Raw genomic sequence first — 111,245 nt, 5'->3', positions numbered from 1 at the left:
AGGCCGCAGGGGAATCCAGCCGCGAGGAAAACCGCGCCGCGCAGGCGTCCGAAGCCGTGATCGGCAAGGTGCTGTCCTCGTTCCGCGGCATCACCGATGCGCTGGTCGAGTCGTCCGACCTGCTGCAGCGCGAAAGCAGCGGCATCCAGGCCGAAGTGTCGGACGCGCTGATGCAGCTGCAGTTCCAGGACCGCGTCAGCCAGATCCTGTCGCACGTCCAGCAGAACATCGCGCGCCTGCCGTCCTACCTCGATGAACACGCGCAGCGCACCGGCGCGGTGCTGCCGCCACTCGATCCTCGCGGGCTGCTGGCCGAACTGGAAAGCACCTACGCGATGGCCGAAGAACGCACGCTGCACGGACGCGACACCCTGCCGCAGCCGCAGAAACAGCAGCACCAGCAGGCTGAAGAACTCACCTTTTTCTAGGAACAAGCATGGCAAAAACCATTATGGTGGTGGACGATTCGATCTCGATCCGCCAGGTCGTCGGCATCGCACTCAAGCAGGCCGGCTATGACGTTTTCGAAGCCAGCGACGGCAAGGACGCGCTGGCCAAGCTGACCGGCCAGAAGGTCAACCTGATCATCAGCGACGTCAACATGCCGAACATGGACGGCATCAGCTTCGTGCGCGAACTGAAGACCCGCCCCGCCTACAAGTTCACGCCGGTGCTGATGCTCACCACCGAATCGCAGGAAGACAAGAAGGAACAAGGCAAGGCCGCCGGTGCCCGCGCCTGGATGGTCAAGCCGTTCAAGCCCGAGGCGCTGCTGGCCGCCGTCCAGAAACTGACCATGGCCTGAGCGGCCGCTTCCGCATTCTGCCGCCGGCGCAGGCCGGCTTTCCCGGAGAACTCATGAGTATTGGCGAACCAGGCCAAGGGACCGCCGCATGCCTGGCGGTCGAAGGCGAGCTGACGATCTATCGCGCCGCGGAGCTCAAGCCCGCGCTGCTGGACGCCGTGCGCGCGTCCGCTGCGCCGGCGCTCGACCTGTCCGCCGTCACCGAATTCGACAGCGCCGGCCTGCAGCTGCTGCTGGTGGCGCGCCGCGAAGCGCAGCGCCTGGGCAAGCCGCTGCATGTGGCCGGCACCAGCCCCGCCGTGCGCGAGGTGTTCACGCTGCTCGGTATCGACTTCGAAGGAGCGCCGGCATGAATCTGGACCAGGTGATGCACACCTTCATTGCCGAGAGCCGCGAGCTGCTCGAGCAGATGGAGAACGCGCTGCTGGCCGTCGGCAGGGACGGCGCGGATGCGGATAACGAGGACGGGATCAATGCCATCTTCCGCGCCGCCCACACGATCAAGGGCTCGGCCGGCATGTTCGGCCTCGACCCGCTGGTCGATTTCACCCACGTCGCCGAGAGCGTGCTGGACAAGGTGCGCGACGGCGCCGTTGCCGTCGGCGACGACCTGGTGACGCTGCTGCTGGCCTGCTGCGACCATATCGGCACGCTGGTCGACGCGGTGGAAGCCGGCACGCTCGACGGCGACACCCGGCTCAGTGCCGCCGGCGCACCGCTGGTCGCGGCGCTGCAGGCTTACCTGGACGGCCCGCAGGTCCAGGCGCCGGCAGCGGCTGCCGCTACGGGCGCCGCCGTGGCAGAGACAGCGCCGGCCGCCCTGCAGCAATGGACGATCTCGCTGCGCTTCGGCGCCGACACCATGCGCAACGGCATGGACCCGCTCTCCTTCATCCGCTATCTCGGCCAGCTGGGCAGCATCACCGCCATCGCCACGCTGGACGAGCGCCTGCCCGGCGCCGACGAATTCGATCCGGAATCCTGCTACCTCGGCTTCGAGATCGGCTTTGCCAGCAGCGCAGACCTGGCCACGATCGACGGCGTGTTCGACTTCGTGCGCGACGACTGCGAGATCGCCATCGCGGCGCAGGCCGCACCCGAAGCCCCGGCCCCTGCGCCGGAGCCGGCCCCGCCGGCGACCGCAGCGGCCGCCGACAGCGCCGACGCCGCGCCCGCGCGCCAGAGCCAGAGCCAGAGCCAGAAACAGGAAAAGCGCTCGGTGCGCGTCGACGCCGACAAGCTGGACCGCCTGATCGACCTGGTCGGCGAATTGATCATCGCCGGCGCCAGCGCCAACCTGGTGGCGCGCCGCACCCAGATCGCCGAGCTGCTCGAGTGCACCTCGACCCTGTCCGGCCTGGTCGAAGAAGTGCGCGACAGCGCGCTGCAGCTGCGCATGGTCAAGATCGGCGCCACCTTCAACCGCTTCCAGCGCGTGGTACACGACGTCTCGCGCGAACTGGGCAAGGACATCCGCCTGCAGGTGAATGGCGAGGACGCGGAGCTGGACAAGACCGTCGTCGAAAAGATCGGCGATCCGCTGACCCACCTGGTGCGCAATGCGATGGACCACGGCATCGAGCCGGCGGACGTACGCGTCGCGCGGGGAAAACCGGCGCATGGCACGGTGGCGCTGAACGCCTACCACGAGTCGGGCAGCATCGTGATCGAAGTCTCCGACGATGGCGGCGGGCTGAAACGCGAACGCATCCTGGCCAAGGCGCTCGAGCGCGGCCTCGCCGAACCGGGCCGCGGCTACAGCGACAAGGAGATCTTCGGCATGATCTTCGAACCCGGCTTCTCGACCGCCGAGCAGGTGACCAACCTGTCCGGCCGCGGGGTCGGCATGGACGTCGTCAAGCGCAACATCCTGGCGCTGCGCGGCAGCGTCGACATCGCCAGCAGCGAAGGCGCCGGCACCACCGTGATCGTGCGCCTGCCGCTGACGCTGGCCATCATCAACGGCTTCCAGGTCGGCGTCGGCAAGTCGGTGTTCGTGATCCCGATGGAGATGGTCGAGGAATGCATCGAGTTCCGCGAACTCGAGGGACAAGCGCCCGGCCATGACTATGTCGATTTGCGCGGCAGCCCGCTGCCCTTCGTGCGCCTGCGCGAACGCTTCCGCATCGGCGGCGCACCGGCTCGCCGGCGCAGCATCGTGGTGGTGCGCTACGGCAGCACCCGCGCCGGCCTGGTCGTCGACAGCCTGCTGGGCGAGTTCCAGACCGTGATCAAGCCGCTCGGCAAGGTGTTTGCCGGCGCGCGCTTCCTGTCCGGTTCCTCGATCCTCGGCAACGGCGACGTCGCGCTGATCCTCGACATGGCGGCGCTGCTGCACGACGTCGAGAACGAACACCAACTTTCAACATTCAACACTATCTGACCTGGAGAGCCACCGTGCTTAAGAACCTGAAAATCGGCATCCGCCTCGGCCTCGGCTTCGGCGCCCTGCTGCTGCTGTTGCTGGCGATCGCCGTGCTCGGCATCGACCGCATGGCATCGATGAACAAGGCCACCGTGGGCATCACGACGGATGCCTACCCGAAGGTCGTGCTGGCCAAGGACCTGATCCGCGACGCCGCCGACGTGCCGCGCCAGATGCGCGGCATGCTGCTGGCCGTCGACGAGGCCGAGGTCGAGCGCTATCACAAGCAGACCGAGAAGGCGCGCGCCAACATCCAGGCCGGCATCGCCGAACTGACCAAGGTGGTGGCCAGCGAGAGCGGCAAGAAGCTGCTGAAGGAGATCGTGGACACCAATGCGGCGCTGGAACCGATGTATGCCCAGTTCTACGGCATGGTGCGCAGCGAGCGCCAGCGCGCCGCCGACTACGTCAGCAAGCAGGTGGTGCCGGCCGACCGCGCACTGACCGAGGCCGCCGGCGCGCTGGCCAAGCACCAGAGCGACAAGATGGACGAACTGGCGCAGCAGGCCGCCCATACCTACGACGAGACGCGCCAGCTGGTGATCGGCATCACGGCCGGCGCCGCCCTGCTGGCCTTGCTGGTGGCAACCCTGATCACCCTGTCCGTCACCCGGCCCCTGCGCCTGGCGGTGCAGGCCGCCGACAGCCTGGCCGCCGGCGACCTGACCGTGGACATCAAGGCGACCGGCCGCGACGAAGCCGGCCTGCTGCTGGCCGCGATGAAGAACATGGTGGAAAAACTGACCCACGTGGTCGGCGAAGTGAACGGCGGCGCGCAGTCGCTGGCCTCGGCCTCCGAGGAAGTCAGCGCCACCGCGCAATCGCTGTCGCAGGCGGCGTCCGAGCAGGCAGCCGGGGTCGAGGAAACCAGCGCCTCGCTGGAACAGATGACGGCCTCGATCGCGCAGAACACCGAGAATGCCCGCGTCACCGACGGCATGGCCTCGCAGGCTGCGCGCGAAGCGGCCGAAGGCGGCGAAGCGGTCAAGGCCACCGTCACCGCGATGAAGCAGATCGCCAAGCAGATCGGCATCATCGACGACATCGCCTACCAGACCAACCTGCTGGCGCTGAATGCGGCGATCGAAGCGGCCCGCGCCGGCGAGCACGGCAAGGGCTTTGCGGTGGTGGCGGCCGAAGTGCGCAAGCTGGCCGAGCGCAGCCAGGTGGCGGCGCAGGAGATCGGCGAAGTCGCGACCAGCAGCGTCGAACTGGCCGAACGCGCAGGCAGCCTGCTCGACCGCATGGTGCCGAACATCCGCAAGACTTCCGACCTGGTGCAGGAAATCACGGCGGCCTCCGAAGAGCAGTCGTCCGGCGTCGGCCAGATCAACGCCGCCGTCGGCCAGATGAGCCAGACCACGCAGATGAACGCGTCCAGTTCGGAAGAGCTGGCGGCAACCGCCGAAGAGATGAGCAGCCAGGCCGAGCAGCTGCAGCAGGCGATGGCTTTCTTCCGTCTTGCTACCGGCGGCACCACCCAGCCCCCTGCCCGCCGCTCGCCGCCGCTGCGTACGCCGCAAGCGCCGAAGCGCCCGAGCATCGCCATGCAGAACCCGGCCTTCGCTGCCGAAATCGGCCCCGACGAAAGCAATTTCACCCGCTTCTAACCGCTCACCGAGAATGCCATGTTACGGAACCTGAAAATCAGCGTGCGCCTGGGTCTGGCGTTCGGCATCAGCAGCCTGCTGCTGCTGGCCATCATCCTGCTCGGCATCAGCCACCTGGCCGACGTCAGCGACAACGTCGACGACCTGGCCAAGGACAAGTATCCGAAAGTCGTGTGGAGCTACACCCTGATCGGCGACATCCAGCAAATCGCCCTGTCGATGCGCAACGTGACCATCGCCACCGATCCGGCCGTGGTGCGCCGCGAACTGGCCGCGATCGACGGCGCCAAGGCCTCGATCGTCACCCACATCGACAAGCTCGAACAGCACATCGCCTCGGCCAAGGGCAAGGAGCTGCTGCGCGGGATGCTGGAAGCGCGCACCCGCTACCGCGGCTTCCAGGAAGAGTTCATCCGCCTCGCCACCGAAGGCAGGCAGGAAGAGGCACGCGCGCTGCTGGCCAACAAGATCGACGCCACCCAGGCCGCCTACATCGAATCGCTGCGCCAATTGATCGATTACCAGAGCCGCCTGATGGAAGCCTCGGGCCAGGAAGCCAACGCCGAATACCTGGACGCGCGCCGCAGCATGACGCTGCTGGGCGCGGTGGCGGTCGCCTTCGCCATTGCGATGGCACTATGGATCACGCTCTCGATCACGCGCCTGCTGGGCGGCGAGCCGGCCTACGCGGCCGACCTGCTCAAGCGCATCTCGGCGGGCGACCTGTCCGCAGACGTCGTCACCCGCAAGGGCGACAGCGACAGCATGCTGGCGGCCGTGGCCCAGATGGTCGGCAAGCTGCGCCAGGTGATCGCCGGCCAGCGTGCCGTGGTGGAAGCCGCCAACCGCGGCGACTTCGGCCAGCGCATCGACACCGCCGGCCTGCAGGGCTTCCAGAAGGACATGGGCGACGGCCTGAACCAGCTGGTCACCACCACCGGCGCCAGCATCGACGACGTGGTGCGCGTGATGTCGGCATTGGCCGAGGGCGACCTGACCAAGCGCATCGACAAGGATTACCAGGGCGCCTTTGCCAGGCTGAAGGACTATTCGAATTCGACCATGGACAAGCTGGCCCACGTGGTCGGCGAAGTGAACAGCGGCGCCCAGTCGCTGGCCTCGGCGTCCGAGGAAGTCAGCGCCACCGCGCAGTCGCTGTCGCAGGCGGCGTCCGAGCAGGCGGCCGGGGTCGAGGAAACCAGCGCCTCGCTGGAACAGATGACGGCATCGATTTCGCAGAATACCGAGAATGCCCGCGTCACCGACGGCATGGCGGCCCAGGCCGCGCGCGAAGCGGCCGAAGGCGGCGAAGCGGTGAAGGCGACCGTCACCGCGATGAAGCAGATCGCGAAACAGATCGGCATCATCGACGACATCGCTTATCAAACCAACCTGCTGGCGCTGAACGCGGCGATCGAAGCGGCCCGCGCCGGCGAGCACGGCAAGGGCTTTGCGGTGGTCGCGGCCGAGGTGCGCAAGCTGGCCGAGCGCAGCCAGGTGGCGGCGCAGGAAATCGGCGAAGTCGCGACCAGCAGCGTCGAACTGGCCGAACACGCCGGTGCCCTGCTCGACCGCATGGTACCGAACATCCGCAAGACCTCCGACCTGGTGCAGGAAATCACGGCGGCCTCGGAAGAGCAGTCGTCCGGCGTCGGCCAGATCAACGCCGCCGTCGGCCAGATGAACCAGACCACGCAGATGAACGCATCCAGTTCGGAAGAGCTGGCGGCAACCGCCGAAGAGATGAGCAGCCAGGCCGAGCAGCTGCAGCAGGCGATGGCCTTCTTCCGCGTCGCGCATGCAGCCCCGCGCGCGCGCCTGGCAGCCGTACAGCGCACCGCGCCGGCGCGCCCGGCCCACCGCGGCAGCAGCGCCCTGCGCCTGGCCGACAGCTTCGCCGCCCAGGGCGAGCTGGACGAAACCAACTTCACCCATTTCTGACATGAACAGCGACATCGACAAGCACGCCAAGACGGACGCCAACGCGCCGGCGCAATACCTGACCTTCGTGCTGGGCGGCGAATCCTTCGGCATCGGCATCATGGCGGTCAAGGAGATCATCGAGTTCGGCAGCGTTACCGAGGTGCCGATGATGCCGGCATCGATCCGCGGCGTGATCAACCTGCGCGGCGCGGTGGTACCGGTGATGGACCTGGCGGCGCGCTTCGGCCGTCCTCCGGCGGTGCCGGGCAAGCGCACCTGCATCGTCATCGTCGAACTGGAAGTCGAGGGCGAGCGCCAGGTCACCGGCGTGGTCGTCGATGCGGTCAGCGCGGTGCTCGACATCCCGGCCGCCGAGATCGAACCGGCGCCCTCGTTCGGCACCCGCATCCGCAGCGACTTCATCGCCGGCATGGGCAAGGTGAACGGCAAGTTCGTGATCCTGCTGAACGTGGAACAGGTGCTCAGGCTCGAGGGCCTGCCGGAGCTGTCCTCCACCGAGCTGGCCGCGGCCTGACGCATCGGCCCGGCTGCGACATGCAACAGCACACCATCAGCGGCAGCGAGTTCGCCAGCTTCCAGCGCTTCATCTTCGACATCGCCGGCATCACGATGTCCGATTCGAAAAAGGCGCTGGTCAGCGGGCGCCTGGCCAAGCGCCTGCAGCACTACGGCCTGCCGAGCTACGACGCCTATTTCCGCCTGCTGAGCGACGGCACGCATCCCGAGGAAGTGCAGCAGGCGGTCGATCTGCTCACCACCAACGAGACTTATTTCTTCCGCGAGGCGCGCCACTTCGACCTGCTGCGCCAGGCGGCGCACAACGCCCGGCCCGCGCTGCGTGCAGGGGCGCCGTTCCGCGTCTGGAGCGCGGCCTGCTCGTCCGGCGAGGAGCCGTACAGCATCGCCATGGTGCTGGCTGACGTGCTGGGCGATGCACCCTGGGAAATCACCGCGTCCGACATCAGCACCCGCGTGCTGCAGCGTGCCCGCACCGGGCACTACCCGATGGAGCGCGCCAGCCACCTGCCGCACGAGTACCTGCGCCGCTACTGCCTGAAAGGGATCCGCGAGCAGCAGGGCACGCTGCTGGTCGAGCGCGCGCTGCGCCAACGGGTGCGCTTCCGCCAGGTCAACCTGAATACCGACCTGCCGGGGGATCTCGGCAGCTACGACGCCATCTTCCTGCGCAACGTGATGATCTACTTTAACGGCGACACCAAGCACCAGGTGGTCGCGCGCGTCGTCGCGCGCCTGAAGCCGGGCGGCCATTTCATCATCGGCCACTCCGAGAGCCTGCAGGACATCAACGATACGCTGCACCCGGTGATGCCGTCGGTGTACCGCAAGCCGGGTTGATCGCATGCCGCTGAACGACATCAAGGTGCTGGTGGTGGACGACTCGGCCGTCGTGCGCAAGGTCCTGGGCGCGATGCTGGAGAGCGCGCCCGGCATCCGCCTGCTGCACGCCGTGGCCGACCCGCTGCTGGCGATCGAGCGCATGAAGCAGCAGTGGCCGGACGTGATCGTGCTCGACGTCGAGATGCCGCGCATGGACGGCATCACCTTCCTCAAAAAGATCATGGCCGAGCGCCCGACCCCGGTCGTGATCTGCTCGACGCTGACCGACAAGGGTGCCGAAACCACGATGGCGGCGATGGCGGCCGGTGCGGTCTCCATCATCACCAAGCCCAAGCTGGGCCTGAAGGACTTCCTGACCGAGAGCGCCGACGAACTGGTGGCCGCGGTGCGCGCCGCCGCGCAGGTGAACGTGCGGCGCCTGGCCGCGCGCGCGGCCCTGCCGGCAGCGCCGGCGCCCGCGGCGAAACTGAGCGCCGACGCCATCCTGCCCCCGGCCATGGAAACGCGAGCCCCGCTGCGCACCACCGAGCGGGTGGTCGCGATCGGCACTTCCACCGGCGGCACGCTGGCGCTGGAAGAAGTGCTGGCGGCGCTGCCGCGCGTGACGCCGGGCATCGTCATCGTCCAGCACATGCCGGAAAAATTCACCGCCGCGTTTGCCGAGCGGCTGAACAAGCTGTGCCAGATCGAGGTACGCGAGGCGCGCCACGGCGACCGCGTGCTGCCTGGCCGCGCGCTGATCGCCCCCGGAGGCCGCCACATGCTGCTGCGGCGCGACGGCGCCCAGTATTACGCCGACGTGATCGACGGACCGCTGGTGAACCGCCACCGGCCCTCGGTGGACGTGCTGTTCCGCTCCGTGGCGCGCCAGGCCGGCGCCAATGCGCTCGGCATCATCATGACCGGCATGGGCGACGACGGCGCCGCCGGCCTGCTCGAGATGCGCAAGGCCGGCGCGCGCACCGTGGCCCAGGACGAGGACAGCTGCGTGGTCTACGGCATGCCCAAGGAAGCGGTAAAGCGCGGCGCGGTCGAAAAGAGCGTGCCCTTGACGTCGATCGACCGCGAAATCCTGCAGCAGCTGGCGGCGCGCTGAGCCCGGCGGGAGTTCCGCTTTCGGCAAGCCTGCCGATTTTCCGGCATCATCCTCTCCTCGATAGCATTCACACAAGGAGAACACAATGTCCGGCAACAGCTCCAATCCCTTCACGCCCTACGTCCCGCCGCGCGTCTGGTCGCCCGCCACCCAGACCGGCGGCGCCTTTGCCAGCATCAACCGCCCGGTCGCCGGCGCCACCCACGAGCAGGAACTGCCGGTCGGCAAGCATCCGCTGCAACTGTACTCGCTCGGCACCCCGAACGGCCAGAAGGTCACGATCATGCTGGAAGAGCTGTTGGCGGCCGGCCATGGCGGCGCCGAATACGATGCCTGGCTGATCAAGATCGGCGAAGGCGCCCAGTTCGGCAGCGGCTTCGTCGACATCAACCCGAATTCCAAGATCCCGGCGCTGCTCGACCGCAGCGGCGAGACCCCGGTGCGCGTGTTCGAATCCGGCTCGATCCTGGTCTACCTGGCCGAGAAGTTCGGCGCCTTCCTGCCGAAGGACCTGGTGGCGCGCACCGAAACCTTCAACTGGCTGATGTGGCAGATGGGCTCGGCGCCCTTCGTGGGCGGCGGCTTCGGCCACTTCTTCGCCTACGCGCCGGAAAAGCTGGAATACCCGATCAACCGCTACGCGATGGAAACCAAGCGCCAGCTCGACGTGCTGGACCGCCTGCTGGCCGAGCGCCGCTTCATCGCCGGCGACGAGTACACCATCGCCGACATGGCGATCTGGCCGTGGTATGGCGGCCTGGTGCTGGGCGAGCTGTACGGCGCCGCCGAGTTCCTGTCGGTGCACAACTACCAGCAGATCCGCCGCTGGGCCGACGAAGTCGGCGCCCGCCCGGCCGTCCAGCGCGGCCGCCGCGTGAACGGCGTGCGCGGCGACCCGGCGACCCAGGTACCGGAGCGTCACGACGCGTCGGATCTGGATTGATCGTGTTTCCTGGCGTCTAGCGAACGCACCCTGATATCGATTGACGCTAGCATTTGTTCATTATCAGTCGATTATCAGGAGTACCAAGCAATGGATTCGCAAAACGACAAGCCCGACGGCAAAGCGGACAACAAAGCGGACGACGGCGTCCAATCCTCGCGCCGCCGCTTCGTCGGCACGGTGGCAGCCGGCATCGCCGGCGGTGCCGCCCTCGCCCCTGGCCTGGCCCAGGCGCAAGCGGGCGCACCGGCCACCAACCCGCCCCGTCCACTGACCCCGCCTCCGTATCCGAAGCCGCCGTTCCAGCGCCAGAAGCAGGAGTGGCCGGGCCTGGCCAGCAAGATGACGCCGCGTCCCGACCATGGCGAAACCACCTACCGCGGCAGCGGCCGCCTGACCGGGCGCCGCGCGCTGATCACCGGCGGCGATTCCGGCATGGGCCGCGCCGCCGCCATCGCCTATGCGCGCGAAGGCGCCGACGTCGCCATCAACTACCTGCCGGCCGAGGAACCCGATGCGCGCGAAGTCGCGGACCTGATCCGCCAGGCCGGCCGCAAGGCGGTGCTGATCCCCGGCGACCTGCGCGACGAGAACTTCTGCAAGCGCCTGGTGGCCGACGCCGCACGCCAGCTCGGCGGGCTCGACATCCTGGTCAGCAATGCCGCGCGCCAGCAATCGCTGCCCTCCATCCTCGACCTGTCGACGGCCGAGATGGACCAGACCTTCAAGACCAACCTGTATGCGATGTTCTGGATCGTCAAGGCGGCGGTGCCGCTGATGCCGCAGGGGAGCAGCATCATCGTGACGGCCTCGGTGCAGGCCTACGATCCCTCGCCCAACCTGCTGGCGTATGCCTCGACCAAGGCGGCGCAGGTGGCGTTCGTGAAGGCACTGGCCAAGCAGCTGGCCGAAAAAGGCATCCGCGTGAACGCGGTGGCGCCGGGACCGATCTGGACGCCGCTGCAGGTGACCGGCGGCCAGACCCAGGAAGGGCTGGAGAAATTCGGCTCGGATTCGCCGCTGAAACGGCCGGGCCAGCCGGGCGAACTGGCCGGCGCCTACGTCAACCTGGCTTCAAGCGAATCGTCGTACACCACCGGCCAGGTGTATGGTGTGACCGGGGGCGCGGGCTTCCCGTAAGCCGTCTGGCAGCACAGCCGGTTGCACTCAGCGCTGCAGCCGGCAGGCCGACGCCAGTTTTGCCAACAGCGAAGCCAGCCATGAGCGGGTGGGTATCAGTTGGCCACGCGGGCCGGCGACGTTGCAGCGTGGATTAATCAGCATGTTGTCAAACTCCAATTTATTGTCAGAATAATCATGCTGCCCCGTTCCTTCCGTGCGCTACCTCGCATAACAAGAACTCAAGCATACGTGGCAGACGACAGCGCGTGGTGGCCGCACTCGGCCGGCCATTTGCACAATTGATCTGCCTCAAATGAATGAATTATTCAGGAGCAAGCCATGGGTTATTCGGAACGCGACAAATACGGCATGTACAAGGCCAGCAGCGGCAGTGCGGGCCCGGGTCCGGCGCTGATGGGCGCGGACACGCTGCTCGGCGAAAAAGTCGTCAACGCCTACGACATCGAGCTGGGCGACATCAGGGAAATCATGCTCGACATGCAGACCGGCCAGGTCGCCTACGCGGTGCTGGCCTTCGGCGGCTTCCTGGGCATGGGCGAAAAGCTGTTCGCCGTGCCCTGGCAGGCGCTGCACCTGGATACGGCGAATAAACGCTTCCTGCTGAACGTCGACAAGGACCGCCTCAAAACCGCGCCCGGCTTCGACAAGGATGCCTGGCCGGACATGGCCGACATGCAGTGGGCGAATTCGATCCACAGTTTCTATGGCACCGATCCGAACCGCCCGGGTGCGCCGACGCGGGCAGCCGGTGGCGTCACCCCGGCCGGCGGCGACCTCGCCCCGGACAGCGGCAACAGCCTCGATCCGCGCGCCGGCAACCAGGGCGGCGACAGCGACATAAGCCGCATCCGCGGCAGCAATATCGGCTGAATCCGGCCCGGCGGGCATGCGCGGCATTACCTGGCGGGTAATCGCCGCGCCGGGCGCCGCGTCCCACAATGGTCTCCATTCACCACCACCGAAGGAGACCATCATGCAGCACGCATCCAGCACCCACGCATCCGCCATCGCCGAGCGCTACCTCGCTCTCTGGAACGAGCGCGACGGCGCCGCCCGCCGCACCCGGGTCGAGCAACTGTTCGCTCCCGGCGCCACGTATGTCGACCCGATGATGAAAGGCAGCGGCATCGACGGCATCGACAGCATGATCGACGCCGCCCAGCAGCAATTCCCCGGCCATCGCTTCATCCTGCACGGCAACCCGGACGGCCACGGCGACGTGGTCCGCTTTTCCTGGGCGCTGGGCGTGGATGGCGCCGCACCGGTCGCCCACGGCACCGACGTCGCCCAGGTCGACACCCAGGGCCGCCTGGTGCGGGTCACCGGCTTCCTCGATGCCGCTTGAGCGCGGCCGCGTCCGCGGTTACAGTGGACGCGGCTGAACGGGAGACCAAGATGGCGCAGGCGAGAACGGGGATGGCGGCCGATTATTTCCAGGACTTCGGCTCGGCGCTGCGCTACTGGCGCGCGCGGCGCGGCGTGAGCCAGCTGCGGCTGTCGCTCGACGGCGGCGTCTCGCAGCGCCACCTGAGCTTCCTGGAGAGCGGGCGCGCGCAGCCGAGCCGCGACCTGGTCATCAGGCTCGGCATCGTGCTCGACGTGCCGCTGCGCCAGCGCAATGCGATGCTGCTCGCCGCCGGCTTCGCGCCCGCCTACCAGGAGCGCAAGCTCTCCGATCCCGAACTGGCCAGCGTGATGCAGGCGCTCGACTTCATGCTGCGCCAGCAGGCCCCCTACCCCGCCCTCGTGGTCGACCGCCTGTGGAATTTGGTCATGCTCAACGAGCCCGCCGCCGGCACCATGCGCTGGCTGCTGGGCCTGCCCGGCGATGCGCCGATCCCGCGCGACGGGTCGCTCAACGTGCTGCGCCTGATGCTGGACCCGGCCGGCGTGCGCCCGCACCTGCGCAACTGGGAAGCGGTGGGCGCCGACAGCCTGCTGTGGATCCAGCGCGAAGCCATGGCCGACGGTCCCGGCAGCGAGGCGGGCAAGCTGCTGGCCGAACTCTCGGCCCTGCCCGGCATGCCGGCAGCCGGCCATCTCCCCAACCTGGACCGGCGCGCCCTGCCCTTCCTGGCGCTGGAACTGGGGCGCGACGGCGTCGAACTGGGGCTGTTCACCACCATCACCACGCTCGGCACGCCGCACGACGTGACCGTGCACGAGCTGCGGCTGGAATCCTTCTTCCCGGCGGACGAGGCCAGTGCGCAGTGGTTCCGCCAGCGCTTCGGCTGATCCCGTTACCGGAAATACGGCGGCACGTTTGCCGCAATCTGCCTGAACTCGGCGTCGTCCAGCGGCAGCCGCAGGAAGGCGGCCCAGGCGTCGCGCGGACGCAGATTGCCGCCCTGCGCCGAATCGGTCCCGTACAGCACATGCGCCGTGCCGATCTGGCGGATGCGCCGGGCCACCTCGGCCGCGTCGGCCGGCGCGATGTCGGGCGTGACGATCGAGGCCACGTCGAACCACAGGTTGCGCGTGCCGGCCTCGCGCCGTTCGGCCGCCTGCGCCAGCGTCGCCAGCACCGCGCGCGCCGGCGGATCGTCGAAGCCCGGGCCGCTGCCGGCCAGGTGCGCCACCTGCACCACGACGTCGGGCGCGGCCGGCATCAGCCGGTCGAGGAAGATGCGCGCCTGCGCCGCGCCGTAGGGCCGCCCGTTGCGGATATTGGCGCGCAGGTGCACCACGATCGCCATGCGCGCCGCATTCGCGGCGGCGAATACCCGGCGCAGTTTTTCCACATGGGCCGGATCGTCGAGCTGCACGTCCGCATTCCCGAAATGCAGCTTGATGCCGTGCTTCAGGCCGGGCAGCCCGGCGCAGCGCTTCAGCTCCGCCAGCGCGTACGCCTTGAGCGGATTGAAGCCGCACAAGGCGATCAGGCGGCCGGGATAGCGTGCCGCCTGGGCCGCGGTCCAGTCGTTTTCGGCGCGCACGCGGGCGAGCTCGTCGCTCAACTGGAAACGCGGGCTGCCGAACATGTAGGCCGTCGACAGCAGTACGCCCTTGCGGATGCCGGCGGCGTCGAGCAGCGCCACCACGTCTTTCGCATCGAGCGGTTGCAGCCCGGCGCTTGGGCCGGCCAGGGCGATGGCTTGTGCGCTGAAGACGTGCTGGTGGAAGTCGCCCGCAGGCACCGGCTCGGACGCAGCGGCCCTGGCCGCCATCATCAGGAACAGCGCCGCCAGCGCGGCGAGGCAGCGTGCATGGATTCTCATACGGGTCACCTCCTGTGGCTAGAATACGCTTGACTTGGAGTCCACCCCAACCACAAAACCGCAGTGATCCTTCGATAATGCCGAAACCCTGACAGCAGGGCCTGCCCTAGACTTGGCGTTCATTATTGCCGAGACAAGGGCCATGCATATTGAACACATCCGTTTCGACAAGGTCTTCGACGTGCAGGCCCGCACCTTCAGCTTCACGAGCGCGGGCAAGAACCGCTACGGCGTCGTACTGCCGGGCCGTATCGTGCCGTATGAAGGCGCGACCTGTGCGGTCGCGCTGGAGCGGCCTGACGACTGGTCGAGGGTGCTCGGCTGGCGCGAACTCGGCACGCAGGAAGTCTTCGTCCCGGGGCATGGCCTGACCGCGCGTTCGGCCTTCTTCGAGGCAGCCGGAATGCTGCTCTATGTGATCCTGCAGGGCGGCATCGGTTTTCTGACCCCGTGGCTGCTGCTCCCGCTCCCTTTCGTGTTCGTCTGGCGGCTGATGCTGAAGCGGCGCCGCAACAGCACGCTGCGCCAGGTCCTGCTGGCGCAGCCCTGAAGCGCCGCATCAGCGCAGCATCGACTCCCACACCTTCTGCAGGCGCTTGCTCGACACCGGCATCGGCGTGCGCAGCTCCTGCGCGAACAGCGATACGCGCAGCTCTTCCAGCATCCAGCGGAACTCGATCATGCGCGGATCGATGTTCTTCAGCGGCTGGTTCTTCACCGTGCGCTGAAACTGGCTGGCGGCGGTCTGCCACTCGGCCATCAGCTGGGCGTCGCGCGAGGCGTTGGTGCGCAGCTTCTCGAGGCGGATGTTCATCGCCTTCAGGTAGCGCGGGAAGTGCGACAGCTGGGTGTACTCGGTCTCGGCGACGAAACGCTTGTGCACCAGGCCCTGCAACTGCGCCTGCATGTCGGCCGCCACCGCCGGCGGCAAGCCCTGCAGCTTCTTCGGCAAGCCGTGGAACTCGGCCAGGATCGCCCCCACCAGGCGCGCCACCTCGTTGATCAAGAGGCCCAGGCGACCCTTGCCTTCGTCCTTGCGCTTGTTGAACGACGCCGCGTCGTGCGGCAGCGGGTCCTGCATACAGGCGATGTCGATCGCCTTGTTGACGATCTGATCGCGCAGTTCGTCCGGCGAGCCGACCGACATGAACTGCATGCCCATCTGCTGCAGGCCCGGCACGTTCTTCTCGGCGAACTTCAGCTGCTCCTTGAACTGCAGCGCGAACAGGCGGCGCAGGCCGATGCGGTGGGTGCGCGCCGCTACATTCGGGTCGTCGAACACTTCCAGGTCGCAAGAATTGCCCTTGTCGACCAGGGCCGGGAAGCCGATCAGGGTCAGCTTGCCCTGGTTGATTTCCAGCAGCTCGGGCAGTTCGCCGAAGGTCCAGCTGGTGATGTTGGTATGCTGGCTGACGGCCGGCGCTTTCTGCTCTCGCGCAGGCGCCGCCGGTGCATTCGCCTTGCCTTTCGGGGCATCGGCGCCTGCGGCGGCCGCGCCGGCAGCAGCCGGCGCAGGCTTGCCGAACGCCGCCTGCACCGTGCTGGCGGATGCCGGGGTCTGCTCGGCCATGCGCTGGAAGCTCTGGCGCGCCTGCCCGCCCAGCTCCGCCTGCAGCGTCGCCAGGTTGCGGCCCATGTCGAGCTGGCGGCCATGCTCGTCGACCACCTTGAAATTCATGAACAGGTGGGCCGGCAGCGTCTCCAGCTTGAAATCGGTCGTCAGGACGCGCGCGCTGGTGTGCTGGTGGATGTCGGCGATCAGCGCGTCGACCAGGTCGCCGCGGCCGAAGCGCACCGGGTCCTGGTTGCGCTCGAAGAAACCGGCCGCGTAGTCCGGCAGCGGCACGCAGTGGCGGCGCAGCTTCTGTGGCAGCGATTTCAACAGCAGCTGCACCTTCTCCTTCAGCATGCCCGGCACCAGCCAGCCGGCGCGCTCGCGCGGGATCTGGTTCAGCGCGAACAGCGGCACCGTCAAGGTCACGCCGTCGCGCGGGCTGCCCGGCTCGAAGTGATAGGTCAGCGCCATCTCGATGCCGGTGACGTTCATCGTCTTCGGGAACAGCTCGGTGGTGACGCCGGCCGCCTCGTGGCGCATCAGTTCTTCGCGCACCAGGTAGAGCAGCTTGGGGTTGTCGCGCGAAGCGTCCTTGTACCACTTCTCGAAACCGGCGCCGTTGACGATGTCCGCCGGGATCTGCTGGTCGTAGAAGGCGGCGATCAGCTGGTCGTCGACCAGCACGTCGAGGCGACGCGACTTGTGTTCGAGATTCTCGATCTCGCGCACCAGCTTGTGGTTGTGGGCGAAGAACGGCGCGCGCGTTTCGTAGTCGCCAGCGACCAGCGCGTCGCGGATGAAGATCTCGCGCGCTTCCGCCGGGTTGTACAGCGCATAGTTGATGCGGCGCTGGCTGTAGACGACGATGCCGTACAAAGTTGCGCGTTCGGCCGCGGTGACTTGCGCACTGCGCTTTTCCCAGCGCGGCTCGCCCCACGATTTTTTCAGCAGGTGGCCGCCGATCTTCTCGATCCACTCGGGCTGGATCTGGGCCACGCAGCGCGCGTACAGGCGCGCGGTCTCGACCAGCTCGGCCGCCATCACCCATTTACCCGCCTTTTTACCCAGCGAGGAGCCGGGCCAGATGTGGAACTTGATGCCGCGCGCGCCGAGGTAGCCGCCGCCGGATTGCGCGGCGCGGGACGCGGTCGCGCCCTCCTCTTCGATCTTGTAGCCGATGTTCCCCAGCAGGCCGGTCAGCAGCGCCAGGTGCACCTGGTCGTAGGTGGCCGGCAGCTCGTTCAGGCGCCAGCCCTGCTCGCGCACGATGGTCAGCAGCTGCGAATGCACGTCGCGCCACTCGCGCAGGCGTACCTGCGACAGGAAGTTCTCGCGGCAGTTTTCCTGCAGCTGGCGGTTGGTCTTCTTGTGCTCGATGGCGTCCTCGAACCAGCGCCAGATCTTCACGAAGCTCAGGAATTCGCTTTTCTCGTCGGCGAACTTCTTGTGCTTCTCGTCGGCCTGCTGCTGGTATTCCATGGGCCGGTCGCGCGGGTCCTGCACCGACAGCGCCGAGGCGATGATCAGCATCTCGGTCAGGCTGTTGTTGTCGACGGCGGCCAGGATCATGCGGCCGACGCGCGGGTCGAGCGGCAGCTTGGCCAGCTTGCGTCCCATCGCGGTGAGCTGGTTGTTGTCGTCGACCGCGCCCAGCTCCTGCAGCAGCTGGTAGCCGTCGGCGATGGCGCGGCCCTGCGGCGACTCGACAAAGGGGAAGGTCTCCACATCCGTCAGGTGCAGCGACTTCATGCGCAGGATGACCGCCGCCAGCGACGAGCGCAGGATTTCCGGCTCGGTGAACTTGGGGCGCTGCAGGAAATCGTCTTCCTCGTACAGGCGGATGCAGACGCCGTCGGCCACGCGGCCGCAACGGCCGGCGCGCTGGTTGGCGGCCGACTGCGCGATCGCCTCGACTTGAAGCTGCTCGACCTTGTTGCGGAAGCTGTAGCGTTTGACACGCGCCAGGCCGGAGTCGACCACGTAGCGGATGCCGGGCACGGTCAGCGAGGTCTCGGCCACGTTGGTGGCCAGCACGATGCGGCGCGCGTTGGTAGTGCGGAACACGCGGTCCTGCTCCTCGACCGACAGGCGCGCGAACAGCGGCAGGATCTCGACATGCGGCGGATGCTGCTTGCGCAGCGCCTCGGCGCAGTCGCGGATCTCGCGTTCGCCCGGCAGGAAGACCAGCACGTCGCCGGAGCCCAGGCGGCACAGTTCATCGACGCCGTCGACCACCGCATCGATCAGGTCGCGCTTCTCGCGCGCGGCCTGGGCCTTGGTGGTGGGCTTGCCGTCGCCGCCGCTCGGTGCGGCGACCGGGTCGCGGTCCACCGGACGATAACGCACCTCGACCTTGTACAGGCGGCCCGACACCTCGATCACCGGCACCGGCTTCTCGGGCGTGCCGAAGTGGCGCGCAAAGCGCTCGGCATCGATCGTCGCCGAGGTGATGATGATCTTCAGGTCGGGCCGGCGCGGCAGGATCTGCTTCAGGTAGCCGAGCAGGAAGTCGATGTTCAGGCTGCGTTCGTGCGCCTCGTCGATGATGATGGTGTCGTAGGCGCGCAGCAGCGGGTCGGTCTGGGTTTCGGCCAGCAGGATGCCGTCGGTCATCAGCTTGACCCAGGCGCCCGGCTGCAGTGTGTCGTTGAAGCGCACCTTGTAGCCGACGTGCTCGCCCAGCGGCGTGCCCAGTTCATGCGCGATGCGCTTGGCGGTCGACGATGCCGCGATCCGGCGCGGCTGGGTGTGGCCGATCAGGCCCTTCTCGCCGCGGCCGAGTTCCAGGCAGATCTTGGGCAGCTGGGTCGTCTTGCCGGAACCGGTCTCGCCGGACACGATGATGACCTGGTGCTTGGTGAGGGCTTCGGCGATTTCCTGGCGCCGTCCCGAGACCGGCAGGTCTTCCGGGAACACGATGGCCGGCAAAGGAGTGCGCAAAGGCGCCGCGCGTTCTCCGCCGTCGCGCGGCGGGCGCTCGCCGCGCGGGCGGCGTTCGCCGTCGCCCGGCTTGCGCGGCTGCTGGCGCTCGCCGTTCTGCGGCGCCGGGGCGGCAGGCAGCTTGACCCTGGCTTCGGCCAGCGCACTGGCCAGCGCGCCTTCACGTGACTGCGGACGCGCGCCGCCCTGGCCTCGATTGCGATGACCGTCCTGCGCACCATGACGCCCGCCACCTTCGCCCGCTTCGCGGTGCGGACGTTCCGGCTTCGCCTGCAGCTCGTTCGTGCGCGTCAAAGGCGCACGCGTCTCGCCCTGGCGCGACGGGGTGGCATTCGGTTCGGAAGTTGCTGCGCGCGCCGGGCTCGGCGAAGGCTTGTTACTCTGTTCTGACATTGATTTTTACAAGGAATTTGGTGCGCAAGTCGCGCAGCCAATTATAATGCGGCAAATGGAAAACCCTACCCAATTCGTCCAGTGGCTGCGCTCGGTCGCGCCGTATATTCATGCGTTCGGCGGCAAGACTTTCGTCGTCGCTTTTCCGGGTGAACTGGTCGCCTCCGGCGACCTGCCGGTGCTGGCGCAGGATCTCTCGCTACTCGTCGGCCTCGGCATCCGCGTGGTGCTGGTGCACGGCTCGCGTCCCCAGGTCGCCGAACAGCTCGCGCTGCGTAACGTCGAGGGCCGCTTCCACAACGGCGTACGCATCACCGACACCGCGGCCATGGAATGCGCCAAGGAAGCCGCCGGCGAACTGCGCCTCGACATCGAGGCCGCGTTCAGCCAGGGTTTGCCGAACACGCCGATGTCGAACGCCCACATCAGCATCGTATCCGGCAACTTCGTCACCGCACGCCCGCTCGGCGTCATCGACGGCGTCGACCACGAACTGACCGGCGTCACCCGCAAGGTCGCGGCCGACAAGATCGCGCCGATCCTGCAGACCGAAGACAACATCGTGCTGCTGTCGCCGCTGGGCTTCTCGCCCACCGGCGAACTGTTCAACCTGACCATGGAAGACGTGGCGGTATCCGCCGCGATCGCCCTGCACGCCGAAAAGCTGATCTTCATCACCGAGACGCCGCTGATGAAGGACGCCGCCGGCGAGGATATCCGCGAACTGTCGTCGCACCAGGCCGAAGCCGTGCTGCAGGCCGGCTTCCTGCCATCCGACGCCTCCTACTACCTGCAACACGCGATCAAGGCCTGCAACAGCGGCGTCGACCGCGCCCACATCCTGCCCTACCAGATGGATGGCTCGGCCCTGCTCGAACTGTTCACCCACGACGGCGTGGGCACCATGATCAGCCACGAGAACCTGGAAAGCCTGCGCATTGCCTCAATTGAGGACGTCGGCGGAATTATCAAGCTCATCGAACCGCTGGAAGCCGACGGCACGCTGGTCAAGCGCGGCCGCGAACTGATCGAGCGCGAAATCGAGCAGTTTTCCGTCATCGAGCACGACGGCGTGATCTTCGGCTGCGCGGCGCTGTACCCGTTCCCGGATTCCAAGATGGCCGAAATGGCATGCCTGACGATCAGCCCGGAAGCCCAGGCCCAGGGCGACGGCGAGCGCATCCTCAAGCACATGGAAAACCGCGCCAAGGCGGCCGGCATGACCAAGCTGTTCGTGCTGACCACGCGCACCTCGCACTGGTTCAAGAAGCGCGGCTTCGTGCCGGCGACCGTGGACGATTTGCCGAAGGACCGGGCGCATATGTATAACTGGCAGCGGCGGTCGCAGATTCTGATCAAGACCCTTTGACAGTTAGCGCGTAAACGTCGCCCCTGCGCAGGTGGGATAGCTGCGCTATCCCTCCAAGTTGGTGGCATACCGCAAAACTTGGGCCCCTGCCTGCGCAGGGGCGACGTGCATAGTGCAGCGCAGAGCGTGGCTTAGGTAGCTTTCTCACGCTGGCTTTATAATCACGCTTTCAGATACCAACCAGGAGCACAAAAAATGGCCCGCACCGTCCACTGCATCAAACTGAACAAGGAAGCCGAAGGCCTCGATTTCGCGCCTTACCCGGGCGAACTGGGCAAGCGCATCTATGAAAGCGTCTCGAAGGAAGCCTGGCAGGCCTGGCTGAAGCACCAGACCATGCTGATCAACGAAAACCGCCTGAACATGGCCGACGCCCGCGCGCGCAAGTACCTGGCAGTCCAGATGGAAAAGCATTTCTTCGGCGAAGGCGCCGATGCCGCCGCCGGCTATGTGCCGCCGGCTGCCTGATCCTGTACAGCAAGCAAAAAAAGGGAGCCGCGGCTCCCTTTTTTCATGGCGCGGTTCCGCCCATCACATCCGCTTGCACTGGCGCAGCTCGCAGCGCGCCATGAAGACCTTGCCGTTATCGCACTGCATCCGGTAGACCTCGGCCGGCCCCGGCTCGGTGAGCAGCCCGGCGCCCTTGCCGCCGCTGCAGCCTTGCTCGCGCGCCATCCGCTCGACCGTGGCCGAGGACACGCCGATGCGGAACGGGACCTTTTCGATGGGCGCACCGCCCGCATCGCTCAAGCCGGCCGGCGTCGGCGTCGGCGCCAGCTCCGGTGCATCCGGTGCCTGCGGCCCGGGCTTGCCATGAAACGCCGAGCAGCCGCCCAGCACTACCGATCCCACCAGCATCGCAGCGAACAGCGGCTTCATGGCGGCGTCTCCAGCTTAGAAGCTCAGGGTCTTGACGCCTTCGCCGGTGCCCAGCAGGCAGACGTCGGCGCCGCGGCGGGCGAACAGGCCGACGGCGATCACGCCGACGATCTGGTTGATCTCGGACTCGAGCGCGGCCGGATCGGTGATCGACAGGCCGGCCACGTCGAGCAGGTGGCCGCCGTTGTCGGTCACGAATGGCTTGTCAGTGCCCGACTCCACGCGCAGGCGCGGCTGGCCGCCCAGCTCGGTCAGGCGGCGCGCCACGGCGGCGCGCGCCATCGGCACCACTTCCACCGGCAGCGGGAATGTGCCCAGGGTTTGCACCAGCTTGGAACCGTCGGCGATGCACACGAAACGCTTCGACACCGAGGCCACGATCTTTTCGCGCGTCAGTGCCGCGCCGCCGCCCTTGATCATGGCGCCGCCGGCGTCGATCTCGTCGGCGCCGTCGACGTAGACCGAAATCGATTCGACGTCGTTCAGGTCGTAGACCGCGATGCCGTGGCCGCGCAGGCGCGCCGCAGTGGCTTCCGACGAGGCGACCGCGCCCTTGATGCGGTCCTTGATCTTGCCGAGTTCGTCGATGAAGAAGTTGGCGGTCGAGCCGGTGCCGACGCCGATGATTTCGCCGTCGACAACGTAATCGATGGCGGTGCGGGCGACTGCCTGCTTGAGTTCGTCCTGGGTCATGATGTTGGTAGGAGTAAAAGAATGCCGCCATTTTAACGGATCGCGCGGCCCGGCGGCCCCCGCGCCGCCGTCCAGCGCCAGCATGGCGCCCTGTTTGCCCTAAAGAATTTACAGTCCTACAATGCAAATCGAATAGCCACGCTGCCAAACCGACACCGTCACCATGCTCCGCAACCCTCTTGCCCTGCTCCTGCTCACCGCTGCCGCCGCTGCCGCTGCTAGTGCCACTGCCAGCGATTTTCCGCTGGCGGCGCCGGCCGGCCCGAATGCCGTCGGGTTCCACGTCCGCCAGCAGTTCGACCGCGCCCGCGTCTACCAGCGCGCCCGCGACCCGGTGACGGCGCAGCCGGCCGCCGCCGAACGCGCCCGTCCGCTGCAGACCCTGGTCTGGTATCCGGCCGGCGCGGGCGGTGCGCCGATGCGCTACCGCGACTACGTCGCCACCGTGGCGACCGAAGAAAACTTCGGGCGCACGCAGGAAGAGGTACGGCGCGCCACCGATGGCCTGGTCGATGCCCTCACCCGCGGCGCCGACGGCGCCCGCATCGGGGCCGACCTGCGCCAGCCGGTGCGCGCCGTGCGCGACGCGGCGGAGCAAGCCGGCCGCTATCCGGTCGTGATCTACGCCCCCGGCAACAGCGCCTATGCGATCGACAATGCCGACCTGTGCGAATACCTGGCCAGCCAGGGCTACATCGTGATCGCCAGCGCCTCGCTCGGTCCGCGCTCGCACCGGATGACGGCCGACCTCGACGGCGCCGAAGCGCAGGCCGCCGACATCGCCTACCTGGTCGGCTACGCCCACACCCTGCCCCAGGCCGACACCCGCCATATCGGCGTCATCGGCCACGGCTGGGGCGGACTGGCGGGCGTGCTGGCGGCGGCGCGCGACGACCGCATCCGCGCGCTGGTCAGCCTGGACGGCACGCTGCGCGCTGCCTTCGACTACCTGAACGGCAGTCCGCGCGCGGCGCGCTACGTCACGCCGGAACGCCTCGGCATCCCGTTGTTGTACGTCAGCCGCCTGCAGAGCGCGGGACCGGGCGAGCAGGACGACCTCGGTGCCGGCGCCGACCTGCTGGCGCGCCTGCGCTATGCCGACGTCTACCTCGCCACCATCGATGCGAGCAGCCACACCGATTTCTCGTCGTGGTCGCTGCGCATGGCGCCGGACGCCGGGTTCAAGGGCCACGCGCGCGCACAGGTCGCCCGGGCCTATGGCGCCACCGCGCTGGCGATCGGGCGCTTCCTCGATGCGCGCCTGAAAGACGATCCCGGCGCCCGCCGCAGCCTGGAGGCCGACCTGGCCAGCGGCCGCACCCCGCCCGGCATGCTGTCCTTCGCCCTGCGCCGCGCCGCCGGTCCGGCGCCCACCATGGACACCCTCCTCGACCAAGTCGGCCAGCAAGGCTTCGGCCGCATCGCCGCCATCTACGACCGCCTGCACGCACAGAACCCGGAGCTGTCGCTGGATGCGCTGCAGCTGCGCGACTGGGGACTGAAACTGCTGCAGGCCGGCAGCCCGCGCGACGCCATCCAGGTGTTCGCACTGGGCGTGCACCTGTATCCGGAGCGCTTCGATTTCCTGTACGACGGGCTGGGCCAGGCCAACGAGGCGGCCGGCGAGCGCGAGGCGGCAGTCGCGCATTACCAGCATGCGCTGGAGCTGGAACCGGGCAACCTGCATGCGCGCGCCCGGCTGGAGGCGCTGGGCGCGGCACGCCAGGAATAAGGATCAGCGGTCGGGAAACGCCAGCGTGAAGCAAATCCGCTCGCCGTCGGCGTGCACGGCCGCGTTCCCGCCGTGCAGGTCCATGATCGCGCGCACGATCGACAGGCCAAGACCGGTCGAGCCCTGCGCGTCGCTGCGCGCGCTGTCGGCCCGGTAGAAGCGCTCGAACAAATGGGCAAGGTGCGCGGGCGCGACCGGCGCGCCGTCGTTGGCCACACTCAGCTCGGTGACACCGGCACCTTGCGATGCCCGCAACGCGATCGTGCTGCCGGCGTCGGCATGGCGTACCGCATTCGACAGCAGGTTGGCCAGGGCACGCCGCAGCAGCGCCGGGTCGGCCAGGACCGTGCCCTCGCCCGCGCACGTCACGCGCAGCCCGCGTTCCTCAGCCATGCTCTCGAAGAAATCGGCCATCCTGTGCAGTTCGTCCAGCGCGTCGCGCGGCTGGCGTGCCAGCACCACCTCGTCCTGGCCGGCACGCGCGAGAAACAGCATGCTGTCGATCATCCGCGCCAGCCGTTCGAGTTCCTCGATATTCGACGCGATCAGTTGCTCGTAATCCGCCGCCGTGCGCGTCTGCGCCAGCATGACCTGGCTCTGGCCGAGCAGGTTGGCGACCGGTGTGCGGAACTCGTGTGCCAGGTCGGCGGAAAACCCGGACAGGCGCGCATAGCCTTCCTGCAGCCGCGCCAGCATCTCGTTGAAGGCATCGATCAGCGGCCGCAATTCCGACGGCGCGCCCGCCAGGTCGAGCCGCTGTGCCAGCGTCCCGGGCCGCACCAGCGCCGCGTGTTCGGCCACCACGCGCAGCGGGCGCAAACCTCGCCGCAACACCAGCGCCGCCAGCAGGGCCGCCGCCAGGGCGCTGACCGCCGCGGCGGCGGCGATGCGTGCGCGGTAGCCGGCAAACATTGCGCTGCGCTCCCCGTAGACGCGCGCGACCACTACGGTCACCTGGCCGCCGTCCAGGCGCGCGCTGCCGGCCACCACGCGGCCCGGATCGCCGGCGCGGCTGGTCCAGCCGGCGATCGCCGCGCGCTGCGGCGCCGGCCCGGCGGACGGCGGCACCGGATAGCGTTCGCCGGCCGCATTGATGTCGGCCAGCACCGCGCCGTCGGCCGCCACGAAGCGCACCAGCGAGTTCTCCTGGCCGCTCATGGTGTCGCGGAAGAACTCGGGCCGGTCGTGCAGCAGTGCGGCCGCGCCGGGACGCCCGAGCAGGATCTGCACCTGGCGCAGCTTGCCCAGCAGCTGGATATCGTCGCGCCGCTCGATTTCGGCGACGAAGGCGCGGTACAGGTAGGTACCGAGGCCGGCCGCGGCCAGCGCCACCACCAGCACGAACATGACGCCGATGCGCAGCGCCAGCGAATTACGCAGGCGGCCCTTCACGCGGCCGCCGCCGGCTGCGCCTCGCACACGTAGCCCATGCCGCGCCGCGTGTGGATCAGCTTCGGCTCGAACGGATCGTCGATCTTGCGGCGCAGGCGGCGCACCGCGGCGTCGATCACGTTGGTGTCGCTGTCGAAATTCATGTCCCACACGTGCGACGCGATGAGCGAGCGTGACAGCACCTGCCCTTCGCGCTGCGCCAGCAGGTGCAGCAGGGCGAACTCCTGGGCCGTCAGCGGGATCGTGACGGCGCCACGGCGCACCCGGCGCCGGAACACGTCGATTTCCAGGTCGGCGATGCGGATCAGGGCATCCTCGCGCACCGGGCCGCGCCGCAGCAGGGTGCGGATGCGCGCCACCAGTTCGGCAAAGGCGAACGGTTTCACCAGGTAGTCGTCGGCGCCCAGTTCGAGGCCGCGCACACGGTCGTGTACTTCGTCGCGCGCGGTCAGGAACAGGACCGGCATCTGCGCGGTCGCCGGGTTGGCGCGCAGGGCTTCCAGCACCTGCCAGCCATCCATGCGCGGCAGCATGACGTCGAGCACGATCAGTTCGATCGCGTTGTCATCATCGAAGGCGATCGCCAGTCCGTCGCGTCCATTGCGCACCAGCCGGACCGCAAAACCCGATTCGGCCAGGCCGCGCTGCAGATAGTCGCCGGTCTTCGGCTCGTCTTCGATCACCAGGATGGGCATGGCAGGAACGTGGGCAAAGCAGCCATTCTAAGCCGGTTCCGGGCGGCCGGACATGACGGAATTATCATCTTGCCGTCAGCCGGGTGTCGGGTGGCGGGGGCCAGAATGGCGGCTTGAACCGTACCGACGAGGATGCCCATGTACAAACCCATCACGATCCTGCTGGCCGCGCTGGCAACGCTGCCGGCCGCCGCGCAGTTGCGCCAGCAGCCGGAATTGACGCTGGAGGGCGCCAATCGCCTGGCCGGCGGCGCCATCGATGCCTGCCGGCGCCAGGGACGCACCATCGTGGTTGCCGTGCTCGACCGCGGAGGCAACCTGGTGGCATTGCAGCGGGCCGATGGCGTCGGTCCGCACAATACCGAGGCCAGCCGGCGCAAAGCCTATACCGCCCTGTCGACCCGCACGGCCACGCTCGACCTGGCGCGCCGGATCCAGGCCGATACGGATGCGCGCAACCTGGCGACCCTGCCGGAACTGCTGCTGCTCGGTGGCGGCATCCCGCTGCTGGCGCACGGCCAGCCGGTCGGCGCCATCGGTGTGGCGGGCGGCGGCGGTGCGGCCAACGACCACGCCTGCGCGCTGTCCGCCATCGGCACCCTGCCGGAACTCGACCAGCCGGTCCACTGAACCTTATCGTCTCAAGGAGAACATCATGCAAGCCATCAAACCGCTCGTCCTCGCCTGCGCCCTCGCCGCCGGCGCCCCTGTCATGGCTGCGGCGCCGAATCCGCTGAGCGTCCACGTGCTGGACCTGCAAAGCGGCCAGCCGACACCCGGCATCCGGGTGCGGCTGGAGCAGCGGGCCGGCGAACAATGGCGCGAACTGGCTGCCGGCGTCACCAATGAACAGGGCCGCATCCCGGCGCTCTACCCGGAAGGCAAGACAGTGGCGGCGGGCGCCTACCGCATCGTGTTCGAGACCGGCGAACACTATGCGCGCAAGGGCCAGCCGACATTCTTCCCGCGCATTCCGGTCGAATTCACGATGGACGCGGCCACCGCCCACTACCATGTGCCCTTGCTGCTGAGCCCATTCGGCTATTCGACCTACCGCGGGAATTGAGGGCGCGTCAGTGCGCCGTCGCCGATGCGGCGGAAGCCATGGCCGCAGCTGGCGCCGCCGCGCTCACGCGCCACACGGTATTGCCGACATCGTCCGCCACCAGCAGCGCCCCGCTGCTGTCCAGCGCCAGCCCCACCGGCCGGCCCTTGGCATGGCCGCCGGTCAGGAATCCGGTCACGACGTCGATCGGCTTTCCGGCCGGCTTGCCGTTCTGGAAAGGCACGAACACGACCTTGTAGCCGCTCGGCGGATCGCGGTCCCAGGAGCCGTGCTCGCCGACGAAGGCGCCTTCGCGCATGTTGGCCGGCATCGGGCTGTCGGGGCGGTTGAAGACCAGGCCCAGCGAGGCCACGTGCGAGCCGAGCGCATAGTCGGGCACCAGCGCCCTGGCGACCAGGTCGGGACGCTGCGGCTTCACCCGCGGGTCGACGTGCTGGCCGTAGTAGCTGTACGGCCAGCCGTAGAAGCCGCCGTCGCGCACCGAGGTCAGGTAGTCCGGCACCAGGTCGGGACCGATCTCGTCGCGCTCGTTGACGACCACCCACATCGCCTTGCTGGTCGGCTCCCATTGCATCGAGTTCGGGTTGCGCAGGCCGCTGGCGAACACGCGGAAGGCGCCGCTGGCACGGTCCACTTCGAGGATGGCGGCGCGGTTCATCTCCGCTTCCATGCCGTTTTCCGTGATGTTGCTGTTCGAGCCGACGCCCACGTACAGCTTGCTGCCGTCGGGGCTGGCCAGCAGGCTCTTGGTCCAGTGGTGATTCAGCTTGCCGTCCGCGCCCGGCAAGTCCAGGACCTTGGTGCCCGGGGCACTGATCTTGGTGTCGCCCTCGTTGTAGGGATAGCGCATCAGCGCATCGGCGTTCGCCACGTACAGCTCGTTGCCGACCAGCGCCACGCCGAACGGCGATTTCAGGTTGTCGAGGAACACCGTCTGCTGCGCCGGCGCGCCACCGGCGGCGGGACGCACCAGCGTGATGCGGTTGCCGGCTTTCGCTGCCGAGCCGCCGTAGGCCTGGATCGGTCCCATGATGAGATCCTTGGGCCGCATCGCGGGCTGGCTGGGGCCGTTCGATTCGACGACCAGGATATCGCCGTTCGGCAGCGGATAGACGAAGCGCGGGTGCATCAGGCCGGTGGCCAGCGCGCTGATCTTCAGCGTGGCCGGCACCACCGGCATCTCGCCCTGCTTCCAGGAACCGGCCGGCGCCACTTTCATCGGCGGCAGCAGGTAGTTCTTGGCGGCCGGCAGGTCCGGGCCGTTGCCGTATTGCGAAGCCTGGCGCACCGGGTCGCCCTTGTCGCAGGCGGCCAGCGCACAGGCCGCCGCGATCAGCAGCACGCTGCTCTTGAGTACGGGGTGGATCATCACAGGACTCCGGTAGGGTTGGGGTGTTGCACGGCCTCGACCAGGTGCGGGCGCGGCCAGCCGAGCCAGGTCGCCAGCAGCATCAGGACCACGACGATGATCGACAGCGCCAGGCCTTGCGGCACCACGGCCACGTAACCGTCGCGGCTGTGCACGAAAGCGTTGACGATGGCCAGCGCCAGCGCCACCGCGCTGGCCAGCACGTGCAGCTTGGCGAAGCGCAGCGTGCGCACATGGCGGTGGCTGACCCAGGTGAGCAGGCCGGCGATGGCGGCGAAGGCGGCCACGATGCAGCCGGCCGTCAGCAGCCAGACCGAAAAGGTCTCCCACAGATAATTGGCACTGCGCCAGTAAGCGATGTCGGTGAGCAGCGTACCGACGAAACAGACGGCGGGAAATTGCACCAGCGTGGCATACACCGGCTGGCTGGCCAGCCCCAGGCGCGGCGCATCGAGGATGGTGGTGTGCGCGGGCTTATGCATGGCTTGCCCCCGCCGGGTCGTGGATAATCTTAGACATGTCTTGTCCGTTATGAATGTCAAAAGGACATTCATCGTAGTGCGCTGGACTGGACCGTCTCTGTGTTTGATTTCACTTAGTACGAAACGCCTGCCGGTTTTACTCAGTGTTAGGCTGCGTTACATACGGTTACATTAGGATCTCAATTGTTTGGCGCGCGGCAGCCTTGCAACTGCCGCCCTTCCCTGTCGCCCTGCTGGATCTGATGCACCGTCACGCTGCCCTCGCCCTGGCCGGCCAGGCAAAAGCGCCCGTCATAGGCCAGCGGCATGTTCCTGCCCTTCGCCGGCCGCGTCTCGATGTGTACGTAATACACCTTGCCCGGCGTCAGCGGCGCCGCCTGGGTATGCGGCAGCGAGGCGACGCGGCCGCCATACGGCACGCAGATGGCCCTGCTCAGCGGAAAGCTGCGCCCGGCCGGCAAGCTCATGCGCCACAGCGGGCGCGCCCCGTCGGACACCGTCAGCGCGCGGAACTCGGGCGTGCCCAGGCGCTCCTCGCGCGCGCCGATCGTGAAGCAGGGCCCGCCGCGCGGACCCTCGCGCACCTCGGCCTCGCCGGTGCGCGCAGCCGACGACGGCTTCAACGCGGCCAGCGCCGTCAAGGCCAGCAGGGTGCCGGGGATCAGCATACGGGTGTTCATGATTGCCTCAAGGAAAAACTACCGACAAGGCGAAATGCTACGGGGGCGCCGGGGGCGATCTTTTGAGATGGAACAATCAGGCGGATCGAAGCCGGGAACGGACGAGCTTGCGTGCCGGGCCATGCGGCAGATTGGCAACGTCGTGCGGAACGGAAGGCGCCATGCGGTTGGCGGTGAGCATTCACTTGCTTTTGTTGCAACGCGACGCATACACTGTGCCGAGCGCACATCAGTTGCATGCCGAGCAGTATTCACGCTGAACCAATTGGATAACTCAATATGCGGATCGATAGAGCGCGTGCCCTTGTCATTGCCGTGGTGATTGCGACGGCGGGCTACCTGGCCTGGACATCAGCGTCAAATGATGCCCACGCAGCACTGCTGGCACAATGGTCGCCCGAACGCGCGGCCGCCGAGGCCACTAAAGACATTCAAGCGGGCTCGATCAAGATTTACCTGCACGGATCCTTTACGGCTTACGAAGTCGGCGTCGAAAGGTCGCAGGCATCGCTGATTGCCGGCCTGCCACGCGAGGAAGCAGGCGTCGGCTGCGTCATCCCCTACATGGATGTATTCGAAGCGCAAAAAGACTATGCGACCCGTTACAACAAGGCGATTGTCGCCTACTTGAGCGGCAAGAAATAAGATGGTGTCGCTACTAATGAAGTCCGCCACAAAACAATAAAGTTTGCTACAGCAACTAAGGCCAGCCCTGCCCACCGGCAGCTTATCCAGGTAGTAACAGAGTCGTACACTGAGCCATATCGACCGTCGGCTATCGGCCAGAAGCGGGCACTTCGTCGGAAGCAAAACTTCCTACTTTGAGAAGAATTAGAAGCATTGGCAAGCGAGACACATGCATGCGCAAAAACTATCGTTATTTGGTCCTCATGTTGCTGGGTGCTGCAATCCTGTCCGCGTGCGATGTTCATTTCAAGGCTGGACATTTCGATGAAGATAAGCTTCGCGCATTGGCTGGAGTCGAAAAATTTCGCATGCTCTATGAAAAACAGGACTACGCGCATCTGTATGACTTGGGTTCTCCAGCAATGAAAGCGTCGATGCCGAAAGAGCAATTTATCTCAGCAGTCCAGACTGCGATTGCTCAACTTGGAAGGTACAAGTCGTCAGTTCTTGTCGGATCATCATGTTTTCCTAATGGCGTCCGGTTGGTCTACGACGCTGAATACGAGAAGGCAAAAGTTCGGGAGTTAATGACCTGGTCTGTATCTGACGATCAAGCCGAGTTAGTGGCCTACGAAGTTACATCAGATCGAGATGAATTTCACAAAGAGTCCCAAGTCGGTTGCCCAGTCCCATAGCAGAGAAGTCCGCGTCGGGTCGACAATTGCCGCACACTGAACGGCCGAGATCGGCCAAAAGCGGACTTCCCTCCATTGATTCTTTGCTGCTCTCACACATAAGAATGCCTCTTTCTGACATTCACATTTTCTACCAGCCGCCCTCACACGGCTGGCTAACTATTTCCATTTTGATTGATGGGCAGACTGTGGAGATTGATGCTTCGGCTGTCCCGAATAACCCTGTTGAGGACCTGCTCGTGGCATTGGATCTTGCTGCCAACGGTGTTCCTTCGAGCGTTTGGTGGCACTTGGAACCTGATGGCTATTTCATGTACTTCACGCCCAATGGCGAGGAGATTCAGTTTAAATTAGTGTTTGCCATAGAAAGCGACCGCGCTTGTGGCAGAGAAGTCGTAGAGACCCGAGGCAACGCTGCGCAAGTCCTTCTACCCTTCTGGCGCTTTGTTCGCGAATTTCAGTCACATGACTTTCAGGAACCGCACTGGCCGCTCACCGATTACAAACGTATTCTTGCCGTGAAAGACGATATTCGACTGTCGCGTGGGAAATCTTGAAGGTCGGAGGTCACTCGGTTGTAAGTCGCGGTCGAAGCTTGATCTGACAAATCCGATCCAACAATTCGTCCCCAAATGACTGAATTCGATATTACAACTTCTGCCGGCCGGGAACAGGCGCTGTCGCATATCCTTCCTGAGAGTGCAAAACAGCATCATGAGATGCTGAGGCAACTGTTTGTAGCTGAAATGGAGTATCGGCGACGCGACGACGACCATGACTATTTTGAAAACATCTATTGGTGTGCCTACCTGCTGTTCAAGGTCGGGGATCCCAGCGATTCAGAGGTCATGTGGAGAGCGAAGCACATCAACATGGACACGGGCTGCGGTTTTGACACAGAGAACTTGGTCGGTGCGGGTGTCGATGAGACAGTCACATACTTGGACAAACATGGTTTTCGGGATATTGCGCGCTACATCCTGTCCTGCACAGAGTTAAGAGACCGGTCCCACATCGAATCATGGACGTTGGATCGCCATCGATACTTTTATGGCGCGTAGGTGAATGTCAGCGTCGGGTCGGTTCCTGCCGGTAGTAACAGCCCATGACCTTTGCGGCCCGGCAAAATGCTACGCTGAGTCAAACGGCCGAGATGGGCCAGAAGAGGTCGCCCGACAAACGACGGTCTCACGAACTAAAGTTGAGTCAGGACTCCATGCGCCTTGTTCGCCGCTTTATCGTCGTCACGGCATGTGCCATGCTGGCGCTGCTGCTGGCACTGCCCTTGGTTCTATATTGGAAGGGCTTGAGTGACATCGATGGGCGCCCGCCTAAACCGCAACAGCTTGCCTCCCTAGAGCAACAGGCTCTCGTCTGGCGGCGAGCAGGTGGCCAAGGCAAACGCAATATCGAACCCATGAATCCGTATTCGTACATAGTGCGCATCTTCTCGGATTCGGCCTGCCTGGCATCGCCTGAAGAACGCTTGGCCTGGTCGTTTGCGTCCACCTACCTTCGCGAGCATCGACGACAGGCGGGGATGAGCGCATGGCATCTGTCTGGAGCTGCGCTGACGATCTGGCTGACGCGCAACTGGACGACGGAAGAGATTCTTTCCGCTGCAGCCGCCTCCGGTTGGTTTGCGAAGGACCGTCCCCGTAAGTGCTCACCATAACGCCTCGGACAACGCCGACGTTACCGAAGCCTGCGTGCCTGCAAGCTGCGGTAAGCTTATTCGTTCACGGATGGCCATCCCGCCAGCCGCCGTGCAGGTCCCTTCGGCAGGTTCGCCGGATCGCCCGTATTCGCGAGGAACCCGGCCAGCACCCGCTCATACAAATCGAGGCTGTGCGCATAGCGGCGCTGGCGCATCACGCGCGGCTTGTGCATGGTCTTCAACGCGAAATAATCGGCCAGCAGGTCGCCTTGCGCTTCCATGTTGTAGTCGGCCAGGGTGGCATCGTCGCGCAGGTCGTAGTGGTACGGAAGGCCGATGCGGAAGGCGCCGCGCAGCTTGACCGGGTAGCCGAGCTGGTGCTGCCAGACGTGCACCATCTCGTGCATGAACCAGTGAATGGTGACCGGGTCGCCCGCGGTGTAGTCGGGCAAAAAGCAGGAGTGATGAAAATAGATGCTGCCGTTCGGCGTCATCGCGCAATTCCTCGGCTGCAGGCCGAGCGGCAGGTAGGGCCGGTTGTGCACCCGGACCCTGGCGTAATCGATGGCGTCGCCGAACAGCAGCGACGCCATGGCGATTTCGCCTGGCGTGAGGCCACGCGCCAGGCGTTTCATGCGTTACTCAGGCTGCGCGCAGCGCAGCAGCCGAACGCGCCAGCTCGGTGATCAGGTCCCAGTCGCCGGCCTTCATCGCGTCCGCCGGGGTCAGCCAGGAGCCGCCCACGCAGGCCACGTTCTTGAGGGCCAGGAACTGCGGTGCAGTCTCGATCGAGATGCCGCCGGTCGGGCAGAAGGTGACGTCCGGCAGCGGTCCGCCGATCGCCTTCAGCATGCCGACGCCGCCCGCCGGCACCGCCGGGAACAGCTTCAGCTGCTTGAAGCCGGCTTCGCGCGCGACCATCACTTCGGACGGGGTCATGCAGCCCGGCAGCAGCGGCAGGCCGCTCGTCTTGGCGGCGTCGATCAGGGCCGGGGTCAGGCCCGGCGACACGCCGAACACCGCGCCGGCGTCGCGCGCCTGGGCGAATTCTTCCGGCTGGGTGAGCGTCCCGACGCCGACGATGGCGCCTTCGATCTGCGCCATGTCGCGGATCGCCTGCAGGCCGTGCTTGGTGCGCAGCGTCACTTCCAGCACGCGGATACCGCCCGCGACCAGGGCCTTGGCCAGCGGCACGGCGTGGTCCGGGTCGTCGATCGCGATGACCGGGATCACGCTCGCCGAGCGCATGATGTCAAGCAGGTTCATATTCGTACTCATTCAGGTCTCACTTGTTTTTACGGAACAGGAAATCTTCATCGGAACCCGGCATGATCTCGCCGGTGTCGGTGCCTTCGTGCAGGGGAACGGTGGTATCGCGCAGCGACGGCAGCGGGAAGTGGGCGGCGCCCTCTTCCGCGGCGCTGACCGACTTGCGGAACACGTCGAACAGCTCGCGGCCCATGCCGATGTGGCTCGAGCTGAGGTCGGCGGTCGCCATCTTGCGCGAAGCCCAGATATCTTCCGGCACCAGCGCTTCCAGCGTGCCCTGGGTGGCATCGACACGGATGATATCACCATCGCGCACCAGGCCGAGCGGACCGCCGGCCAGGATTTCCGGCGACACGTGGATCGCGGCCGGCACCTTGCCCGACGCGCCCGACATGCGGCCGTCGGTGACCATCGCCACGTGGTGGCCGGCATCCTGCAGGTTCGACAGCGCCGGGGTCAGCGCGTGCAGTTCCGGCATGCCGTTGGCGCGCGGGCCCTGGAAGCGGATCACGGCAACGAAGTCGCGGTTCAGCTGGCCGGCCTGGTAGGCGTGCATGAAGTCTTCCTGCGAATCGAAGGTCAGGGCCGGCGCTTCGACGATGTGGTGATCCTTCTTGACCGCCGAGATCTTCATCACGGCGCGGCCCAGGTTGCCCTGCACCAGGATCAGGCCGCCGTTGTCGCTGAACGGGTTGGTGTATTTGCGCAGCACCGCCTCGTCGCCGCTCTGTTCCGGCAGGTCTTTCCAGACCACGTTGTCGTTCTCGTCCAGGAACGGTTCCTTGCAGTGGTTGCGCAGGCCGTGGCCGAGGATGGTGTTGACGTCGTCGTGGGCGAAGCCGCCGTCCAGCAGTTCGCGGATGACGAAGGCCGGGCCGCCGGCAGCCTGGAAGTGGTTGACGTCGGCATCGCCGTTCGGATACACGCGGGCCAGCAGCGGCACCACCTTCGACAGCTCGTCGAAGTCGTTCCAGTCGATCACGATGCCGGCTGCGCGCGCGATGGCGATCAGGTGCATCGTGTGGTTGGTCGAGCCGCCGGTCGCGTGCAGCGAGGCGATGGCGTTGACGATCGATTTCTCGTCGACGATGTGGCCGATCGGCATGTAGTTGCCGCCCTGCTGGGAAATCTTGACCGCATGCTGGGCCGCGGCGCGGGTCAGCGCATCGCGCAGCGGGGTGCCCGGCGTGATGAAGGCGGCGTTCGGCAGGTGCAGGCCCATCATTTCCATCAGCATCTGGTTGCTGTTGGCGGTGCCGTAGAAGGTACAGGTGCCGGCGCTGTGGTAAGCCTGGGCTTCGCCTTCGAGCAGTTCTTCGCGCGTGGCCAAGCCCTTCGCGTAGCGCTGGCGCACCGCGGCCTTTTCCTTGTTCGAGATGCCGGTCGTCATCGGGCCGCCCGGCACGAAGATGCCCGGGATGTGGCCGAAGTGCAGCGCGCCGATCAGCAGGCCCGGCACGATCTTGTCGCAGATGCCGAGGTACAGGCTGGCGTCGAACATGTTGTGCGACAGCGCGATCGCGGTCGACATGGCGATGGTGTCGCGCGAGAACAGCGACAGTTCCATGCCCGGCTGGCCCTGGGTGATGCCGTCGCACATGGCGGGCACGCCGCCGGCGAACTGGGCCACTGCGCCGATCTCGCGCACGGCTTCCTTGATCACTTTCGGGAAATACTCGAACGGCTGGTGCGCCGAGAGCATGTCGTTGTACGACGAAACGATGGCCACCGACGGCTGCTTCTGCTCGCGCAGCTTGAGCTTGTCGTTGGCCGGGAAGGCGGCGAAACCGTGTGCCAGGTTCGTGCACGCCAGCGTACCGCGCTGCACGCCTTTCACGCGCGCGGCGTCAAGATGGGCGAGGTAGGCCCGGCGCGACGGACGGCTGCGCTCGATGATGCGCTGGGTCACCTTCTCTACTACGGGATGCACCATGATCGTTCCTTATGAATTAGATTTCTGAAATTTTACTACAAAATAGGATTGGGCGCATGCCGGGGCTGCATCTGGAGTTCCGTGATCTCGCGCGTGACACGTGGACGGGAGACCCCCGCCCACCCTACAGTTGAGCCAGCTCGACGTTGCCACGTTCCGGTAGGATGGGCGGCTCTGCCGTCCACGTGCTCCCGCAGCTCGGGCGCCGACTCATCGCCAAGAAATGACCGCTGAGCAGCGTGTTTATGTAGTGAATTTACGCCCGTTTCCTGTATTATTCGATAACCTGCACAAAATGACATCATACCGTCCATCACCATGCGCCAACCACCCTTGACCAGCTCCACCGCCTACCAGGCGCTCACCAACCACGCCGCCAAGGCCAAAGACTGGCAGATGCGCGATCTGTTCGCTGCCGATCCGCAACGCTTCGAGCGGTTCTCGAGCGAGGCCGCCGGGCTGTTCCTAGACTATTCAAAAAACCGTCTGGACGGGCGCACGCTTGAACTGCTGAAAGCGCTGGCACAGGAGCGCGGCGTCGAGCGCCTGCGCGATGCCATGTTCAATGGCGACAAGATCAACCTGACCGAAAACCGCGCGGTCCTGCACACCGCCCTGCGCGCCCCGCGCGACAAGGGGATCAGCGTCGACGGCCAGGATGTCAGCAAGGACGTGCACGACGTGCTGGCACGCGTAAAGACCTTCAGCGACGCCGTCCGCAGCGGCGATTGGAAAGGCCATACCGGCAAGGAAATCACCGACGTCATCAACGTCGGCATCGGCGGCTCCGACCTGGGTCCGAAGATGGTGTGCCTGGCGCTGCGCCAGTTCGCCCATCCGCGCCTGACCATGCATTTCGTGTCCAATGTCGACGGCCACGACATGGACGCCGCGCTGTCGCGCGTGAATCCGGAAACCACCCTGTTCATCATCGCCTCGAAGACCTTCACCACGGCCGAGACCATGATGAACGCGAACACGGCGCGCGCCTGGTTCCTGCAGCATGCCCCTGAAGAGGCGCTGGCCAGGCACTTCGTCGCGGTATCGACCAACGTCGAGGCCATCAAGACCTTCGGCATCGATCCGCAGAACATGTTCCCGTTCTGGGACTGGGTCGGCGGCCGCTACTCGGTGTGGTCGGCGATCGGCCTGCCGGTCGCGCTGTGCGTCGGCTTCGGCTACTTCAGCGACTTCCTGGCCGGCGCCCACGCCATGGACGAGCACTTCCGCAGCGCCCCGATCGAGCAGAACCTGCCGATGATCCTGGGCCTGGTCGGCTTCTGGAACCGCGAATTCCTGGACTGCGGCTCGGTCTCGATCGCGCCCTACCACCAGGACCTGAACCGCTTCCCGGCCTACCTGCAGCAGCTCGACATGGAAAGCAACGGCAAGCGCGTCACGCGCGCCGGCGACGCCATCGACTACGCGACCGGCCCGGTGATCTGGGGCGATGTCGGCACCAACGGCCAGCATGCCTACTTCCAGCTGCTGCACCAGGGCACCGACGTCACGCCGATGGATTTCATCGCCGCGCTGCGCCCGGCCCACGAGTTCCACAACCACCACGCGGCCCTGCTGGCCAACTGCTTCGCCCAGTCGGAAGCCTTCATGAAGGGCAAGACCATCGACGAGGTGCGCCAGGACCTGCAAGGCCTGGACGCGGCCGAGATCGAGCGCCTGGCACCGCATAAAACCTTCCCGGGCAACCGGCCGAGCAACACCATCCTGATGGAATACCTGACCCCGGCCACGCTGGGTGCGCTGATTGCGCTGTACGAGCACAAGGTGTTCGTGCAGGGTGCGCTGTGGGACGTGAACAGCTTCGACCAGTGGGGCGTCGAGCTGGGCAAGGTGCTGGCCAAGAAGATCGAGGCCGAACTGACGGGCGAGGCCCAGCCGGCCGGCCACGACAGCTCGACCAATGGCCTGATCGCGCGCGCCAAGGCCGCCGTTTGATAATGTACTGAGAATTCATACGCGATATATGAAGACCGAAAAAATCACGATCGTGCACGACACGCCGATGCAGGTCGGCGAATCCCCGGTATGGCATGCGGTGGAATCCGCGCTGTACTGGGTCGACATCGACGGCCGCACCGTGCACCGCCTGCATCCGGCCAGCGGCAAGCATTCGGCCTGGCAGATGCAGACCGAACCCTCGGCCCTCGCGGTCGACCTCGACAACAACCTGGTGGTCGCCACGCGCGCCGGCTTCGTCTACCTGGACACCACCAGCGGCGACATCGAAGACCTGGTGCCGGCGCCCTACGACACCAGCAAGGTGCGCTTCAACGACGGCCGCGTCGACCCGGCGGGCCGCTTCTGGGTCGGCACCATGTACGAGCCGCGCGACCAGGCGCTGGCCGAGATGTACGTGCTGGACAAGGGGGCACTGCGCCAGGCCTGGTCGGGCGGCATGACCAACTCCAACGGCCTGGCCTGGAGTCCGGACGGCCGCACCATGTACCACGCCGACACCACCACCCACCGCGTCGACTGCTACGACTACGACGTGGACAGCGGCACCCAATCGAACAAGCGCAACCTGGTCACCTTCGAGGCCGACAAGACCTCGGGCACCTACGGCGGCCGCCCGGACGGCGCGGCGATGGACAGCGAAGGCAACTACTGGGTCGCGATGTACGAAGGCGGCCGCCTGCTCAGGCTGTCGCCGAGCGGCGAGCTGCTGCAGCAGATCGACCTGCCGCTGCGCTGCCCGACGGCGGTCTGCTTCGGCGGCCCGGACCTGCGCACGCTGTTCGTGACCAGCGCCAGCAAGGGCCGCTCGAACGACGAGCTGGCGCAGTACCCGCACAGCGGCAAGGTGCTGGCGTTCGCGGTCGACGTGTCGGGCATCGAACAGCCGGAATACCGCGGCTGAACCAGCCCCCGCCGCCCGGCGGCGGATGCGCCCTGCAACAGCGGCGCGATATCGATCGCCGCGGCCATGGCGCGGTAGCCGGCATCGCATCGACATCGAACTGACTACTGCGCCCGGCGCGGCGTGCCCGCCCTGCCCGCCGACCTGAGCACGCACGACATCGTCCGCTTCGCGTGGACGCCGGTAACAGCATCGACCTGTTGCGTGGCGAGGAAAGGGTGCGGCTGGCCGTTGGCGGGCGCTTCCGCGCCAATAACGCGCTGGCGATACGCGAGGCGCTGGTGCTGGGCAGCGGCATCTGTCCCGACTGGCTGGTGCGCGACCTGCTGGACAGCGGCGCGCTGGTGCGGGTCTTGCCGGACTGGTCGGCGCCCTCCCAGGATTTATATCTGCTGATGCCCTCGCGCCGCTATCAACCCTTGCGCACCAGTATGTTTGTCGATTTTGCCGTGTCCCGGTTCGCTTCCTTGCCAAGCTTTGGCGGCGTCGGCAAGCCCAAGGCTTAGCTATTCAACTTCCACATATCAGCTAGTGAGCTATAAGCATTGTTTGTTTATCGCCCTGTGACAGAATTGCGCTAACGAATTGTCCAGCATGCCCAGCAACGGCTGCAGAGACGACAACAACCACAGGAGACAAGCAATGCTGACTAGCACGACAGGGGCCGCCGCGTCCGCACAGCCGGTGGCACGACGCTGGTACAAACAACTCTGGGTGCAGGTGCTGATTGCGATGGCGCTCGGCATCCTCATCGGCCACTTCTTTCCGGATGCGGGCACCAGGCTGCAGCCGCTGGGCGACGGCTTCATCAAGCTGATCCGCATGCTGATCGCGCCGATCATTTTCTGCACCGTGGTGCTCGGCATCGCCAAGATGGACGACATGGCGCGCGTCGGCCGCGTCGCCGTCAAGGGCCTGATCTACTTCGAAGTGATGACGACCATTGCCCTGGTCGTGGGCCTGGTCGTGGTCAATTTGTGGCAGCCCGGCGCCGGCATGAACGTGAATGCCTCCAATCTGGATACCGCGTCGGTGTCGAAGTATGTGGCGCAGAGCCACGAGACCGGGATGGTGCCGTTCATCATGAACATCATCCCGAACACCTTCGTCGGCTCGCTGTCGGAAGGCCATATCCTGCAAGTCCTCCTGATCTCGGTGCTGACCGGTTGCGCGCTGATGCGTTTCGGCGCCGTCGGCAAGCCGGTGATCGAGCTGCTGGACATCGTATCGAAGGTGTTCTTCGGCATGGTTGGCATCGTCATGTGGGCGGCGCCGATCGGCGCGTTCGGCGCGATCGCCTTCACGGTCGGCAAATACGGTGCCGGCGCCCTGCTTTCGCTCGGCAACCTGCTGGTGTGCTTCTACGTGACCTGCCTGATCTTCATCTTCGCCGTGCTCGGCCCGGTGTCGCGCCTGTGCGGCTTCAGCCTGTTCAAGCTGATGCGCTACCTGCGCGACGAAATCCTGGTCTGCCTCGCCACGACCTCGTCGGAGAGCGTGTTGCCGCGCATGCTGATCAAGATGGAGCAGCTCGGCTGCAAGCCGAGCGTGGTCGGCCTGATCATCCCGACCGGCTATTCCTTCAACCTGGACGGTACCTGCCTGTACCTGGCCAGCGTGACCATCTTCCTGGCCCAGGCCACCAATACCCCGCTCGACCTGACCCAGCAGATCGTGCTGCTCGGCGTCCTGCTGCTGACCTCCAAGGGTGCCGCGGGCGTGGCCGGCGCCGCCTTCGTGGTGCTGGCTGCGACCCTGTCGACGGTGGGTTCGATCCCGGTGGCCAGCGTGGCGCTGATCCTCGGTGTGCATCGCCTGCTGTCCGAAGGCCTGACGCCGACCAACCTGATCGGCAACGCGGTGGCGACCATCGTCATCTCGAAATGGGAAAAGGCGCTCGACACCGAGCAGATGCACCGCGTCCTCAACCGCGAATAACAGCCACCCGGCAGTGACCGAGGCGGCCTCGTGAGCGCCGCCTCTCATAAAAATACCAGGAGACTTCATGGGCAGCCCCATCCGCAAGGCCGCAGGGCAGGCTGTTGCCTGCGCATTCCTCTTCGGCGCCTTTTGCAGCGCCGCCGGCGCCGCCGACGTGCAACTCTACGGCATGATCGGCAGCTACGCCGGCAGCATCAAGCGCAGCGACAACGTCGAGCGCGCCACTGTCGTCGGCTCCGGCGGCCTGACCACGTCCTGGTGGGGCATCCGCGGCAGCGAAGACCTGGGCGACGGCACCAGGGCGATCTTCCAGCTCGAGCAGTTCTTCCAGCCCGACACCGGCGGCGCCGGCCGCAGCGCGGCCGATCCGGGCGGCTTTTCGCGCAGCGGCTGGGTCGGCATCGCCGGCCGCTACGGCCAGCTGACAATCGGCCGCCATACCTCCCCTTATTACGTGTCGATGCAGATGGTGAATCCGTTCGGCGCCTCGGTCGTGTTCTCGCCGCTGGTGGTGCAGAGCTACGTGGCGTCGTTCAGCAATACCGTGATCGGCGATACCGTCTGGAACAACGTGATCCAGTACGTCGCTCCGACCATCGGCGGCCTCAGCACGACCATCGTCTACGCACCGGGCGAAGTCGCGGGCAATGCCGGCGTCAACAACGCCGGCATCCACCTGCGCTACACCCGGGGCAAGCTGACTGCCGTGCTGTCGGCGCAGCGCGTGCGCACCGCCGCGGTGGCGCCGTCCACCGGCCAGCAAGCCTGGCTGGCGGGCGTGGCCTACGACGCCGGCTGGGCCAGGCTGTACGCATCGGCCCAGGCCACCGAGAATGCGGTCACCGACATCCGCTCGCGCACCTGGCAGCTGGGCAGCGCGGTGCCGGTCACCAGGACCGGTTCGATCCTGGTGTCGTGGGCCCGGACCACGGTCGACAACCCGGCGCTGCGCGTGGGCGACCACGACACCGCCGGCCTGGGCTACGACTATTACCTGTCGCGCCGCACCGATGTCTACGCCACTTACCTGTACGACCACATCGGCGGCAAGGCCAAGGGCAACAGCTACGCCCTCGGCATCCGCCACACCTTCTAGGGTGCAAGATAGCTGTCGATATGCCTGCGGCGCGCTTCGTACAGCGGCATGATCTCGCTCTCGAACATCGCCACCGCACGCGTGGCCAGGCGCGACATCGGATGCTGGTTGCCGGTGGCGATCGCCATGCGGCTGTGGATGCCGGGATCGCTGATGCGGGTGCAGCGGAAGCGCCGCTGCCCGGGATCGGCGTCGATCGCGTTCAGCGGCAGCACCGCGTGTCCGCAGCCCTCCTCGACCAGGTCCAGCAAGGCCGGCACGGCGTCGATTTCGAGGGCGATGTTGAGCTGGATGCCGCACTCGGCCGCATGCATCTCGACCAGCGTGCGGATCGCGTGCAGGCGCCCGGGAATGATCAGGGGATAGGCCGGCAAGTCCTTCAGGCGGATCTCGGCCGGCACGGCCGCATGGGCCCGGCTGATCAGGAACATCTCTTCGGTGAACAGGATGCGCTTGTCCACCAGCGGGGTCTCGCCGGTGTCGTACAGGATCGCGGCATCGATGCGGCCCATTGCCAGCCATTCCGCCAGGTAGGTCGACAAACCGTCCGATACCGTGATGTTCGCCTGCGGGAACTGCTTCTGGAAGCTGCGCACCAGCGCCAGCGTCGCGAAGCGCGCCACGCTCGGCACCAGACCGATCCTGAAGTGGCCGTCGAGCGTGCCCTGCAGGTTTTTCAACGCGTCTTTCGCCACGTCCACCTGGTGCAGGATGCCCTTGCTGTGTTCCAGCAAGACCTTGCCCGTTTCCGTCAGCACCACGCCGCGGCCATTGCGGCGCAGCAGGTTCTGGCGCAGGTCGACCTCGAGCTGGCGCACCAGCCGGCTCAGGGCCGGCTGCGGCTTGCCCAGGATCGCCGATGCGCGCGTAAAACTGCTCAGTTCGGCGACGTGGACGAACGCTTCGAGCTGATCGAGATTCATGGTCGGGTTATGCAAAAAGTGCATAGGAGCTAGTCAGGTATTGCCATTGTATCGATCAGGTGCGCTCGGCACAATCGGGACGTCGAGGCAGCTGGAGACGCTGCCGACGTCGATTTTCACCACCAGGACAACTACCATGAAATCTTGCCTGCTTCCCGATCCGCACCCGATCAAGCCCGCCCACCGCCTGCCGCCCGGCGCCTGCGATGCCCACTGCCACGTGTTCGGCCCGGCCGCCCTGTTTCCCTACGCGCCCGACCGCAGCTACACCCCGCCGGACGCGCCGGTGGAAGCGCTGCGCGCCTTGCACGACCGCCTCGGCATTGCGCGCGCGGTCATCGTCCACGCCAGCTGCCACGGCACCGACAACAGCGTCACGCTGGCCGCCATCAAGTCGAGCAAGGGCGCCTACCGCGGCGTCGCCAACGTGCGCGCCGACGTCACCGACGAGGAACTGGCCGACCTGCATGCCGGCGGCATCTGTGGCATCCGCTTCAATTTCGTGAAGCACCTCGGCGGCGTGCCGGACGTGTCGGTGATCGAGAACCTGGTCGAGCGCATCGCACCGCTGGGCTGGCACATCGTGCTGCACTTCGACGCCGAGAACATCCCCGAGCAGCAGGACCTGCTGCGCAAGATCACGGTCCCCTTCGTGATCGACCACATGGGCCGCGTGCGCGCCGAACAGGGCCTGGACCAGCGCCCGTTCCAGTTGCTGCTGCAACTGATGCGCGAGAATCCGCTGGCCTGGGTCAAGATCTGCGGCGCCGAACGCGTCTCCGCCGGCAAGCGCCCCTTCCTCGACGCCGTCCCCTTTGCCCGGGAACTGATCGCCACCGCGCCCGAGCGCCTGCTGTGGGGCACCGACTGGCCGCACCCGAACATTTCGAAGGACATGCCGAACGACGGCGAACTGGTCGACCTGTTCTACGCCTTCACCGCCGACGAGCGCATCCAGCAGCAGATCCTGGTCGACAACCCGGCCCGCCTGTACGGCTTCGCGCCGCTCGACGGCCTGCGCTGACCCCACCCCACCACGCAGGGCCGCCGGCCCTGTGTCAATTCCCCCGTAACGACGCGGCGCCCAGCCTTCCATGGATGTGGCACGATACGCTTCGTGCATGGGCGACTACGTAGTAAATTTTCTTGCGCAATCAATAATCGTGTAGTAAATTTACATTATCCGATTATCCCGAACTGCATCCACCATGGCTCTTTCCGATTTCGACCTCGTTTTCTTCGGCGGCAGCGGCGACCTCGCAATGCGCAAGCTGCTGCCCGCGATGTACGCCCGCGACGTGGCCAACGACCTGCCCGCGAGCGCGCGCATCATCTGCGTCGGCCGCGAGGACATGTCGCAAGAGCAGTTCCTGCGCATGGTCGAGACCAACTCGAAGCCGCACATCAAGGAAACGGTGGATGAAGCCGCGTGGCAGAGCTTCCTGCAGCGCATCACCTACGTCGAAGTCGACGCCGGCAACGTCAAGAGCTACAGCGCGCTGGTCGAGGCGCTGCGCGCCGACGACGCGCTGACCCGCGTGTACTACCTGGCCACGCCGCCGTCGCTGTTCGCGCGCATCTGCGAGAACCTGGCGAAGGTCGGCCTGGCCACGCCGAACTCGCGCGTGGTGCTGGAAAAGCCGCTGGGCCGCGACCTCGAATCGGCCAAGCAGATCAACCTGGACGTCGGCAAGGTCTTTTCCGAATCGCAGATCTACCGGATCGACCACTACCTGGGCAAGGAAACCGTGCAGAACCTGCTGGCCCTGCGCTTCGGTAACATCCTGTTCGAGCCGCTGTGGCGCCGCGAGTGGATCTCGGACGTGCAGATCACCATCGCCGAAAAGATCGGCGTCGGCAACCGCCTCGGCTACTACGACAACTCGGGCGCGCTGCGCGACATGCTGCAGAACCACCTGCTGCAGCTGCTGTGCATCGTCGCCATGGAACCGCCGGCCTCGATCGCGCCGGACGCCGTGCGCGACGCCAAGCTGCAGGTGCTGCGCTCGCTCAAGCGCTTCACCCCGACCACGCTGTCGCAGAACATCATCCGCGGCCAGTACCGCAGCGGCTACGTCGACGGCCAGCCGGTGCCGGGCTACCGTGACGAACCGGACGCGCCGAAACAGTCGAAGACCGAGACCTTCGTCGCCATGAAGGCCGAGATCGACACCTGGCGCTGGGCCGGCGTGCCCTTCTACCTGCGCACCGGCAAGCGCATGGCCGACCGCCTGGCCGAGATCGTGGTGCGCTTCAAGCAGATCCCGCACTCGATCTTCAACCAGCCGAATTCGAGCTTCCAGCCGAACAGCCTGGTGATCCGCCTGCAGCCGGACGAAGGCCTGTCGCTGAACCTGATGGCCAAGACCCCGGGCGATTCGATGCGCCTGAAGCAGGCCGAACTCGAACTCGACTTCCGCGAACAGTTCGGCGGTCCGCGCATGGAAGCCTATGAACGGCTGCTGCTGGACGTCCTGCGCGGCCAGCTGACGCTGTTCATGCGCGGCGACGAACTGGAAGCGGCCTGGGAGTGGGTCGAGCCGATCCTGGACCACTGGGAGCAGGACGACACCACGCCGGTGCCCTACACCTCCGGCACCTGGGGCCCGGCCGCATCGAGCGCGCTGATCGGCCGCGACGGCCTGCAGTGGCGCGAAGAAGCCCTGCCGGAAGATTAAAGAGAGACTGCCTTGCTGCTCGATTCGATCCGCACCCAGCTCGACTCGCTGTCCAAGTCCGAGCGCAAGGTCGCCCTTGCCGTGCTGGCCGCGCCCAGCGCCACGGTCAGCCAGAACATCACCGCGCTCGCCAAGAGCGCGCAGGTGTCGGAGCCGACCGTGGTGCGCTTTTGCCGCACGCTCGGCTACGAAGGCTGGCACGAGTTCAAGCTCAAGCTGGCGCAAGGCCTGGCGCTGGCCCTGCCCGGCACCAGCGAACAGCCGTCGCAGGACGACCTGGCGTCCGACCTGGTGAATAAAATCTGCAGCCGCTCGATCAACACCCTGCTCGACCTGCGCAACAACCTGAAACCGGAACTGATCCAGAAGGCGCTCGACATCCTGTCGCGCGCCAAGAAGATCGAGTTCTACGGCCAGGGCTCGTCCGGCTTCGTTGCCGCCGATGCCCAGCACAAGTTCTTCCGCTCGGGCGTGCCGACGGTGTCGTACACCGACCCGGCCATCCACGCGATCGCCGCCGCCCTGCTGCGCGAAGGCGATGCGCTGGTGGCGATCTCCCAGCGCGGCAACAACCCGGCGCTGGTGCGCTCGGCCAAGCTGGCGCGCCGCGGCGGCGCCGATGTCATCGTGCTGGCGCCCTCGGGCACCCAGCTGGCCGAGATGGCCACCGTGCTGATCCCGATCGACCTGGTGTTCGCGACCGACCCGTACACGCCGATCTCGGCGCGCCTGGCTTATCTGGTCGTGATCGACGTGCTGGCGGTCGGGCTGGCGCTGCAGCGCGGGCCGGAGTTCCGCAAGAAGATGCAGAATGCGCAGAAGGCCTTGCAGGAATTCGACATGCAGTTCGATTCGTTTATCGGCTGAAGGCGCAGCACGCGCCTCGCACCTCAGTAGCCGACCGTGAAGCGCTCGCGCACATGCGCAGGCCGTTCGATCTCGTCGGCCAGCGCAACCGCGAAGTCTTCATAGGAAATCGAGCTGCCCTGTTCGCCGACCAGCAGGTCGTCCTTGCCGAGGCGGAACTTGCCGGTACGCTCGCCGGGCACGAACAGCGCCGACGGCGACAGGAAGGTCCAGTCCAGGTCGCCCGCCTGGCGCAAGGCGTCCAGGAATGCCGCCCCGCCCGCCGCCTCGGGTTTGTAGGCGGCCGGGAAATCGGGCTGGTCGATGAGGCGCTGGCCCGACGCGACCAGCAGGCTGCCGGCACCGCCGACGACGAGGTAACGCTTGACGCCGGATGCGCGCACGGCGCCGATGAGGGTGGCGGGATCGCTGCCCACGAAGCGCAGCGCACTGATCACGGCGTCGTGGCCGGCCAGCAGGGTGGAGAGGCCAGCGCCGTCGGCGGCGTCGCCGCGCACGGCGGTGACGCCTGGCTGTGCCGGAATCTTGCCGGGATCGCGGGCAAGCGCGGTGATCTGGTGGCCGCGTGCGGCCAGTTCCTTGAGCAGGCGCGTGCCGACATTGCCGGAAGCACCGATGAGGGCGATATGTGCCATGATTCTCCTTTGGTCTGGAATCGGGAGCCGGTCCGGAAAATGGACCGTTCACCCATCGTATGCTAGGCTGCGCATGCGGCGCAAGAAGTCAGCGCCCCATGATCAGGTCAGCATGGCATGACCTTCAACCCACCGGAATGCCCCATGCAACCAGCCCCCATCCCCGCCGAGGACGACCCGATCGGCCATCCCTGCCCGATCAGGAACGTACTCGACCGTATTGGCGACCAGTGGAGCCTGCTCGTGCTCGATGCGCTCGACGGCAGGACGCGGCGCTTCAACGAGCTGATGCGCGACCTCGGCGACGTGTCGAAGCAGATGCTGTCGCAGACCCTGAAGCGGCTCGAGGAAGACGGCTTCGTGCGCCGCACCCTGTACCCGGAAGTGCCGCCGCGCGTCGAATACGACCTGACCCCGCTCGGGCAGTCCTTCATGGTGCCGATGAAGGCGCTGGTCGAGTGGGCGGATACCCACCATGCGCTGGTGCGCGGCGCGCGCCGGGCATACCGGTCGGCGCCCGCCGCCCGCGCTGCGCCGAATGCCGCGCTGCCTTAGAATACGGCCTTTCGACAAGTTCACGTTCAACGCCATGCACATCAATCCCGAACGCAGCACCCGCCCCGACTACGCCCTGCTGGTACGCCAGGTCACCAGCGTCCTCGAAGGCGAGCGCGACCTGACCGCGAACGCTTCGCAATTCTCGGCCCTGGTCTACGACACCCTCGCCGACCTGAACTGGGCCGGTTTCTACCTCACCGTGCCGAGCAAGAAGGGCGAAGGCCAGGACCTGCTGGTCGGCCCGTTCCAGGGCAAGCCGGCCTGCGCCCGCATCCCGTTCGGCCGCGGCGTGTGCGGCACCACCGCCGTCGAGCGTAAAACCGTGGTCGTGCCGGACGTGCACGCCTTCCCGGGCCACATCGCCTGCGATTCGGCCTCGAACTCGGAAATCGTGCTGCCGGTGATCAAGGACGGCAAGCTGGTCGGCGTGTTCGACATCGACAGCCCGAAGCTGGACCGTTTTTCGGATGAGGACAAGGCCGGCCTGGAAGCGATGATCGCGGCCTTCGTCGAGGCCACCGACTGCTGAGCGACAGGAGGCGCCGCCATGCTGACCGGATTGAATCACCTGACGCTGGCGGTCACCGACGTGGAACGCAGCGTCGCGTTCTACACCGACTTGCTGGGCTGCAAGCCGGCCACGGTCTGGGATGGCGGCGCCTACCTGACGCTGGGCGCACTCTGGATCTGCCTGTCGCTCGATCCGGCGCGCGCCGTCGTGCCGCCGCAGGCGGATTACACCCATTATGCCTTCACGATCGCCGAGCAGGACTTCGCCGCCTTCCGCGCGCGCCTGCTGCTTGAGGGCGTGATCGAGTGGCGCAAGAACCGCAGCGAAGGCGATTCCTTCTACTTCCTCGATCCGGACGGCCACCAGCTCGAAGCCCATGCCGGCGATTTACAAAGCCGGCTGGCCGCCTGCCGCCTGCAGCCCTACGCCGGCATGCGCTTCTTCGACTGAGCGCTTTCAGGGCATGCTTCTAGGAAGGTATCCAGTTGCCGTGAAAGCCGTTCGGCACCCGCACCGGCAGGCTGGCACTGGCAAGCGGCCCGGCGCCGACGTCCCTGGCGTCGAACACCAGTAAATCGCTCCTGTCGGCCGCGCCGCGATAGGCCACCGCCAGCAGCCAGCCGTCGCCCTCCTCCGCACCCGGCGAACGCGCCACGAACACCGCTTCCGAACAGGCATCCCCGTCCGCCAGCGCATGCACGTCGGGCGCGAGGGGCCGCGCGTGGTCGATGTGCACGATACGGCTGAACGGCTGCTCGCTGCCCGGGTCATGCCCACCTGGGTCATGTCCACCTGGGTCATGCCCAATGAACCAGCCGTGCCGGTACGGCAATCCGCTGCGGCGCTCGTCGATGCGCGGGAATTCGCCGCGCACCTCGCACAGCAGTTCCGAACGCGCGGTGTGGCGGCGGTCGTCGAGGTCGATGCTCCAGCGGCTCAGCCGCGCTCCGCCGGCATCCGCCACCGGCGACCCGTCGGGCCGCGGGAACAGCGCCGCGGCATGCGCCTGCATGACGTCGATGCGGAGAACGCTGCCGTCTTCCCAGGCATTCATCACGTGGTAGGCGTGACAAGACGGCAGCGACCACCAGGCGAGGCTGTCGACCGGCGCGTTGCGGTGCAGCACGCCGAGTGCGCAGGCGCGCTCGCCTTCCCAGGCGAACGGCGGACCGCCGGCCCGCATCCGTTCGCGGCTGGCGGTCAGCGGCTGGACCGGAAAGACCGCGTAGTGGGCGGTGGCGGCGAAGTCGTGCACCATGCTCGCATACGGCGCCTCGAAGCGGTCGAAGCGCTCGACCCGGCCGCCGGCATCGAGCACGCCGAAGCACATGCCCGGCCCCAGCCAGTCGGGCGTGCCGTAGCCGAAGAACAGCAGCTGGCCGGTGACCGGATCGACCTTGGGATGCGCCGTGAACGGTCCGGAAACCGGGGCATCGAAATCCGCGCTGCCCAGCGTCGCCAGCCCGTCGAGCCGCAGCGCGACCGGCGGGTGCGCTTCTTCCAGCGCCAGCAGGCGCCCGCCGTGGTGCACGATATTGGTATTGGCCAGGCCGTCGCCGGCGGTGTCCTCGAGGCCGCCGGCCAGCGCGCGGCCCGCTGCGCGTTCGGCCAGCCAGCGCGCCGTGCGCACCCAGCGGTTCTGGTAGCGCACCGTGCCGCCGGCGATGTGGAACGCATGGACCATGCCGTCGCCGGCGAACCAGTGCGCGCCCTCGGCCGGAAACAGCGGGTTCGGGCCGATGCGCAGCAGGGTGCCGTCCAGCTGCGGCGGCAGCCTGCCTTTGACGGGAATGTCGACCAGGTCGACTTCGAGGCCGACCGGCGGCATGTTGCGCAAGAATCCGGACATGATGGCACCTCCTTCCCGCCTTTGACTGCCGCGCGACGTCCCTGTTCGCCAGATGCGCGCATTTTTCAATTCAACGGCTGACGGCGGTACAATCCCGTAGTTACCCATTCATTTTGTATTGTTGACGCGCCATGAACCAACTCGAACAACTCAAGCAGTTCACCACCGTGGTGGCCGACACCGGCGACTTCCAGTCGATCAAGGCCTACGCCCCCCAGGACGCCACCACCAACCCGTCGCTGATCCTGAAGGCGGTGCAGAAGCCGGAATACCGTCCGCTGCTGGAAAAGGCCGTGGCCGAGTCGAACGGCGCCTCGGTCGAGGACATCGTCGACCACCTGCTGATCGCCTTCGGCACCGAGATCCTGAAATACGTGCCGGGCCGCGTCTCGACCGAGATCGATGCGGCGCTGTCGTTCGACACCGAGGCGACCGTCGCCAAGGGCCGCGAACTGATCGCCCTGTACGAAGCCGCCGGCGTGAAGCGCGAGCGCGTGCTGATCAAGATCGCCTCGACCTGGGAAGGCATCCGCGCCGCCGAGATCCTGGAACAGGACGGCATCCACTGCAACCTGACGCTGCTGTTCTCGCTGGTGCAGGCGGTGGCCTGCGCCGAAGCCGGCGTCAAGCTGATCTCGCCGTTCGTCGGCCGCATCTACGACTGGTACAAGAAATCGACCGGCACCGACTACCAGGGCGCCGACGATCCGGGCGTGCAGTCGGTCAAGCGCATCTACCAGTACTACCGCAAGTTCGGCTTCGACACCGAAGTCATGGGCGCGAGCTTCCGCAACACCTCGCAGATCCTGGAACTGGCGGGCTGCGACCTGCTGACCATCTCGCCTGACCTGCTGCAGAAGCTGGCCGATACCGAAGGCACGGTCGAGCGCAAGCTGACGCTTGAGGCCGGCAGCGACATCGAAAAGATCGCGATCGACGAGAAGACCTTCCGCTTCCTGCTGAACGAGGACGCGATGGCGACCGAGAAGCTGGCCGAAGGCATCCGCGCGTTCTGTGCGGATTCGGTCAAGCTGAAGAAGATGATCGAAGAGCTGCGTTGATCAAACCCTTCGTTGGCAGGTGATAACGGCCTGCTACATATAAACGTCGCCCCTGCGCAGGCAGGGGCCCAAGTTCGTGGCGTACAAAAAAACTTGGACCCCTGCCTCCGCAGGGGCGACGGTTTTTGGGCCAACGGCATCAGCTTGGCGCTACTGCAACCTACCGCTCCACCGCCGCCGCAATCTGGTCGAACAGCCGGTTCACCCGCACCGCCCCACCCTCGTCGTTGTACATCCCCGCCGTCACCACCACCACCAGCCCCAGCGAAGGCACCACGAACAGCCGCTGCCCGCCATTGCCGAAGGCCGCGGTCCAGGCCTGTTCGCGGCCCAGCGCCCGGGTCTTGCCGTGCCACCACTGGTAACCGTACTGGAGCCCGTCGCCGGTGTCGACGTGCGGCTGCAGCGAGGCGTCGATCCAGTCGGCCGGCACGACTTGCGTGCCGTTCCAGCGGCCGCGCTGCAGCATCAGCTGGCCGATCCGGGCCAGGTCGCGCGGGCGCATGCGCAGGCCGGCGAAGGCCAGCGGCCGGCCGCGGAAGTCGGTCAGCCATTCCCAGTCGGTGATGCCGAGCGGCGTGAACAGGCGTTCGCGCGCGTAGGCGGGCAGCGGCATGCCGACACCCTGTTCCAGCAATTCGGCCAGCACCGCCGTGCCGCCGCCGTTGTAGTTGAAGCGCTGGCCGGCGGGGCTGGCCATCGGCCGCTTGAATACATAACGTGCCTGCGCGCCGCGCCAGTACAGGCCGAACTCCGGGTTGCGCAGCCCGTACGGGCCGGACTCGTCCCAGGCCAGGCCGCCCGTCATGTCCAGCAGGTGGCCGATGGTGATGTCCTGGCGCCCTTCCTTCTTGAGGTCGGCCAGGTCCGGCAGCAGGTCGAGCACGCGCGCGTCCGGCGGCGGCACCTTGCGCTCCGCCAGGGCGATGCCCCACAGCAGGCCCGTGACCGACTTGCTGACCGAGCGCAGGTCGTGCCGGGTGGCGGCGTCGAAGTCGACCGTGTGGCTGAACATCGAGAACACCGGCTTGTCCTTGCCGGTGCGATAGCATTCGGCCACGCTGGCGCCGCGGCGTTCGATCACCAGGCCGTGCAGGTTGGCGCTGCCGGACTGGAATGCGGACAGTGCCGCATACAGGCGGCCGGGATCGAAGCCGTTGGCGGCGCCGTGGGCGGTATCGCAGCCGGCGATCGTGGCGGCGGCCGTCGTGGCGCCGGAGCACAACGCAACACTGGCGACGGCAAAAGACAGGACCGGACGCATCGGCGCTTACAGCGGGAAACCGGCCAGGCCGGACGCCTGCGACCCCGCCGGACCCGGCGTGCGCGCCACGTTCATGACCCAGCAGATCATCGTGAAGTAGCCGATCAGGGCCGTCAGCTCCACCGTGCCCGGCGCGCCGAACTGCGCCACGGCCTCGGCATAGGTGGCGTCGCTGACGCCGTTGCGCAGCATCAGCTCGCTGGCGAAATCGGTGGCGCAGGCCAGGTCGGCCGGCAGGCCGCGCGGCCGGCGTCCCTCGCCGATCGCGGTGACGGCCTCTTGCGCCACGCCGGCCTTGACCGCCAGCGGCGCGTGCGTCTGCCACTCGAACTGGTTGCCAACCTCGCGCGCCACCACGCAGATGACGAGTTCGCGCACGGCATCCGGCAGCGTGCCCTTGAAGCGCAGTGCTGCGCCGGTATCGCCGATGTGTTCCATCACGCCGGGCGACTGCAGCAGCGCCACGAAGGGGCCGAAGATCGCCTTGCGCGGGCCGTTAATAATGGCGTCCGCGGCCGCCTGCTGGGCGGCGTTCATGGCCTCGCGCGCGGGCAGCGGCAGGCGTTCGGTGGTGGCGCTGCCAAAGCCCTGCGGCAGGCCGGGTGCGGGTGAAGTGCTCATGTGGTGTCCTCGATGGAAGTATGGTGGATCAGGTAGCGGTCGATCACGCTGTAGCGGCGCTTCCTGCCTTGAATTCTCGCCATAGATAATAGCTGCTTGCCAGCAAACCGGCCGCCGACATGCCGAGCGCCAGGTGCAGCGCCGCCGCCGCGTTCGGCGCAAAGCGCGCGATCAGCGCATTCACCAGCGGCCCGGCCAGCTGGCCGGCGGCAAAGCCGGCCGTCATGCGGCCCAGCACCCGGGTCGCCTGGGCCTCGGCGCGCGCCCGCGCTTCCTGCATCGCCACCATCGTCATCACCATGAAGGTGCCGCCGACCAGCAGCGCGGCCAGCACCACGCCCTGCAATGTGCTCCACACCACCGGCAGCAGCACCCCGAGCGCCATCACGAAGCTCGACACCGACCACAGCGCCAGCCGGTTGACCCGCCCCAGGCGCCAGGCCACCAGCAGCGTCGACAGCGCGGCGGCGCTGCCGAACAGCGGCCACGCCAGGCCGAACACCTGCGGATCGTCGACCAGCTGCCGCGCCAGCGCCGGCAGGTAGGTCGCGGGCAGGATGTAGCCGAAGCCGAACAGGGTATAGCAGGCCACCAGCCCGGCGGTGGGACGCGGCGCGGCCGGCGCGCGCGGCGTGCTGCCTGCCGGGCCGGGGCCGGCCATGTACACCGGCAGGCGCCAGCCGATCGCCAGCGGCAGCAGCGCGGCCAGGCCCGCCACCCCGGCCAGGCCGACCCACATGCCGGGCGAGGATGGCGCCGGTCCGGCCGGCAACAGGCAGTACAGCCCGGCCCCGGCGATACCCAGGCCGACGCCGGAAAACAGCACGCCGGCCAGGCCGGGACGGCCGATGGCCGCCAGCCAGCCGAGTCCCCAGGTGCCGGTCGCGACCAGGGTCCAGGCGCTCGCCATGCCGGCCAGGAAGCGCAACACGATCCAGATGTGCGGGGCCGTGGTCCAGCCGACCGCGGCGGTGATGACGACGGTGGCGGCCAGGCCGGCGGACATCAGTAGCGCCGGGCGCAGGGTGACGCGGGCGGCGCTCAGCGCGCCGATCAGGTAGCCGAGGTAATTGGATGCGGCGAGCCAGGCGCCGGCCTGGCTGTCGAGCAGGCCGTCGCGCACCATCAGCGGGAACAGCGGGGTGAAGGCGAAGCGGCCGACGCCCATGGCCACGGCCAGGGCGATCATGGCGGCCAGGCAGACGGCGGCCGCGGTGCGCCCGGCGTGGGCGGGCGGAAGATGTGAAGTCGTCATGCTCTTATTAGAACACGACTATTTGAACACCGTGCGAAGTCGAACGCCGTGCTAACTGCCGCGCAGGCGCAACCCGTCCACATAGGGATCGATCAGGCACTGCCCCATCTTCATCAGGTCGAAGCGCTCGGGATCGAACATCCAGTTGCGGATCAGGCCGTCGATCATGGCAAACATCGCGAGCGCCGCCGTGGCCGGATCGCCGTCGCAGCGGATCTGGCCCTTCTCCTTGGCCAGCTTGATGCGGCGCTCGGCACGCGCCATCCACTTGCTCAGGTTGTCCCTGCGGCGCTGGCGCACGGCGCTCATGTCGTCGTCGTCGACGAATTCCACCTTCAGCGTCACGATCTCGAACACGCGCCGCGCCTGCGGGTCTTCGACGGTGCGGCGCAGCACTGCCACCATGTAATTGCGCAGGTCGCCCAGCGGATCGTCCGATTCGGTCTGGTCCAGCACCTGCAGCTCGGCCTCGAGCGGCAGCGTGGCGCGTTCCATCATGGCGTTGAACAAGGCGCCTTTGTCGTCAAAATGCCAATAGATTGCGCCGCGCGTCACGCCGGCTTCGGTTGCGATATGCTGCAACGTCGTTCGGGATACGCCCTGTTGAACGAACAATTTTTCAGCTGCATCCAAAATGCTGTCTCGCGTGGCGGCGGCCTCTTCTTTAGTCCTGCGGGCCATTCATTGCTCTCTCAATTTTTGGGGGGTCAGAAACATTAAACATACACTCATGATAGTATATCTGGGTTTCTCCATACGTCAGCAATAAAAACGCACGCGGCACTCAAGCCAATACCGCGGGCGTTGTTGCATTTAATTCAACGAAGGAAGCATACTAATAATGCGCTCTGCTCACTCCACTTCCCTGACCCTCACCAGGATCGCCGCATCGACCCTGGTCGCCGTGGCCCTGCTGTCGGCCTGCGGCTCCAAGGACGATGCCGCCAAGGCCGGCCCCGGCGCCGGCGCCAAGATGCCGCCGCCGCAAGTCGGCGTCATCACCACCAAGTTCCAGCCGGTGGCGCTGGAAACCGAACTGCCGGCCCGCGTCCAGGCGATCCGCGTCGCCGAGGTGCGTGCGCGCGTCAACGGCGTCGTGCTGAAGCGCCTGTTCACCGAGGGTAGCGTGGTCAAGCAGGGCCAGTCCCTGTTCCAGATCGATCCGGATCCCTACCAGGCCCAGCTGAACGCTGCCCAGGCCGCGGTCGGCCGCGCCCAGGCCAACCTGACCTCGACCGCTGCCGTGGTCGAGCGCTACAAGCCGCTGGTCGAAGCCAACGCCGTCAGCAAGCAGGAATACACGAACGCCGTGGCCGCCCAGAAGCAGGCCGAGGCCGACGTGAATTCGGCCAAGGCCCAGGCCCGCATCGCCAAGATCAACGTCGACTACGCCAACGTGTACGCGCCGATCTCCGGCCGCATCGGCCGCGCGCTGGTCACCGAAGGCGCGCTGGTGTCCGCCACCGAAGCCACCCAGATGGCGCTGATCCAGCAGACCGACGCCATGTACCTGAACATCACCCAGTCGGCGTCCGAACTGCAGAACCTGCGCAAGAAGGCGGGCGGCAAGGGCATCGACTCGGCGATCCCGGTCACCGTGGTGCTGGACGACGGCACCGTGCTGCCGCGCCAGGGCAAGCTGCTGTTCTCGGACGTGACGGTCGACCAGACCAGCGGCCAGGTCACCCTGCGCGCCGAAGTCGCCAATACGGACAACGCCCTGCTGCCGGGCCAGTACGTGCGCGTGCGCCTGGCCCAGGCCGAGCTGCCGGCCGGCATCCTGATCCCGCAGCAGGCCGTGACCCGCGGCGGCCAGAACGGCGATACCCTGATGGTGGTCGGCGCCGACAACAAGCCGGTCTCGCGCACCGTCAAGATCGCCTCGCAGGAAGGCGCCAACTGGGTCGTCGTCGACGGCCTGAAGGAAGGCGAGCGCGTCATGGTCGACGGCTTCCAGAAGCTGCAGATGCTGCCGCCGGGCACCCCGGTGCAGCCGGTGGCCTGGACCCCGCAGACCGGCAACTCGGCCCCGGCCGCCGCCGGCAACCCGGCCCAGCCGAACGCGTCCGGCGCTAGCGCGCAGAACGCCGCCGTCAGCGCCCGCACCCCGGCCAACGGTTCGCCCGCCGCCGGCGCCGCGACGCCCGGCCAGACCCGCCAATAAGCATTAGGAAATTCAATGGCACGTTTTTTTATTGACCGCCCCATTTTTGCCTGGGTGATCGCGCTGTTCATCATGGTGCTTGGCGGCGTCGCCATCAAGTCCCTGCCGATCGCGCAATACCCGACCGTGGCGCCGCCTTCGATCGTCGTGACCGTCGCCTATCCGGGCGCATCGGCCCAGACGCTGGAAGACTCCGTCATCTCCGTGATCGAACGCGAGATGAACGGCGCCCAAGGCATGATCTACATGGAATCGACCAGCCAGGCCAACGGCACCGGTACGATCACCATCTCGTTCGAGACCGGCACCGACCCCGACCTGGCCCAGGTCGACGTCCAGAACCGCCTGTCGCGCGCGACCCCGCGCCTGCCCCCGGCCGTGACCCAGCAGGGCGTGCGCGTGGACAAGGCACGTTCCAACTTCCTGCTGTTCACCATCCTGTCCTCGGACGACCCGAACTGGGATCCGGTGGCGCTGGGCGACTACGCGTCGCGCAACGTGCTGCCTGAACTCCAGCGTATCAAGGGCGTGGGCCAGGCCCAGCTGTTCGGTACCGAAAAGGCGATGCGCATCTGGATCGATCCGGCCAAGCTGGTCGGCCTGAACCTGTCGCCGTCCGACGTCAACACCGCGATCAGCCAGCAGAATGCCCAGGTGGCATCCGGCACCATCGGCGACCTGCCGCTGGCCCAGGGCCAGCAGATCACCGCGACCGTCATCGTCGCCGGCCAGCTGAGCAATGTCGAACAGTTCGGCAACATCGTGCTGCGCGCCAATCCGGACGGTTCCACCGTGCGCCTGAAGGACGTGGCCCGCATCGAAATCGGCGGCCAGGCCTATTCCACCACGGCGCGCCTGAACGGCAAGCCGGCGGCCGGTATCGGCGTCCAGCTGTCGCCGTCCGGTAACGCGCTCGAAACCGCGAACCTGATCAAGGCCCGCATGAAGGAACTGCAGAAGTTCTTCCCGCACGGGATGAAGTATGCGATTCCCTACGACTCGACCACCTTCATCCAGATCTCGATCCACCAGGTGGTCGAGACCCTGATCGAAGCGGTGATCCTGGTGTTCATCGTGATGTACATCTTCCTGCAGAACTTCCGCTACACCATCATCCCGACGATCGTGGTGCCGGTGGCGCTGCTGGGTTCCTTCGCCTGTCTGCTGGCGATGGGCTTCTCGATCAACGTGCTGACCATGTTCGGCATGGTGCTGGTCATCGGTATCGTGGTCGACGATGCGATCGTGGTGGTCGAGAACGTCGAGCGCATCATGTCCGAGGAAGGCCTGCCGCCGCTGCAGGCCACGCGCAAGGCGATGGGCCAGATCTCGGGCGCCATCATCGGCGTGACCGTGGTGCTGATGTCGGTGTTCGTGCCGCTGGCCTTCTTCTCCGGCGCGGTCGGCAACATCTACCGCCAGTTCTCGGCGGTGATGGTCTCCTCGATCGCCTTCTCGGCCTTCCTGGCGCTGTCCCTGACGCCGGCGCTGTGCGCGACCCTGCTGAAGCCGGTCGAAGCCGGCCACCACAACGACAAGCGCGGTTTCTTCGGCTGGTTCAACCGCACCTTCACCCGCGGCGCCAAGCGCTACGAGGGCATCGTCGGCGCCATCATGAAGCGTGCCGGCCGCACGCTGGTCGCCTTCGTGCTGCTGATCGGCCTGGTGGGCCTGATGTTCACCCGCCTGCCGAACGCCTTCCTGCCGAACGAAGACCAGGGCTACGTGATCGCCAACATCCAGCTGCCGCCGGGTGCCAGCGCCGAACGTACCGGTGCCGTGCTGCGCGCGATGGAAGACTACGTCATGAAGCAGCCGGAATACGCGAACATGGTGGCCGTGACCGGCTTCTCGTTCTCGGGCCAGGGCCAGAACATGGGCCTCGCCTTCATCCCGCTGAAATCCTGGGACGACCGCAAGGGCGACGGCCACGATGCGCAATCGTTCGCCAACCGCATCACGATGCACATGGGCGCCCTGCGCGACTCCTTCATCTTCGTGGTGAGCCCGCCGCCGATCCCCGAACTGGGTACCGGCACCGGCTTCTCGTTCCGCCTGCAGGACCGCGGCGGCAACGGCCACGAAGCGCTGGTCAAGGCACGTAACCAGATGCTGGGCATGTCGATGCAGAGCAAGGTCCTGACCGGCATCCGTCCGGAAGGCCTGGAAGACGCACCGCAGCTGAAGCTGAACATCGACCGCGACAAGGCGCAAGCCCTGGGCGTGACCTTCGGCGCCATCAACCAGGCGCTGTCGACCTCGCTGGGTTCGAGCTACGTGAACGACTTCCCGAACGCCGGCCGCCTGCAGCGCGTCATCGTGCAGGCCGACGCCAAGGACCGCATGCAGCCGGAAGACCTACTGCGCATCAATGCCCTGAACAACCAGGGCCGTACTGTGCCGCTGTCCTCGTTCGCCACCACCGAGTGGGTCACCGGTCCGATGCAGACCGTGCGCTACAACGGCTATCCGTCGATGAAGATCACCGGCGAACCGGCCCCGGGCTACTCGAGCGGCCAGGCACTGGAAGAAATGCAGCGCCTGGCAGCCCAGCTGCCGCCCGGCTTCGCGTTCGAATGGACCGGCCAGTCGCGCGAGGAAATCCTGTCCGGCTCGACCGTGTTCGTGCTGATCGGCTTCGCCCTGCTGGCCGTGTTCCTGGCCCTGGCGGCGCTGTATGAAAGCTGGTCGATCCCGGTCGCGGTGCTGCTGGTCGTGCCGCTGGGCGTGCTCGGCTCGCTGCTGGCGGCGTCGATGCGCGGCATGTCGAACGACGTCTACTTCAAGGTCGGCCTGATCACCATCATCGGCCTGGCCGCGAAGAACGCGATCCTGATCGTGGAATTCGCGAAGGACCTGCAGGAGCAGGGCAAGTCGCCGTTCGAGGCGGCGCTGGAAGCGGCCCACCTGCGTTTCCGTCCGATCATCATGACCTCGCTGGCCTTCATCCTCGGCGTGCTGCCGCTGGTGATCGCGAGCGGTGCCGGCGCGGCAGGCCAGCGCGCCATCGGTACCGGCGTGATGGGCGGCATGATCACCGCGACGGCGCTCGGCGTGTTCTTCGTGCCGGTGTTCTTCGTGGTCATCCGCGGCTTCTTCAAGGGCAGCAAGCGCCAGCAGGAACTGCGTGCACAGCACCGGGATACCGACAGCGTCGTGAAGGAAAAAATCTGATGAATATGTCATTTGAAACCATGACCCTCCAGGCAAAACGCCTGACCCCGCTGGTACTGGCCCTGGCCATGGCCGGCTGCGTGAACCTGGCGCCCAAGTACGAGCGCCCGGCCGCGCCGGTGGCCGGCGCCTTCCCGACCGTGGAAGGCACCGTCAACAGCGGCAACCCGGTGGCCCCGGACGCCCCGGTCAACACCAGCTGGCAGCGCTTCTTCGCCGATGCGCGCCTGCAGCAGCTGATCTCGCTGTCGCTGGCCAACAACCGCGACCTGCGCGTGGCGATCCTGAACATCGAGCAGGCGCGCGCCGCCTACCAGATCCAGCGTGCCGACCGCTTCCCGCAGATCAACGCGGCGGTCACCGCCAACCGCAGCCGCGCCGGCGTCAACAACGTGTACCAGGCCGGCCTGGCGGTTTCCGCCTTCGAGCTGGACCTGTTCGGCCGGGTGCGCAACCTGACCGAATCGGCGCTGGCCCAATACCTGGCGACCGAGGAAGCGCGCAAGTCGACCCAGATCAGCCTGGTCGCCCAGGTGGCCAACACCTACCTGACCTTCCTGGCCGACGAGGAACTGCTGAGCCTGACCCAGCAGACCCTCAAGACCCGCGAGGAATCGCTGCGCCTGTCGCAGCTGCGCTTCGAGAACGGCGTCTCGTCCAAGCTCGACCTGGACCAGGCGGTGTCGCTGGTGGAACAGGCGCGCACCACGCTGGCCCAGGCCCAGCGCCAGCGCGCCCAGGACATCAACCTGCTGACCCTGCTGGTCGGCCAGCCGCTGCCGGATAACCTGCCGCCTGGCCTGACCCTGGCCAACACCAACCTGCCCGACCTGCCGGCCGGCCTGCCGTCGGACCTGCTGGCCTCGCGTCCGGACATCCGTTCGGCCGAGCAGCAGCTGATCGCGGCCAACGCCAACATCGGCGCCGCGCGTGCGAACTACTTCCCGAACATCTCGCTGACGGGCACCGCGGGCAGCGCCAGCACCCAGCTGTCGGGCCTGTTCAAGGGCGGTTCCTTCGGCTGGACCTTCGCCCCGCAGGCGATCCTGCCGCTGTTCGACTTCGGCGCCCGCCGCGCCGGCGTCGAGAGCGCGCAGGCCGGCCGCGACATCGCGGTGGCCCAGTACGAACGCGCGATCCAGACCGCGTTCCGCGAAGTGGCGGATGCGCTGGCCGGCCAGGCCACCTTCAGCGAGCAGCTGCGGGCCCAGCAGGCCGTGGCCCAGGCCGAAGCCGACCGCTTCAACCTGTCCGACCTGCGCTACCGCAGCGGCACGGCGAGCTACCTCGACCTGCTGGATGCCCAGCGTTCGCTGTTCACGGCGCAGCAGCAGGCCATCGAAGCCAACCTGGCGCGCCTGCAGAACCAGGTCACGCTGTACCGCGTGCTGGGCGGCGGCTGGACCGATCCGGCACCGGCGGCCACCGCAGCGCGCTGATGTCCGCCTGATCACGCGCACGATTGACGGTCCCTCAGCCGGGGCCGGTTTTGCGATTTCGGTATGATGGAATCGCAAGACCGGCCCCGGTTTTTTGTTGCGCAGAACTCCTGTGCCCAGGCATGGTCTACCAGGTGCGTCCGCCTTTTGCGGCGCCCCCGACGCCATGCGAACCTTTTTCCGCACCCATTGGAAAGCCATCGTCGCCATCGTGCTCCTGATCCTGCTGGCGATGGCCACCATCAGCCCGAGCTCGGCCCCCATGCCTGAACCGTCCCTGTCCGCGCGCCTGCGCACCCATGTCGCCGCAATCGCTTCCGAGGAGCACAACACGGCCACGCCGCGGGCGCTGGAGCAGGCTGCGGTCTACATCGAGGGGGTGCTGGGGAGCGAGGGCTACCGCATCCGGCGCCAGGTGTACGAGGCCGGCGGCCAGAAGGTGCGCAACATCGAGGTGTCGGTGGCCAACGTCGCCGCCGGTGCCAAACCGGCGCGCATCTTCATCATCGGCGCCCACTACGACTCCGCGCCGGGCGCGCCGGGCGCCAACGACAACGGCAGCGGCACCGCGGCCGTGCTGGAGCTGGCGCGCCTGCTGAAAGCGATGCGCCCGAGCGCGGGCACCGAAGTGAAATTCGTGTTTTTCGTGAACGAGGAACCGCCCTGGTTCCAGGGCGAGGAGATGGGCAGCGTGCGCCATGCGCGCCAGCTGCATGCGGACGGCCACAAGGTCGAGGGTGCGCTGATCCTGGAAACCATCGGCTACTACTCGCAGGTGCGCCACAGCCAGCAACTGCCGCCGGGCCTGGAAAAGCGCTATCCCGATACCGGCAACTTTATTGCCTTCGTCGGCACGCTGGCATCCTCGCGCCTGGTGCAGGATGCGCTGTCGGCCTTCCAGGCGGCCTCCGATTTCCCGGCGCGCGGCCTGGCGGCGCCTGCCTACGTGCAGGGCGTGACCCTGTCCGACCACAGTTCCTACAACCGCTTCGGCTATCCGGCGATCATGATCACGGACACGGCGTTCATGCGCTATCCCTACTACCACACGGCCGAGGATACGCCGGACAAGCTCGACTACGACAGCGTGGCACGCGTGGTGACCGGGCTGGCCAGGACCATCACGGCCCTGGCGGCGGGGGCCCGGACCTGATCCGCCCTACTCCCCCAGAAACATCTCCTGCAGGTCGTTGAGGAAGCGCTGCCCCAGTTCGGTCGGCTTGATCAGCTTGAAATCGCGGTAGATGAGCCCCTTGGCCTCGGCCGCATCGAGCGCCTTGTCGATCGCATTGATCGACATGCCGGTGCGCTCGCCGAACAGGTTCGGGTTGAAGCCGCCGGTCAGCCGCAGCGTGTTGAGCATGAACTCGAAGCCCATCTCGTCGCGCCCGATCTCGTGTTCCTCGTGCACCGCATTGCCGCGTTTCGCCGCCTCGATGAAGGAGGCCGGCTGCTTGAAGCGCGCCTGGCGCAGCACCCGGTGCGGGAAGGACAGCTTCGAATGGGCGCCGGCGCCGATGCCGAGGTAGTCGCCGAATTCCCAGTAGTTCAGGTTGTGGCGCGCCTGCCGGCCCGGCTGGGCATAGGCCGACACTTCGTAGTGCCGGTAACCGGCGGCGGCGGTCTGCACCGCGATCATGTCCTGGATGTCGGCGCTCTCGTCGTCGCTGGGCAGCTGCGGCGGATACTTGGCGAACACCGTGTTCGGTTCCATCGTCAGGTGGTACAGCGACAGGTGCGGCGGGGCGAAGGCCAGCGCGGTGTCGAGATCGTGCTGCGCTTCCGCCAGGGTCTGCCCCGGCAGCGCATACATCAGATCGAGGTTGAAATTGTCGAAGCAGGTATGCGCGATCTCCACCGCGCGCAGCGCTTCGCGCTCGTCGTGGATGCGGCCCAGCGCCTGCAAATGGCGGCCGTTGAAGCTCTGGATGCCGATCGACAGGCGGTTGATGCCGCTGGCGCGGAAGGACTTGAAACGCTCGATCTCGAAGGTGCCGGGATTGGCTTCCATCGTGATCTCGGCATCCAGCGCCAGCGGCAGCAGCGTGCGCACGTCTGACATCAGGCGCTCCAGCCCCGCGGCCGACATCAGGCTCGGCGTGCCGCCGCCGATGAAGATGGTCTGGATCTTGCGGCCCCAGATCAGCGGCAGCGAGGCTTCCAGGTCGGCCCGCAGCGCATCGAGGTAGTCGGCTTCCGGGATCGGGCCGTTCGATTCGTGCGAGTTGAAATCGCAATACGGGCACTTGCGTACGCACCAGGGCCAGTGGATGTACAGCGACAGCGGCGGCAGCACGGTCAGGTTCAGGGAACCGGGCTGCAGGTATTTCAGGGCCGCCGTCGCCGGGGACACCGGCTCCGTGACGCTGCTCGCAAGATCGCTGACGGGTTTGATCGGAATCATTTCAGCTTTTCCACGAGCGCGCGCAGCGCCTGGCCGCGGTGCGACACGGCGTTCTTTTCGTTGGATGCCAGCTCGGCCGCGGTCTTGCCGAGTTCCGGCAGCAGGAAGTGCGGATCGTAGCCGAAGCCGCCCTCGCCGCGCGCTTCCTCGACAATCTGGCCGCGCCAGACGCCGTCGGCAATCACCGGCTGCGGATCGTCGGCGTGGCGCACGTAGACCAGCACGCAATAATAATAGGCGGATTTGTCGTCGTGCGCGGCCAGGTCGGCGATCAGTTTTTCGCTGTTGCGCGCGTCCGACTTCGGCTCGCCGGCATAGCGCGCCGAATACACGCCCGGAGCGCCGCCGAGGGCGTTCACGCACACGCCGGAGTCGTCGGCCAGCGCCGGCAGGCCGGTCAGGCGCGCTGCGTGGCGCGCCTTCTGCAGCGCGTTCTCGACGAAGGTGCCGAAGGGTTCCTCGGCTTCGGGGACGTTGAATTCGCCCTGCGGATGCAGGTCGAAGCCGATCGGGGCCAGCAGCTGGGCGAATTCCGTGAGCTTGCCTGCGTTGTTGGAGGCGAGGATGAGGCGTTGGGTCATGGTGACGTGGAAGAACAGCGCGTAAAAAGAGGTATTTTACCGCTGCGCCGGAAAGTGCATGCTCGCCTCGAAGCCCGGCGCGATGGCGCGCAGGTCCAGCGTCCCGCCGTGCAGCTGCACGATGGCGGCCACGATCGACAGTCCGAGCCCGTTGCCCGGCAGGTTGCGGCTCTGGTCGACGCGGTAGAAGCGGCGCGTGAGCTTGTCCATGTCGCCGGCCGGCACGCCGGGGCCGTAGTCGCGCACCGCCAGCACGGTGGCGCCCTCCTGCACGATCACGCTGACGTCGACGCGGCCGCCACTGCGCCCGTACTTGATGGCATTGTCGATCAGGCTGGCCAGGGCATTGGCCAGCAGGTCGCGGTCGCCGCGCACCATTGCCTCCGGCGCGCCGGTGTAGCGCAGCGTCACCCCATGCTCTTCCGCCGCCGCCTCGTACAGTTCGCTCATGTCCTGGGCGATCGCCGCCAGGTCGAGCGTCTCGAAGCTGCCGGCGCGCACGCCCGCCTCCAGCGCGGCGATCTGCAGCAGCTTGTCGAACAGCGAGATCACGCCGTCGATGTCTTCGATGGCCATGCGCGCGTCCGCCACCAGCGCATCCGGGTCGACCGAGGCCTGCAGCGCCCGGTCCAGGCGGTTGCGTACGCGCCCGAGCGGCGTGCGCAGGTCGTGCGCGATCGAGTTGGAGACGTGGCGCACGCCTTCCATCAGCGCTTCGATGCGGTCGAGCATGCGGTTGATGTCCTGGCCCAGGTGCGCGAATTCGTCGCGGCCATGCACTTCGATCCGGCTCGACAGCTCGCCGGCGGCGATGCGCGCGGTGGTGCGGCGGATCTCGCCGATGCGCGCTTCCAGGCGCCCGCGGAACAGCTGGGCGCCGAAGAAGGCCAGCAGGATCGAGACCGCCGCGCTGACCAGCAGCGCGTGCTCGACCACGCTGCGGATCGCATCCACGTCGACCAGGTCGCGCCCTACCACCAGGCGGCTGCCATCCTCCAGGCCGACGACGGCCAGGCGCACCGATACGGGCACCGGCGCCGGCCCGCCGCGGCGCGCCATGCGCACCGTCACCAGCCGGCCCGCGGCGATGTCGGCGGGCGGCGTCGCCGGGTCCCAGCTGCCCAGATTGCCGGCGACCAGGCGCCCGCCGGCGCCGACCAGCCCCAGCATCTCGGTATCGGTATCGTTCAGGTCGTGCAGCTGGGCGTCGATCTCGCCCACCAGCGCGGGCCGGCCGCCAGCGCGCCAGGCGTCCGTCAGGCGCGCCTGGGCGCCCAGGATCGTGTTGTCGATCGAGCGCTCGAACACGCCGACCGTGCCGAAGTAGACGATGGCCGACAGCGCCGCCATCGCCGCCGCGACCAGCACGCCGTAGCCGACCGCCAGCCGGGCGGCGATCGACCCGCGCAGGCTAAGCCGTGGTGCCATGCGAAGGCGCGGCGCTCAGCAGGTAACCGGCGCCGCGCACGGTGTGAATGAGCGGCGGACTGAAGTCCTTGTCGATCTTGCTGCGCAGGCGGCTGATCTGGACGTCGATCACGTTGGTCTGCGGGTCGAAGCGGTATTCCCACACGCCTTCCAGCAGCATGGTGCGGGTGACGATCTGGCCTTCGTGGCGCATCAGGTATTCGAGCAGGCGGAATTCGCGCGGCTGCAGCGCGATCGGGCTGCCGTGGCGCGTGACGCGCATGGTGCGCAAATCGAGCTGCATGTCGGCCACCTGCAGCAGGCTGGTTTCGCGCGACCAGGCGGTGCGCCGGCACAGGTTTTCCACGCGCGCCAGCAGTTCCGACATCACGAAGGGCTTGGTCAGGTAGTCGTCGCTGCCGGCGCGCAGGCCGCGCACGCGCTCGTCGACGCTGTTCAGCGCCGACAGGATCAGCACCGGGGTGGCGTCGCCACGGGCACGCATCTGTTCCAGCAGGCCGATGCCGTCGACCTGGCCCGGCAGCATGCGGTCAAGCACCACCACGTCCCAGCGCGCTTCCAGCAGGCGGCGCGCGCCGGCTTCGCTGTTGTGTTCCGCGACCACCGCATAGCCGGCGGTGCGCAGGCCGCTGGCGAGGTAGTCGCGGGTTTCGGCATCGTCTTCGATCACGAGGCAATTCAGCATGGTTCGGCAGGATGAAGGTCAGGAAGGCGCGGCCGACTATAGCATGCTGCCGGCATGGCGATAGCGCCAAGTATAGGGGCGCCAAGCCGTGGTAAAAATTACGATCAAGTAATGATAGAGCGGCTTGCGTTGTTTGCGGACATACCTTTCCAACTGGTAATGGTGCATTGCCGCAGGCTCTTTTATGATGTGTTTTTATTTTGTGGAGTCCTTTCATGGGCACTTGTTCGAGTGGCAGTTGTTGCCGGCCTGGCGCCGGTCCCGCTTCGGCAAGATAAGGCAGACCCCTGCCCTCATCCTGCCGAAAGGCGGATGATGGATTCCGTACCACCACAACAATCGAAACACATCGCACGCAAGCGTGAATGAAAGGTATGCCGTTCAGGCGCCTCGACAAACCTACTGCGCGTCGCATTTTTGACCTCCGATGCTCGCTGTACTTTCGTACAGCTGCGCTTCTCGATCAAAACTGCTTCCGCTCGCTACGGTTTCTCGAGAAGCCTGTTACCCGACGGAGATACCGATGTTCGAACTTTTCACTCCCGGGCGCACCGGCCGGTCGTTCCTGACCAGCACGCCCAACCGCTGGGACTGGGCCCTGCTGCCGCTGGTGCTTGCGCTGCTGGCGCTGGCCGCCTATGGCGCCATGCAGATGACCCGTCCCTTCGTGCTGGGCCAGCCGACCCCGATCGCGCTCGACCCGGGCTACCTGCCCTACTACCTGCTGCGCACCATCCTGCGCATGTTCAGCGCGCTCGGCTGCGCGTTATTGTTTACCTTCGTGTTCGCGGTGGTGGCCACGCGCTGGCGCGCCGCCGAAAAGGTGCTGGTGCCGCTGCTCGACGTGCTGCAATCGGTACCGATCCTGGGCTTCCAGGCGATCGCCATCGCGCCCTTCATCGCCCTCTTCCCCGGCAAGCTGCTCGGGGTCGAATGCGCGGCCGTGTTCGCGATTTTCACGTCGCAGGCCTGGAACATGGCTTTCAGCCTGTACCAGTCGATGAAGACGATCCCGCCGGAACTGGCGGAAGCGGCGCGCGTGTTCCGGCTGTCGGCCTGGCAGCGCTTCTGGCGCCTGGAACTGCCTTATGCCATGCCGGCGCTGCTGTGGAACATGATGATGTCGATGTCCGGCGGCTGGTTCTTCCTGGTGGCGGCCGAGGCGATCTCGGTGGCCGGCCAGGACATCAAACTGCCCGGCATCGGCGCCTGGATCGCGGTGGCGATCGAGCAGAAGAACGGCAGCGCGATCGCCTGGGCCATCGGCGCCATGTTCGCCGGCATCCTGCTGTACGACCAGCTGTTCTTCCGCCCGCTGCTGGCCTGGGCCGACAAATTCCGCTTCGAGGAGTCGCAGGGCGAGCACGCCCAGCAATCCTGGCTGCTCGACTGGGGCCGGCGCAGCGTCTGGATCCGCGCCTTCAGCGAGCGCGTGTGGGCGCTGCTCGGGCGCACGCTGGGGTGGTTTGCGGCAGCGCCGGACAGCGCCGCGGCGGCGCCGCGGCCGCGTGTCGTCCTCGGTCCGCGCACGGTCGACGCCATCCTGCTGGCGCTGGCGCTGCTGGGCGGCTGGCGTTTTCTCTTGTTTATCCATGCGCAGGTCGGCTGGAGCGAGACGCTGCGCGTGGCCGGCCTGGGCGCCATCACGCTGGCGCGCGTGATGCTGCTGATCGGCCTGGCCTCGCTGGTGTGGGTGCCGCTGGCGGTGTGGATCGGCTTGCGCCCGGTGTATGCGCAAAAGGTGCAGGCGCTGGCGCAGTTCCTGGCGGCCTTCCCGGTCAACCTGATGTTTCCGATCGTGGTGTACGCGATCGTGCATTTCCACCTGAACGCCAACGTCTGGCTCAGCCCCCTGATGGTGTTCGGCACCCAGTGGTACATCCTGTTCAACGTGGTGGCCGGCGCCTCCACGCTGCCGACCGAGCTGCGCCTGGCGGCCGACAACCTGGGCTTGACGGGCTGGCTGAAATGGAAGCGGGTCTACCTGCCGGCGGTGTTCCCGAGCTTTATCACCGGCGCCATCACCGCCAGCGGCGGTTCGTGGAATGCCAGCATCGTGGCGGAGTACGTCACCTGGGGCAAGACCTCGCTGGTCGCCGATGGCCTGGGCAGCTACATCAAGCAGATGACCGATGCCGGCGACTTCCACCGCATCGCCCTCGGCATCGGGGTGATGTGCGTATTCGTGATGCTGTTGAACCGCTTCTTCTGGCGCAGGCTGTACCTGCTGGCCGAAGACCGCAGCCGTTGATTGGAGGAGTGCAAAAATGACTAATCTGGTAGAACTGAAAGGCGTCTCGAAAGCCTTCCGCAGCGCCGACGGCGCCCCGCGCACCATCCTCGACGGCGTCGACTTCACCCTGGCCGACGGCGAGATCGTCGCCATGCTCGGCAAGTCCGGCTCCGGCAAGTCGACCCTGCTGCGCATCGTCGCCGGCCTGGTGGCGGCCGACGGCGGCCGGGCCGCGTACCGCGGGCGGCCGATCGGCGGCCCGCTGGCCAGCGTGGCGATGGTGTTCCAGTCCTTTGCCCTGTTCCCCTGGCTGACGGTGCAGCAGAACGTCGAGCTCGGCCTGGAAGCGCAGGGCGTGGCCCCTGCCGCGAGGCGCGAGCGCGCGAATGCCATGCTCGACCTGATCGGGCTGTCCGGCTTCGGCGGCGCGCTGCCGCGCGAACTGTCGGGCGGCATGCGCCAGCGGGTCGGCATCGCGCGCGCGCTGGTCACGCACCCGGACGTGCTGCTGATGGACGAAGCCTTTTCGGCGCTCGACGTGCTGACCGGCGAGACGCTGCGCGGCGACATCCTCGACCTGTGGGACGGCAAGCGCATCCCGACGCGCGGCATCCTGGTGGTGTCGCACAACATCGAGGAAGCGGTGATGATGGCCGACCGCATCGTCATCATGGCCAGCGACCCGGGACGGGTGCGCCACGAGATCCGCATCGACCTGCCGCGCCCGCGCAACGCCGACACCCCGGAAGTGCGCGCGCTGGTCGACGAAGTCTACGGCCTGATGACGATGCGGCCCGCCGCGACGGTGCCCGGCGCAGGAACGGCACGTCCGGACCTGCCCGACTATCGCCTGCCGGATGCCGACGTCGGCCGCATCGAGAGCGTGCTGGACCTGCTGGCCGGCGCCCCCTTCGACGGCCGCGCCGACCTGCCGCAGCTGTCCGAAGACACCGAGCTGCCGGACGAGGAACTGTTCCCGGCCTACGAGGCATTGGGCCTGCTCGGGCTGGCGCGCGTGGAGCGCGGCGACATCGCGCTGACGCCGCTGGGGCGGCGCTATGCGCTGGCCGGCCAGGCCCAGAGACAGGCCCTGTTCGGACGCCAGCTGCTGAAGCACGTGCCGCTGGCGGCGCGCATCCACCGCGAACTGGAAGACGACGCGAGCGGCACGCTGGCCGAGGAACCCTTCCTCGAGCTGCTGGAAGACACGCTGGAAGCCGGCCAGGCCAAGCGCATGCTGGAAGTGGCGATCGAGTGGGGCCGCTACGGCGAACTGTATGAATACGATTACCGCACCGGCATGCTGAACGTGCCGCGCATTCAGCAAAACACCCAGGCCTGACAGGAGAAACATGGAACCCGACGCCATCCTCGACGACGTCCCGCCGTCCGGCGACAACCGCCTCGACCGCAAGGTCGCCCTGACCGTGGCCCTGCTGGCTTCCTTCATGGGCGTGTGCAAGGTCAAGGACGACAACATCGTGCAGGCCATGCAGCAAGCCCAGGCCGACAAGATCGACCACTGGGCCTTCTACCAGGCGCGCAACCTGCGTCAGGAACAGGCGCATACCACGCTGCTGCAACTGCGGCTGGGCGCCTTGTCGCGCCCTGCCGCCGAGCAGGCTGCTCATCAGGCTGAATACGCTGCAGCAATCAACGAGCTGCAAAAGCTGGAGACCGACCAGGCGAAGAAGAAGGAAGAAGTGCAGGCCCAGGCCAAGCAGGACCAGGCCACCTACGATGCGCTGAACTACCGCGACGACCAGTTCGACCTGAGCGACGCGGCATTGGCGCTGGCCCTGTCGCTATTGGCGATCACCACGCTGACGCGCGAGCGCTGGCTGTACCTGGCGGCCCTGGTGCCCACGGCCGTGGGCGTGTTCTATGGCGGGGCCGGGTTGTTCGGGTTGCCGTTTCATCCGGCGTGGTTGACCGGGTGGTTGTCGTGAGCGCGCAAGGTCAAGCAACCAACCCCAGCGTCCGCTTCTGCAAGCCCACCAGCTCCCCGATCCCCTTCTCCGCCAGATCCAGCAGGCGATTCATCCCGGCGCGGTCGAACGCCGCCCCTTCCGCCGTCCCCTGCACCTCGATGAAATGCCCGGCCTCGGTCATCACCACGTTCATGTCGGTATCGCAGCCCGAATCCTCGATGTAGTCGAGGTCCAGCACCGGCACCCCCGCTACCACGCCGACCGAGATCGCGGCCACGAAGTGGCGCACCGGGACCGCCGGGATCAGGCCGGCCGCGACCAGGCGCGAAAAGGCGTCGTAGGCGGCGACCATGGCGCCTGTGATCGAGGCGGTGCGGGTGCCGCCGTCGGCCTGGATCACGTCGCAGTCGAGGTGCAGGGTACGTTCGCCGAAGGCTTCCAGGTCGAACGCGGCGCGCAGCGAGCGGCCGATCAGGCGCTGGATTTCCTGGGTGCGCCCGGACTGCTTGCCGCGCGCCGCTTCGCGGTCCATGCGCGAGTGGGTCGAGCGCGGCAGCATGCCGTATTCGGCGGTCAGCCAGCCCTGCCCCTTGCCCTTCAGGAAGCCGGGCACGCGGTCTTCGATGCTGGCGGTGCAGATCACCTTGGTGTCGCCGCACTCGATCAGCACCGAGCCTTCGGCATGCTTGGTGTAGGCGCGGGTCAGGCGCACGCTGCGCAACTGGTCGACGGCGCGGCCGCTGGGGCGGGAGGCATTGCTCATGTGGGTTCCTTTGATTTGTTATTTGAGTAGCTTGGACGATTTCTCGATGGCGCCGCGGATCTCGGCGATCGCCTTTTCGATGTCGTCCTCGTCGAACGGATCGCCGTCCTTGCCCGGCCCCGGCGGCTGGCCGGCGCCGGCATCGTCGATCCGCGAATTCACCTCGCCTTCCGACAGCATCTGGGTCGAGACCACGCTGTCGTCGCCGCCGGCAAAAGCGGCGCCGCCGGCGCCCTGCCACTGGATCGCCAGCGCGGTGGTATTGTCGGCGCGGCTGCCGGCGATCGCGGTGGCCATGCCGATCATGTCCGGCACCGCCTGCACGATGGTGTGGGTCGACAGCTGGTGCACGATCTCGGTATCCGGCAGCACGCCCCACAAGCCGTCGGAACACAGCAGCAGCACGTCGCCCGGTTCCAGGCCGGCCTGGCGCGAGACGTCCACGCGCGGCAGGGTCGAGGCGCCCAGGCAGTTGTACAGCTTGTTGCGGTCGGGGTGCGAATTGCGTTCGGCCGGATCGGCCAGGCCTTTCGCGATCAGGTGCTCGATGTGCGAGTGGTCGCGCGTGCGCGCCAGCACCTGGCCGCGGCGCACCCAGTACAGGCGCGAGTCGCCGCAATGCGCCCACACCGCGCAGTTGTGCTGCACCAGGCAGGCCACGATGGTGGTGCGCGGCGTGTCCGGCAGGCCGCGTCCGGCGGCATAGCGCAGGATGTCGAGGTGGGCCTGCTGGAAGGCTTCCTCCAGGAAGCGCTCGGGCTTCTTGACGTAGGGCGTGGCCTGGGCGCGGAACAGCGCCGACAGGGTCTGCAGGGCGATGGCGGCGGCGACTTCGCCGCGCTGGTGGCCGCCCATGCCGTCGGCCAGCACCAGCAGCAGCGCGTCGCGCGTGTAGCTGTAGCCCATGCGGTCCTGGTTGACCTTGCGTCCGCCGATGTGGCTTTGCTGGTAGACGGAAAATTGCATCGTGGGTCTCCGAGTCAGTCCTTGCGGCCCAAGGCGCCGAGGCGGCCGACCAGGCCGCGCCAGCCGGTGGCGGGCGCCTGCGCGGGCCCGGTGTCGTCGCCATCCGCGCCGGCTGCAGCCGCGGCGCCCTCCTTCAGCACCTTCTGCACCGCGAACACGCTTTGCGGGCGCGCCAGCGGATCCAGCGCCAGGCAGGAGCGGGCCAGCGCAATCAGGGCCGGCGAATGATCGCGCGCCGCTTCCAGCTTGCCGAACTGGGCGTCCATTTTATCGTCGAGGCGGCGCCCGTCGGCCGGTTGCGGCGGCGCGCCCGCCATGCAGGCGTAGATGGCGGCGCCGATGCTGTAGATGTCGGTCCACGGCCCCAGCGCCGTCGCCTTCGAATACAGCTCGGGCGCCGCGAAGCCGGGCGTGTACATCGGCGCCAGCGCCGGCGAGTCGCTGTTGATGGTCTGGCGCGCGGCGCCGAAGTCGAGCAGGATCGGCGTGCCGTCGGTGCGCAGGTAGATGTTGGCCGGTTTCAGGTCGAGGTGCAGCAGCTTGTTGGCGTGGACTTCGCGCAGGCCGGCGCAGACGCCGGTGAACACCTGGCGGATGAAGGCTTCGCCGGCGCGGCTGCCGCGCGCCACGTGGCGCGCCACCACTTCCTGCAGCGCGTGGCCGGATTCGTAGGCCATCACCATGTATACAGTGTCGTTGGCGCGGAAAAAATTCAGCACCCGTACCACGTTCGGATGGACGATGCGCGCCAGCGCCCTGCCCTCCTCGAAAAAGCATTTCAGGCCGATGCGGAAGACCGGCAGGTTGGGCCGCGGGATGCTGGGCGCCAGCTCGCCAGCCTGGCGCAATGCCAGGGCGCTGGGCAGGTATTCCTTGATCGCCACGGCATTGCCGTCGCCATCATATGCAAGATAAACAATACTGAACCCACCGGACGCAATTTTCTTTACAATGCGATATCCGCCAATCTCCAGCCCATCGGGCAGGGGGGCATTATTTTGTGCAGCCATGAGCGAGTAGTCCTTGCTAAACACGGCGATTGTGTGGATAAATCACGGGTTTGTAAAGAATAAAGGGAAGCTCGATCCGCTGGCGCAAGCCGCGCCGGTTGGCCGGGGCTTCCAGCAACCGGGGACTCCATTGAGCATTTCTAGCATGACAGGTTACGCGGTAGCCACCAGCGAGGGCGCTGCCGGCACGCTGACGATCGAGATCAAGAGTGTCAATTCACGCTTTCTCGACCTGCAGTTCCGTATCAACGACGATCTGCGCGCGCTGGAACCGGACCTCAGGGCCGCCATCATGGCCGCCATCACCCGCGGCAAGGTCGAGGTGCGTCTTTCGTTCGGCCGCAAGGCCGCCACCGGCTCGCAAGCCCTGAACCAGGCGCTGCTGGAGGATCTCGCGCGCCTGCAAGGCGAAGTCACCAAACACTTCGTGTCGGCGCCGCAGATGACGGTGGCCGAGCTGCTGCGCTGGCCGGGCGTGATCGAGGAAGCGCAGATCGGCCAGGAGTCGCTGCAGGCCGACGTCGCCGCCCTCACTGCAAAAACGGTTGCCGCCTTCGTCGACAGCCGCCGCCGCGAAGGCGCGGCCCTGGAAGCGATGCTGCAGTCGCGCATCGATGCGATGGAAGCCATCGTCAAGCGCATCACGCCCCTGATCCCGCAAGTCATCTCGCAATTCCAGCAGAAAGCCATCGAGCGCATGCAGGATGCCCTCGGCCTGGCCGGCCACGGCAACCCGACCGTGCTGACGCGCCAGGAAGTCTTCGAGCGCATCCGCCAGGAAGTCACCCTGTATGGCATCCGCATCGACGTCTCGGAAGAACTGTCGCGCCTGTCGGCGCACCTGAACGAAACGCGCCACATCCTGAAAAAGGGCGGCCAGGTCGGCAAGCGCCTGGACTTCATGATGCAGGAATTGAACCGCGAGGCGAATACGCTGGGCGCCAAGGCGTCGGTCAAGGAACTGGCGGATGCGTCGATGGAGCTCAAGCTGCTGATCGAGCAGATGCGCGAACAGGTGCAGAACCTGGAATAACGGATCGGGCGCACGCAGTACGCATGCGCAGCACGCGTGGGCACGGAGTGCCCACCCTACGGTGACGTGGTAGGGTGGACACCACGTGCCCACGCAAACATTTGAACATCAAAAAACGTAACAAAGGAACAAAACCCATGCTCACCAACGCTTTTTCCGGCAGCCTGTTCATTGTCGCCGCCCCTTCCGGCGCCGGCAAATCGACCCTGGTCAATGCGCTGCTGGCACAGGAACCGGGCATCAAGCTGTCGATCTCGACCACCACGCGCCCGCCGCGCCCGGGCGAACAGGATGGCGTCCATTACCAGTTCACCAGCGCCGAGGATTTCGTCGCCCGCGCCGACCGCGGCGAATTCCTGGAATGGGCGGAAGTGCACGGCAATTACTACGGCACCAGCCGCCTGACCGTGGAACAAGAAATGAAGAACGGCACCGATATCCTGCTGGAAATCGACTGGCAGGGTGCGCGCCAGGTGAAGAAGCTGTTTCCGCATGCGGCCGGCATCTTCATCCTGCCGCCGTCGATCGCGGCGCTGGAAGAGCGCCTGAACAAGCGCGGCACCGACGAGCCGCACATCATCACGCGCCGCCTGCTGGCGGCCGGCGGAGAGATTGCTCACGCTCCAGAGTTCGAATATGTTATCATCAACGAAGAGTTCAACGTCGCCCTGTCCGAGCTTGGGGCGATTGTCAAAGCGACACGAGCCCGCTTCGCCCAACAAGCGGCGCGCAACGCCTCGCTCTTTGCCCAGTTGGGAATCCACGCGCAACAATCGCAAGCCTGACCGTTCAAGCGGCGCATCACACTTTTTCGTCTAATTCGTCCAGTCTCTAGGAGTACACCATGGCCCGCATCACCATCGAAGATTGCCTGAAAAACGTCCCGAACCGTTTCCAGCTGACCCTGGCCGCAACCTATCGCGCACGTCAGTTGCTGCAGGGCCACACCCCGAAAGTCGAAGCCAAGGACAAGCCGACTGTCGTCGCGCTGCGTGAAATCGCTGCGGGCAAGGTTGGCCTGGAAATGCTGAAAAAGGTTCCGATGTAATTATTCGGGGTTGGTGCCCGTTTTATCGGGGCACTATTCCAACCGATTCAACGTCGTCCCTGCGCAGGCAGGGACCCAAGTTTGCAAGCGTCGTCGCGATGCGTCTAACTTGGGTCCCTGCCTTCGCAGGGAGTTTTTTTTGCCAATGGCAAAAAAGACAAGGTGTTTCAGCGTTCCGTTGCACGGCTGAGTCCTGCACCTTCGCCAGCCCCTGAATCTGTTATTCTGTCCCCATACAGCGGCTGATTTTAAAGAGTATGAACTTGTCTCCCCCGGATTCCGTCCACTCAGGCACCACCACCAAGCCGGGCCGGCCCAGCCGCGCCGGCAAGCCGCAGGAAGCCGAACCGGCCCCCGCGCCGGGCGTCGCGTCGATCACGCACCTGGCCAACAAGCTGGCCGAATACCTCACACCCGCCGAACTCAAGCGCGTCAAGGAAGCCTACCGCTTCTCGGACGAGATGCACCTCGGCCAGGTCCGCAAGTCCGGCGAACCGTACATCTCGCACCCGATCGCGGTGGCCGAGATCTGTGCCGACTGGAAACTCGACGCCCAGGCCATCATGGCCGCCCTCCTCCACGACGTCATCGAAGACCAGGACGTCAAGAAGGAAGAGCTGCTCGAGCGCTTCGGGCCGCAGGTCGCGAACCTGGTCGACGGCCTGTCGAAGCTGGAAAAGATCGAATTCCAGAGCGTGGTCGAAGCGCAAGCGGAGAACTTCCGCAAGATGCTGCTGGCGATGGCGTCCGACGTGCGCGTCATCCTGATCAAGCTGGCCGACCGCCTGCACAACATGCGCACGCTGGGCGTGATGGTGCCGGCGAAAAAGCGCCGCATCGCCGGCGAGACCATGGAAGTCTACGTGCCGATCGCGCACCGGCTCGGCCTGAACGACATCTACCGCGAACTGCAGGACCTGTCGTTCTCGCACCTGTACCCGCTGCGCTATAAAACGCTGTCGAAGGCGATCAAGGCTGCGCGCGGCAACCGGCGCGAGGTGGTCAAGAAAATTCTCGACGCGGTCAAGAACACGCTGGCCGCGGCCGGCATCCAGGCCGAAGTCTACGGCCGCGAAAAGACCCTGTTCGGCATCTACAAGAAGATGCGCAACAAGCACCTGTCGTTCTCGCAGGTGCTGGACGTGTACGGCTTCCGCGTCGTCGTCGATTCCATTCCCAACTGTTATGTGGCGCTCGGCACCCTGCACGGGCTGTACAAGCCGATGCCCGGCAAGTTCAAGGATTACATCGCGATCCGCAAGATCAACGGCTACCAGTCGCTGCACACCAGCCTGATCGGCCCCTACGGCACCCCGGTCGAATTCCAGATCCGCACCCAGGAAATGCACCGCACCGCGGAAAGCGGCGTGGCGGCGCACTGGCTGTACAAGACCGGTGACCAGAACATGTCGGACCTGCAGCAGCGCACCCACGCCTGGCTGCAGTCGCTGCTCGACATCCAGCAGCAGACCGGCGACTCGGCCGAGTTCCTCGAGCACGTCAAGGTCGACCTGTTCCCCGACTCCGTCTACGTGTTCACGCCGAAGTCGAAGATCATCGCGCTGCCGCGCGGCGCCACGCCGCTCGACTTCGCTTACAGCATCCACACCGGCATCGGCGACCACACGGTCTCGGTCAAGATCAACAACGAACCGGCGCTGCTGCGCACTGAGCTGCACAACGGCGACATCGTCGAGATCGAGACCGATCCGAACTCGCGCCCGAGCCCGACCTGGCTGAGTTTCGTCCGCACCGGCAAGGCGCGTTCGGCGATCCGCCACTACCTGCGCACCATCAACCTGAACGAATCGGTGGAACTGGGCCGTGAACTGCTGGCGGCGGCGCTGGCCCAGCTGGGCGTTTCCGGCGAGATCCCGGCGGGCACGATCGAGCGCCTGCTGGCCGAATCCTCGGCCAAGTCGATGGACGAGCTGTACGCCGACATCGGCATCGGCAAGCGCATGCCGGCATTGGTGGCGCGCCACATCGTCGGTCTGCAGGGCGGCGACGTCGACAGCGTGCCGGCGCAGCCGAGCCACGGCGGCGAACTCGATCCGGTCACGATCTACGGCAGCGAAGGGGTGTCGGTACAGCTGGCGCCCTGTTGCCTGCCGATCCCGGGCGACCAGATCATCGGCCAGCTGCGCCGCGACCAGGGCCTGGTGGTGCACACCGCCGACTGCTCGCAGGCCAAGCGCCTGCGCCTGAAGGAACCGGACCGCTGGATCGCGGTGCAGTGGGGCGGCGAGCTGAATCGCCGCTTCGATTGCCGCATCCGCCTGCTGATCAACAACGAAAAGGGCATCCTTGCCCGGGTCGCCGCCGAGATCGGCGAGTCCGACGCCAACATCACCTATGTCGGCATGGACGAGGACGACGAACACATGATGACCCAGCTGCGCTTCACGATCCAGGTCAAGGACCGGGTGCACCTGGCGCACCTGATCCGCAACCTGCGCCGGGTGGCGGGCGTCAACCGGGTCGAGCGCGAACGATCGTAATCAATCGTTCGACACGCCGGCCAGGATATCGGCCAGCGACTCGAACTGCAGCGGCTTGGCGAAGTGCGCGTCGAAGCCGGCATTCAGCGCCAGCTGGCGGTCGGCTTCCTGGCCGTAGCCGGTCAGCGCCACCAGCCGCAGCATCTTCGTATCCGGGTCGCGCCGCAGGCGGGCCGCGATCTGGTAGCCGTTCATCCCCGGCAGGCCAATGTCGACGATGGCCAGGTCAGGCCGTTCGCGCCGCGCCAGCGCGATGCCGTCGACGCCGTTGTCGGCCTCGAACACCTGGTAGCCGGCCGCCGACAGCTGGGCCGACAGCATGTGGCGCGCATCGTTGTTATCCTCGATCAGCAGCACCGTGGAGACCGCCGATTCGCTGGCGGCCGCCGGCGGCGCCGATTCCACCACCGCCGCGGTGTCCGCGCCTTCCTTCAGCAGCGGCAGGCACAGCGTGAAGGTGCTGCCCTTGCCGCTGCCCTCGCTGGCGGCCGTGACGGTACCGCCATGCAGGGTCACCAGGCTGCGTACCAGCGACAGGCCGATGCCGAGCCCGCCCTGGGCGCGGTCGAGCGACACCGCGCCCTGCACGAAGGTCTCGAACAGGGTCGGCATCAGTTCCGGCGCAATGCCGACGCCGGAATCGTGCACGGTCAGGCACGCCTCGTCCTCGCCGGACTTCAGCGCGATCTCGATATGGCCCTGGGCCGGCGTATATTTCAGTGCATTCGTGACCAGGTTGCCGACCACCTGCTCGATGCGGGTGCGGTCGCCCAGGACCCAGGCCGGTTCCAGGCGGCACTCCAGCTGCTGCTCGACGCGTCCCGCCATGCGCAGCGCATCCACCACCGCCTCGACCACCGACGCCAGCTCGACCGGCCGCATGTCGAGCCGCACCTTGCCGCGTGCCAGCCGCGCCAGGTCGAGCAGGTCGTCGACGATGCGGGTCAGGTGCTTGCCCTGGCGCAGCAGGATGTCCTGGGCGTGGCGCTTCTGGCCCGGGTTGGCGTTCTCGATGCGCAGCAGCTGGGCGGCGCCCAGGATGCCGCTGAGCGGGTTGCGCAGTTCGTGGCTCAGCATGGCCAGGAAATCGTCGCGGATACGCACCTGGGCCTCGGCCAGCTTGCGCGCCTGCTGCTCGCGCTGCAACAGGGAAGCGCGTTCGGTCTCGGAGCGGGCCAGCTTGATGCCGGCTTCGCCGATCGAGCGCTGCAGTGCGTCGAACTCGGCGATACCGCTGCTGGCGGCGGCCGCGGCGCTGGCCGACGCCAGGCCACCGCCCTCGCTGAGCCGGGTCGCGGCCTGGGCCGCGCCGCCGATGGCAGCGGCCAGCCGGCGCCCGAAGAACACTGCCGCCAGCGCGGCGCACAGCAGGGCCACCAGCATGCCGCCGGCGGCCAGCATCACCGCATGGCGGGCCGCGCCCTCGATCTCGCTGGCCGGCACGGCCACCGCGATGGTCCAGCCCGACATCGGCGAATGGACGAAGGCGTGGTAGGCGTCCACGCCGTCATGCGTGGGGTAGCGGATCAGGCCCTGGTCCGCGCCCGCTGCCGCCTTGACCAGGCCCGGGTTGGCAGGCTCGCCGAGGCGCGCCGGTTCGCTCGGCCGCGCAATGAAGCGGCCCTTGTGATCGATCACCGACAATGTCCAGCTGGACGGCGCTGGATGGTGCGATACCACCCTGGAAAAATAATCGGGTGAAAATACCGAACCCAGCGCGTAGCGCTCGCCGCCGAGCAGCGGCACCGGCACGGTGATCGCAGTCACCGGGTTCTTCTGCAGCGGCCCGGTGACGAGGTCCGACACCATGGTCTTCCGGTTCGCCATCACCTGGCGGATACGCGCGCGCACCTCGTCGCGCGTCGGCGGCAGCTTGCTACCGAACGGCACCACTGTATTGATCAGCTGCTGGCCGCCGGCGTCGAACAGGATGATGCGTCCGCCGTCGCCGCGGTCGGCGCTTTTCGCATGCGCGTAGAAGCCGGCCATGTCGCCCTGCGCCAGCTGGGGCGAACGCGCCAGCACGTGCAGCGCCGCCTCGGCACTGCTCAGTTCGCGGTCGACCAGCAGCGCGGTGGCGGCGGCGCTCTGGCCGAGCGCCTGCAGCGCGGCTTCGCGCTCGGAACTCAGCAGGGTTTGCAGGGCAATGGCCGCAAACAGGGAAATCGGCAGGATGATCGCGCCGATCATGATCAAGAGGTATGCGCGGAGTCTCATTGCATGGAAAACGGTCGAGGTGCCCGGGGCGCGGCAAGCCGCGTATTTATTATCAATTATGCACGTTTTTCGGCAGACGCCGAGCACGCCGGTGCAGCCGCGTGCGGCGCCAGCGCCAGGATGGCGTCGAAGGCGGCGCAGGCGCCGGCACAGGCGTCGCGGATGGCGTCCGGCGTGCGCACCTGCTCGCGCACACCTTGCATGAAACTGCGCCAGCGCGGACCGGGGCCGGCGTCTTCGCCTTTCAGGTAGCGCAGCGGATGCGGGGCCAGGCGCTCGGCCAGGCGCTTGTACAGCACGGCGCCGCCCAGTTGCGAGCCTTCGATCACGTAGCATACGCCCCAGCGCCAGGCGGCGCTGGCGTCGCGCGGCCAGGCCGGCTGCGGCGCCGTGGCCAAGGCATCCGGCGCTGCGGCCGGCATGCCGGGCTCGGCCAGGTCGGCGTCGATCAGCGCCAGCCGGGCGCGCTGGTCGAAGTAAGGGCCGTCTTCAAAACCGCTCAGCCAGGGCTGCAGCGGCGCCAGCCAGGCTTGCAGCATGCGCAGGTGGCGCGCGTAATCGTCGAGGGAAGCGTCGGGCGCGCCGATCGGCAGGCCGCTGTCGAGCTGCTGGTGGCGGCTGTCGGTGGCCGTGCGCAGTGCCGCCAACGGGTCGGCAGGCTGCGTAAGCTCGTTAGAGCGGTTCATTTGATCCGGGTAAAGAAGGAAACCGCCCATCTTACCAGCCGCCGAGCGCCCGTGGCCGGCCGGCTGCAACTATCTGCAAGGCGCGGCCACAGCCTTCCCGGATCAGTCCGCGATCGGTTCAGGGTAGGTGACGCTCAGGATTTCCAGCTCGTCCACGCCCTGCGGCGTCTGCAGCGTGACGACCTCCCCTTCGCGCGCCTTGGTCAGCGCGCGCGCTACCGGCGACACCCAGCTGATCCTGCCCTGCAGCGGGTCCAGTTCGTCGATGCCGACGATGGTCACGGTATGCTCTTCGCCGGCCTTGTTCATGTACTCGACGGTGGCGCCGAAGAAGACCTGGTCGTTGCCGTGATGCACGGACGGGTCGACCACGAAGGCCGAATCGAGGCGTTTGGTCAGGAAGCGGATGCGGCGGTCGATCTCGCGCAGGCGGCGCTTGCCGTAGATATAGTCGCCGTTCTCGGAACGGTCGCCGTTGGACGCGGCCCAGTGCACCACGCGCACGACTTCCGGCCGGTCGACGTCGATCAGCTGCAGCAGTTCGTCCTTGATCGCCTTGTGGCCAGCCGGGGTGATGTAGTTCTTGGAGCCGGCCGGGATCGCATGCGCGAGAGCAAGGGCTTCGTCGTCGTCCTCGTTGTCGGACTCTTTTACAAAAGCTTTATTCATAATCCTTATTGTAGTCTTCTCGCTAACACGACGCCGCCGAATTGGCAAAACCGTAGCGAGCCGACCTCACCTTTTCCCGTATTATTCGGGGCATGACACGAGTCGCCCCCCGAACCCGGCTGTTTGCGCCGCTGGTGCATGCCGCCGCCCTGCTGCTGCTGCTGGAAGAATGGTGCTGGAAGCTCGGCCTGCGCCTGGGGGCCTGGCTCGGGCGTACGCCCGGACTGGCCTGGGTGGAAGTGCGCGTGCGCACCCTGCCGCCGTATGCGGCCCTGTGCGCCTTCCTGCTGCCCGGCCTGCTGCTGCTCCCGGTCAAGATGCTGGCCCTGGTCGCGATCGCCAAGGGCCATGCGGCGTCCGGCATCACCACCATCGTCGTCGCCAAGCTGGGCGGCGCGGCGGTGGTCGCGCGGCTGTATGCGCTGACCCTGCCGACCCTGCTGGCGGTGGGCTGGTTTGCGCGCTGCCACGGCTGGTTCATGGGCTGGAAGATACGCACCATCGACCAGCTGCGTGCCTACCTGCGCGCCAGCGCCGCCTTCGCCAAGGCCACGCGCCTGCTGCGCGGCATCCGGATCGGCTGGCGCCGCCGGCGCCGGCGCCGCGTGCGCAGCGCGATCCATTTCGGCGGCCGCAACGCCAGCCCGGCGTCGCGCGTGCTGCGCCGTTTCGTGGTCCAATGGCGCGCGCGGCGCCGCGCCGACACCGACTGACAGCGCCGGTCGAGCAACCCGATAACAAGAGCACAGCCATGAGCCATCCCGATACGCCGCTTCCGTCCCCCGTCCCTACCGCTGCAATGCAGGCCGACCAGGCCGCGCTGATCGACTACCAGGCGTGTTTCAATGCCGTGGTCAACCATACGCCGGGCCTGGTCTACCAGTTCGTGCTGCATGCCGACGGCAGCACCGCCTTTCCTTACCTGAGCGAGGGCTGCGCCGCCCTGCTCGGCCTGTCCGTGGCCGAACTGCAGCAGGACCCGGCGCGCTTCCCGCAACTGATCCTGGCGGAAGACCGCAAGCGCTACGAGGAGACCATGCACGCCTCGAAAAGCGCGCTCGAGGGCTGGAACTGGGAGGGCCGCCTCTGGATCGAGGCCTGGCGCGACGTCAAATGGATCAGCCTGCGCGCCACGCCGGCGCCGCTGGCGGATGGCGGCGTGCAGTGGGACGGCATCATGACCAACGTCACGGCCAGCAAGCTGGAACAGGAAGAAGCGCGCCGTTCGCGCGCCCGCCTGGCCGAGCTGACCGCCCACATCGAGCAGGTGAAGGAGCAGGAACGCACCCGCATCGCGCGCGAGATCCACGATGACCTGGGCGGCAACCTGACCGCAATCAAGATGGCGCTGGCGATGCTGGTGCCGCGCCTGCCCGACGACGCGTCGCTGCAGGAAAGGGTGGCCTATCTCGACCACCTGGTCGACCGCACCATCGAGGCCGTGCACCGGATCTCGCTCGACCTGCGCCCCAGCACCCTGGACCTGGGCATCGTGGCGGCGCTCGAGTGGCAGGCGCGCGAATTCGAGAAGCAATCCGGCATCGCCTGCATCTTCCGCAGCTTCGATGCCGACATCGCGCTGGAACAGGACCATGCCAGCGCACTGTTCCGCATCTTCCAGGAAGCGCTGACGAATATCGCCAAGCACGCCGGCGCGACCCGCGTCAAGGTCAGCCTGCGCCGCCAGCGCCAGCATCTGATCCTGAGCATCTGCGATAATGGCCGCGGCATCACCCCGGCCGACCGCCTGAAGCCGCAGTCCTTCGGCCTGCGCGGCATGAGCGAGCGCGCCACCGCCCTCGGCGGCACCATGACCTTGTCGGCGGCGCCCGGAGGCGGCACCATGGTGACTGTCAAGATCAGGCTGGCTGCGCCGGCAGCCGCCAGGAATACGGAATCCACCGAAGCATGAGTGAAAAAGCCAGCATCCGCGTTTTTATTGCAGACGATCACGCCATCGTGCGCGAGGGCCTGAAGCAGATCCTTGCCGAGCAGCGCGACATCGTGGTCGCCGGCGAAGCCGAGACCGGCCTCGACGCCATCAAGCTGTTCCGCAAGTCGCGCTGCAACGTGCTGCTGCTCGACATCTCCCTGCCCGACCGCAACGGCATCGACGTGCTCAAGCAGATCAAGAGCGAGAAGCCGGAGCTGGCGGTGCTGATGCTGTCGATGCACCGCGAAGACCAGTATGCAATCCGCTCGCTGCGCGCCGGCGCGTCCGGTTACCTGAACAAGCAGAGCGCGCCGCGCGAACTGGTGAATGCGATCCGCCAGGTGGCCGCCGGCCAGCGCTACGTCAGCGCCCAGCTGGCCCAGGCGCTGGCGGCCCAGGTCGGCGAAGACCACGAGAAGCCGGTGCACGACACCCTGTCCGACCGCGAATACCAGACCCTGACCATGATCGCTTCGGGCAAGACGGTGAGCGAGATCGCCCAGGAACTGTCGCTGTCGGTCAAGACCGTCAGCGAATACCGGGCGCGCCTGCTGGCAAAAATGAAACTCAAGACCAGCGCCGAGCTCACCCACTACGCGATCCGTAACCAATTGGTGGATTAGTGTTGGGCCGTAAAGACAGTTGACGGGATTAGTGGGTGTTCTCGGCGCTTTTCTACTGATCAGTTTCCCAAAAGATAGATAACATGACGGGGATAATTATTCCATGCGGCAACGTGCGTCATGTCCACTCTAAATTCTCCTACCGGCAACCCTCCGGCAAACCCGGCCGAGATTGCCCGCGAAGCCTTCCGCCGCCTTGCCACCCGCCGCATCGCGCCGACCCCCGACGCCTACCGCGACATCTATAACGAAATCGCCGGCATCCCGGCGCCGGCGCCCGTGCCGGTACAGCCGCAGGTCCCGCAGCCGGACAACGGCGCCGAACAGGTGCTGTCCGGCTTCGCTCAGCGCCTGGCCGAGACGCCCGGCGAACTGGCCGAGCTGGGCCTGCGCTTCCAGCGCGCACTCAAGGGGCGCGACTGGGACGGCTGTACCCGCACGCTCGCGCAGCTGGCCGAAAAACACCTGCGCCGCCACACGCACCCGGCGCTGGCGCTGGGTGTCGAGGATGCCGAAGCCAAACTCCTGCGCGACCTGCTGGGCCGCACGCTGAGCTTTGCGCTGGCGTCGTCCCTGGCCGCCACGCCGGCCCTGGCGGCTGAAGCCGAAGCGCTGGGCGCCGCGGTCAAGGCCGCCCACAACGAGGACGCACTGCAGGACGTCGCGGTGCGCCTGAAAGACCTGTGCTACCAGGTCGAACTGAAGCGCGGCGACGCCGGCGAGCAGCAGGAACTGCTGCTGCGCCTGTTCAAGCTGCTGCTGGAAAACGTCAGCGAACTGCTCGACGACGACAGCTGGATGCGCGGCCAGGTCGCCGCCGTGCAGGACCTGATTGCCGGCCCGCTCGACACGCGCGCGCTGGAAGACGCCACGCGCAGCCTGAAGGACGTGATCCTGAAGCAGGGCCAGCTCAAGCACGGCATCGCCGACGTGCGCGCCACCGTCAAGAGCATGATGATGACCTTCATCGACCGCCTCGGCTCGGTGGCGGCCTCGACCGGCAGCTACCAGGAAAAGATCGGCGGCTTTTCGGAACGCATCCGCGGCGCCGCCAACATCGAGGAATTGAACGCTGTGCTGGAAGCGGTGCTGAGCGAGACCCGCACCGTGCAGGCCGAGGCGCTGGCGTCGCGCGACCGCATGCTGGCGGCGCACCAGGAAGTGCAGGATGCGGAAAAGCGCATCCGCGACCTGGAAGGCAAGCTGCAGCACATGAGCGAACTGGTGCGCGAAGACCAGCTGACCGGCAGCCTCAACCGGCGCGGCCTGGACGACGTGTTCGAGCGCGAAAGCGCCCGCGCCGACCGCCGCGGCACGCCGCTGTGCGTGGCCCTGCTCGACCTCGACAATTTCAAGAAGCTCAACGACACCTACGGCCACCTGGTGGGCGACGGCGCCCTGCGCCACCTGGTGAGGGTGGTCAAGGACACGCTGCGCTCGATGGACGTGATCGCCCGCTTCGGCGGTGAGGAATTCCTGATCCTGCTGCCCGAGACCACGGTCGACGCCGCATCGAGCGCCATGGTGCGCGTGCAGCGCGAGCTGACCCGCCACTTCTTCTTGCACGACAACGAGAAGACCTTGATCACGTTTTCCTGCGGCGTAGCGCTGCGCCGGCCGAACGAAGACCAGGCCAGCCTCACGGCACGCGCGGACCGCGCCATGTACCGGGCCAAACAGAGCGGCAAGAACCGGGTGATGGTGGCGGATTGAGGGAAAAAATAATTATTTTTGCCCTCAAGTTCCCAAAAAACGCGCCGCCAAGCACCCGCATCACCGAATAAAAACGTTGCCCGTCGAAAATTTTCTTATTTCCGACCATAAAGTTTTCCCGGGCCAGTACGTTACCTGCATCAAGAGCAGCGGTTTGAATGTCACGGAACAGCGTGACAGACCAAAGCGAATCAGTGGCACGTCGCCACACCCTGCAAGACCAAGTGGAGAAACACCATGGCATCCGTAATCAATACCAACGTTGCATCCCTGAATTCCCAGCGTAACCTGGCCTCGTCGCAAGCTTCGCTGAACACCTCGATCCAGCGCCTGTCGTCGGGCCTGCGTATCAATAGCGCAAAAGACGACGCCGCCGGTCTGGCCATCTCGGACCGCATGAACTCGCAGATCAAGGGCATGACCCAGGCGACCCGCAACGCGAACGACGGCGTGTCGATGGCGCAAACCGCCGAAGGCGCCCTGTCGAGCTCGGGCGACATCCTGCAGCGCGTCCGCGAACTGGCAGTGCAGTCGTCGAACGCATCGAACTCGGCCAGCGACCGCAAGGCCCTGCAGACCGAAGTGACCCAGCTGACCTCGGAACTGAACCGCATCGCCGGCACCACCGAGTTCAACGGCACCAAGCTGCTGGACGGCTCGATGGGCACCGCCAACTTCCAGGTCGGCGCCAATGCAGGCCAGCTGATCTCGATGACCGGCTCGAACTTCACCACCACCACCTACGGCAACAACCAGATCAAGGGCGACGCAGCCGCCGTGACCGCCGACGGCGTGTCCGGTGCCAAGGCCGGTACCGCCAAGATCTCGGGTGCCCTGGGCAGCGCCAGCATCACCAGCACCACCGCCGATTCGGCCAAGACCATCGCCGCCAAGATCAACGACAAGACCGCGGACACCGGCGTCACCGCCACCGCGAAAACCGATGCGCTGCTGACCAGCGGCGGCGGCGCCTACTCGCTGGACGTCAAGTCGGACAACGGCACCGCCGTGACCGTGTCGTTCTCGGTCGACGGCACCGGCAGCAAGGCCGACGATTTCGCCGCCGCCGTCAGCGCGTTCAACGCCCAGACCGCGAAAACCGGCGTGACCGCCCAGTACGCCGACGGCGGCATCAAGCTGACCAACGCCAACGGCGCCGACATCTCGGTGAAGAACAACAACGCCGCAGCCGTCGCCGGTCCTCCGGCCGTCGCTGCCGGTGCATCGATCAGCATGTCCAGCTACAAGGCGGACGGTACCGCCAACAGCGCCACTGCCCTGGCCGCACAAACCAGCGGCGTTGCCAACGGCAACGTGACCATGGACTCGGACAAGAGCTTCTCGGTCAACGAAGGCACCGCAACCGGCTTTTCGCTGGGCGGCACCAACGCCGGCGCGTCGAGCCTGAAGTCGGTCGCCAACATCGACATCAGCTCGTTCGAAGGCGCACAGAACGCGATCAAGACCGCCGACGCGGCCCTGGCATCGGTCAACGGCCAGCGCGCACAGCTGGGCGCACTGCAATCGCGCTTCAGCTCGGCGATCTCGAACCTGCAATCGACCACCGAGAACCTGTCGGCATCGAAGAGCCGCATCACCGACACCGACTTCGCTTCGGAAACCGCGAACATGACCCGCGGCCAGATCCTGCAGCAGGCCGGCACCTCGATGCTGGCCCAGGCGAACTCGCTGCCGAACGGCGTCCTGTCGCTGCTGCGTGGCTAATCGCTGATCCAGCCGACGCAGTACCGCGGTAAGTGATTCCTCGGCTGAAGAAATTCAGCCGGGGAATTTTTCGTAGGGAGACTCCATGAACATCCAGCCCCTCGGCGCCGCCGCCGTCATCAAGCCGGACGAGCGCGCCACCGGTGCAGTAGAACAGGCGGCTGCAGCAACGGCCTCCACCGCCGCCGGCGCCATCGGCAAGTCCGATGGCGCCCCCGCCTCGCGCGCGGAGGTGACGGATGCGGTCAAGAAGATCAACGACGCCATGCGGCTGTCGTCGCAGAGCCTGCAGTTCTCGATCGACGAGGACAGCAAGCAGATCGTCGTCAAGGTGATCGACCAGGACACCAAGGAGGTCGTCCGCCAGATGCCGTCCCAGGAAGCGCTCGAGATCGCCAAGTCGATCGACAAGATGCGTGGCCTGCTGATCGACCACACCGCCTGAGCCGCACGCCGCGCCTCGCATGCAGCCGCCGCCCTCCCGGGCCCGGCTGCATTTTTTTCGCCTGGTCCGCTCAGCCGTACAAAACAGAATTAAGCCGGTTTTCCTGCTCTCAAGAACGATTTGCTTCTGTCGATAATGACTTACATTATCGCTTTCACTGGAGAAACAAATGGGAGTTAGCTCAGCAGGTATCGGTTCGGGTCTCGACGTCGACAGCCTGGTCAGGAGCCTGATGTCGGCCGAGTCGGCTCCCCTGAACAATTACGACAGCAAGACCGCCGCCTACCAGAACAAGCTGGCCGCGTACGGCAAGGTCAGCGCGGCGGTCGGCACCTTCCAGGCCGCCCTGACCTCGCTGAATTCGTCCTCGACCTTCAGCGCGCTGTCGACCACGTCCAGCAACAAGGACGTGCTGACCGCCACCACGGGCGACGGCGCGGTCGCCGGCAAGTACAAGGTCAACGTCACCCAGCTGGCCCAGGCGCAGAGCCTGGTCAGCGGCGGCAAGGCCAGCACCAGCGCCATGATCGGCGCCGGCGCCAAGACCGTGCTCACTTTCCAGTTCGGCAGCACGACCGGCGGTACCTTCGGCGTCGCCGGCAGCGCGCTGGGGCCGGGCATCGCCTCGTCGGGCATTGGCGGCGGCTCGCTGACCATCAACGGCACCGCGATCTCCACCAACGGCACGACCCGCAGCGCGCGCGACCTGGCCGCCGTCATCAACGACGAAAGCGACGTCACCGGCGTCATCGCCAAGACCGGCACCACGACCACCGCGGCCAACCTGTTCAAGGATTTCGGCACGGTCGCCGTCCCTGCCGGCGCCAGCGGCAGCTACAAGCTGTCGGTGGGCGGCGTCGACCTGGCCGCGGTCAGCGGCACCGATACCGTCAGCGCGGCCACGCTCGACACCAGCCTGGCCAGCAGCGCCACCCGCAACGCGCTGGCGGCGGCCAACATCACCGTGACCGGCTCCGCCGCCGACGGCACCCTGCAATTCATGGCGGCCGACGGCTCGAACATCGCCGTGACCGAGAGCGTCAGCGGCGACGTCACCGGCGGCATCGGCCTGGCGGCGGGCAGCGCCAACAAGGGCTCGTCCGCCACCGCGACCGCCGGCGTCACCCTGAGCTCGTCCGACGGCAGCCAGATCGTTGTCGGCGGCACCAATCCGGCCCTGGCCGGCCTCGCCGCGGGCAGCAACGGCAGCTACATCGGCGCCGGCTTCAGCCAGGACGGCACCCAGAACATGGGCACGGTCACGCTCGACGCCAAGGACCAGTCGCTGCAGGGCATCCGCGACGCCATCAACAAGGCCAACATCGGCGTCACCGCGACCATCGTCTCGGACGGCGGCGACAACCCCTACCACCTGGTGGTCACCTCGAACAAGACCGGCGCCAGTTCCTCGATGAAGATCAGCGTCGGCGGCGACGGCGACCAGGCGCCCGACGCCGCGATCGCCGCCCTGATGGGTTACGATCCGGCCGGCGCCCAGGGCCTGACCCAGACCACCGGCGCCCAGGACACCAAGCTCACCATGAACGGCATCGAAGTCACCAGCAAGAGCACCACGGTGGCCGATGCGATCCAGGGCGTCAGCCTGGACGTGTCCACGCTGGGCAGCAGCACGCTGACGGTATCCAAGGACACGAACAAGGTGTCGGACTCGATCAATGCCTTCGTCAAGGCCTACAACACGCTGAACTCGACCATCGCCGGCCTGACCAGCTACAACGCCGACACCAAGACCGGCGGCGCGCTGCAGGGCGATTCGTCGGTGCGCTCGATCCAGTCGCAGCTGCGGCGCCAGCTGTCGGCATCGGTCGAAGGCCTGGGCGGCAAGCTGACCACGCTGAGCCAGGTCGGCATCTCGTTCCAGAAGGATGGCAGCCTGGCGGTCGACTCGTCCAAGCTGAACGACGCGATCGCCAACAACTTCGGCGACATCGGCGGCCTGTTCGCGGCGATGGGTTCGGCCAGCGACGGCGGCATCAGCTTCGACAAGTCGACCGCCGCCACCAAGCCCGGCGAATACCCGGTCAACATCACCAAGATGGCCAGCCAGGGCACGGCGACCGGCAGCAAGGCATTGACCGGCTCGACCCGGATCGCCGCCAACACCACCTGGACCGTGACGCTGAACCAGACCACCCCGGCCACCGACAAGAAGGTGCAGAACATCGCGATCCCGGCCGGCACCTACGACAACACCCAGCTGGCCGCGGTCCTGCGCGCCGCGATCAACGGCAACACCACGTTCTCGGGCGCCGGCGATGCGGTGGAAGCGAAGGTCGACGGATCCGGCAAGCTGTCGCTGTCCTCGAGCAAATTCGGCGAGCTGTCGAGCATCTCGCTGGCCTCGGTCACCGGCACCAGCATCGACGACATCTTCGGCGCCGTCACCACCAGCGCCGGCGAAGATGTGGAAGGCACGATCGGCGGCGTGGCCGCCACCGGCAACGGCCAGACCCTGACCGCGGCCGGCGGCTCCCGCGCCGAGGGCATCCAGCTGACGATCAAGAGCGGCGCCGTCGGCGACCGCGGCAGCGTGACCTTCTCGCAGGGTTATGCCTACCAGCTGACCAACCTGTCGGCCAGCTTCACCGGCAAGGACAGCATCCTGCAGAGCAAGACAGACGGCCTGAACGTCAGCATCAAGTCGGTCGCCGACCAGCGCGACAAGTTCAGCGAGCGGCTGACCGCGATCGAAGCGCGCTACCGCGCCCAGTTCACCGCGCTCGACACCATGCTGACGTCGATGCAAAGCACACAGAGTTACCTGACCCAGCAGCTCGCGGCAATCGCAGCGAACAGCTAATACCTGGATTTTTTGGAGAATCAAACGATGTTTGGAACCATGAAACGCGGCGTGAATGCCTACGCCAACGTGGGCCTCGAAACCGGCGTCGCCTCGGCCTCGCCGCTCAAGCTGATCATCATGCTGTACGACGGCGCGCTGGCGGCCCTGCTCGGCGCCAAGGCCAACATGGCGGCCGGGAATATCGCGGCCAAGGGTTCGGCGATCTCGAAGGCGATCACGATCATCGACAACGGCCTGCGCGCCTCGCTCGACAAGGCTGCCGGCGGCGAGATCGCCGACAACCTGGACGCGCTGTACGACTACATGACGCGCCGCCTGCTCGAGGCCAACCTGAACAACGACGTCGGCATGGTCGAGGAAGTCCACCGCCTGCTGGCCGACCTGCGCAGTGCCTGGGTCTCGATCGGCGACAAGGCCGAGCAGCCGGCATCGATGGCCGCCGCCACGGCGATGCCGAAAGCCCCGACGATGGTCAGCGCCTGAGGACATGATGAACGGACAAGAAGTCATATCGCTGTATGAAGCCATGGTCGGCATCACCGACCAGATGCTGGCCGCCGCCACCGCCAGCGACTGGGACCGCCTGGCCACGCTCGAGCTGCAGTGCGCCGCCTGCGTGCGCCAGCTGAAGGCGAGCGGCGACGGCCAGCCGCTGGCCGCGCAGGAGCGCACCCGCAAGGTCGACGCCATCCGCCGGATGCTGGCGGCCGACCGCCAGATCCGCGACCTGACCCAGCCGTGGATGGCCAAACTGTCCGCCATGATCAACAACAAGGGCACCGAACGCCGCCTCGCGCGCGCCTACGGTATCTGAAGCCGGCGTACCTGAAGCCGACGAATTTGAAGCTGAATTAAATGCTGCCGCGCGATTCCATGCCCTTGTCCCAGGTCGCGCGTACCGCGGCCACGGTGCCGGTCGCCGATCCGCGCCAGCAAGCCTTCCAGCGCGCCTTTGCCGGCATAGTCGGCCAGTCGATGCAGGCCGAGGTGCTGTCGAAACTGCCGGACGGCTCTTTCGTCGTGCGCGTCAACGACACCGCGGCGCGCATGCCCCTGCCAGCCAATGTCCAGGTCGGCAGCCAGGTGGCGCTGACCCTGGTCGCCGTGACGCCGCGTCCGACCTTCCAGGTCGGCAGCGGCGCGCCGGCGTTTGCGGAAGCCGGACCGGCGCCCGAGGAAGGCAAGATCGCGGGCGGGCCGCTGGCTTGGCTGCAAGGCAAGGACGCCGCCGCGCTGGTGCGCACCTCGGCGCTGCTGGCCCAGGCCCGCACCATGGCCGGCCTCGGCGCCGGTGCCGCCAGCGACGCCAACACCTCGATCAGCAGCGCCGGCAAGACGCTCGGCGACATCATCGCCGCCGCCCAGAACGCCGCCACCCCCGCCACCGCGGCCCTCGGCCGCACGCCGCTGCTCGGCGCCGCCAGCCTCGATGCCGGCAGCATCGCCGGCGCGCTGCAGGAAGGCATGGGCAAGAGCGGCCTGTTCTACGAATCGCACGTGGCCGAGTGGGCGCAGGGCGCGCGCTCGATGACCGACCTGGCGCAGGAACCGCAGGCGCAGGGCCGCATGCCCTCGCCTTCCGACCCGGCCACCGCCCAGTTCATCAACATGCAGCTGACCGCGCACGAGCAGGCGCGCGTGGCCTGGCAGGGCCAGTTGTGGCCGGGCCAGGAGATGCGCTGGGAAGTCGAGCGCGACCCGGTCGAGCGCGATGCATCCGAAGGTGGCACCGGCGGCGGCGATGACGAGGGCGGCACCTGGCAGAGCCGGCTGACGCTGCGCTTCGGCGCGCTCGGCGAGGTCGCGGCGCGCGTGGTGCTGGCGGGCGACCAGCTGCACATCCGCCTGGACGCCGCCAGCGCGGACGCCGGCCAGCGCATGGGGGCGCAGCGCGCGCGGCTGGAGCAGGCGCTCGACGCGGCTGGGATGCCGCTGTCGACGCTGGCGATCCACGCGGCGCCCGCGCCTGCACCCGGGACGGACGGCGATGGATAAGAAGACGGCGGCCCGGCGCCAGAACGCCGTCGCGCTGGCCTATGGCGCCGGCCAGCCCGCGCCGCGGGTCGTGGCCAAGGGCCAGGGCCTGATTGCCGAACAGATCATCGGACGCGCCCGCGACGCCGGCGTGTTCGTGCACGAATCGAAGGAACTCGTGGCCCTGCTGATGGAGGTCGATCTCGACCGCCAGATCCCGCCGGGCCTGTACCGCGCCATTGCCGAACTATTGGCGTGGCTTTATTATATTGAGTCAGCGCAAGCCACCGGCGGCGCAGCGCCACCAGCGCCGGACACGGCGCGACTCCTCCCACCCCAAGCCCCGGTTGGAACAGATGCAAGCAATCACTGAAGCAGAATTGGAAAGCTGGCACGACTATGAAGTCGAGTCGCGCAGGGAGATCGTCGCCCTGCTGCGCCAGATCTCGGAAAAGAAACAGCTGATCCGGATGCTGGTCAAGGGCGAAGGCGACGTCTGCGTCACCTCGCTGCTGGACGTCGATCCGGACGACGGCAGCATCATCCTCGACCGCTCGATCAGCCAGGAGCAGAACGCGCGTATCATCGCCGCGCCCAAGGTGATGTGCGAGACCTCGCTCGACAAGATCCGCATCCTGTTCCACGTGAGTAACCTGCGCGAGACCCGCTACGACGGCAGCATCGCCCTTGCCGCCGACCTCCCGTCCAGGCTGATCCGCCTGCAGCGGCGCGAGTTCTACCGCATGGCGACGCCGGTGACCACCCCGGTGCGCGCCACCATCCCGCTGCCGGCGGCACTCGGCGGCGGCACCACCGTGCTGCCGCTGGCCGACATCAGCTGCGGCGGCATCGCCCTCCTCGACAACAAGCACCAGCTCGGCTCGACGATCGGCGAAACCTTCGCCAACTGCCGCATCGAGGTGCCGGACGTCGGCCCGGTCACCACCTCGCTGCAGATCCGCAATGCGCTCGAGATGACGCTGCTGAACAACAAGACCACGCGCCGCCTCGGCTGCCAGTTCGTCGACATCTCGCGCGCCAACATGGCCGCGGTACAGCGCTACATCACCAAGCTCGAGCGCGAACGCAACGCCCGCCTGGCCGGGCACTGAGCACGCCGCGGCCGGGCGGCTGCGCGGCGCTGCCCGCGCCGGGTTCCTGTTATGTTGGCGTTATCAAACAACGCCGGAGCCCCCGATGTCGCCTTCCCTCAAGCCCCTGAACCAGCAAGTCATCGTCATCACCGGCGCCTCCAGCGGCATCGGCCTGGCCACGGCCCAGGATGCGGCCAAGGCCGGCGCGCGGGTGGTGCTGGCCGCGCGCAGCGGCGATGTGCTGGAAGCGATCGTCGCCACCCTCGAAAAGCAGGGGCACGAGGCGATCCACGTGGTGGCCGACGTCGCCGAGCGCGAACAGGTGCAGCGCATCGCCGATGCCGCGATTGAGCGCTTCGGCCGCATCGATACCTGGGCCAACGTGGCCGGCGTCACCATCTACGGCAAGATCGAGGAGGTGGCGGAAGCCGATGCGCGGCGCCTGTTCGACGTCAATTTCTGGGGGATGGTGCACGGTTCGCAGGTGGCCCTGCCCCACCTGCGCCGGCATGGCGGCGCCCTGATCAACGTCGGCAGCGAGGCCAGCGAGGTCGCGGTGCCGCTGCAGGGCATGTATTCGGCGAGCAAGCACGCGGTCAAGGGGTTTACCGATGCGCTGCGCATCGAGGTGGCCGGCGTCGACGATGCCCCGGTCTCGATCACGCTGATCCAGCCGACCGCGGTCAACACGCCGCTGCCCGAGCATGCACGCAACTACCTCGACCGCCAGCCCAAGCTGCCCACGCCCCAGCTCGACCCGCACCGGGTGGCGGCTGCAATTCTGGAGGCGGCACAGACGCCCACGCGCGACGCCAAGGTCGGCCTGATGGCGGCGCTCGACGTGGCGGTCGAGAAAATGGCGCCGGCGCTGGCCGACCAGGTGGCGGTGCTGCAGGTGCCGCGCCAGCAGCGCGACGAGGCGCCGCGCGATCCGGTCGGGAACCTGTTCCGGGCCCAGGGCGACGGCGTCGTCTACGGGCGCGGCGCCTGACGCACGTTTTTGCGTCCGGCCCCGGGACATCTCCCTCGGCTTGAGGGATTAGATGACCTCGGCGGGATCCGGCAGGATACCAATGCGGTACTTCGTGACGAAAGCCGGCCATTCCGCATGATCGACCAGGTCGAGATCCTCGATCAGCTCGACTTTATCTTTTGCCCGCTCGAACAGTGCGATGCTGTGCGCCGGATAATTATTCCTGGAGGGGTACAGAATGCCATCGTATTGCGGGACCCCCATGCTGTCCGTCATCGCGTGCACTGTTTGAGAGAGTTCCCGCGTATGGGTGTAGTCCCGGGTAATCAACTGCTCGAGATTCAGCCCCAGTTGCGCCGCCATCACGTCCGGCGCGTTGATGTTGAACAGCAGAAGATGCTGACGGGTAGCGACCAGGCGCACCATGCGCTGCCTGATGTCGGCGAGCGATATCTGCCGCTTCGGATCACTCAGCCACTGGTGCTTGTGAAATACCGACTCCATGAGTGCCGTAGGCAAATCCTGGCCCAGGTAAAGAACGCCGTAAGCGCCGGTAGGCGAGTCATAGCGATTCTCGATATCCCTGCCTTAATGCAAGGCTTGCCCTCGATATGTCGTGCGCCCCACGTGCTGAAGCAGTGTCAGCGCAGGGATTTGCGCCCGCGCGAGCGCGATCACGCTTGCTCAGGGCGGACGATGCCCAGCACGTTGAGCACTGCTCCCGCAATCTTTTCCACATGCTGATGATCGACGGCTTGAATCGGGGAACGTCCCCCCAAGGCTTCAAGAGGGTTACCAAGGGCGTTATAGATCGTCCATTTGTCGATGCCGGTGGCACCTTGCAACACCTGCTGCGTCAGGCGCTGCCTGTTGGGGTCGAGTTGCCAATCCGGAAGCTTCTGTCCGCGCGATCCGAGACTGAGCGCCAAAAGACGTCCTGCGTCGATATCCTTGTAAATCTGCTGCTTCGATTTGTTGGCCAGGCGGGCAAACTCTGGGACAGGCAGGTTGTGTGCCTCTGCAAACTCTTCGAGCATCAAGGCGCGGCCGCGCTGAATCTCGGTTGCTCCAGGCGTCCAGCTCGTCTTGGCGCGAAGCCTGGCCACCTTGCTTGCCAGCGCCGCCTCGCGATCCTCTGGCAGATCAATGACCGCGAGATCGAATGGCAATTGAACTGCTTCTACCTGGTCCTGCACAAAAGCCATTAATTCGGAGGCAAATGCCTCTGGATCATGGATCTCGATCGCCGAGAAACTACGTCGCACCTTGTCCGTGGTTACCTCTGGAAGATGCTCAGCGATAAGCTCAAGGGCGGTTGACATATTCACTCCATGACTGATAAATGCATGAAGTCACTCTAGTCGCCTTAGTCGCCTTTGTCAACCTGGTGACAATACGCCATGCTTGACACGTCAGGTGGCCAGACTGTCAGGAAGTCACACCTGCATGTTCATGATGTCGTGATAAGCCGACACCAGCTTATTCCGCACCTGCACCGTCGCCTGGAAGGAAATGCTGGCCTTCTGCATCGCGATCATGCTGTCGGACAGGCTGACCGAATCGTCGCCGGCGGCAAAGCGCTTGCCCATTTCGTCGGCCTGGATCTGGCTGTTGCTGACGTTTTGCAATGAGGCCTTCAGCGCGTCCGAAAAGCTCACCTTGCTGGAAGACTCGGCGGCCTCGGTCCCCTTCAGCGGATTCAGGCCGTTCAGGCCGTTGATCCCGCCCGCGCCCATGGCAGGCCCGGCAGCGGGCTTCTGGGCTGCCGCCTTCAGTTGCGCCATCATCGATTCGATGCGGCTGCTGTCGATGCCACCAATGTTCATATGTGCTCCGGGATGCTTGTCGGCCCGCCCTGCAAGGGGCCGGGCGCTTCGATTCAGGCTGCCAGAATAGCAGTCGCCGAACAATCGTTGCCTTGGAGGAAGGCAGTAAACATCCCCCTATTCCCGGGTTTGAATGTTGCCGTACGGCTTCATAATGGCGGCCAATCACCTCATTCCCACCTCATTCATCATGGCAACTGCGGAACAAGTTCTCGACAGCGATATCGACGCCCCGGACCCCAAGCCGAAGTTTTGGGAAACCACGATGGGCAAGCGCGTCGTCATCGGCGGTGCCGTCGCGGGTGCGCTGGCCATCATCGCGGCGATCTGGCTGTGGAGCTCGGCGCCCGAATACAAAGTGCTGTTCTCGAACACCACCGACAAGGACGGCGGTGCGATCACCGCCTCGCTCGACCAGATGGGAGTGAAATACAAGTTTTCCGAAGGCGGCAGCGCGATCCTGGTGCCGGCCGAGCAGGTCCACGGCATCCGCCTGAAGCTGGCCGCGCAGGGCTTGCCGCGCGCCGGCAACGTCGGTTTCGAACTGCTCGAGAACCAGAAGCTGGGCACCTCGCAGTTCGTCGAGCAGGTCAACTACCAGCGTTCGCTCGAAGGCGAGCTGGCCAATTCGATCCAGGCGCTGGCCGCGGTCAGCTCGGCGCGCGTGCACCTGGCGCTGCCGAAACCCTCGGTGTTCGTGCGCGACCAGAAGAATCCGACCGCGTCGGTGCTGCTCAACCTGCAGCCGGGCCGCGCGCTGGACCAGGCGCAGGTGTCGGCCATCGTGCACCTGGTGGCCTCGTCGGTGCCGGAACTGACCCCGGCCAACGTGACCGTGGTCGACCAGAACGGCAGCCTGCTGTCCGACACCGCGGCCAAGAACGGCAAGCAGCTCGATCCGAACCAGCTGAAGTATGTCGACATCCTGCAGCAGAACATCGTCAAGCAGGTCGAATCGATCATCGCGCCGCTGGTCGGCCAGAACAACGTGCGCGCCGAAGCGACCGCCGAAGTCGACTTTGCCCAGGTCGACACCGCCGCCGAGATGTACAAGCCCAATTCGCCGCCGGAGCCGCAGGCGATCCGCAGCCAGCAGACCTCGGAGTCGGCCGGCCCCGGCACCGGCAACCCGTCTGGCATCCCGGGCGCGCTGTCGAACCAGCCGCCGGGCGTGGCGACGGCGCCGATCGAAGGTGGCGCACCGGCCGCCGGCCAGCAGGCCACCACCGGCCCGACCAGCAAGAACGCCACCACCAATTACGAAGTCGACAAGACCGTGCGCTTCGAGCAGAAGCCGATGGGCGGCATCAAGCGCCTGACCGTGGGCGTGGTGGTCAACTACCGCCGCAGCATCGACCCGAAGACCGGCAAGGTCGTGGTGAAACCGCTGACCGGCCCCGAAGTCGCCCAGATCAACGAGCTGGTGAAGCAGGCGATGGGCTACAGCCAGGCGCGCGGCGACACCCTGAACGTGACCAATGCCCCGTTCGACGGCGTCGACAAGCCGGACGAGCAGGCCCCGGACTGGTGGAAGGACCCGAGCAACCTGCCGCTGCTGAAGGACGTCGCCAAGTATGTGTTCATCGCGATGGTGATCGCCTTCCTGTGGTACCGCATCCTGCGTCCGCTGTTCAAGCCGGTGATGAAGAAGTTCGACGAGGCGGTCGAGATGCCGCCGGAACCGGAGCCGGAAGAGCCGGAGCCGGAACCGGAACCCGACCTCGAAGAGGAAGCCCGGGTGGCGAAGGAAGTGGAAGAGCAGAAGAAGGTCATCATCTACAAGAGCAATCTGGACATGGCCAAGACCCTGGCCCAGAATGACCCGCGTATCGTGGCTAACGTAATCAAGGAATGGTTGGGTGCTGAATAATGAGCGATAAAGACAAGGAAGCGGTCAATAAAGCGGCCATCCTGATGCTGGCCCTGGGCGAATCCGAAGCGGCCGAAGTGATGAAATTCCTCGGCCCGCGCGAAGTGCTGAAGCTGGGCGCCGCGATGGCGCAGATGAAGGCGGTGCAGCACGAGGAAGTGACCACCGTGCTGACCGAATTCCGCGAGCGCGTCGACCTGCAGTCGACCGTCGGTCTCGATTCCGACGAATACATCCGCCAGGTGCTGACCAAGGCGCTGGGCGACGACAAGGCCGCCGTGCTGCTCAACCGCATCCTGGGCGGCAAGGACGCTTCCGGCATCGAAAGCCTGAAGTGGATGGATTCGCAATCGGTGGCGGAACTGATCCGCAACGAGCACCCGCAGATCATCGCCACCATCCTGGTCCACCTCGAGCGCGACCAGGCTTGCGAAATCCTGGCACACTTCACCGACCGCCTGCGCAACGACGTGGTGCTGCGTATCGCCACGCTGGACGGCGTGCAGCCGGCCGCACTGCGCGAGCTGAACGACGTGCTGACCAAGCTCCTGTCGGGCAACGAGCACATCAAGAAGTCGTCGCTGGGCGGCGTGCGTACCGCCGCCGAGATCCTGAACTTCATGAGCGGCGAGCAGGAAAACTCGGTCATGGAAAACATCAAGAACTACGACAACGACATGGCGCAGAAGATCATGGACGAGATGTTCGTGTTCGACAACATCATCGACATCGACGACCGCGGCATCCAGCTGCTGCTGCGCGAAGTGCAGTCGGAAATGCTGATCATCGCCCTGAAAGGCGCGTCGCAGGACTTGCGCGACAAGATTTTCAAGAACATGTCGCAGCGTGCCGCCGAAATGATGCGCGAAGACCTGGAATCGAAAGGTCCGGTGCGCCTGTCGGAAGTGGAAACCCAGCAGAAGCAGATTCTGCAGATCGTCCGCCGCCTGGCCGATGAAGGCCAGATCGTCCTCGGCGGCAAAGGTGAGGATTCGTTCGTCTGATGGCCATCTCGAAGGACAATGCGGCAGGATTCAAGCGCTGGGAAATGACATCGTTCGGCGACGAACGCCCCAGCACCCTGGCCCAGCGCGCCGCCGCGCGCGAAGCCGAGGCCCACGACATGCAGGCGGCGATAGCCGCCGCCGCCGCGGCCCGCGCGCAGGCCCAGGCGAAGGCATTGGCCGAGGCGGAGTCGGTGCCGGCGATCCCGATGCCGACCGTCGAAGAGATCGAGGCGATCCGCGAAGCGGCGCGCCAGGAAGGCTATGCCGAAGGCCACGCGGAAGGCCTGGCTGCCGGCCATGCCGGCGGCTACCAGGATGGCCTGGACCAGGGCCGCGCGGAAGCCGCCGCTGAACTCACCCACCTGCAGGAACTCGCGGTCAGCTTCGGCGACGCCGTCACCGCGGCCGACGAAGCGATCTCGCACGACGTGCTGGAGCTCGCCCTGCACCTGGCACGCAACATGGTGCGCACCGCCTTCGAGGTGCGTCCCGAACTGATCATCCCGGTGGTGCGCCAGGCGGTCGACTACCTGCCGACGCTGCAGCAGCCGGCGCTGCTGGTGCTGCACCCGGAAGATGCCGCGATCGTCCGCGACAGCATCGGCCCGGACCTCGAAAAAGCGGGCTGGCGCATCGTCCAGGACGACGCCATCGCGCGCGGCGGCTGCCGCGTCGACACCGCCAGCAACCAGATCGACGCCCAGATCGCATCGCGCTGGCAGCGCCTGACCCAGGCCCTGCACAAGGACCTCGGCTGGCTGGCCTGAGCTGATGACGACCCGCATGGATCCGCATACCGCACGCTGGAAGTCCTACCTGAACGACTGCGGCAACGTGCTCGATTTCGTCGAGCCGATGCAGGTCTCGGGGCGTGTCACGCGCGTGGCCGGCCTGGTGATGGAATGCGTCGGCCTGAAGCTGCCCGTGGGCAGCGCCTGCAGCATCCCGATCGCCAACGGCACCCGCATCGACGCCGAAGTGGTGGGCTTCGAGGGCGAGCGCCTGTTCCTGATGCCGCACAGCGACGTCGAAGGCGTGGTGCCCGGCACCCGCGTGTATCCGAACGAACCGAGCATCCCGAAGCCGGGCAGCGTCGATCACCCGCGCCGCCGTCCGGAAGACCGCGCGCGCCACCTGCCGGTGGGCTGGGGCCTGCTGGGCCGCGTGGTCGACGGCGCCGGCCGCCCGCTGGACGGCAAGGGTCCGCTCGACACGAGTGACCTCGGTCCGCTCAACGCCCGTCCGATCAATCCGCTGGAACGGGCGCCGATCTCGGAAACCCTGGACGTCGGCGTGCGCGCCATCAATGCCATGCTGACGGTCGGCCGCGGCCAGCGTCTCGGCCTGTTCGCCGGCACCGGCGTCGGCAAGTCGGTGCTGCTGGGGATGATCGCGCGCTACACCACGGCCGACGTGATCGTGGTCGGCCTGATCGGCGAACGCGGCCGCGAGGTCAAGGAATTCATCGAGCAGATCCTGGGACCCGAAGGCCTGGCCCGTTCCGCGGTGGTGGCGGCGCCGGCCGACTCGCCGCCGCTGCTGCGCATGCAGGGCGCGGCGTATGCCACGGCGATCGCCGAGCATTTCCGCGACCAGGGCAAGAGCGTCATGCTGATCATGGATTCGCTGACCCGCTATGCGCAGGCGCAGCGCGAGATCGCCCTCGCCATCGGCGAACCGCCGGCGACGAAAGGCTATCCGCCCTCGGTGTTCGCCAAGCTGCCGGTGCTGGTGGAACGCGCCGGCAACGGGCACGAAGGCGGCGGTTCGATCACCGCCTTCTATACCGTGCTGTCCGAAGGCGACGACCAGCAGGATCCGATCGCCGATGCCGCGCGCGGTATCCTGGACGGCCACATCGTGCTGAACCGGCGACTGGCCGAAGCCGGCCACTACCCGGCGATCGACATCGAGCAATCGATCTCGCGCGCCATGCACAACATCACCTCGCGCGACCACCAGATGGCGGCGCGCACGCTCAAGCAGCTGTACTCGCGCTACGAGCGTGCGCGCGACCTGATCACGGTGGGCGCGTATGCCGCCGGTTCCGACCCGGTGCTGGACAAGGCGATCCAGCTGCACGACCGGATCGAGGCTTTCCTGTGCCAGGAAATCCACGACAACACCGACATGTTGCAGAGCTTGGGGGAATTGACCTCTCTGTTCGGCTGATTGGTTGCTGTTGGGCATCGCTATACTGTGCCTCATCATGGCCCAATCCTCCGCACTCGACACCCTGATCGACCTCGCCCAGCGCGAATCCGACAACCGCGCCAAACGCCTCGGCGCGGCCCTGAAGGCGGTCGAGGACGGCGAACAGAAACTGCAGATGCTGAACGGCTACCGCGACGACTACGCGCGCAAGCTGGACGCGGCGCAGCAGGCCGGCATCACGCCCTTCGCTTACCAGAATTTCATGGCCTTCATGGGCAAGCTGGAAACCGCCATCAACGGCCAGAAGGAAGTGATCAAGCACGCCGAGTTCAAGGCCGAGATGGAACGCAAAGCCTGGCAGGAGAGCGAGCGCAAGCGCCTGTCCTACCGCACCCTGACCGAACGCGCGGCAGCCCAGAAGCTGGCCATCGACAACAAGCGCGACCAGAAGATGATGGACGACTTTGCGGCCCGTTCGGCGCGCCGCAGTAGCTGATTTACCACCGACGTTACCACCCGCATTACGACCTAATACGCTGCATCCACCGGGAGCGACCATGCAAACCAATCTCCTTTCGACCCAGTCCACCTCCGGCATCAACAACGGCAACGCGCCCGCGCGCAATGCATCGAACGGCAGCGACGGCAGCCAGTTCGGCGCCATGCTGTCGCACCAGATGGTCGAACGCCAGGCGGCGCTGCCGCTGCCGCCGGCGTCCGCGCCTGCGCCCGCACCGAAAGCCGATGCGCCGAAGCCGCAGGCCGCCGACAAGCCGGCCCGGCACGACGATGCGCCGCCCGCCTCGTCCTCGACCCAGACCGCCAAGGCCGATGCCAGCGAGTCCACGGACGATGCCGACGCCGACCAGGCCAAGGACGAAGGCGCCGCCAAGGCCGATCCGGCAGCCGAGATGCTGGCCCTGATGGCCAGCCTGCAGCAGCCGGGCCAGGACGCCGCCGGCACGGCCAAGGGCAAGGCGAGCGCCGCCAGCCAGGCCTTCGACGCCCTCGGCGGCGGCAAGACCCGGCGCGGCGACGCCCAGCTGGCGGCGCTGCAGGCGGCGATGAAATCGGTGAGCAAGGAATCCGGCAGCGACGCCGCCGGCGCATCCGGCAAGGTGTTCAGCGCGGCCACGGTCAAGAACCCGGCCCTGGCCGCGGCCGGCGCCGACCTCGGCCTCGATACCGGCAAGGCGACCGCCGCCGATGGCGCCGACCTGCGCACCGCGCTGGATGCCGCTGCCGCCGCCGTCAAGGGCGAAGCCAAGCCGCAGCTCGATAGCGCCGACCTGGTGCTGCGCCAGGCACGCGATGCCGCGCTGCAGGCGACGGCGCAAGTCGATACTTCGCCGGTTGCCACTGCCCTGGCCCAGCCGGCCATGCTGGAAGCGGCCGAAGCCGCCGCCGCCGCGAGCGAAAGCCTGAGTGCCCGCGTCGGCACCAGCCAGTGGGAAAACCAGGTCGGCCAGAAGGTCGTCTACATGGTCGGCAGCGAAGAGCAGACCGCCTCGCTGACGCTGAACCCGCCGGACCTGGGCCCGCTGCAGGTGGTGCTCTCGGTCAGCAACGACCAGGCCAGCGTGACCTTCTCGGCCAACCAGGAAGAAGTCCGCCAGGCCCTCGAGAACGCCCTGCCGCGCCTGCGCGAAATGATGAGCGAGAGCGGCATCGCGCTGGGCAACGCCAGCGTCAATGCCGGCATGCCGGACGGCCGCCAGGCCCCCGACCAGCAGGCGCCATCGAGCCGCGGTTTCGGGCGCACGGCCGGCCGCGGCGATGACCGCGTCGGCGGCGTGGACGATGCGGCGGCGCGGCCGGTGACGCGGACCGTGACGCTGGGCGATCGCGGGATGGTGGATACCTTCGCGTAATCCACGATTTACACCGCGTTCCCCTCTCTTTTCATCCATTGCCGCTGCGCACTTTTTCCCGATAATGACATAATGACGGGAACGCACCACAGCAGACCCGAAGCACATTGAAAGCGAATCCGAAAATGAAAGCTGATCCCAAGGCGGACGCAGCAGCAGCCCCGGCAGGCGGCGGCAAGAGCAAACTGATCATCATCCTCCTGGCCGCCGTGATCGTGCTCGGCCTGGGCGGTGGCGCCGCCTGGTATTTCATGCACGGCAGCGCTGCCGAGGAAACGGCTGAAGCACCCAAGAAAGAAAAGAGCAGCAAGAAGAAGAAAAAGGAAGAGCATCCGGCTGAATACCTGGCGGTCGAACCCTTCACCGTCAACCTGCAGCCGGAAAACGGCGACCAGTACCTGCAGGTCGCGTTCACGCTGCAGGTGGACGGTCCGGAGCAGGCCGAGCTGATCAAGACCAACATGGCCAAGGTGCGCAGCCGGGTCCTGCTGCTGTTGTCGGGCAAGAAGGCGTCCGAGATCAGCACCGTCGAAGGCAAGCAGCAACTGGCCGGCGAAATCCTGGCGGTGGTCAAGGAACCGTTCGACTCGCACGGCGACGAACAGGAAATCTCGGACGTGCTGTTCACCTCGTTCATTATTCAGTAAGCACATTCATCGTTATCAACCAATAGCGCAACATGGCCGATAATTTTCTCTCACAGGAAGAAGTCGATGCCCTCCTCAAGGGGGTCAACGGCGATCAGGACGACGTCGCGGCGCCTGAAGATACCTCGGGAGTCCGCAGCTACAACCTGGCAACGCAGGAGCGGATCGTCCGCGGCCGCATGCCGACGCTCGAGATCATCAACGAGCGTTTCGCCAGGTACCTGCGGGTCGGCCTGTTCAATTTCGTGCGCCGCAGCGCCGAGGTGTCGGTGGGCTCGGTGCGGGTCTCCAAGTACAGCGAATTCATCCGCAACCTGGTGGTCCCGACCAACCTCAACCTGATCCACATGAAGCCGCTGCGCGGCACCGCGCTGATGGTGTTCGACCCGGGCCTGGTGTTCCTGCTGGTGGACAACCTGTTCGGCGGCGACGGCCGCTTCCACACGCGCGTGGAAGGCCGCGACTTTACCCAGACCGAACAGCGCATCATCATGCGCATCCTCGACATCGTGTTCGAGGCCTATGCCAAGTCGTGGGAACCGGTGTACCCGATCGAATTCGAGTACATCCGCTCCGAGATGAATACCCAGTTCGCGAATATCGCCACCCCGAACGAAGTGGTAGTATCGTCCACGTTCACCATCGAACTGGGTTCGGTGTCGGGGCAGATCCACTTCTGCATGCCGTATTCGACGATCGAGCCGATCCGCGACACGCTGACCTCCAGCCTGCAGGGCGAAGCCCTGGAAGTGGACAAGCGCTGGATCCGCCTGCTGACGCAGCAGATCCAGGTGGCGGAAGTCGAGCTGGTCGCGGTGCTCGGCCACGGCAAGGCGAATTTCGATGAAATCCTGAACATGAAGGTCGGCGACGTGATCCCGATCCAGGTGCCGGAAACCATCGAGGCCACCGTCGACGGCGTCCCCGTGATGGAAGTCAGCTATGGCGTCCTGAACGGCCAGTACGCGCTGAAAGTCGAAAAGCTGATGGCCAACAGCGAAACCTTCAATAAATAACCGAACACAGAACATCGTAGACGCAGGAGAACGACATGTCCGATACCCAAGACGACCAGGACGCACTCGACGACGATTGGGGTGCCGCGATTGCCGAGCAGGCCGCTGCCGAAGCCGCCGCGCTGGCGTCCCAGCAGCAGGCGGCCAGCGCCGCCGTGTTCAAGGATTTCTCGAACAAGGGCCCGCGCCCCGAGACCCCGAACGACATCGACTTCATCCTGGACATCCCGGTCCAGCTGACGGTGGAACTGGGCCGCACCAAGATCGCCATCAAGAACCTGCTGCAGCTGGCGCAGGGTTCGGTGGTCGAGCTGGACGGCCTGGCCGGCGAACCGATGGACGTGCTGGTCAACGGCTGCCTGATCGCCCAGGGCGAGGTGGTGGTCGTGAACGACAAGTTCGGTATCCGCCTCACCGACATCATCACGCCTTCCGAGCGTATCCGAAAACTGAATAAATGACGACGACCGCGCGCCTGCTGGCCCTTTTATCCCTGTCGCTGGCACTGGGCGCCTGCGCGGTGCGGCAGGCCGGGGCGGCGGACAGCGGGCAGGCGGGCGGTTCTGCGGCGTCCGTGCCTGCCGCCGCTGCTGCCGCTGCTGCGCCTTCTGCCGCGGCCCCCGCCGCTGCTGTGCCCTCTGCCGCTGCGCCCTCTTCCCCTGCTTCCACCACCCCGGCCGTACAGCCGCGCAGCGAGACCCCGGCCGCCGCGGCGCCGGCCGCGCGCACGCGCGTCACCGCCGCCGGCGAGCGCCCGGCTGCCGCTGCCCAGCCGGCCGCGCCGCTGACCAGCACCCCGGTGCAGGAAACGCCTGGGAGCCAGCCGGCGCCCGCCACGGCCGCGGCACCTGCTGCGCCGGCCACGCCGGCCGCCCCCGCGGCGATGCCCGGCACCATGCCGCCCCCCGCCGCCGGTCCGGTCACGATGCCGGCAGGGAGCACAACCGGCAGCCTGCTGCAGACCCTGTTCGCGCTGGTCGCGGTGCTGGCGGTGCTGGCCGGGCTGGCCTGGTTCCTCAAGCGCTACGGCCCCAAGGCCGGCTTTGGCGGCGCCAACCTGCGCATCGTCGGCTCGCTCAGCCTGGGCGGGCGCGAACGCCTGCTGGTGGTCGAAGTCGGCAACCAGTGGATCGTGGTCGGCGCCTCGCCGGGCCGCGTCAACGCGCTGGCGACGATGCCGAAGCAGGACGGCGCGGACGGCGCGGCGCCTGCCGCTACCCTGGCCGCCCATGGGCCGGCCGCAAATTCCTTTGCCGACTGGCTGAAGCAGACCATCGACAAGCGCAAGTGAGCAAGTGAGCAACCGAGCAATGAGCAAACGAAGAATCCTGCTGGCGGCCGGCTTGCTGGCGGTGCCGCTGGTACTGTCCGCAACGGCAGCCGCAGCCCCGAGCATCCCCGCCTTCACCACCAGCGCGGCCCCGGGCGGCGGCACCGCCTATTCGCTGCCGGTGCAGACGCTGATCCTGATGACGGCGCTGACCTTCATCCCGGCCGCGCTGCTGATGATGACCAGCTTCACCCGCATCATCATCGTGCTGTCGCTGCTGCGCCAGGCGCTCGGCACCCAGACCGCGCCGCCGAACCAGGTGATGGTCGGGCTGGCGCTGTTCCTGACGCTGTTCGTGATGGGGCCGACGTTCGACCGCATCTACACCGAAGCCTACGTGCCGCTGCAGGAAAACCGGATCCAGATGGAAGAGGCGATGAACAAGGGCGCGGCGCCGCTGAAAGCCTTCATGCTGAAGCAGACGCGCCAGTCCGACCTGGCCCTGTTCGTGAAGATCTCGCGCACGCCGGCGCTGCAGGGGCCGGAAGACGTGCCGCTGCGGGTGCTGGTCCCGGCCTTCATCACCAGCGAGCTGAAGACCGCGTTCCAGATCGGCTTCGCCATCTTCATTCCCTTCCTGATCATCGACATGGTGGTGGCGTCGGTGCTGATGTCGATGGGTATGATGATGATGTCGCCGGCGGTGATCTCGCTGCCGTTCAAGCTGATGCTGTTCGTGCTGGTCGACGGCTGGCAGCTGTTGCTGGGCTCCTTGTCTCAAAGTTTTTATTAGCCAGAGTTTTTATTAGAGGAAGGTAATGACACCGGAAAGCGTCATCGCGATGGGCCGCACGGCCATGGAAGTCACCCTGATGGTGGCGGCGCCGCTGCTGCTGGTGGCCCTGATCGTCGGCCTGATCATCAGCATCTTCCAGGCCGCGACCCAGATCAACGAGCAGACCCTCTCTTTCATCCCGAAGCTGGTCGCCGTGTTCGTGACCCTGGTGCTGGCCGGGCCCTGGATGATCACCATCATGACCGATTACATGCGGACGATCTTCAGCGGGATTCCGCAGATGATCGGATAAAGCACCCGTGCTGTCGTTCATATGATCAGCTTCACCACGGCCGAGCTGTATGCCTGGATCGGGGGCCTGCTGTGGCCCCTGACGCGGATTCTCGGCCTGGTCGCGGCGGCGCCGGTGTTCGGCAATACCGGCGTGCCGATGCTGATCAAGACCACGCTCGGCGTGACCCTGGCCGCCATCGTCGCCCCTACCCTGCCGCCGGTGCCGATCGTCGACCCGACTTCCTGGGCCGGCATCCTGATCCTGGGCCAGGAACTGCTGATCGGCGCGGCGATGGGCTTCGCCATGCGCCTGGTGTTCGCCGCCGTCGAATTCGCCGGCGAAGTCGCCAGTTCGAGCATGGGCCTGAGCTTCGCCACCTTCTTCGACCCGACCTCCGCCGGCCGCTCGTCGGCCATCAGCCAGTTCCTGGCGCTGGTCGCGACCATGGCCTTCCTCGCCGTGAACGCCCACCTGGTGCTGGTCGAGGCGCTGGTCGAGAGCTTCTTCACGCTGCCGATTTCCACGACGCCGATGTCGCTGAGCGCCCCGCTCGAGATGGTGCGCTGGGGCAGCCGCATCTTTTCCGCCGGCCTGCAACTGTCGATGCCGATCGTGGCCGCGCTCCTGATCACCAACATCGCCCTCGCCATCCTGACACGCGCGGCGCCCCAGCTGAACCTGTTCGGCATCGGCTTTCCGATCACGCTGGGGGCCGGGTTCCTGGTGATCAGCCTGACCCTGCCTTATCTGGGGACGCCGTTGCAGAACCTGTTCAACCAGGGGATCGAGGCGGGACGCCGGATTCCGCGGGTGGGTGGGGAGCGGCCGGGGCAGCCGGGGGTGCCGGCGCCGGTGCCGGCATCACGCTGACGGGATTTCATTCACGCTCCCTTGAAACCGTCGCCCCTGCCTGCGCAGGGCGACGTGCTTATGCTGCGGGCCAGGTATGCGCTGCCCGGATCTTAAGAGATGTAATTAAACAGCGACAAACTCGACATCGTCTTGAACGACAGCTGCGCCGCCTGCAGCGTGGTCTGCTGCTGCGAATACAGCGAGATCGCCTTGACCATGTCCAGGTCCTGCAACCCGGACAGCGTGGCCTGGTACTGGGTGTCGAGGTCGGAGCCGGTGCTGTCGAGGGAATCGAGTTCCTTCATGCGCGCGCCGACCGAGGCCTGCACGGTGAGCACGTTGTCGAGCGCGTTCTGCATGTTGGAGCCGGCCGTGGCCAGGCCGTTGGCCAGCGCAGCCTTGCCGGCCGAGCCGGTGTCCGGGGTGCGCAGGGTCTTGATCAGGTCAGTGACCGTGGTGAACACCGACTGCTTCTGGCTCGGCTTGACGGTGAAGCTGTCGCCGTTGGCCGGCGCGCCCTTGACGTCGAAGGAGATGCCGTCGAAGTTGATCGAGGCGCCGGCCGTGTACGGCTGGTCCTGCAGCACGTTGGCGGCCGGCGAGACCGAGTTGTCGACCACCGAGTAGGTGGTCACGGCCGGGGTGCCGCTCACCGCGAAGTTGACCGCGTAGTCGTGGCCGGTGAGCTTGCTGCGGTCGGTCACGGCGCCCGGCGAGACGATGCCGGCGCCGGTGTTGGTGGCCGCGGCCTGGGTCTGGAAGGTGCCGTTGCCGGTGCCGATGGCGTCGAAGATGGCGCTGCCGCTTTCGCTGATCGCCATCTTGCGCGTGGAGCCCACCTGCAGCATGCGCTGGCCCTGGTCGCCCTGGTAGGCGGCGCCGGTCGGGGTCTGCGAATACGGCTGGGTGGTCGAGGCATAGCCCGAGAACAGGTAGCCGCCGACGCCGTTCGAGGTATTGGCCAGGCCGATCAGGTCGCTCAGGCGCCCTTCCAGCTCGGTGGCCAGGGCTTCGCGGTCGCTCTGCGAATAGCCGCCGTTGCCGGCGGTGACGATCAGCGACTGGATGTCCGTGATTTGGCCGCTGACGTCGCTCAGCGACTTGTCGACCAGCGACAGCGACGCATTCGCATTGCTGCGGTTGGTGCCGAACTGCGTGTTCATCGACTGCGACTGGGTCAGCTCGAGCGCGCGCGCCGAGGCGATCGGGTCGTCGGCCGCGGTCAGCATGCGCTTGTTGGTCGACAGCTGGTTCTGGGTCTTCGCCATCTGGCCCTGCAGCGTGTTGAGCTGGCTGGTGCCGGATTCGTAGATCGAGTTGGTGCTGATACGCAGGGACATGGTTCGTTTCCTGGATTAGTGGCCGATCTGCAGCAGCGCGTTGAAGATCGTGTCAGCGATCTGCATCACCTTGCCGGACGCCTGGTAGGCCTGCTGGTACTTCAGCAGGTTGGCCGCCTCTTCGTCGAGGTTCACGCCCGAGACGTTGTCGGCGGCGCCCTTGGCCACGTTCAGCTGGGCTTCGGCGGCGCTGGCGTTCACCTGCACCTCGCGGGTCTTGTTGCCGACCGTGCTGACCAGGTTGGCGTAGGCCGACTGGTAGGTCGCCTTGCCGCCGTCGAGGATGTTCTTCGATTGCAGGTCGCCCAGCAGGCCGGCGTTGCGGGTGTCGCCGGTGGCGCTGCTGGGCGCAATCGTGAAGGTGTCGCCGTTGCCCGGCGCGCCGTTCAGGGTGAAGCTCATGCCGCCCGCCGTGTAGCTGGCGCCGTCCTGGAACGGCACCGTGCTGCCTGCCGCGTACGAGGTGCTCACGCCATTGACGGTCATCTTGACGGCCTGGCCCGAGGGGAAGCCGGACAGGGTGCCGCCGGCGCCGGCGCCGTTGCTCGCATAGCTGATCGTCACCGGCGAGGTCAGGGGCGACGCCAGGTAGTCCTTGTCGACCTTGCCGGCGCTGATCTTGCCGCTGCCGGTGTTGGTCAGCGGGACGCTGGTCGCGATCGGGGCCGCGGCCGCGATCTGCGACTGGTCGGTCAGCAGCAGCTTGAAGTTGGCGGCGCCGTTGATGGTCGGGCGCACCATGAAATTGTCGCCGGCGTCGGCCTTGCCGGTGATCGCGAAGTCGAGGCCGTCGATGGTCTGCGGCGCCGTCTGCGGATACGGGTTGATGACGGTCTTCTGGTTGTCCGACAGGCGGATCACGTTGTAGTTGCTGCCGTCGAAGTCGATCTTGTAGTCGCTGGTGGTCAGCTTGGTGGCGTCGCTGACCGTGGCCGTGATCGCCGTGGTGCTGGTGATGTTGTTGTGGACGTTCTTGGTCACCTCGGCCGGCGCCACCGCGAACACGTCGCCGCCCGGGTTGCCGTTGGCGTCCACGCCCAGGTGGTGCTGGTCGTTGAAGGTCTTGGCCAGCGCGATGGCGACGCGGCCCAGCGCATTCTGGGCGCTGTCGAGCGACTTGGTGCGGAATTCCAGCACGCCGCCGAGGGCGCCGCCGGTCAGGGCGGAGTCGGCCAGCGGGGTGACCTTGCTGCCGGTGACGTAGCCGACGGTGATGCGGGTCTGGTCGGTCGGCGACGACGTGGCGGCGAGCTGGAAGGACTCCGATCCCACCACCAGCGGCTGGCCGCTGCCGATCGACACCGTCAGGCTGTTGTTATCGCCCGGCATGACGGTGGCCTTGACCTGCTTGTTCAGGTCCATGATCAGCTGGTCGCGCTTGTCGAGCAGGTCGTTCGGCAGGTTCAGGTTGTCGCCGGCGGCCAGCTTGCCGATCTGGTCGTTCAGGTCGGCGATCTGGCTGGCATAGGTGTTGATCTCGGCAACGCTGCTGGTGACTTCGGTGTTGACGCCGTTGCGGATCTGTTCCAGCCGGTTGTTCATGGCGCGGAAAGTCGAGGCCAGGGTGTCGGCCGAGGTCAGCAGCGAACCGCGCGAAGGCACGCCGCCGAGGTCGCCGGTCAGGTTCTGCACCGAGGCGAAGAAATCCTGCAGCGACGGAGTCAGGCCGGAGGTGCTGTCGGCCAGCAGGTTGTCGATCTGGGTGACCTGGGCTTCGTAGGACTGCAAGCCGCTGCTCGAGGCCTGGGCGGTGCGCACCTGGGCGTTCAGGAACTCGTCCGAATAGCGCTTGACCTGGGCGATCTGGGTACCGGTGCCGATGTAGCCGTTGTTGCCCCCCATCGCGATCGACGTTTCCTGCACCACCACCTGGCGGCTGTAGCCGGCCACGTTGGCGTTGGTGATGTTGTGGCCCGCGGTCGCGAGCGCCGCCTGGGCGGCGAACAGGCCGGATTTGCCGATGCTGAGGAGGGACAT

107 protein-coding genes and 1 pseudogene (1 of these 108 running past the window's edge) are annotated in these 111,245 nt (G+C 66.6%); 74 read left to right on the top strand and 34 right to left on the bottom strand.

Going from position 1 to position 111,245, the window contains the following annotated elements; genetic code table 11:
• From FBX97_RS30415 to FBX97_RS14435, 14 genes are all read left to right on the top strand, one after another.
• Positions 1–428, top strand: the 3' end of a protein-coding gene (locus FBX97_RS30415; protein ID WP_141832731.1) for a methyl-accepting chemotaxis protein. Its footprint begins 715 nt before the window's first position; the window shows 428 of its 1,143 coding nt (coding positions 716–1,143); the start codon falls outside the window, past its left edge; the stop codon is at positions 426–428.
• Between the two features lie 8 nt (positions 429–436).
• Positions 437–805 (top strand): response regulator, encoded by a 369-nt coding sequence (locus FBX97_RS14495; protein WP_141832729.1) that lies wholly within the window; start codon positions 437–439, stop codon positions 803–805.
• Between the two features lie 53 nt (positions 806–858).
• Complete coding sequence (locus FBX97_RS14490; protein ID WP_141832727.1) at positions 859–1,158, top strand: lipid asymmetry maintenance protein MlaB; 300 nt, start codon at positions 859–861, stop codon at positions 1,156–1,158.
• Positions 1,155–3,188 carry a chemotaxis protein CheA gene (locus FBX97_RS14485; protein ID WP_141832725.1) on the top strand — a complete coding sequence of 678 codons (2,034 nt, stop codon included), beginning with the start codon at positions 1,155–1,157 and terminating at the stop codon, positions 3,186–3,188. The genes FBX97_RS14490 and FBX97_RS14485 overlap by 4 nt, the downstream gene beginning before the upstream one ends.
• Before the next feature lie 14 nt (positions 3,189–3,202).
• Positions 3,203–4,840, top strand: a complete 1,638-nt coding sequence (locus FBX97_RS14480) for a methyl-accepting chemotaxis protein (RefSeq protein ID WP_221631809.1) — start codon at positions 3,203–3,205, stop codon at positions 4,838–4,840.
• An 18-nt stretch (positions 4,841–4,858) separates the two neighbouring features.
• On the top strand, positions 4,859–6,781 hold the full coding sequence (locus FBX97_RS30410; RefSeq protein ID WP_141832723.1) for a methyl-accepting chemotaxis protein: 1,923 nt from the start codon (positions 4,859–4,861) through the stop codon (positions 6,779–6,781).
• Position 6,782: 1 nt separating this feature from the next.
• Positions 6,783–7,298, top strand: coding sequence for a chemotaxis protein CheW (locus FBX97_RS14470; protein ID WP_141832721.1), 516 nt, complete (start codon positions 6,783–6,785; stop codon positions 7,296–7,298).
• A gap of 20 nt (positions 7,299–7,318) precedes the next feature.
• A complete protein-coding gene (locus FBX97_RS14465) occupies positions 7,319–8,140 on the top strand; it encodes a protein-glutamate O-methyltransferase CheR (RefSeq protein WP_141832719.1) in 822 nt (273 codons plus the stop codon).
• A gap of 4 nt (positions 8,141–8,144) precedes the next feature.
• Positions 8,145–9,239, top strand: coding sequence for a chemotaxis response regulator protein-glutamate methylesterase (locus FBX97_RS14460; protein ID WP_141832717.1), 1,095 nt, complete (start codon positions 8,145–8,147; stop codon positions 9,237–9,239).
• Between the two features lie 85 nt (positions 9,240–9,324).
• A complete protein-coding gene (gene yghU / locus FBX97_RS14455) occupies positions 9,325–10,182 on the top strand; it encodes a glutathione-dependent disulfide-bond oxidoreductase (RefSeq protein ID WP_141832715.1) in 858 nt (285 codons plus the stop codon).
• 90 nt (positions 10,183–10,272) lie between these two features.
• Entirely contained in the window at positions 10,273–11,322 is a 1,050-nt protein-coding gene (locus FBX97_RS14450; RefSeq protein WP_141832713.1) for an SDR family oxidoreductase, read from the top strand.
• 321 nt (positions 11,323–11,643) lie between these two features.
• Positions 11,644–12,195, top strand: coding sequence for a PRC-barrel domain-containing protein (locus tag FBX97_RS14445; RefSeq protein ID WP_141832711.1), 552 nt, complete (start codon positions 11,644–11,646; stop codon positions 12,193–12,195).
• A 103-nt stretch (positions 12,196–12,298) separates the two neighbouring features.
• Entirely contained in the window at positions 12,299–12,670 is a 372-nt protein-coding gene (locus FBX97_RS14440; protein WP_141832709.1) for a nuclear transport factor 2 family protein, read from the top strand.
• A gap of 50 nt (positions 12,671–12,720) precedes the next feature.
• Positions 12,721–13,560: a helix-turn-helix domain-containing protein gene (locus FBX97_RS14435; protein ID WP_255517466.1), complete on the top strand. Its 840-nt coding sequence runs from the start codon at positions 12,721–12,723 to the stop codon at positions 13,558–13,560.
• A 5-nt stretch (positions 13,561–13,565) separates the two neighbouring features.
• Here the strand turns inward: FBX97_RS14435 and FBX97_RS14430 are convergent, their stop codons facing one another.
• Positions 13,566–14,543 carry an amidohydrolase family protein gene (locus tag FBX97_RS14430; protein ID WP_141832707.1) on the bottom strand — a complete coding sequence of 326 codons (978 nt, stop codon included), beginning with the start codon at positions 14,541–14,543 and terminating at the stop codon, positions 13,566–13,568.
• A 142-nt stretch (positions 14,544–14,685) separates the two neighbouring features.
• On the opposite strand from FBX97_RS14430, the gene FBX97_RS14425 reads away from it, so the two are divergent.
• Positions 14,686–15,093: a hypothetical protein gene (locus FBX97_RS14425; RefSeq protein WP_141832705.1), complete on the top strand. Its 408-nt coding sequence runs from the start codon at positions 14,686–14,688 to the stop codon at positions 15,091–15,093.
• Between the two features lie 9 nt (positions 15,094–15,102).
• On the opposite strand, the gene hrpA is transcribed toward FBX97_RS14425, so the two are convergent.
• A complete protein-coding gene (hrpA, locus tag FBX97_RS14420; protein ID WP_255517465.1) occupies positions 15,103–19,431 on the bottom strand; it encodes an ATP-dependent RNA helicase HrpA in 4,329 nt (1,442 codons plus the stop codon).
• 55 nt (positions 19,432–19,486) lie between these two features.
• Between hrpA and argA the strand changes: the two genes are divergently transcribed.
• Together argA and FBX97_RS14410 are read left to right on the top strand one after the other, a co-directional pair.
• Complete coding sequence (gene argA / locus FBX97_RS14415; protein WP_141832703.1) at positions 19,487–20,800, top strand: amino-acid N-acetyltransferase; 1,314 nt, start codon at positions 19,487–19,489, stop codon at positions 20,798–20,800.
• A 195-nt stretch (positions 20,801–20,995) separates the two neighbouring features.
• Complete coding sequence (locus tag FBX97_RS14410) at positions 20,996–21,268, top strand: oxidative damage protection protein (protein WP_141832701.1); 273 nt, start codon at positions 20,996–20,998, stop codon at positions 21,266–21,268.
• A 63-nt stretch (positions 21,269–21,331) separates the two neighbouring features.
• Here FBX97_RS14410 and FBX97_RS14405 read toward each other — a convergent pair whose 3' ends face one another.
• Together FBX97_RS14405 and rpiA are read right to left on the bottom strand one after the other, a co-directional pair.
• Entirely contained in the window at positions 21,332–21,679 is a 348-nt protein-coding gene (locus FBX97_RS14405; RefSeq protein ID WP_255517464.1) for a hypothetical protein, read from the bottom strand.
• A gap of 15 nt (positions 21,680–21,694) precedes the next feature.
• A complete protein-coding gene (rpiA, locus tag FBX97_RS14400) occupies positions 21,695–22,372 on the bottom strand; it encodes a ribose-5-phosphate isomerase RpiA (RefSeq protein WP_141834492.1) in 678 nt (225 codons plus the stop codon).
• 163 nt (positions 22,373–22,535) lie between these two features.
• Between rpiA and FBX97_RS14395 the strand changes: the two genes are divergently transcribed.
• Entirely contained in the window at positions 22,536–24,104 is a 1,569-nt protein-coding gene (locus FBX97_RS14395) for a dienelactone hydrolase family protein (RefSeq protein ID WP_141832699.1), read from the top strand.
• A gap of 3 nt (positions 24,105–24,107) precedes the next feature.
• Here FBX97_RS14395 and FBX97_RS14390 read toward each other — a convergent pair whose 3' ends face one another.
• Positions 24,108–25,523 carry a heavy metal sensor histidine kinase gene (locus tag FBX97_RS14390; protein ID WP_255517463.1) on the bottom strand — a complete coding sequence of 472 codons (1,416 nt, stop codon included), beginning with the start codon at positions 25,521–25,523 and terminating at the stop codon, positions 24,108–24,110.
• Positions 25,493–26,191: a heavy metal response regulator transcription factor gene (locus FBX97_RS14385; protein WP_141832697.1), complete on the bottom strand. Its 699-nt coding sequence runs from the start codon at positions 26,189–26,191 to the stop codon at positions 25,493–25,495. The genes FBX97_RS14390 and FBX97_RS14385 overlap by 31 nt, the downstream gene beginning before the upstream one ends.
• 138 nt (positions 26,192–26,329) lie before the next feature.
• Here FBX97_RS14385 and FBX97_RS14380 point away from each other — a divergent pair, with 138 nt between their 5' ends.
• Both FBX97_RS14380 and uraH read left to right on the top strand, forming a co-directional pair.
• A complete protein-coding gene (locus FBX97_RS14380) occupies positions 26,330–26,821 on the top strand; it encodes a heme-binding protein (RefSeq protein ID WP_141832695.1) in 492 nt (163 codons plus the stop codon).
• A gap of 25 nt (positions 26,822–26,846) precedes the next feature.
• Positions 26,847–27,257: a hydroxyisourate hydrolase gene (uraH, locus tag FBX97_RS14375; RefSeq protein ID WP_141832693.1), complete on the top strand. Its 411-nt coding sequence runs from the start codon at positions 26,847–26,849 to the stop codon at positions 27,255–27,257.
• A gap of 7 nt (positions 27,258–27,264) precedes the next feature.
• On the opposite strand, the gene FBX97_RS14370 is transcribed toward uraH, so the two are convergent.
• The 3 genes from FBX97_RS14370 to FBX97_RS14360 all read right to left on the bottom strand — a co-directional run bounded on the left by FBX97_RS14370 (position 27,265) and on the right by FBX97_RS14360 (position 29,788).
• Complete coding sequence (locus FBX97_RS14370) at positions 27,265–28,626, bottom strand: sorbosone dehydrogenase family protein (RefSeq protein ID WP_141832691.1); 1,362 nt, start codon at positions 28,624–28,626, stop codon at positions 27,265–27,267.
• Complete coding sequence (locus FBX97_RS14365) at positions 28,626–29,108, bottom strand: DUF2231 domain-containing protein (protein ID WP_141832689.1); 483 nt, start codon at positions 29,106–29,108, stop codon at positions 28,626–28,628. Before FBX97_RS14365 ends, FBX97_RS14370 begins: the two co-directional genes overlap by 1 nt.
• 179 nt (positions 29,109–29,287) lie before the next feature.
• Positions 29,288–29,788: a hypothetical protein gene (locus FBX97_RS14360; RefSeq protein WP_141832687.1), complete on the bottom strand. Its 501-nt coding sequence runs from the start codon at positions 29,786–29,788 to the stop codon at positions 29,288–29,290.
• 279 nt (positions 29,789–30,067) lie between these two features.
• Here FBX97_RS14360 and FBX97_RS14355 point away from each other — a divergent pair, with 279 nt between their 5' ends.
• The 5 genes from FBX97_RS14355 to FBX97_RS14335 all read left to right on the top strand — a co-directional run bounded on the left by FBX97_RS14355 (position 30,068) and on the right by FBX97_RS14335 (position 32,785).
• On the top strand, positions 30,068–30,433 hold the full coding sequence (locus tag FBX97_RS14355) for a hypothetical protein (protein WP_141832685.1): 366 nt from the start codon (positions 30,068–30,070) through the stop codon (positions 30,431–30,433).
• A 215-nt stretch (positions 30,434–30,648) separates the two neighbouring features.
• Positions 30,649–31,110, top strand: a complete 462-nt coding sequence (locus tag FBX97_RS14350) for a hypothetical protein (RefSeq protein WP_141832683.1) — start codon at positions 30,649–30,651, stop codon at positions 31,108–31,110.
• 104 nt (positions 31,111–31,214) lie between these two features.
• Positions 31,215–31,667 (top strand): hypothetical protein, encoded by a 453-nt coding sequence (locus FBX97_RS14345; protein ID WP_141832681.1) that lies wholly within the window; start codon positions 31,215–31,217, stop codon positions 31,665–31,667.
• Between the two features lie 75 nt (positions 31,668–31,742).
• A complete protein-coding gene (locus FBX97_RS14340; RefSeq protein ID WP_141832680.1) occupies positions 31,743–32,171 on the top strand; it encodes a hypothetical protein in 429 nt (142 codons plus the stop codon).
• Between the two features lie 44 nt (positions 32,172–32,215).
• Complete coding sequence (locus FBX97_RS14335; protein WP_141832678.1) at positions 32,216–32,785, top strand: hypothetical protein; 570 nt, start codon at positions 32,216–32,218, stop codon at positions 32,783–32,785.
• Positions 32,786–32,841: 56 nt separating this feature from the next.
• On the opposite strand, the gene FBX97_RS14330 is transcribed toward FBX97_RS14335, so the two are convergent.
• Genes FBX97_RS14330 through edd form a run of 3 tightly spaced genes read right to left on the bottom strand, consistent with a single transcriptional unit; the run spans position 32,842 to position 35,972 of the window.
• Complete coding sequence (locus FBX97_RS14330) at positions 32,842–33,402, bottom strand: Rhs element Vgr protein (RefSeq protein WP_141832676.1); 561 nt, start codon at positions 33,400–33,402, stop codon at positions 32,842–32,844.
• A 7-nt stretch (positions 33,403–33,409) separates the two neighbouring features.
• Positions 33,410–34,033, bottom strand: a complete 624-nt coding sequence (gene eda, locus FBX97_RS14325) for a bifunctional 4-hydroxy-2-oxoglutarate aldolase/2-dehydro-3-deoxy-phosphogluconate aldolase (RefSeq protein WP_141832674.1) — start codon at positions 34,031–34,033, stop codon at positions 33,410–33,412.
• 19 nt (positions 34,034–34,052) lie between these two features.
• Positions 34,053–35,972, bottom strand: a complete 1,920-nt coding sequence (edd, locus tag FBX97_RS14320; RefSeq protein WP_141832672.1) for a phosphogluconate dehydratase — start codon at positions 35,970–35,972, stop codon at positions 34,053–34,055.
• Positions 35,973–36,287: 315 nt separating this feature from the next.
• Between edd and pgi the strand changes: the two genes are divergently transcribed.
• From pgi to FBX97_RS14295, 5 genes are all read left to right on the top strand, one after another.
• Complete coding sequence (gene pgi, locus FBX97_RS14315; RefSeq protein WP_141832670.1) at positions 36,288–37,925, top strand: glucose-6-phosphate isomerase; 1,638 nt, start codon at positions 36,288–36,290, stop codon at positions 37,923–37,925.
• A 28-nt stretch (positions 37,926–37,953) separates the two neighbouring features.
• On the top strand, positions 37,954–38,850 hold the full coding sequence (locus FBX97_RS14310) for an SMP-30/gluconolactonase/LRE family protein (RefSeq protein ID WP_255517462.1): 897 nt from the start codon (positions 37,954–37,956) through the stop codon (positions 38,848–38,850).
• A gap of 107 nt (positions 38,851–38,957) precedes the next feature.
• Positions 38,958–39,356 carry a LysR substrate-binding domain-containing protein gene (locus FBX97_RS14305; protein ID WP_141832668.1) on the top strand — a complete coding sequence of 133 codons (399 nt, stop codon included), beginning with the start codon at positions 38,958–38,960 and terminating at the stop codon, positions 39,354–39,356.
• A gap of 136 nt (positions 39,357–39,492) precedes the next feature.
• Positions 39,493–40,788: a C4-dicarboxylate transporter DctA gene (dctA, locus tag FBX97_RS14300; protein ID WP_141832666.1), complete on the top strand. Its 1,296-nt coding sequence runs from the start codon at positions 39,493–39,495 to the stop codon at positions 40,786–40,788.
• Positions 40,789–40,855: 67 nt separating this feature from the next.
• Positions 40,856–41,887: a porin gene (locus FBX97_RS14295; RefSeq protein ID WP_141832664.1), complete on the top strand. Its 1,032-nt coding sequence runs from the start codon at positions 40,856–40,858 to the stop codon at positions 41,885–41,887.
• Here FBX97_RS14295 and FBX97_RS14290 read toward each other — a convergent pair.
• Positions 41,884–42,810: a LysR substrate-binding domain-containing protein gene (locus tag FBX97_RS14290; protein WP_141832662.1), complete on the bottom strand. Its 927-nt coding sequence runs from the start codon at positions 42,808–42,810 to the stop codon at positions 41,884–41,886. The two genes, FBX97_RS14295 and FBX97_RS14290, sit on opposite strands and share 4 nt — an antisense overlap.
• A gap of 136 nt (positions 42,811–42,946) precedes the next feature.
• Here FBX97_RS14290 and FBX97_RS14285 point away from each other — a divergent pair, with 136 nt between their 5' ends.
• The 3 genes from FBX97_RS14285 to FBX97_RS14275 all read left to right on the top strand — a co-directional run bounded on the left by FBX97_RS14285 (position 42,947) and on the right by FBX97_RS14275 (position 46,355).
• Positions 42,947–43,834 carry an amidohydrolase gene (locus FBX97_RS14285; protein WP_141832660.1) on the top strand — a complete coding sequence of 296 codons (888 nt, stop codon included), beginning with the start codon at positions 42,947–42,949 and terminating at the stop codon, positions 43,832–43,834.
• Positions 43,835–44,018: 184 nt separating this feature from the next.
• On the top strand, positions 44,019–45,488 hold the full coding sequence (gene zwf / locus FBX97_RS14280; protein ID WP_141832658.1) for a glucose-6-phosphate dehydrogenase: 1,470 nt from the start codon (positions 44,019–44,021) through the stop codon (positions 45,486–45,488).
• A gap of 12 nt (positions 45,489–45,500) precedes the next feature.
• Complete coding sequence (locus tag FBX97_RS14275) at positions 45,501–46,355, top strand: SIS domain-containing protein (RefSeq protein WP_141832655.1); 855 nt, start codon at positions 45,501–45,503, stop codon at positions 46,353–46,355.
• 23 nt (positions 46,356–46,378) lie between these two features.
• Here FBX97_RS14275 and FBX97_RS14270 read toward each other — a convergent pair whose 3' ends face one another.
• Entirely contained in the window at positions 46,379–46,990 is a 612-nt protein-coding gene (locus tag FBX97_RS14270; protein WP_141832653.1) for an NAD(P)-dependent oxidoreductase, read from the bottom strand.
• 144 nt (positions 46,991–47,134) lie between these two features.
• Between FBX97_RS14270 and FBX97_RS14265 the strand changes: the two genes are divergently transcribed.
• From FBX97_RS14265 to fos, 3 genes are read left to right on the top strand one after another with little or no spacing between them, the layout of a single operon-like run.
• Positions 47,135–47,545: a helix-turn-helix domain-containing protein gene (locus FBX97_RS14265; protein WP_141832651.1), complete on the top strand. Its 411-nt coding sequence runs from the start codon at positions 47,135–47,137 to the stop codon at positions 47,543–47,545.
• 34 nt (positions 47,546–47,579) lie between these two features.
• Complete coding sequence (locus tag FBX97_RS14260; RefSeq protein ID WP_141832649.1) at positions 47,580–48,077, top strand: GAF domain-containing protein; 498 nt, start codon at positions 47,580–47,582, stop codon at positions 48,075–48,077.
• 18 nt (positions 48,078–48,095) lie between these two features.
• A complete protein-coding gene (fos, locus tag FBX97_RS14255; protein ID WP_141832647.1) occupies positions 48,096–48,509 on the top strand; it encodes a fosfomycin resistance glutathione transferase in 414 nt (137 codons plus the stop codon).
• 19 nt (positions 48,510–48,528) lie between these two features.
• Here fos and FBX97_RS14250 read toward each other — a convergent pair whose 3' ends face one another.
• Complete coding sequence (locus FBX97_RS14250) at positions 48,529–49,908, bottom strand: carotenoid oxygenase family protein (protein WP_141832645.1); 1,380 nt, start codon at positions 49,906–49,908, stop codon at positions 48,529–48,531.
• 131 nt (positions 49,909–50,039) lie between these two features.
• On the opposite strand from FBX97_RS14250, the gene tal reads away from it, so the two are divergent.
• A complete protein-coding gene (gene tal / locus FBX97_RS14245; RefSeq protein ID WP_141832643.1) occupies positions 50,040–50,969 on the top strand; it encodes a transaldolase in 930 nt (309 codons plus the stop codon).
• 160 nt (positions 50,970–51,129) lie between these two features.
• Here tal and FBX97_RS14240 read toward each other — a convergent pair whose 3' ends face one another.
• The 4 genes from FBX97_RS14240 to FBX97_RS14225 are packed head-to-tail and all read right to left on the bottom strand — an operon-like array spanning position 51,130 to position 54,790.
• Positions 51,130–52,233 carry a serine hydrolase gene (locus tag FBX97_RS14240; protein ID WP_141832642.1) on the bottom strand — a complete coding sequence of 368 codons (1,104 nt, stop codon included), beginning with the start codon at positions 52,231–52,233 and terminating at the stop codon, positions 51,130–51,132.
• Between the two features lie 6 nt (positions 52,234–52,239).
• The gene (locus tag FBX97_RS14235; RefSeq protein WP_141832640.1) at positions 52,240–52,854 is read right to left on the bottom strand and encodes a carboxymuconolactone decarboxylase family protein; all 615 of its coding nucleotides are present in this window, start codon (positions 52,852–52,854) and stop codon (positions 52,240–52,242) included.
• Between the two features lie 43 nt (positions 52,855–52,897).
• Positions 52,898–54,109: a YbfB/YjiJ family MFS transporter gene (locus tag FBX97_RS14230; RefSeq protein ID WP_141832638.1), complete on the bottom strand. Its 1,212-nt coding sequence runs from the start codon at positions 54,107–54,109 to the stop codon at positions 52,898–52,900.
• Positions 54,110–54,160: 51 nt separating this feature from the next.
• A complete protein-coding gene (locus FBX97_RS14225) occupies positions 54,161–54,790 on the bottom strand; it encodes a TetR family transcriptional regulator (protein WP_141832636.1) in 630 nt (209 codons plus the stop codon).
• A 160-nt stretch (positions 54,791–54,950) separates the two neighbouring features.
• On the opposite strand from FBX97_RS14225, the gene FBX97_RS14220 reads away from it, so the two are divergent.
• The 4 genes from FBX97_RS14220 to FBX97_RS14205 all read left to right on the top strand — a co-directional run bounded on the left by FBX97_RS14220 (position 54,951) and on the right by FBX97_RS14205 (position 62,039).
• Positions 54,951–56,273, top strand: a complete 1,323-nt coding sequence (locus tag FBX97_RS14220; protein ID WP_141832634.1) for an efflux RND transporter periplasmic adaptor subunit — start codon at positions 54,951–54,953, stop codon at positions 56,271–56,273.
• A 15-nt stretch (positions 56,274–56,288) separates the two neighbouring features.
• Positions 56,289–59,447, top strand: a complete 3,159-nt coding sequence (locus FBX97_RS14215; RefSeq protein WP_141832632.1) for an efflux RND transporter permease subunit — start codon at positions 56,289–56,291, stop codon at positions 59,445–59,447.
• A complete protein-coding gene (locus FBX97_RS14210) occupies positions 59,447–60,886 on the top strand; it encodes an efflux transporter outer membrane subunit (protein ID WP_141832630.1) in 1,440 nt (479 codons plus the stop codon). The genes FBX97_RS14215 and FBX97_RS14210 overlap by 1 nt, the downstream gene beginning before the upstream one ends.
• Positions 60,887–61,052: 166 nt before the next feature.
• Positions 61,053–62,039, top strand: a complete 987-nt coding sequence (locus FBX97_RS14205; protein WP_141832629.1) for a M28 family peptidase — start codon at positions 61,053–61,055, stop codon at positions 62,037–62,039.
• A 6-nt stretch (positions 62,040–62,045) separates the two neighbouring features.
• Here the strand turns inward: FBX97_RS14205 and hemW are convergent, their stop codons facing one another.
• The 4 genes from hemW to FBX97_RS14185 are packed head-to-tail and all read right to left on the bottom strand — an operon-like array spanning position 62,046 to position 65,984.
• The gene (gene hemW, locus FBX97_RS14200; protein ID WP_141832627.1) at positions 62,046–63,290 is read right to left on the bottom strand and encodes a radical SAM family heme chaperone HemW; all 1,245 of its coding nucleotides are present in this window, start codon (positions 63,288–63,290) and stop codon (positions 62,046–62,048) included.
• Positions 63,287–63,871 carry an RdgB/HAM1 family non-canonical purine NTP pyrophosphatase gene (rdgB, locus tag FBX97_RS14195; RefSeq protein WP_141832625.1) on the bottom strand — a complete coding sequence of 195 codons (585 nt, stop codon included), beginning with the start codon at positions 63,869–63,871 and terminating at the stop codon, positions 63,287–63,289. The genes hemW and rdgB overlap by 4 nt, the downstream gene beginning before the upstream one ends.
• 36 nt (positions 63,872–63,907) lie before the next feature.
• A complete protein-coding gene (locus tag FBX97_RS14190; protein WP_141832623.1) occupies positions 63,908–65,299 on the bottom strand; it encodes a HAMP domain-containing sensor histidine kinase in 1,392 nt (463 codons plus the stop codon).
• Positions 65,283–65,984, bottom strand: a complete 702-nt coding sequence (locus FBX97_RS14185; protein WP_304599195.1) for a response regulator transcription factor — start codon at positions 65,982–65,984, stop codon at positions 65,283–65,285. Before FBX97_RS14185 ends, FBX97_RS14190 begins: the two co-directional genes overlap by 17 nt.
• A 523-nt stretch (positions 65,985–66,507) precedes the next feature.
• Here FBX97_RS14185 and FBX97_RS14180 point away from each other — a divergent pair.
• The 3 genes from FBX97_RS14180 to FBX97_RS14170 are packed head-to-tail and all read left to right on the top strand — an operon-like array spanning position 66,508 to position 70,166.
• The gene (locus FBX97_RS14180) at positions 66,508–68,235 is read left to right on the top strand and encodes an ABC transporter permease subunit (protein WP_141832621.1); all 1,728 of its coding nucleotides are present in this window, start codon (positions 66,508–66,510) and stop codon (positions 68,233–68,235) included.
• A 16-nt stretch (positions 68,236–68,251) separates the two neighbouring features.
• Entirely contained in the window at positions 68,252–69,559 is a 1,308-nt protein-coding gene (locus FBX97_RS14175) for a nitrate/sulfonate/bicarbonate ABC transporter ATP-binding protein (protein WP_141832619.1), read from the top strand.
• Positions 69,560–69,569: 10 nt separating this feature from the next.
• The gene (locus FBX97_RS14170) at positions 69,570–70,166 is read left to right on the top strand and encodes a DUF4337 domain-containing protein (RefSeq protein ID WP_141832617.1); all 597 of its coding nucleotides are present in this window, start codon (positions 69,570–69,572) and stop codon (positions 70,164–70,166) included.
• 10 nt (positions 70,167–70,176) lie between these two features.
• Here FBX97_RS14170 and rph read toward each other — a convergent pair whose 3' ends face one another.
• Genes rph through FBX97_RS14155 form a run of 3 tightly spaced genes read right to left on the bottom strand, consistent with a single transcriptional unit; the run spans position 70,177 to position 72,887 of the window.
• A complete protein-coding gene (rph, locus tag FBX97_RS14165) occupies positions 70,177–70,911 on the bottom strand; it encodes a ribonuclease PH (protein WP_141832615.1) in 735 nt (244 codons plus the stop codon).
• A gap of 18 nt (positions 70,912–70,929) precedes the next feature.
• Positions 70,930–71,877, bottom strand: coding sequence for a PP2C family serine/threonine-protein phosphatase (locus tag FBX97_RS14160; RefSeq protein ID WP_141832614.1), 948 nt, complete (start codon positions 71,875–71,877; stop codon positions 70,930–70,932).
• A 14-nt stretch (positions 71,878–71,891) separates the two neighbouring features.
• Positions 71,892–72,887, bottom strand: a complete 996-nt coding sequence (locus tag FBX97_RS14155; RefSeq protein WP_141832612.1) for a serine/threonine-protein kinase — start codon at positions 72,885–72,887, stop codon at positions 71,892–71,894.
• 145 nt (positions 72,888–73,032) lie between these two features.
• Between FBX97_RS14155 and FBX97_RS14150 the strand changes: the two genes are divergently transcribed.
• From FBX97_RS14150 to FBX97_RS14135, 4 genes are all read left to right on the top strand, one after another.
• Positions 73,033–73,920, top strand: coding sequence for a YicC/YloC family endoribonuclease (locus FBX97_RS14150; RefSeq protein WP_141832610.1), 888 nt, complete (start codon positions 73,033–73,035; stop codon positions 73,918–73,920).
• A gap of 137 nt (positions 73,921–74,057) precedes the next feature.
• Entirely contained in the window at positions 74,058–74,705 is a 648-nt protein-coding gene (gmk, locus tag FBX97_RS14145; protein WP_141832608.1) for a guanylate kinase, read from the top strand.
• A gap of 59 nt (positions 74,706–74,764) precedes the next feature.
• Positions 74,765–74,968, top strand: a complete 204-nt coding sequence (gene rpoZ / locus FBX97_RS14140; RefSeq protein ID WP_005665923.1) for a DNA-directed RNA polymerase subunit omega — start codon at positions 74,765–74,767, stop codon at positions 74,966–74,968.
• Positions 74,969–75,225: 257 nt separating this feature from the next.
• Entirely contained in the window at positions 75,226–77,469 is a 2,244-nt protein-coding gene (locus FBX97_RS14135; RefSeq protein ID WP_141832606.1) for a bifunctional (p)ppGpp synthetase/guanosine-3',5'-bis(diphosphate) 3'-pyrophosphohydrolase, read from the top strand.
• On the opposite strand, the gene FBX97_RS14130 is transcribed toward FBX97_RS14135, so the two are convergent.
• The 3 genes from FBX97_RS14130 to greB all read right to left on the bottom strand — a co-directional run bounded on the left by FBX97_RS14130 (position 77,470) and on the right by greB (position 81,041).
• A complete protein-coding gene (locus FBX97_RS14130; protein ID WP_141832604.1) occupies positions 77,470–79,686 on the bottom strand; it encodes an ATP-binding protein in 2,217 nt (738 codons plus the stop codon).
• Between the two features lie 56 nt (positions 79,687–79,742).
• Positions 79,743–80,372: a biliverdin-producing heme oxygenase gene (locus tag FBX97_RS14125; RefSeq protein WP_141832602.1), complete on the bottom strand. Its 630-nt coding sequence runs from the start codon at positions 80,370–80,372 to the stop codon at positions 79,743–79,745.
• A 102-nt stretch (positions 80,373–80,474) separates the two neighbouring features.
• Positions 80,475–81,041: a transcription elongation factor GreB gene (greB, locus tag FBX97_RS14120; protein ID WP_141832600.1), complete on the bottom strand. Its 567-nt coding sequence runs from the start codon at positions 81,039–81,041 to the stop codon at positions 80,475–80,477.
• Positions 81,042–81,133: 92 nt separating this feature from the next.
• On the opposite strand from greB, the gene FBX97_RS14115 reads away from it, so the two are divergent.
• The 13 genes from FBX97_RS14115 (at position 81,134) to FBX97_RS14055 (ending at position 94,363) form a co-directional block, all read left to right on the top strand.
• Positions 81,134–81,754 (top strand): hypothetical protein, encoded by a 621-nt coding sequence (locus FBX97_RS14115; protein ID WP_141832598.1) that lies wholly within the window; start codon positions 81,134–81,136, stop codon positions 81,752–81,754.
• 38 nt (positions 81,755–81,792) lie between these two features.
• Positions 81,793–82,953: an ATP-binding protein gene (locus tag FBX97_RS14110; protein ID WP_370457240.1), complete on the top strand. Its 1,161-nt coding sequence runs from the start codon at positions 81,793–81,795 to the stop codon at positions 82,951–82,953.
• Complete coding sequence (locus FBX97_RS14105; protein ID WP_141832596.1) at positions 82,950–83,597, top strand: response regulator transcription factor; 648 nt, start codon at positions 82,950–82,952, stop codon at positions 83,595–83,597. Before FBX97_RS14110 ends, FBX97_RS14105 begins: the two co-directional genes overlap by 4 nt.
• A 120-nt stretch (positions 83,598–83,717) precedes the next feature.
• Positions 83,718–85,310, top strand: coding sequence for a GGDEF domain-containing protein (locus FBX97_RS14100; RefSeq protein ID WP_141832595.1), 1,593 nt, complete (start codon positions 83,718–83,720; stop codon positions 85,308–85,310).
• A 237-nt stretch (positions 85,311–85,547) separates the two neighbouring features.
• A complete protein-coding gene (locus FBX97_RS14095; protein ID WP_141832593.1) occupies positions 85,548–87,035 on the top strand; it encodes a flagellin in 1,488 nt (495 codons plus the stop codon).
• Between the two features lie 85 nt (positions 87,036–87,120).
• On the top strand, positions 87,121–87,480 hold the full coding sequence (locus tag FBX97_RS14090; RefSeq protein ID WP_141832591.1) for a flagellar protein FlaG: 360 nt from the start codon (positions 87,121–87,123) through the stop codon (positions 87,478–87,480).
• Between the two features lie 169 nt (positions 87,481–87,649).
• Entirely contained in the window at positions 87,650–90,301 is a 2,652-nt protein-coding gene (gene fliD, locus FBX97_RS14085) for a flagellar filament capping protein FliD (protein ID WP_141832589.1), read from the top strand.
• Between the two features lie 27 nt (positions 90,302–90,328).
• Positions 90,329–90,787, top strand: a complete 459-nt coding sequence (fliS, locus tag FBX97_RS14080; RefSeq protein WP_141832587.1) for a flagellar export chaperone FliS — start codon at positions 90,329–90,331, stop codon at positions 90,785–90,787.
• Positions 90,788–90,791: 4 nt separating this feature from the next.
• Positions 90,792–91,118 (top strand): flagellar protein FliT, encoded by a 327-nt coding sequence (locus tag FBX97_RS14075; RefSeq protein WP_185748594.1) that lies wholly within the window; start codon positions 90,792–90,794, stop codon positions 91,116–91,118.
• A gap of 41 nt (positions 91,119–91,159) precedes the next feature.
• Positions 91,160–92,299: a flagellar hook-length control protein FliK gene (locus FBX97_RS14070; RefSeq protein ID WP_141832585.1), complete on the top strand. Its 1,140-nt coding sequence runs from the start codon at positions 91,160–91,162 to the stop codon at positions 92,297–92,299.
• Positions 92,292–92,651 (top strand): EscU/YscU/HrcU family type III secretion system export apparatus switch protein, encoded by a 360-nt coding sequence (locus tag FBX97_RS14065; protein ID WP_141832583.1) that lies wholly within the window; start codon positions 92,292–92,294, stop codon positions 92,649–92,651. The genes FBX97_RS14070 and FBX97_RS14065 overlap by 8 nt, the downstream gene beginning before the upstream one ends.
• Positions 92,635–93,390, top strand: a complete 756-nt coding sequence (locus FBX97_RS14060; RefSeq protein ID WP_141832581.1) for a flagellar brake protein — start codon at positions 92,635–92,637, stop codon at positions 93,388–93,390. Before FBX97_RS14065 ends, FBX97_RS14060 begins: the two co-directional genes overlap by 17 nt.
• Before the next feature lie 85 nt (positions 93,391–93,475).
• Positions 93,476–94,363: an SDR family oxidoreductase gene (locus FBX97_RS14055; protein ID WP_141832577.1), complete on the top strand. Its 888-nt coding sequence runs from the start codon at positions 93,476–93,478 to the stop codon at positions 94,361–94,363.
• Positions 94,364–94,411: 48 nt separating this feature from the next.
• On the opposite strand, the pseudogene FBX97_RS14050 reads toward FBX97_RS14055, so the two are convergent.
• The 3 genes and pseudogenes from FBX97_RS14050 to fliE form a co-directional block, all read right to left on the bottom strand.
• A pseudogene (locus FBX97_RS14050) lies at positions 94,412–95,023 on the bottom strand (RES family NAD+ phosphorylase).
• Positions 95,020–95,667, bottom strand: coding sequence for an integrase (locus FBX97_RS14045; RefSeq protein ID WP_141832575.1), 648 nt, complete (start codon positions 95,665–95,667; stop codon positions 95,020–95,022). The pseudogene FBX97_RS14050 and the gene FBX97_RS14045 overlap by 4 nt, the downstream one beginning before the upstream one ends.
• Before the next feature lie 114 nt (positions 95,668–95,781).
• The gene (gene fliE / locus FBX97_RS14040) at positions 95,782–96,171 is read right to left on the bottom strand and encodes a flagellar hook-basal body complex protein FliE (protein ID WP_141832573.1); all 390 of its coding nucleotides are present in this window, start codon (positions 96,169–96,171) and stop codon (positions 95,782–95,784) included.
• Between the two features lie 190 nt (positions 96,172–96,361).
• Between fliE and fliF the strand changes: the two genes are divergently transcribed.
• The 13 genes from fliF to fliR all read left to right on the top strand — a co-directional run bounded on the left by fliF (position 96,362) and on the right by fliR (position 107,946).
• Positions 96,362–98,041 (top strand): flagellar basal-body MS-ring/collar protein FliF, encoded by a 1,680-nt coding sequence (gene fliF / locus FBX97_RS14035; RefSeq protein ID WP_141832571.1) that lies wholly within the window; start codon positions 96,362–96,364, stop codon positions 98,039–98,041.
• Positions 98,041–99,045 (top strand): flagellar motor switch protein FliG, encoded by a 1,005-nt coding sequence (gene fliG / locus FBX97_RS14030; protein ID WP_141832569.1) that lies wholly within the window; start codon positions 98,041–98,043, stop codon positions 99,043–99,045. Before fliF ends, fliG begins: the two co-directional genes overlap by 1 nt.
• The gene (locus FBX97_RS14025; protein WP_141832568.1) at positions 99,045–99,815 is read left to right on the top strand and encodes a flagellar assembly protein FliH; all 771 of its coding nucleotides are present in this window, start codon (positions 99,045–99,047) and stop codon (positions 99,813–99,815) included. Before fliG ends, FBX97_RS14025 begins: the two co-directional genes overlap by 1 nt.
• Positions 99,816–99,831: 16 nt before the next feature.
• Positions 99,832–101,220, top strand: coding sequence for a flagellar protein export ATPase FliI (fliI, locus tag FBX97_RS14020; protein WP_185748593.1), 1,389 nt, complete (start codon positions 99,832–99,834; stop codon positions 101,218–101,220).
• Between the two features lie 37 nt (positions 101,221–101,257).
• Positions 101,258–101,698, top strand: a complete 441-nt coding sequence (fliJ, locus tag FBX97_RS14015) for a flagellar export protein FliJ (RefSeq protein WP_141832565.1) — start codon at positions 101,258–101,260, stop codon at positions 101,696–101,698.
• Between the two features lie 61 nt (positions 101,699–101,759).
• On the top strand, positions 101,760–103,073 hold the full coding sequence (locus FBX97_RS14010) for a flagellar hook-length control protein FliK (protein ID WP_141832564.1): 1,314 nt from the start codon (positions 101,760–101,762) through the stop codon (positions 103,071–103,073).
• A 125-nt stretch (positions 103,074–103,198) separates the two neighbouring features.
• Positions 103,199–103,720, top strand: coding sequence for a flagellar basal body-associated protein FliL (gene fliL / locus FBX97_RS14005; RefSeq protein WP_185748592.1), 522 nt, complete (start codon positions 103,199–103,201; stop codon positions 103,718–103,720).
• Between the two features lie 32 nt (positions 103,721–103,752).
• Entirely contained in the window at positions 103,753–104,736 is a 984-nt protein-coding gene (gene fliM / locus FBX97_RS14000; protein ID WP_141832562.1) for a flagellar motor switch protein FliM, read from the top strand.
• 35 nt (positions 104,737–104,771) lie between these two features.
• Positions 104,772–105,197, top strand: a complete 426-nt coding sequence (fliN, locus tag FBX97_RS13995; protein WP_141832560.1) for a flagellar motor switch protein FliN — start codon at positions 104,772–104,774, stop codon at positions 105,195–105,197.
• Entirely contained in the window at positions 105,194–106,027 is an 834-nt protein-coding gene (gene fliO / locus FBX97_RS30480) for a flagellar biosynthetic protein FliO (protein ID WP_141832558.1), read from the top strand. The genes fliN and fliO overlap by 4 nt, the downstream gene beginning before the upstream one ends.
• Before the next feature lie 19 nt (positions 106,028–106,046).
• On the top strand, positions 106,047–106,799 hold the full coding sequence (gene fliP / locus FBX97_RS13985) for a flagellar type III secretion system pore protein FliP (protein ID WP_141832556.1): 753 nt from the start codon (positions 106,047–106,049) through the stop codon (positions 106,797–106,799).
• Between the two features lie 25 nt (positions 106,800–106,824).
• Positions 106,825–107,094, top strand: coding sequence for a flagellar biosynthesis protein FliQ (gene fliQ, locus FBX97_RS13980; protein WP_141832554.1), 270 nt, complete (start codon positions 106,825–106,827; stop codon positions 107,092–107,094).
• A gap of 21 nt (positions 107,095–107,115) precedes the next feature.
• A complete protein-coding gene (fliR, locus tag FBX97_RS13975) occupies positions 107,116–107,946 on the top strand; it encodes a flagellar biosynthetic protein FliR (RefSeq protein WP_141832552.1) in 831 nt (276 codons plus the stop codon).
• A gap of 92 nt (positions 107,947–108,038) precedes the next feature.
• Here fliR and flgL read toward each other — a convergent pair whose 3' ends face one another.
• Both flgL and flgK read right to left on the bottom strand, forming a co-directional pair.
• Positions 108,039–109,268, bottom strand: a complete 1,230-nt coding sequence (flgL, locus tag FBX97_RS13970; protein ID WP_185748591.1) for a flagellar hook-associated protein FlgL — start codon at positions 109,266–109,268, stop codon at positions 108,039–108,041.
• Positions 109,269–109,283: 15 nt separating this feature from the next.
• Positions 109,284–111,245 (bottom strand): flagellar hook-associated protein FlgK, encoded by a 1,962-nt coding sequence (gene flgK, locus FBX97_RS13965; protein WP_141832550.1) that lies wholly within the window; start codon positions 111,243–111,245, stop codon positions 109,284–109,286.

It is taken from the genome of Herbaspirillum sp. SJZ107 (genome assembly GCF_006715485.1).
Classification (GTDB): Bacteria; Pseudomonadota; Gammaproteobacteria; order Burkholderiales; family Burkholderiaceae_D; genus Telluria.
The sequence above is the reverse complement of the archived record's forward strand: the minus strand, read 5'-3'. Positions and strand labels throughout refer to the sequence as shown.

What these genes read in the sequence shown, in the direction of transcription:
- FBX97_RS14185 (WP_304599195.1), bottom strand. Translation starts at nt 65,984, where the DNA reads ATGCTGAATTGCCTCGTGATCGAAGACGATGCCGAAACCCGCGACTAC.
- FBX97_RS14205 (WP_141832629.1), top strand. Translation starts at nt 61,053, where the DNA reads ATGCGAACCTTTTTCCGCACCCATTGGAAAGCCATCGTCGCCATCGTG.
- FBX97_RS14155 (WP_141832612.1), bottom strand. Translation starts at nt 72,887, where the DNA reads ATGGCTGCACAAAATAATGCCCCCCTGCCCGATGGGCTGGAGATTGGC.
- FBX97_RS14250 (WP_141832645.1), bottom strand. Translation starts at nt 49,908, where the DNA reads ATGTCCGGATTCTTGCGCAACATGCCGCCGGTCGGCCTCGAAGTCGAC.
- FBX97_RS14270 (WP_141832653.1), bottom strand. Translation starts at nt 46,990, where the DNA reads ATGGCACATATCGCCCTCATCGGTGCTTCCGGCAATGTCGGCACGCGC.
- FBX97_RS14355 (WP_141832685.1), top strand. Translation starts at nt 30,068, where the DNA reads ATGCGGATCGATAGAGCGCGTGCCCTTGTCATTGCCGTGGTGATTGCG.
- FBX97_RS14105 (WP_141832596.1), top strand. Translation starts at nt 82,950, where the DNA reads ATGAGTGAAAAAGCCAGCATCCGCGTTTTTATTGCAGACGATCACGCC.
- FBX97_RS14425 (WP_141832705.1), top strand. Translation starts at nt 14,686, where the DNA reads ATGCATATTGAACACATCCGTTTCGACAAGGTCTTCGACGTGCAGGCC.
- pgi (WP_141832670.1), top strand. Translation starts at nt 36,288, where the DNA reads ATGCGCCAACCACCCTTGACCAGCTCCACCGCCTACCAGGCGCTCACC.
- flgL (WP_185748591.1), bottom strand. Translation starts at nt 109,268, where the DNA reads ATGTCCCTGCGTATCAGCACCAACTCGATCTACGAATCCGGCACCAGC.
- fliM (WP_141832562.1), top strand. Translation starts at nt 103,753, where the DNA reads ATGGCCGATAATTTTCTCTCACAGGAAGAAGTCGATGCCCTCCTCAAG.
- fliF (WP_141832571.1), top strand. Translation starts at nt 96,362, where the DNA reads ATGGCAACTGCGGAACAAGTTCTCGACAGCGATATCGACGCCCCGGAC.
- rpoZ (WP_005665923.1), top strand. Translation starts at nt 74,765, where the DNA reads ATGGCCCGCATCACCATCGAAGATTGCCTGAAAAACGTCCCGAACCGT.
- hemW (WP_141832627.1), bottom strand. Translation starts at nt 63,290, where the DNA reads ATGATTCCGATCAAACCCGTCAGCGATCTTGCGAGCAGCGTCACGGAG.
- FBX97_RS14410 (WP_141832701.1), top strand. Translation starts at nt 20,996, where the DNA reads ATGGCCCGCACCGTCCACTGCATCAAACTGAACAAGGAAGCCGAAGGC.
- FBX97_RS14240 (WP_141832642.1), bottom strand. Translation starts at nt 52,233, where the DNA reads ATGCGTCCGGTCCTGTCTTTTGCCGTCGCCAGTGTTGCGTTGTGCTCC.
- greB (WP_141832600.1), bottom strand. Translation starts at nt 81,041, where the DNA reads ATGAATAAAGCTTTTGTAAAAGAGTCCGACAACGAGGACGACGACGAA.
- FBX97_RS14180 (WP_141832621.1), top strand. Translation starts at nt 66,508, where the DNA reads ATGTTCGAACTTTTCACTCCCGGGCGCACCGGCCGGTCGTTCCTGACC.
- fliN (WP_141832560.1), top strand. Translation starts at nt 104,772, where the DNA reads ATGTCCGATACCCAAGACGACCAGGACGCACTCGACGACGATTGGGGT.
- FBX97_RS14100 (WP_141832595.1), top strand. Translation starts at nt 83,718, where the DNA reads ATGTCCACTCTAAATTCTCCTACCGGCAACCCTCCGGCAAACCCGGCC.
- FBX97_RS14210 (WP_141832630.1), top strand. Translation starts at nt 59,447, where the DNA reads ATGAATATGTCATTTGAAACCATGACCCTCCAGGCAAAACGCCTGACC.
- FBX97_RS14295 (WP_141832664.1), top strand. Translation starts at nt 40,856, where the DNA reads ATGGGCAGCCCCATCCGCAAGGCCGCAGGGCAGGCTGTTGCCTGCGCA.
- FBX97_RS14045 (WP_141832575.1), bottom strand. Translation starts at nt 95,667, where the DNA reads ATGTCAACCGCCCTTGAGCTTATCGCTGAGCATCTTCCAGAGGTAACC.
- fliD (WP_141832589.1), top strand. Translation starts at nt 87,650, where the DNA reads ATGGGAGTTAGCTCAGCAGGTATCGGTTCGGGTCTCGACGTCGACAGC.
- FBX97_RS14285 (WP_141832660.1), top strand. Translation starts at nt 42,947, where the DNA reads ATGAAATCTTGCCTGCTTCCCGATCCGCACCCGATCAAGCCCGCCCAC.
- FBX97_RS14470 (WP_141832721.1), top strand. Translation starts at nt 6,783, where the DNA reads ATGAACAGCGACATCGACAAGCACGCCAAGACGGACGCCAACGCGCCG.
- FBX97_RS14010 (WP_141832564.1), top strand. Translation starts at nt 101,760, where the DNA reads ATGCAAACCAATCTCCTTTCGACCCAGTCCACCTCCGGCATCAACAAC.
- FBX97_RS14490 (WP_141832727.1), top strand. Translation starts at nt 859, where the DNA reads ATGAGTATTGGCGAACCAGGCCAAGGGACCGCCGCATGCCTGGCGGTC.
- fliI (WP_185748593.1), top strand. Translation starts at nt 99,832, where the DNA reads ATGGATCCGCATACCGCACGCTGGAAGTCCTACCTGAACGACTGCGGC.
- FBX97_RS14465 (WP_141832719.1), top strand. Translation starts at nt 7,319, where the DNA reads ATGCAACAGCACACCATCAGCGGCAGCGAGTTCGCCAGCTTCCAGCGC.
- fliL (WP_185748592.1), top strand. Translation starts at nt 103,199, where the DNA reads ATGAAAGCTGATCCCAAGGCGGACGCAGCAGCAGCCCCGGCAGGCGGC.
- FBX97_RS14350 (WP_141832683.1), top strand. Translation starts at nt 30,649, where the DNA reads ATGCGCAAAAACTATCGTTATTTGGTCCTCATGTTGCTGGGTGCTGCA.
- flgK (WP_141832550.1), bottom strand. Translation starts at nt 111,245, where the DNA reads ATGTCCCTCCTCAGCATCGGCAAATCCGGCCTGTTCGCCGCCCAGGCG.
- FBX97_RS14150 (WP_141832610.1), top strand. Translation starts at nt 73,033, where the DNA reads ATGACAGGTTACGCGGTAGCCACCAGCGAGGGCGCTGCCGGCACGCTG.
- fliE (WP_141832573.1), bottom strand. Translation starts at nt 96,171, where the DNA reads ATGAACATTGGTGGCATCGACAGCAGCCGCATCGAATCGATGATGGCG.
- FBX97_RS14395 (WP_141832699.1), top strand. Translation starts at nt 22,536, where the DNA reads ATGCTCCGCAACCCTCTTGCCCTGCTCCTGCTCACCGCTGCCGCCGCT.
- FBX97_RS14220 (WP_141832634.1), top strand. Translation starts at nt 54,951, where the DNA reads ATGCGCTCTGCTCACTCCACTTCCCTGACCCTCACCAGGATCGCCGCA.
- FBX97_RS14090 (WP_141832591.1), top strand. Translation starts at nt 87,121, where the DNA reads ATGAACATCCAGCCCCTCGGCGCCGCCGCCGTCATCAAGCCGGACGAG.
- fliJ (WP_141832565.1), top strand. Translation starts at nt 101,258, where the DNA reads ATGGCCCAATCCTCCGCACTCGACACCCTGATCGACCTCGCCCAGCGC.
- FBX97_RS14340 (WP_141832680.1), top strand. Translation starts at nt 31,743, where the DNA reads ATGACTGAATTCGATATTACAACTTCTGCCGGCCGGGAACAGGCGCTG.
- FBX97_RS14175 (WP_141832619.1), top strand. Translation starts at nt 68,252, where the DNA reads ATGACTAATCTGGTAGAACTGAAAGGCGTCTCGAAAGCCTTCCGCAGC.
- FBX97_RS14055 (WP_141832577.1), top strand. Translation starts at nt 93,476, where the DNA reads ATGTCGCCTTCCCTCAAGCCCCTGAACCAGCAAGTCATCGTCATCACC.
- FBX97_RS14485 (WP_141832725.1), top strand. Translation starts at nt 1,155, where the DNA reads ATGAATCTGGACCAGGTGATGCACACCTTCATTGCCGAGAGCCGCGAG.
- FBX97_RS14435 (WP_255517466.1), top strand. Translation starts at nt 12,721, where the DNA reads ATGGCGCAGGCGAGAACGGGGATGGCGGCCGATTATTTCCAGGACTTC.
- FBX97_RS14450 (WP_141832713.1), top strand. Translation starts at nt 10,273, where the DNA reads ATGGATTCGCAAAACGACAAGCCCGACGGCAAAGCGGACAACAAAGCG.
- FBX97_RS14060 (WP_141832581.1), top strand. Translation starts at nt 92,635, where the DNA reads ATGCAAGCAATCACTGAAGCAGAATTGGAAAGCTGGCACGACTATGAA.
- FBX97_RS14115 (WP_141832598.1), top strand. Translation starts at nt 81,134, where the DNA reads ATGACACGAGTCGCCCCCCGAACCCGGCTGTTTGCGCCGCTGGTGCAT.
- zwf (WP_141832658.1), top strand. Translation starts at nt 44,019, where the DNA reads ATGGCTCTTTCCGATTTCGACCTCGTTTTCTTCGGCGGCAGCGGCGAC.
- FBX97_RS14230 (WP_141832638.1), bottom strand. Translation starts at nt 54,109, where the DNA reads ATGACGACTTCACATCTTCCGCCCGCCCACGCCGGGCGCACCGCGGCC.
- FBX97_RS30410 (WP_141832723.1), top strand. Translation starts at nt 4,859, where the DNA reads ATGTTACGGAACCTGAAAATCAGCGTGCGCCTGGGTCTGGCGTTCGGC.
- gmk (WP_141832608.1), top strand. Translation starts at nt 74,058, where the DNA reads ATGCTCACCAACGCTTTTTCCGGCAGCCTGTTCATTGTCGCCGCCCCT.
- tal (WP_141832643.1), top strand. Translation starts at nt 50,040, where the DNA reads ATGAACCAACTCGAACAACTCAAGCAGTTCACCACCGTGGTGGCCGAC.
- hrpA (WP_255517465.1), bottom strand. Translation starts at nt 19,431, where the DNA reads ATGTCAGAACAGAGTAACAAGCCTTCGCCGAGCCCGGCGCGCGCAGCA.
- FBX97_RS14160 (WP_141832614.1), bottom strand. Translation starts at nt 71,877, where the DNA reads ATGCAATTTTCCGTCTACCAGCAAAGCCACATCGGCGGACGCAAGGTC.
- FBX97_RS14445 (WP_141832711.1), top strand. Translation starts at nt 11,644, where the DNA reads ATGGGTTATTCGGAACGCGACAAATACGGCATGTACAAGGCCAGCAGC.
- fliQ (WP_141832554.1), top strand. Translation starts at nt 106,825, where the DNA reads ATGACACCGGAAAGCGTCATCGCGATGGGCCGCACGGCCATGGAAGTC.
- eda (WP_141832674.1), bottom strand. Translation starts at nt 34,033, where the DNA reads ATGAACCTGCTTGACATCATGCGCTCGGCGAGCGTGATCCCGGTCATC.
- FBX97_RS14125 (WP_141832602.1), bottom strand. Translation starts at nt 80,372, where the DNA reads ATGAACCGCTCTAACGAGCTTACGCAGCCTGCCGACCCGTTGGCGGCA.
- FBX97_RS14310 (WP_255517462.1), top strand. Translation starts at nt 37,954, where the DNA reads ATGAAGACCGAAAAAATCACGATCGTGCACGACACGCCGATGCAGGTC.
- argA (WP_141832703.1), top strand. Translation starts at nt 19,487, where the DNA reads ATGGAAAACCCTACCCAATTCGTCCAGTGGCTGCGCTCGGTCGCGCCG.
- FBX97_RS14170 (WP_141832617.1), top strand. Translation starts at nt 69,570, where the DNA reads ATGGAACCCGACGCCATCCTCGACGACGTCCCGCCGTCCGGCGACAAC.
- FBX97_RS14130 (WP_141832604.1), bottom strand. Translation starts at nt 79,686, where the DNA reads ATGAGACTCCGCGCATACCTCTTGATCATGATCGGCGCGATCATCCTG.
- fliS (WP_141832587.1), top strand. Translation starts at nt 90,329, where the DNA reads ATGTTTGGAACCATGAAACGCGGCGTGAATGCCTACGCCAACGTGGGC.
- FBX97_RS14070 (WP_141832585.1), top strand. Translation starts at nt 91,160, where the DNA reads ATGCTGCCGCGCGATTCCATGCCCTTGTCCCAGGTCGCGCGTACCGCG.
- FBX97_RS14190 (WP_141832623.1), bottom strand. Translation starts at nt 65,299, where the DNA reads ATGGCACCACGGCTTAGCCTGCGCGGGTCGATCGCCGCCCGGCTGGCG.
- FBX97_RS14215 (WP_141832632.1), top strand. Translation starts at nt 56,289, where the DNA reads ATGGCACGTTTTTTTATTGACCGCCCCATTTTTGCCTGGGTGATCGCG.
- rph (WP_141832615.1), bottom strand. Translation starts at nt 70,911, where the DNA reads ATGAGCAATGCCTCCCGCCCCAGCGGCCGCGCCGTCGACCAGTTGCGC.
- yghU (WP_141832715.1), top strand. Translation starts at nt 9,325, where the DNA reads ATGTCCGGCAACAGCTCCAATCCCTTCACGCCCTACGTCCCGCCGCGC.
- FBX97_RS14075 (WP_185748594.1), top strand. Translation starts at nt 90,792, where the DNA reads ATGATGAACGGACAAGAAGTCATATCGCTGTATGAAGCCATGGTCGGC.
- FBX97_RS14345 (WP_141832681.1), top strand. Translation starts at nt 31,215, where the DNA reads ATGCCTCTTTCTGACATTCACATTTTCTACCAGCCGCCCTCACACGGC.
- FBX97_RS14110 (WP_370457240.1), top strand. Translation starts at nt 81,793, where the DNA reads ATGAGCCATCCCGATACGCCGCTTCCGTCCCCCGTCCCTACCGCTGCA.
- FBX97_RS14365 (WP_141832689.1), bottom strand. Translation starts at nt 29,108, where the DNA reads ATGCATAAGCCCGCGCACACCACCATCCTCGATGCGCCGCGCCTGGGG.
- FBX97_RS14405 (WP_255517464.1), bottom strand. Translation starts at nt 21,679, where the DNA reads ATGAAGCCGCTGTTCGCTGCGATGCTGGTGGGATCGGTAGTGCTGGGC.
- FBX97_RS14260 (WP_141832649.1), top strand. Translation starts at nt 47,580, where the DNA reads ATGCACATCAATCCCGAACGCAGCACCCGCCCCGACTACGCCCTGCTG.
- FBX97_RS14380 (WP_141832695.1), top strand. Translation starts at nt 26,330, where the DNA reads ATGTACAAACCCATCACGATCCTGCTGGCCGCGCTGGCAACGCTGCCG.
- uraH (WP_141832693.1), top strand. Translation starts at nt 26,847, where the DNA reads ATGCAAGCCATCAAACCGCTCGTCCTCGCCTGCGCCCTCGCCGCCGGC.
- FBX97_RS14135 (WP_141832606.1), top strand. Translation starts at nt 75,226, where the DNA reads ATGAACTTGTCTCCCCCGGATTCCGTCCACTCAGGCACCACCACCAAG.
- fliP (WP_141832556.1), top strand. Translation starts at nt 106,047, where the DNA reads ATGAGCAAACGAAGAATCCTGCTGGCGGCCGGCTTGCTGGCGGTGCCG.
- FBX97_RS14385 (WP_141832697.1), bottom strand. Translation starts at nt 26,191, where the DNA reads ATGCCCATCCTGGTGATCGAAGACGAGCCGAAGACCGGCGACTATCTG.
- FBX97_RS14265 (WP_141832651.1), top strand. Translation starts at nt 47,135, where the DNA reads ATGCAACCAGCCCCCATCCCCGCCGAGGACGACCCGATCGGCCATCCC.
- fliG (WP_141832569.1), top strand. Translation starts at nt 98,041, where the DNA reads ATGAGCGATAAAGACAAGGAAGCGGTCAATAAAGCGGCCATCCTGATG.
- dctA (WP_141832666.1), top strand. Translation starts at nt 39,493, where the DNA reads ATGCTGACTAGCACGACAGGGGCCGCCGCGTCCGCACAGCCGGTGGCA.
- FBX97_RS14065 (WP_141832583.1), top strand. Translation starts at nt 92,292, where the DNA reads ATGGATAAGAAGACGGCGGCCCGGCGCCAGAACGCCGTCGCGCTGGCC.
- FBX97_RS14235 (WP_141832640.1), bottom strand. Translation starts at nt 52,854, where the DNA reads ATGAGCACTTCACCCGCACCCGGCCTGCCGCAGGGCTTTGGCAGCGCC.
- fliR (WP_141832552.1), top strand. Translation starts at nt 107,116, where the DNA reads ATGATCAGCTTCACCACGGCCGAGCTGTATGCCTGGATCGGGGGCCTG.
- fliO (WP_141832558.1), top strand. Translation starts at nt 105,194, where the DNA reads ATGACGACGACCGCGCGCCTGCTGGCCCTTTTATCCCTGTCGCTGGCA.
- FBX97_RS14460 (WP_141832717.1), top strand. Translation starts at nt 8,145, where the DNA reads ATGCCGCTGAACGACATCAAGGTGCTGGTGGTGGACGACTCGGCCGTC.
- FBX97_RS14440 (WP_141832709.1), top strand. Translation starts at nt 12,299, where the DNA reads ATGCAGCACGCATCCAGCACCCACGCATCCGCCATCGCCGAGCGCTAC.
- FBX97_RS14495 (WP_141832729.1), top strand. Translation starts at nt 437, where the DNA reads ATGGCAAAAACCATTATGGTGGTGGACGATTCGATCTCGATCCGCCAG.
- rpiA (WP_141834492.1), bottom strand. Translation starts at nt 22,372, where the DNA reads ATGACCCAGGACGAACTCAAGCAGGCAGTCGCCCGCACCGCCATCGAT.
- rdgB (WP_141832625.1), bottom strand. Translation starts at nt 63,871, where the DNA reads ATGACCCAACGCCTCATCCTCGCCTCCAACAACGCAGGCAAGCTCACG.
- FBX97_RS14095 (WP_141832593.1), top strand. Translation starts at nt 85,548, where the DNA reads ATGGCATCCGTAATCAATACCAACGTTGCATCCCTGAATTCCCAGCGT.
- FBX97_RS14290 (WP_141832662.1), bottom strand. Translation starts at nt 42,810, where the DNA reads ATGAATCTCGATCAGCTCGAAGCGTTCGTCCACGTCGCCGAACTGAGC.
- FBX97_RS14025 (WP_141832568.1), top strand. Translation starts at nt 99,045, where the DNA reads ATGGCCATCTCGAAGGACAATGCGGCAGGATTCAAGCGCTGGGAAATG.
- FBX97_RS14360 (WP_141832687.1), bottom strand. Translation starts at nt 29,788, where the DNA reads ATGAACACCCGTATGCTGATCCCCGGCACCCTGCTGGCCTTGACGGCG.
- FBX97_RS14370 (WP_141832691.1), bottom strand. Translation starts at nt 28,626, where the DNA reads ATGATCCACCCCGTACTCAAGAGCAGCGTGCTGCTGATCGCGGCGGCC.
- FBX97_RS14335 (WP_141832678.1), top strand. Translation starts at nt 32,216, where the DNA reads ATGACCTTTGCGGCCCGGCAAAATGCTACGCTGAGTCAAACGGCCGAG.
- FBX97_RS14225 (WP_141832636.1), bottom strand. Translation starts at nt 54,790, where the DNA reads ATGGCCCGCAGGACTAAAGAAGAGGCCGCCGCCACGCGAGACAGCATT.
- FBX97_RS14430 (WP_141832707.1), bottom strand. Translation starts at nt 14,543, where the DNA reads ATGAGAATCCATGCACGCTGCCTCGCCGCGCTGGCGGCGCTGTTCCTG.
- FBX97_RS14330 (WP_141832676.1), bottom strand. Translation starts at nt 33,402, where the DNA reads ATGAAACGCCTGGCGCGTGGCCTCACGCCAGGCGAAATCGCCATGGCG.
- fos (WP_141832647.1), top strand. Translation starts at nt 48,096, where the DNA reads ATGCTGACCGGATTGAATCACCTGACGCTGGCGGTCACCGACGTGGAA.